Here is a 110677-nt window from a genome sequence, read left to right on the forward strand (position 1 = left end):
CGAGGAACTGAGCTTTTTTCCGGCTTGACAGCCGCCGAAAGCCGGCCGCCGAATCCGAGCCAATCGAATATTGACCGGTTTTACCGCGCCGGCAGCTGCCCGGCGATTTCCTCGGCGCGGTTCTTGTGGCGGTCGGCCTCGCTTTGCCAGCGGATGGCTTCCTTGGCCTCGGTGCGGGCGCGCCTGCGGTGTTTGCCCTGGCTGAACCAGGTCGCGGCCGCCCCGATCAGCATGCCGGCGATCAGCACGACGACCAGGAAGACGAAGAAGGGCGCAGAAACCGCCAGCACCTGATCATCAGGCCGGAACGGATTGAAGGCGAGCGTGACGCTCTGCCGGTTGGCGACGCAGAAGACGATGAGGATGACGCCGAGCGGCAGCAGAATCAACAGGTTGACGATCTTCTTGGCCATTTGAGGTCTCCACGCGGCAGATTGCGCCGGTCTTTTTGAGGGGCGCGTTTCATGCTTGCAGCGCTATGTGTCCTTGATAGGACACGCAAAGCACGATGCGTTACCAGAATAGGAAAACGGCCCTCGAGTTCAAGTGCGGTTTCGCCGCAGGCAGCGACGGTTCAATCCTCTTCGTCGGCCTGGCCGGGATTGAGCCGCTCGCGCAGCTCCTTGCCGGTCTTGAAGAAGGGAACCCACTTCTCCTCGACGAAGACGGTATCGCCGGTCCGCGGGTTGCGGCCGGAGCGCGACGGGCGGTTCTTGACCGAAAAGGCGCCAAACCCGCGCAATTCGACTCGGTTACCCGCAGCCAGTGCATCCGTGATCTCGTCGAGAACCGCGTTGACGATATTCTCGACGTCGCGATGATAGAGATGCGGGTTGCGTGCCGCAACAATCTGCACCAATTCAGACTTGATCACTTTCGCCCCCTTAAATTATTGATTTCTTATCAATCGTGGCCAACCTGCCAAACTGAAAGCAGCCCGTCAAGAAGCAACTTTGGGGGCAGGATTCCATTGATATCCTGGGTTTTCATGAGATCATCATAACCGAAGATCGTAATCAACCGAGAAACAGCCCCAGCGAGCAGAAAGGGCGTATTGCTCTTCTTGTCCCAGTCCACCATGGGCAGATCACTGTCGACGCCGCGTGACGTCAGATAGGCGCGGATCTCAGCCTCGCCGCCGATTGCATCGACAAGTTTCACCTTCAGCGCCTGGCGGCCGGTATAGATCGTGCCGTCGGCCAGTTTCAGCACCTCGTCGCGCGGCAGCTTGCGCCGGTCGGCGACCAGGTCGACGAACCAGTTATAGCTGTCGACCACCATGTTGCGGATCATCGCCTTGGCTTCCTCGCTTGCCTCGTGGAAGGGCGAGGGCTCGGCCTTCAGCGGCGAGGACTTGATTTCCTGCAGCGAGACGCCGATCTTGTCGAGCAGCGGCTGGATCTGCGGATACTGGAAGATGACGCCGATCGAGCCGGTGATCGAGCTGTCGCCGGCAATGATCGTATCGCCGGCGGTGGCGATCATGTAGCCGGCGGAGGCGGCAAGCGTGCGCACGTCGGAGACGACAGGCTTCTTGGCAGAGATTGCACGGATCGCCTTGAAGATTTTTTCGCCGCCATAGGTCGTGCCGCCGGGCGAGGAGATCGAAATCACCACTGCCTTCACCTGATCGCTGATCTCGACCTTCTTCAGCCGCTCCAGAAGCTCGTCGTCATCGACGATCAGCCCGGATATCGTCACATGGGCGATGTGCGGGCGCTCCGTCCCGGCATCGCCGAGGGCAAAGCGGTAGAAGGCGAAACCAAGTGCCACGATGAGGGCCACCGCGATGACGCGCCAGAAGCCGAGCTTACGACGCAGCCGCCGGCGATCGGCGATGATCGAACTGTCCATAGAAACCTCCAGCGCTGGCACCAGCTTCGGCATGCCGCCGATCGATCCGGTGAAATAGGGTGGCAGCGGCCCGTACGAATGCCACTTTTGAATGTTTTTCCGTTTTGTTGCTTGTTGCAGAAAAAATTCCATATTGGCAAGCCAATGTAATAATGCGAAACGAACTGTGATTGGCGGCCGGCTTTGTTATGAAGGCGCGGCGATCACCGCACATGGACGAGGCCTATGCTCGATACCCTGAAGAACAACGGACATGCCGCCTATTCAGGGTCCGGCAAGAATGCCTATGGCGATGCGTTGTTCCATTCCGCCCGCGTGCGGCGGCTGAAGATATTGCTGCCGGTGGCGGCCCTCATCGTCGCGGCGAGCCTCACCGCGGTGGCGTTAGTCAGCATCTATCTGCCCGAAAACATCAAGATGGAAGGCGCCAAGATCGAGAACGGCAAGGTCGTGATGGAAAAGCCGGCGATATCAGGTCGCAATTCCGACGGCATCAATTATTCGATGCTGGCCGAAAGGGCGCTGCAGGATATCCGCAATCCCGATCTCATCACGCTCGAGACCATCAAGGCCGCCGTGCCGATGAATGACGGCTTGATCGCCCGTGTCGTCGCCTCGACCGCCGATTACAATCGTGCCACCGACAATCTGCATATGACGGCCCCCTTCACCCTGGTGCTGAGCAGCGGCCTCAATGCGAATTTCCAGTCGGCACAGCTCGACATCAAGGGCGGAAACATGCGGAGCGACGACCCCGTCACCATCACCAAGGACAATGCCTCCATTGTTGCGAAGACGCTTCAGATAACCGATAAGGGGCGGGTGATCACATTCGAGGGGAATGTTCGCATGAATGTCGATCCATCCACCATCCATAAACAGGGCACTTAACCAGCCGGGTCATCCATGACAAAAGATTGTCGCTTTTCCACTTGCAAGACAGGCATGGCATTCATTGCCGGCGCATTTGCCCTTATTCTGACGGCCTCGGGCGCGGGCGCGCAGCAGGCGACGGCCACGATGCCGGGCATGAAGCTGTCCAACGACCAGCCGATCCAGATCGAAAGCGACAAGCTGGAGATCCACGACCAGGAACACACCGCTCTCTTTACCGGCAACGTCAAGGTCGTCCAAGGGGCGACGACGATGCAGTCCGGCAAGATGACCGTCTATTACAAGGACAAGGCGGCAAAGCCGGCCGCTGACGGGACGCAACCGGCGGCCCAACCCGCAGCGCAGCCGCAGCAGTCTGCCTCGCTTGCATCGGGGAGTGCCGATATCGACAAGATCCTGGTGACGGACAAGGTCTTTTTGACCTCGGGCACGCAGACGGCGACCGCCGATGACGGCAATTTCGACATGGCCTCGCAGACATTCATCCTCACCGCGGATGAGGGAAAAAAAGTTATTCTGTCGGACGGGCCGAATGTTTTTACCGGCTGCAAGCTGACGGTTCACATGCAGACCGGCCAGGCGGAGCTTGAAAGCTGCGGCGGGCGTGTCCAGATTCAGCTCGATCCGAAGTCGAAGCCGAATACACCGCAGCAGAAGCAGAACTGAGAAGCCGGCCTCCCACGTGAAATTAACATCGCTATCCACCATGTTCGGCAAGCCCGGGCCACAAGCTGCGGGCGCCGCCGACAAGAGCCGCTATCAGGGAACGCTGATCGCACGCGGTCTGACGAAGACCTATGCGACGCGGCGCGTCGTCAACGGCGTCTCGCTGGTGGTGCGCCGCGGCGAGGCCGTCGGCCTGCTCGGCCCGAACGGCGCCGGCAAGACCACCTGTTTTTACATGATCACCGGCCTGGTGCCGGTCGATGAAGGCACGATCGAGATCGACGGCAACGACGTCACGACCATGCCGATGTACCGCCGATCGCGCCTCGGCGTCGGTTACCTGCCGCAGGAAGCCTCGATCTTCCGAGGGTTGACGGTGGAAGAGAATATCCGCGCCGTCCTCGAAGTGCATGTCAAGGACAAGGCCGAGCGCGAGCAGAAGCTGAACGAGCTGCTGGAGGAATTCCATATCCAGAAGCTGCGCAAGAGTGCCGCCGTCGCCCTTTCCGGCGGTGAGCGCCGCCGCCTCGAAATCGCCCGTGCGCTTGCGACCGACCCGACCTTCATGCTGCTCGACGAACCCTTCGCCGGCGTCGACCCGATCTCGGTCGCCGACATCCAGAATCTCGTTCACCACCTGACGGCACGCGGCATCGGCGTTCTCATCACCGACCACAATGTCCGCGAGACGCTGGGTCTCATCGACCGCGCCTACATCATCCATGCCGGTGAGGTACTGACCCATGGCCGGGCGAACGACATCGTCAACAATCCGGAAGTGCGCCGGCTCTACCTCGGCGACAATTTCAGCCTCTGACGTCAGATCCGGATGATTTTAGGCCGGATCGGCAGAAATTCACTATGCCGGCATAGTTCCGCTTGACCAAATACAATAAAAAAGCAATTTTTGGGCCAACTTGGATTTCCGTGGCCTGAAGCCTTGATCGGACGCGGTTTCCCGGAGGAATCGAGGGGAGTTTTGCGTCCGTCATGGCACTGTCCGCCAATCTTTTCCTGCGCCAGACTCAGTCTTTGGTGATGACGCCGCAACTGATGCAATCCATCCAGTTGCTGCAGATGACGCATTTCGAACTCAACCAGTTCATCGCCCTGGAAGTGGAGAAGAACCCGCTGCTCGAATTTCCGTCGAATGACGGCGAGGCGGGCGGCGAACGCGGCGAAGCCGAAGATGGAGAGTATGCTCATCAGCCGGAGGATGCCGGGTCGGACGACGGTTACGATAACCGCACCGAGGCGCTCTCCAGCGACTGGTATGACAATGGCGGCAGCGCCAGCACCAGCCGGCTGAACGACGAGCTCGACGCCAATTACACCAATGTCTTTCCTGACGACGGTGCCCCGCAGCGCCTCGATGCGCCGGAGCTCGTCAGCCAGTGGAAGTCGATGCCGGGCAGCGGCGAGGGCGCCGACTACGATCTCGACGATTTCGTCGCCGGCCAGGTGTCGTTGCGCGATCATCTCGCCCAGCAGATCCCCTTCGTCCTGCCTGACATGGCCGACCGGCTGATCGCGCAGAATTTCATCGACCAGCTCGACGACTGCGGTTATCTGCAGGCCGATATCGTCGAGGCGGGCGAGAGGCTGGGCACGAGCCTCGCACAGGCAGAGCGCGTGCTCGCCACCCTCCAGAGCCTCGATCCGCCGGGTGTTTTCGCCCGCAGCCTCGCCGAATGCCTGGCGATCCAGCTGAAGCAGAAGGACCGATATGACCCGGCCATGCAGGCTCTGGTCGAAAATCTCGAACTGCTTGCCCGGCGCGATTTTGCCACGCTGAAGCGGCTTTGCGGCGTCGACGAGGAAGATCTTCTCGACATGCTCGGCGAGATCCGCCAGCTCAATCCGAAGCCCGGCAGCGGTTTCGAGGCGGGTATTTCCGAAGCGATCATGCCCGATGTGGTCGTCAGAGCCTCCTCGGATGGCGGCTGGCTGGTCGAGCTCAATCCGGATACGCTGCCGCGAGTGCTGGTCAACCAGTCTTATTTTTCCCGGGTGACAAAGAACGGCGAGGATCACGCCTTCCTCTCCGATTGCCTGCAGACCGCCAACTGGCTGACGCGCAGCCTCGATCAGCGGGCTAAAACCATCATGAAGGTGGCAAGCGAAATCGTCCGCCAGCAGGACGCCTTCCTGCTGCACGGCGTCGACTATCTGCGCCCGCTGAACCTGAAGACGGTCGCCGAAGCGATCAAGATGCATGAATCTACCGTCAGCCGCGTCACGTCGAACAAATATATGCTGACGCCGCGCGGCCTCTTCGAACTCAAATATTTCTTCACCGTCTCGATCAGCGCCGTCGCAGGCGGCGACAGCCATTCGGCCGAAGCCGTGCGTCACAAGATCCGCGCGCTGATCCTGCAGGAGAGCCCGGAGGCGGTGCTTTCCGACGACGATATCGTCGACATGCTGAAGAAGGGCGGGGTCGATCTCGCCCGCCGCACGGTTGCGAAATACAGGGAGGCGATGAACATTGCCTCTTCGGTCCAGCGCCGCCGCGAGAAGCGGGCGCTCGCCAAGGTCGCCGGTTTCTAACGCGGCAACGCTTCGGCCTCGATCGAAGCATCCGGCCCGCAAATCCCGTTATTCCTCTCCAGCGCCCTGCGTCTTAGACATGCAAACGGCGCCGAAACCCATTGTCTTCAACGAATATCGAAATGCCGACCATGATGCCGCAAAATTCCAACCTTGCCAGGGAGCTTTTCCTGCTGCTGGTGCTGGCGACCCTTTGGGGTTCCTCCTATAGCTTCATCAAGATCGGCGTCGAGACGATCCCGCCGATAACGTTGATCGCCGCTCGCACGCTGATTGCCGGCGGCATTCTGCTGGCCGTCCTGCGCCACCGGCGTGTCCACCTGCCGCGCGATCTCGCCACCTGGCGGCGGTTTTTCGTTCAGGCCTGTCTGAACAGCGTCGTCCCCTTCACTCTGATCGCCTGGGCGGAACAGTCCGTCGATGCCGGACTGGCGGTGATCCTGAATTCGGCAACGCCGATCTTCACCTTCCTGCTGACCGTGCTGATCACCCGCCATGAGCAGGTGACGTTGCGAAGGCTTTTTGGCGTCATGGCCGGGCTTGCCGGCATCTGCCTCGTCATCGGCGTCGAAGCGCTCGGCGGTCTCGGCGAAAGCCTGATGGCGCAGCTTGCCATCATCCTGGCGACCATCTGCTATGCAGGTGCCGCGATTTTCAGCAAGAACTTCAAGGGGCTCGACCCCGCGGTGCCGGCGGCCGGCTCGTTGATCTCAGGCGCGGTTGCTCTCTTGCCGATGAGCCTCGTCGTCGATCGGCCGTGGGAACTCGATCCTTCGGCGGCATCGATGCTGGCGCTGCTGGCCCTCTCCGCCTTTTCGACGGCGCTTGCCTTTGTGATCTATTTCCGCCTCGTCCAGACGCTGGGTTCGGTCGGAACCACCGCGCAAGCCTATCTCAGAGTGCCGATCGGTGTGGCGATCGGCATCGTCTTCCTCGGCGAAAGGCTGAGCCCGACGGCCTGGATCGGGCTCGTCTGCGTCATAGCAGGTGTCGCCGCCATGACGATCCCTGCAAGGAGGGGCACAACGCAGGCACGAAACGCCTAAACTGTATGGGGTGGCGACCGGCGGCATGCCTTGCCCGACTGGATATCCGCCACACGTTGAGCGCGTGCCGCCGAGGGTGATTCGGCGCCCTATTGACTTTTCGGTACACTCTGGCTAGAAGCCCGCCGCAATCGATGCCGTGAACGGCGTCTGGAGTTATCCCCAGCATCAGAAGGGCACTAAGGACCCGCAGGCCTAAGCCGATCTTGCTTGAGATTGTGCGAAGTGCTTGGATGAACCTGAGGCTTGGCGTAAACTGATACCCGCAAACGACCATAAGAAGGGAAACTCCATGAGTGTGCGTGTATCCGGGAAACATATGGAAATTGGTGAATCTTTCCGTCAAAGGATCGAGGACCAAATTGGTATGGCCATCACGAAATACTTCGACGGGGGATATTCCGGCCAGGTGACCGTGGAAAAGGCGAGTTCTCGTTACTCGGCGGATTGCAAGCTTCATCTCGACAGCGGGGTGGTGCTGCATGCGGCCGGCGAGGCGACCGACCCGCAATTGGCTTTCGACGCCGCCTCCCAGCGGATCGAAAAACGGCTGCGGCGTTACAAGCGCAAGCTGAAGGACCATCACGCCGGAAACCATCTGAATGGTTTTGCAGAGGTCTCCTACACGGTTATGGATTCCGTTCCTGATCACGATGATGAAATCGCTGACGATTTCGCTCCGGCGATCGTCGCTGAAAGCACGAAGCAGCTGAAGACCATGTCGGTCGCCACCGCAGTGATGGCGCTCGACATGACCGACGAGCCGCTTCTCCTGTTCCGCAGCCCCGGCAAGGAACATCTGAACATCGTTTACCGTCGGCACGACGGAAATATTGGCTGGATCGATTCAGCCAGTATCAAAGGCTGAGATCAGGGTGGTGAGCGGCGGTATTGCCGCCGCTCCTTGCATTTGATCCCGGCGACAGAAGGAAAAAGAAATGGCATTGGCAGATTTGCTCCATCAGGATGCGATCATTCCCGCCCTCAGAGTAAATTCCAAGAAACAGTTGCTTCAGGAATTGGCTGCAAGAGCCTCCAGGATCACCGGGCTTTCCGAACGGGAGATTTTCGACGTCATCCTGCAGCGCGAACGCCTGGGCTCGACCGGAGTCGGCAACGGCATAGCCATTCCCCACGGCAAGCTGGGAAACATCCATTCGATCGTCGGCATCTTCGCCCGGCTGGAGCAGCCGGTCGATTTCGAGGCGCTGGACGACCAGCCTGTTGATCTCGTGTTCCTGCTGCTTGCGCCGGAGGGCGCGGGCGCCGATCATCTCAAGGCTCTGTCGCGTATCGCCCGCGTGCTACGCGATCACGATCTGGTCGCCAAGCTGCGCGCCACCGATTCCGCCTCGGCGATCTACGCCTTCCTCAACGAAGAGCAGACGTCGAACGCTGCCTGAGCGGCATTAATTCCTTCCCGAAATGCAAAAAGGCGCCTGATCTCCCAGGCGCCTTCTGCATTATGAGGGGCGGAAAGATCGAGGCGAAGGGGCTGAAGTCGCCGGTGCCCGCATCTTTCGGGCGACAGAGGCGAGGACTACGGCGTTGCCCGAACCCGAGACGCTGAAACGCGTGGCCAGCGCCTTCAGCGTTTGTGCCTCGTCGTTGAGTGCGACGCTCGCAGCGGTCGCTTCCTCCACCATCGCCGCATTCTGCTGTGCCCCCTGGCCCATCTGCATCATGGCCTGGTTGATTTTCTTCAAGCCAACGACGATGAAGAGCCTGAGCGGAACTTGTTGAGCAAACTCGGTGCTGGAAGTCCACTCATCGACCCTTCGGGCCACCGTCTCCCCGCTGGGGAGAAGGGGGAATCGAGACGTTGCCGCAAATCTCTTCTCCCCTCGAGAAGACGGTGCCGGCAGGCGTATGAGGGGGCTGCCGCCGTCTATCCTTCAAGATTTATATCCTGTCTGCGACTTCCTCGCTCAAGGGGATCGACGGTTGCGCTCCGGCCTTGAGGCAGGCGAGCGAACCGGCGACTGCCGCACGGCGCAACGCCGAGACAAAATCGAGGCCGTCGTCGAGGCTGGCGGCGAAATAGCCGCAGAAAGTGTCTCCCGCACCGACCGTATCGACAGGTTGGATTTTGAGACCCTGCGCCCTCGAAATCGACCCGTCGCGAATGGCGATGACACCGTCGGCGCCGAGCGTCACGATCAGCGTCTGCCCCGTCTCCGCATGCAGACGCACAAGGGCTGCCTCCCGCGCTTGGGCGTCCATGCCCTCTTGTCCGGCGAGCCGCTCGAACTCGGTCTCGTTGGCAATGACGATATCGGCGAGCCGGCCGAGACGCGGGGCATCGGGGATCAGCGGCGCAAGGTTGAGGATGCTGGTGACGCCCTTGGCGCGGGCGGCCGACAGCGCGCCTTCGACGGCAGCAGCCGGCACTTCGAGCTGCAGCATCAGGACATCGCCTTCGTCCATGCGGCCGATCGCGGTCTCGGCATCGGCAGGCGTGACCTGGCCATTGGCGCCGGGAACGACGGCGATCATGTTTTCTCCGTCGCCGCCGACGAGGATCAGCGCCGTGCCTGTTGGACCGTCGACATGTTTGATCAGAGAAAGGTCGGTGCCTGCATCATCGAGCAGGGCCAGCGCTTCCGCAGCAAAAGCATCCTTGCCGACGGCGCCGGCCATATGCACGTACCGGCCGGCGCGGCGCGCTGCCAGCGCCTGGTTGGCGCCCTTGCCGCCGGCGGCCGTGGCAAAGCCGTTGCCGGCCACCGTCTCGCCGGGCTTCGGCAGGCGCTCGGTCGTGGCGATGAGATCCATGTTGATGGACCCGAAAACTGTGATCATGAATGTGTCCCGTCTTCTGGAGCATGCTGACGACATCATGCTCCTACTGTTTCATGCGGGCGCGACACTGCCCGAAGCGGTCACTCCTCGTCAACCACCCGCAGCTTCAGAAGACCAGTGCGGCTCTCCACCGATTTGGCTGCGGCTTCGCTGTCGCGGGCAGGCTTGGCATCGCCGCCGGCCTCGAATTCCAGCGCTTCGATCCTGGCGCCGCGCCTGGTGAGCTTGTCGGCTGATGTGACCACCATGTCGATATCCTTCTGCGCCATGGCGAAATGGCCCTGCAGCTTGCGCACCCGCTCGTCGAGGCGGCTGAGATCGTCCATCAGGATCGCCACTTCGCCCTGGATCAGATGCGCCTGCGCCCGCATGCGCTGATCCTTGAGCACGGCCTGGATGACCTGGATCGACAGCATCAGCAGCGACGGTGAGACGATGACGATGCGCGCACGGTGCGCCTTCTGCACCACCGGCTCGAAGTGCTCATGGATCTCGGCGAAGATCGATTCGGACGGCACGAAGAGAAAGGCCGTATCCTGGGTTTCCCCCTGGATCAGATATTTCTCGGAAATATCCCTTATATGGACCTCCATGTCGCGGCGGAATTGCTGGCCGGCGATCTTGCCGGCCTCGGGGCTGCCGGCGTCTCGGATTGCGTTCCAGGCTTCGAGCGGAAATTTTGCGTCGATCACCAGCGGCGGCGCGCCGTTCGGCATGCGGATCGTGCAGTCCGGCCGCGAACCGTTGGACAGCGTCTGCTGGAAGGCGTAGGCGCCCATCGGCAGACCGTCGGCGACGATCGTTTCCATTCTCGACTGGCCGAAGGCGCCGCGCGTCTGCTTGTTGGACAGAATGGCCTGCAGCCCGACGACATCCTTGGCGAGCGTCTGGATATTGTTCTGCGCGGCATCGATGACCGCCAGCCGCTCCTGCAGCCGCTGCAGGTTCTCATGCGTCGATTTGGTCTGCTCGGTGATCGTCGAGCTGACTCGCTGCGACATGCCGTCGAGGCGTTGGCTGATCGTATGGTTGAGTTCGCTCTGCCGCGCGCCGAAGACCTCGGTCATCGCCGCGATGCGGCCCTGCATCTCTGCCTGAATCTTCAAAAGCTCGCCCATGCGCGCTTCGTTTTCCTCAGCGCGAAAGTTCGCTTCCTCCGCCTGCTCGCGGCGAAGGCCGGCGCCGCGCAGCAGAAGCACGATCACCAGCAGGACGAGGACGGCGAGACCCCCGCCGACAAGCGCCAGCATGGCCGGGCTGATCGAGGCAAGGGAAAGGGCGAGCGATTCGGAATGGACGGTCATGCCGCAAGCATAACAGAAGAAGCGGCGATTTATAGATCAAAACGTGAACAGAGCGGACGATCCTCAATATCTTCGCAAGCCGTTGCTCTTCCGCGTCCACCGAAAAGAAATGTCGCCGCGGCTTAACGATTGCTCAACCATATTGGCCAAAACCTGCGGCGCTGAAATCCCCTCCCGCGCGCGTCGCGCCAAGTACAGAGATCCCCATGACCGCCCAGCAGACCGACAATGCCCTCAGGCAGCGCCTCGATTTCATCGAACTGGATGAAGCGGCGCGCAAGTCGATGCGGGATCTGCGCCCTGTCATATCAGAGCTGATCGGCGGCGCCCTCGATAAATTCTACGCCAAGATCGCCAAGACCCCCGCTGTCGCCGACAAGTCCCAACTGGGCCATGCCAGGAAGCGTCAGCAGGATCATTGGGTCAATCTTACTGGCGGCACGTTCGACGAGAGCTATGTCGACGGCGTGACCGCCGTCGGCCGCATGCATGAGCGCATGGGGCTGGAACCGCGCTGGTCTATCGGCGGTTACGCCATCGTCATGTCCGAACTCGTCAAGGGCATCATGGAAAAGCAGTGGCCTTCGATCTTCGCGCGCCAGCAAGGCAAGCTGTTGGCCGAGAAGCTATCGGCGGTCGTCAAATCGGGCATGCTCGACATGGATTATTCCATCTCGGTCTATCTCGAGACGCTGGAAGCCAAGCGCCGCGCCTTGGAAGAGCAGCGCGCTGAGGCCCAATCCGACCAGGCGATCGCGCTGGAGCAGCTGCGCCGCGGTCTAGAAGCGCTGTCGAACGGCGATCTCGAAGCCACTTTACCGTCCGATCTGCCGGGCAATTTCCGGCAGATGGCCGAGGACTATAATCGCGCCGTCAGCGCCCTTCGCCAATCCTTCGCCTCCGTGCGCGAGACCTCCGGCCATATCAAGACCGGCGCCGACGTCATCTCCAACGCGACCAACGATCTGGCGCTGCGCACCGCCCAGCAGGCGGCAGGCGTCGAGGAGAGCTCGGCTGCGCTGCAGCAGCTGTCCGTCAGCGTCGGCCAGACGGCCGCCAATGCCGAGAAGGCGTCGGATGCCGTGCGCGAGACACAGCAGAAGGCGAAGAACTCCGGCGAACTCGTCACCAGCGCCGTCTCGGCGATGGCCGGCATCGAGAAATCCTCGACCGGGATCTCCAAGATCATCGGCGTCATCGATGAGATCGCCTTCCAGACCAATCTGCTGGCGCTAAACGCCGGTGTCGAGGCGGCCCGTGCCGGCGATGCCGGCAAGGGTTTTGCCGTCGTCGCCCAGGAAGTTCGCCAGCTCGCCCAGCGTACCGTGGAAGCAGCCAAGGAGATCAAGAACCTGATCTCGCAGAGCTCGACCCAGGTCAATCAGGGTGTCGGCATCGTTTCCAGCACCGGCGAGGCGCTGAACGACATGATCAGCCGCATCGACATCATCAACCGTTTCGTCGCCGATATCGCCGCCGCCGCCCGTGATCAGGCGACCGGCGTCAACGAGGTCAGCCTCGCCGTCCGCAACATGGGTGCGATCACCCAGCAGAATTCGGACATGGTCGAGCACTCTTCGGCGGAAACCCGCCGCCTGAAGGACGAGGTGGAGACCCTGATCGAGCTGCTGCGGCGCTTCCGCGCCCGGCCGGAGGGCCGTTCCGCGGGTGCTGCCCGCCGGGCGGCCTGAGGCGAATATGGCGAAATTCCAGGCGAGGATGCAAAAAAGCGTATTCCCCGCCTGCCGGATAATTCCATAGTCGGAAAAGATGGGTTATGGGAACGCCATGACCATCAAGCCACTCATCATTCTTCCCGATCCCGTTCTCCGCCAGCTGTCCAAGCCGATCGAGCGGGTGGATTCCGACCTGCAGCGTCTTGCCGACGATATGCTGGAAACCATGTATGACGCGCCGGGCATCGGCCTCGCTGCCATCCAGATCGGCGTGCCGCGCCGTATGCTCGTCATCGACATCGCCCGCGAGGGCGAGGAAAAGCAGCCGCAGGTCTTCATCAACCCGGAGATCGTCAAAGCCTCCGACGAGCGCTCCGTCTATGAGGAAGGCTGTCTTTCGATTCCGGATTATTATGCCGAGGTGGAGCGCCCGGCTGTCGTCTCGGTCAAGTATCTCGACCGGAACGGCAAGGAACAGACCGTGGAAGCCGACGGCCTGCTCGCCACCTGCCTGCAGCACGAGATCGACCACCTGAACGGCGTGCTGTTCATCGATTACATCTCGCGGCTGAAGCGGGAGATGGTGATCAAGAAATTCACCAAGGCGGCGAAGTCGAAGGCGCTCTGACGCTGCGTTGAAAATCCAGCGGCGACGCACTATGATATCACTGATATCATGATGGAGGTGCCGAAATGGGCGACTTGCTTATTCGAGACGTTCCGGATGCGATGAAGCGGCAGCTTCAGGAAAGCGCACAACGCAACGGCCGCAGCCTTTCGGAAGAGGCGATTGAAATCATGCGCCGACAGATTGCGGTGGAGCGCTCGAGGGATTCCGCCGGGCAGCGCCTGCGTTCCCTGATGAGTGAGGAAAGATTGAGCGAAGATGAGGTGGAGGCCATTGCCGCATCCCGCCATGAACGGGACCGTGAACCGCCGCGTTTCGACACATGATCGTTCTCGATACGAATGTGATTTCAGAAATGCAGGGGAGGATCCACAGCGATCGGATATTGAACTGGCTGGACGCCTATGACGTCGAGACGCTTTTCCTGACGACGATTGCCGTCGCGGAAATGCGTTACGGTCTTGAACTCCTTGATGATGGCAGGCGAAAGACAGCACTGGTGTCCGACTTCAACCGGATCGAGTCTGAATTTGCCGGCCGCATACTCGGTTTTGCCCTCAGTGCAGCGCATCGCTACGGCCTGCTGGCGGCCGAGCGTAGAAAGGCGGGACGACCGATGGAAACCAAGGATGCCATGATTGCCGCCATCTGCCTTGCAAACGGCGCGACGCTTGCGACCCGCAACACCAGAGATTTCGAAGGGCTTGATCTCAAGCTCGTAAACCCGTTTGAAGACGGTTGATCCTCAATTGGCGAGATAAAATGTCTCTTCGCATCATCTTCATGGGAACGCCGGAGTTCTCGGTTCCGACCCTGCGCCTGCTCGTCGATGCCGGCCACAGGATCGTTGCGGTCTATACGCAGCCGCCGCGGCCGGGCGGGCGGCGCGGCCTCGATCTGCAGAAATCGCCGGTGCATCAGGCCGCCGAACTGCTCGGCCTGCCGGTCTTCACCCCGGTCAATTTTAAGGACCCCGAGGAGCGCGAGAGGTTTCGTGGCTTGAATGCCGATGTCGGCGTCGTCGTTGCCTACGGGTTGCTGCTGCCGGAGGCGATTTTGAACGGCACCCGCGATGGCTGCTACAACGGTCATGCCTCGCTGCTACCGCGCTGGCGCGGTGCGGCACCCATCCAGCGGGCGATCATGGCCGGCGACGCAAAGACCGGCATGATGGTGATGAAGATGGACAAGGGTCTGGATACCGGCGCCGTGGCACTCACCCGCGAGGTCGAGATCGGCCCGAACATGACGGCTGGCGAGTTGCACGACCGGCTGATGCTCGTGGGCGCCAAGGCGATGGCGGAAGCCATGGTGAAACTCGAAATGAACGACCTGCCGCTGACGCCGCAGCCGGAAGACGGCGTGCTCTATGCGGCCAAGATCGACAAGGCCGAGACGCGCATCGATTTTTCCAGGAACGCCGGCGACGTGCACAATCACATTCGCGGCCTGGCGCCGTTTCCGGGTGCCTGGTTCGAGCTCGAAATCGGCGGCAAGCCGGAGCGGGTCAAGGTGCTGGCGTCCGAGCTGGCTGAAGGGCAGGGTGCTGCCGGGCTATTGCTGACGGACGATCTCGTGATCGCCTGCGGCTCGGGCGCGCTGCGGCTGACCAGGCTGCAGAAGGCCGGCGGCAAGCCGCTGGCGGCGGCCGATTTCCTCAGGGGCACGCCGCTTGCGGCGGGCACGAGGCTCACCTGATGCCGCGTTTCCGCATGACCGTCGAATATGACGGCGGCCCCTATGTCGGCTGGCAGCGGCAGGAAAACGGCCACTCGGTGCAGGGCGCGATCGAGGCGGCGGTGCTGTCGCTGACCGGTGAGACGGTCTTGGTGCGCGGCGCGGGCCGTACCGATTCCGGCGTCCACGCCATGGGGCAGGTGATCCATGCCGATCTTTCGAAGGAGTGGTCGCCCTACCAGTTGCAGAATGCCTTGAACGCGCATCTGAGGCTCGCCGGCGAGCGGGTCTCCATTCTCGAGGTCGAGGCGGCTCCCGAGTTCTTCGATGCCCGTTTTTCGGCGCTGCGGCGCCATTACCTCTATCGCATCGTCAGCCGCCGGGCGCCGCTGGCGCTCGAAGCCGGCAAGGCCTGGTGGGTGCCGAAGGTGCTCGACCACGAGGTCATGCATGCCGCCGCCCAGAGGCTGGTCGGCAAGCACGATTTCTCCACCTTCCGCGCCGCCCATTGCCAGGCAAACAGCCCGGTGCGCACCCTCGACCGGCTGGATGTGACGCGCAACGGCGAACTGATCGAGATCCGCGCCACGGCGCAGAGTTTTCTTCACAACCAGATCCGCTCCTTCGCCGGCACGCTGAAGCTCGCCGGCGAAGGCAAATGGACGCCTGATGATGTCGAGGCGGCGCTTGAAGCGCGCGACCGCAAGGCCTGCGGCCCAGTGGCGCCGCCGGACGGGCTCTATTTCATGCAGGTGGATTATCCCGACGTGATCCCCGATCGCCGAAGGCCGGTCACCGATACCGATGCCAATGACGGGGATGCTGACGATCCCTCGTAAACTTGGTCAGACGGGATAGATGCCGAGGAAGTGCTGCAGATATTCCGAAAGGATCATCGATGGCACGAGCAGCACCAGTGTCAGCGCCCCGGTCATCAGCGCGTGACCGTGGCAGATCATCCGGATAATGCGGGCCAGCACGAAGACCTGCGCCAGCATGAAGGCGAGCAGCAGCAGCGAGACGAGGCCGATGGATCCAGGCAGGAAGAACACCAGCGCCAGCAGCAGCCCGTTGATATAGGAGAGCGGCACGCCGAGCCAGTTGACGCTGACGACGACGGGCGCGAAACGCTCGCCCATCCGGAAGGCAAGCAGCAGAACCCCTGCAAAGACCAGCGGCACGAACCAGTTGGCGACCTCGACGAGGCCGAGCCTGATATAGAAGGGAAAATCGACATCGGCTTCCGGCGGCATCGACCGCAGGAAGGCCTGCCGCCACCAGAGCCAGGAAATACCCATCGGCGGCAGGCACCAGAGCATCGCCCAGAACGAGCGATTGACGCCGCGCTCGGACATATCGAGGTAGCGGAAGCCGCGCGGATCCAGCCGGATCAGCAGCCAGAGGCCGGCCAGGTAATATTGAACCTCCCTAAAGCCCGGCATTGGCGAACCAGCGGGCGATGAAAGTTTCGTAGATTGCCGTCAGCGTCTCCAGATCAGCGACAGCGACGCGCTCGTCGACCATGTGCATGGTCTGGCCAACGAGGCCGAACTCGACGACCGGGCAATAATCCTTGATGAAGCGCGCATCCGATGTGCCGCCGGTGGTCGAAAGCCGCGGCGACTGGCCGGCAACACTTTCGACGGCTGAAGACAGTGAGGCGATCAGCGCATTGTTGCGCGTCAGGAAGACATGGCTCGGCCGGTCGGCCCAGACGATATCATAGGCCACCGGATCGCGGCCCGGCCGCAATGCGCCGTTGCCGGCGGCGGCTTCCAGACGGCGCAGGATTTCGGCCCGCAGCGTTTCGACGGTCCAGCTATCGTTGAAGCGGATGTTGAAGCTTGCCGATGCCTTGGCCGGAATGACGTTGGTCGCCGGGTTGCCGACGTCGACCGTGGTCACTTCGAGGTTCGAAGGCTGGAAATCGCCGGTGCCGGCGTCAAACGGCGGGTCCATCAGCGCCTGCGTCAGCTGCAGCATGCCGCGCACCGGATTGTCGGCAAGATGCGGATAGGCGGCATGGCCCTGCACGCCGTGCACGGTGATTTTACCCGACAGCGAGCCGCGCCGGCCGATCTTGATCATGTCGCCGAGCCTGTCCGGATTGGTCGGCTCGCCGACAAGGCAGGCATCCCAGCGCTCGCCGCGCTCGGCCGCCCATTGCAGCAGCTTGATCGTGCCGTTGATCGCCGGGCCCTCTTCGTCGCCGGTGATCAAAAAGGAAATCGAGCCGTTGGGCGGCCCGTTTTTCTCGATATGCCGGGCGACGGCGGCGACGAAACAGGCGATGCCGCCCTTCATGTCGACGGCGCCGCGGCCGAAAAGCTCGCCCTTCGAAATCTGGGCCTCAAACGGTGGATGCGTCCAGGCGGCTTCGTCGCCGACCGGCACGACATCGGTATGGCCGGCAAACATCAGATGCGGGCCGTCCTTGCCGAGGCGGGCATAGAGGTTTTCGATCTCGGGTGTTCCCTCTTCGCTCGCCTTCACCCTGTCGACCGCAAAGCCGAGCGGCGCAAGCATCGCCTCCAGCGCCGTGAGCGCGCCGCCTTCGGCGGGCGTCACGGACGGGCAGCGAATCAGCGTCTGGAGATTGGCGACGGGGTCGGTAGCGGTCATGGCGGTCGAACTATCCGGCGGGAATGGCAAAGACATGGCAAGGCGGGGCCGCCTCGCGTAAAAAGACGCCGTCTGTTTACCGGATCAATGTCCCGGTGTCATCAATCTCTGAGCAGCTCGTTGATGCCGGTCTTCGAGCGGGTCTTTTCATCGACGCGCTTGACGATGACGGCGCAGTAGAGATGCGGCGCCGGCTGGCCGTTGCCCATCGTCGCATTACCCGACGGCATTGAGCCGGCGACGACGACGGAATAGGGCGGCACTTCGCCGTAGCTCACCTCGCCGGTGGCGCGGTCGACGATCTTGGTCGACTTGCCGATAAAGACGCCCATGCCGAGCACCGAGCCTTCGCGGATGATGCAGCCTTCGACCACCTCGGAACGGGCGCCGATGAAGCAATTGTCCTCGATGATCGTCGGGCCCGCCTGCATCGGTTCCAACACGCCGCCGATGCCGACACCGCCGGAGAGATGCACATGTTTGCCGATCTGCGCACAGGAGCCGACCGTCGCCCAGGTATCGACCATCGTGCCTTCGCCGACATAGGCGCCGAGATTGACGAAGGAGGGCATCAGGATGGCGTTCGGGGCGATATAGGCCGAGCGGCGCACGACGCAGTTCGGCACGGCGCGGAAGCCGGCGGCGCGGAAATGGTTCTCGCCCCAGTTTTCGAACTTCGAGGGAACCTTGTCCCACCAGGTCGAGTTGCCCGAGCCGCCCTCCACCACGTCCATGTCGTTGAGGCGGAAGGACAAGAGCACGGCCTTCTTCAGCCACTGATTGACCGTCCAGGCGCCGTCGGCGGAGCGTTCGGCGACACGGGCCTTGCCGGCATCGAGCAGATCGAGCGCTGCTTCGACCGCATCGCGAACCTCGCCCTTCGTCGACGTGTTCACATAGTCGCGATTGTCGAAGGCGGATTCGATGATCTTTTCGAGGGACGCGAGGTCGGTGGCGCTCATGAGAATTCCTTAAACTTCGATCTTTATCGTGGAGACGGGGTGTCTCCGGAATTGCGGTTGGCGGGGTTTACCCTGCTCTACAGCATGAAGCCGTAGAACGGAATGATTTTTCCGACAAGATCATACCTGGATTCAAGGCGTTATAGCGACATATCCGGCTTCGTAGCCGGCAATACCGAAAGGCATTTCGACATGGCGAAGGGACGAAACGGCGGTTCGAGGCGCAAGGATGGCGTATGGGACCCGCTGAAGAGCAGCTCGACCGACAAGCAGCGCGCCGAAGCCGTGCCGAAGACGCCGCAGACGATGTCGCCTGCCTACCGCCTGGCCTATGTCGACCAGGATTTCCTCTGCCGCGAGGAGTTGCGGCCGATCCGTCTGCAGCTGGAGCTGTTGAAGACGGAAATGATGCTGACCGAACGCGGCATCAAGTCGACCGTCGTCATGTTCGGCGGCGCCCGCATTCCCGCCCCCGGCCAGAGCGCCTGGGCAGCCCGCAACGACATCCAGCGCGTCAACCTGGAGGCGGCCTCGGTCTATTATGACGAGGCGCGCAAATTCGCCCGGCTCTGCTCGAAATATTCGGCCACCTTCAATTTCCACGAATATGTCATCGTCACCGGCGGCGGCCCCGGCGTGATGGAGGCCGGCAATCGCGGCGCGGCCGACGAGGGCGCCCCTTCGATCGGCCTCAACATCGTGCTGCCCCACGAGCAGGCGCCGAACGCCTATGTGACGCCGGAGCTCAGCTTCAACTTCCACTATTTCGCCATCCGCAAGATGCATTTCATGGTGCGCGCCAAGGCGATCGCGGTCTTTCCCGGCGGCTTCGGCACGCTCGACGAATTCTTCGAATGCCTGACGCTGATCCAGACCGGCCGCATGGAGCGCCTGCCGCTGATCCTTTTCGGCGAGACCTTCTGGAGGAGCATTATCAATTTCGAGGCATTGGCCGAATTCGGCACGATCGCGCCCGACGACGTCAAGCTGATCAGCTTCGTCGATACGGCAGAAGCCGCTTGGAAGATCGTCCAGGATTTCTACGAACACCGCGAATAGGGGCCAGAACGCGGCGTTTCGACGAATCTCCCACTCTTTCCCCGCTGGAGCAGGGAAAGAGTGGAGATACATCGGCTCGTTCGGCCTTACAGAAGTGGCCGGTCCGGCATGTCGTCGATCGAGATGACGCCGTCCTTGTTGCGGTCCATCCGAGTGAACAGCTTGTCCATGCCGGCTTCAGCTTCCTGTTTGGAAATCTGGCCGTTCTGGTCGGTGTCGACCCGGTGCATCACGATCGAGGCACGCATGATGTTGCCGCCATGGCGCATCCAGCGATGTCCGTCACGACCCTCGTGACCACCCTGAGGCGGCCGGCCCTGGTCGTTATTATCAGGCGTCGCGTCTGCGGTCTTCGCATCCTTGTTATTGCTGGCATCCTGCTTGCGCTGATCTCTCATCGCCTGCATCTGCGCTTTCTGGTATGCGCCGATTTCGCCTGGGGTCAGCGAGCCGTCCTTGTTGGTGTCGATCGCAGCGAAGATCTTGTCGATGCCGGCGGTCGCCTCGTCCTTGGAGATCTGTCCGTCCTTGTTGGTGTCGAACTGCTTGAGCATGCGGACATAGGTGATTTCGCGGAAGGCGGCAGGCCCCGGACCGTGCATGGGACCGTGCCTGCCGGGGTGCTGACGCGGCCCGTCACCGGGCGCTGCATAGCCGGCTCCGGCGGCTGCGCCGAAGATGAGGGTGGAGGAAAGCGCTGCCAGTATCAGCTTGTTGCGGTACATCGTGTTTGCCTTTCGTAAGGTGTCCCCTCACGAAAGAAGCTATGGCAGCAGGCCCGCAAGACCCAGTTAAACATCGGTAAGCTAAGTGAAAACTTGGTAATGCTTTAGCCGGTAATCTTGCCGAGAAAAGCGGCAAGGTCGTCGGTGACAAAATCGATGTGATCCTCATCGCCGCTGGTCTTTTCCCACCATTCGACGACCGTCTCTTCCAGATTGCGCGGCACCAGCAGCACAGTCTGCATGCCGAGCGCCTTCGGCACCGTCAGGTTGCGCGGTAGATCTTCGAACATGGCGGCCTTGGTGGTTTCGACCCGCTTCAGCGCCATGAACTTGTCGTAGGTCGCCTGCGCCGGCTTCGGCACGTAGTCGGCGGCGACGATATCGAAAATGTCGTCGAAATGCTCGAGAATGCCGAGCGCCTCCGCCGTCATCTCTGCATGTTTGACGCTGCCATTGGTGAAGATGAACTTGCGCCCCGGCAGCGCCTTGATCGCCTCGCCGAGTTCCGGCTGCGGCGTCAGCGCCGTGTAGTCGATCGCATGCGCCTTTTCGAGAAAGTCGTTCGGGTCGATGCCGTGATGGATCATCAGGCCCTGCAATGTCGTGCCATGCTCGAGATAATATTGCTTCTGCAGCTTGCGCGCCTCTTCCCGCTCCATCTGCAAGAGTGCCGCGACATAGGCAGTCATGTTCTTGTCGATCTGCGCGAAGAGATTGACATGATGCGGATAGAGCGTGTTGTCGAGGTCGAAGACCCAATCTGTAACGTGCTCGAAATCGGCTTTATCAGGCGTGCGGTCGATCTTGGTCATGGCGGTCTTATGGCACGGCTTATCCGCCAAGGAAATCGGCAAGAAAGAATAGACGCCCGATTTTCGGCGGACGGCGCAGGCACGGAATGCTAGAAAGCGCTCATGCTTTTCGAACGCCCCAATGACGATACGCTCTATGATGCCCTGATCGCGCGCAGCGCCGATTATGAGGGCCAGGCCTATGTCTGCGTCAAGACGACAGGCATCTTCTGCCGCCTGACCTGCCCGGCGCGCAAGCCGAAGCGGGAAAACACGCTCTTTTTCGATACGATCGCCGCCTGCATGCATTCCGGCTTCCGCCCGTGCCAGCGCTGCAGGCCGCTGGAGCAGCCGGGCAGGGAGCCGATCGTCGACGAGCTGCTTGCCGCGCTCGACCGCGAGCCGCAGTTGCGCTGGAGCGAGGATGAGCTTGTGCGCCGGGGCCACGATCCCTCGACCGTGCGCCGCGCCTTCAAACGCGGGCTCGGCATGACCTTCCACGATATCGTCCGCTATCGCCGACTGGGCGAGGCGGCCCGGCAACTGGCCGATGGCGCGCGCGTTATCGATGCTCAGCTTGAGGCCGGATATGACTCCCCAAGTGGTTTCCGGACGGCTTTTCAGCGGCTCGTCGGCAAGGCGCCGGCGCTGTCGCAAAACCGTGAACTTCTGTTTGCCGACTGGTTCGAGACGCCGCTCGGACCGATGGTGGCCGTTGCCGACCGGACGCATCTGCACCTTCTCGAATTCCACGACCGCAAAGCGCTGCCCACCGAACTCGAGGCACTGCAGAAGCGTGTCCGCTCTTCGGTCGCAATCGGCCGCACGCCGGCGATCGACCAGATCGAGGCAGAAATCCGGGATTATTTCGAAGGGCGGCTCACCGTCTTCAAGACGCCATTGGCGCTTGGCGGCACGCCCTTCGAAAAACATGTCTGGGCAAAGCTCATGGACATCCCTGCCGGCCAGACGCGCGCCTATGGGGATCTTGCAAGGGAGATGGAAAGGCCGGAGGTCGTGCGTGCCGTCGGCCGCGCCAATGGCGCCAACCAGCTTGCCATCATCGTGCCCTGCCATCGCATCCTCGGCGCGGATGGTTCGCTGACCGGCTATGGCGGCGGGCTCTGGCGCAAGCAATGGCTGTTGCGGCATGAAGAGAAGATCAGAGCACAAGCACCTAACGTGGAGGAGACGGCATGAACCAGAGTGAAAAGGCCAAGGCATTCGGAGCATTGCACCGCAAGGGCGACCCGGTTGTTCTTTACAATATCTGGGATGCCGGCACGGCCAAGGCGGTGACCGATGCCGGCGCCAAGGCGCTTGCAACAGGAAGCTGGTCGGTCGCCGCTGCCCATGGTTATGCCGACGGTGAGAAGCTGCCGATGTCGGTGCTGGTCGAGACGGCAAAATCCATCACCGCTGTCGTCGATCTGCCGCTTTCGGTCGATTTCGAAGGCGCTTATTCGGCTGAGCCTGAGGGTGCCGCCGCCAACGTCGCCAAGCTGGTGGAGGTCGGCGCTATCGGCATCAATTTCGAGGATCAGGTGGTCGGCGGTGGCGGGCTTTATCCGGCCGAGAGGCAGGCGGCCCGCATCCGCGCCATTCGCGCCATGGCGCAAGGCAAGGGCATTCCCTTCTTCATCAACGCTCGCACCGATCTCTTCCTGGCGGAGAGCGATCTTTCCAAACATGCCGGTCTGGTGGAAGAGGCGATCGAGCGGGGCAAGGCCTATGCGGCCGCCGGCGGCAGCGGCTTCTTCGTTCCTGGCTTGATCGATCCCGCCTTGATCGAGAAGATCTGCGCCGCATCGCCGCTGCCGGTCAACATCATGATGCGGACAGGCGCCCCTGACGTGAAGACGCTCGCCAAGCTCGGCGTCGGCCGCATCAGTTATGGTCCGGGGCCTTACCGATCGATGATGGAAAAGTTGAAAGAGGAGGCGGCGGCGATTTATAGCCTGCTCTGACGTCGAATGCCCGAGGGCCGCAGATCTAAAGCATGTCGCGCAAAAGTGTGCAGCGGTTTTGCGACAACGGCATGCGTAAAAACAAAAAGCTAAAGCGCGACGAGCGAATCCGAAAGATCGCGACGCACTTTAGTACGAAAGGCTGCGGCCCGCAATGAAATCCCGTTCCGCTCAGGAACGGAAGCGCAGATTCCGCCGGCTGAGCTGGCTGACCGAGGTGCAGCCCATCAGCTTCATGCCGCGCTCGATCTCGGTGCGCATCGTCTCCAGCGCCCGTTCGACACCGGGCTGTCCGGCCGCGGCAAGCGGGAAGAGATAGTAGCGCCCGAGCCCGACGGCCTTCGCCCCCAGCGACAGCGCTTTAAGAACATGCGTTCCCCGCTGCACGCCGCCATCCATCATCACGTCGACCCGGTCGCCCACGGCGTCGACGATCTCGGCCAACTGGTCGAAAGCGCTGCGCGAGCCGTCGAGCTGGCGCCCGCCATGATTGGAAAGCACGATGCCGCTGCAGCCGATCTCGGCCGCGCGCTTGGCGTCTTCGACCGACATGATGCCCTTCAGGCAGAATGGCCCGCCCCATTCGCGCACCATCTCCGCCACGTCGTCCCACGACATCGAGGGGTCCAGCATCTCGGTGAAGTATCGGCTGATCGACAGCGCGCCGCCATCCATCTTGACGTGGTTTTCGAGCTGCGGCAGCCGGAAGCGCTCATGCGTCAGCCAGTCGATCGCCCAGGAAGGCTTGATCGCGAACTGGGTCATGCCGGCAAGATTGAGCTTGAAGGGAATGGCAAAGCCCGTGCGCTTGTCGCGCTCGCGGTTGCCGCCGGTGATGCTGTCGACCGTCAGCATCATCGCCTGCACGCCGGCATTTTTCGCTCGCGCCATCATCTCGCGGTTGAGGCCACGGTCCTTGTGGAAATAGAACTGATAGACCTGCGGCCCGTTGCTGATCTGTCTGGCTTCCTCCAGGCTGATCGTGCCGAGCGAGGAGACGCCGAACATCGTGCCATGTTTTGCCGCCGCCGCCGCGACCGCCCGCTCCCCCTGGTGGTGAAAAAGCCGCTGCAACGCCGTCGGCGAGCAATAGACCGGCATTGCGAGCTTCTGGCCCATGACAGTTACCGACATGTCGACATCGGCCACACCGCGCAAAACGTCGGGCACCAGATCGCAGGCCTCGAAGGCCGCGGTATTGCGCCGGTACGTCACCTCGTCGTCGGCACCGCCGTCAATATAGTCGAATATCGGTCCGGGAAGACGCCGTTTGGCCATGCGCCGGAAATCGTGAAAATTATAGCAGTCTGTCAGGCGCATTTGTTTCCTCGATACCCTGTTTCCGCGTCAGGAAGATCCGCCCTTCGCAAGTGAAGGGCGCAGCCTGGTTCAGGGAACGATCAGCGTTCCGACGCCGTGCTCGGTGAAGATCTCGAGCAGCACGGAATGGGCGGTCTTGCCGTTCAGGATGACGACGCCCTGCACGCCGGCCTTGATCGCATCGATGCAGGTCTCGACCTTGGGGATCATGCCGCCCGAAATCGTGCCATCGGCGATCAGCGCATGTGCTTCGGCGACAGAAAGCTCCTTGATGAGCTGGCCGTTCTTGTCGAGCACGCCCGGCACATCGGTCAGGAACAGCAGCCGGGTGGCGTTCAGCGCACCGGCAATGGCGCCGGCGAAGGTATCTGCATTGATATTGTAGGTGGCGCCGTCGCGGCCAGGCGCCACGGGGGCGATGACCGGGATCATCTCGGAGCGGGCAAGCAGATCGAGCAGCGTCCGGTCGACCTCGACCACTTCGCCGACGAAACCGAGATCGAGCACGCGCTCGATGTTCGAATCCGGATCTTTGATGGTCTTGCGCGCCTTTTCGGCGAAGACCATGTTGCCGTCCTTGCCGCAAAGGCCGATCGCCCATTCGCCGGTCTGATTGATGAGCGCGACGATTTCCTTGTTGATCGAGCCGGCGAGCACCATTTCGACGATCTCGACCGTTTTCTGGTCGGTGACGCGAAGGCCGCCCTCGAATTTCGATTCGATGCCCATCTTGCTCAGCATGGCGCCGATCTGCGGGCCGCCGCCGTGAACGACGATCGGGTTGACGCCCGATTGCTTCAACAGCGCGATGTCGCTGGCAAAGGCCTTGCCGAGCTCGGCATTGCCCATGGCGTGACCGCCATATTTCACGACAATCGTTTTGTTCTCGTAACGCTGCATGAAGGGCAGAGCTTTGGCCAGAAGCCGTGCCTGCATTTCGCTTTCGGTTTCGTTCATGGGAACCCCGCAGAATTGTTCGCGGCCTTTTATCGCAAGTTTCTGACCGAGGGAATAATCCAGAGGGCAATAGTTTTTCGTATCTGGCGCGTAGCCGGACGCCGTTACGGTCTGGCGCACGCAAGCTTGAGATGAGGAACGGCATGCAAGGCGATGACATCGCAGACCTGATCGGCCGCGTCGCACTCGGCGACCGCAGGGCTTTCGTGGCCCTCTACAATCAGACCGGACCGAAACTTTTCTCGATCTGCCTGCGTATCTTGAAGGATCGCACGGAAGCCGAAGAGGCCCTGCAGGAAGCCTATATCAGCATCTGGCAACGCGCTCGCAGCTTCTCCGTCGCCTCGGGTTCGTCCTCGGCATGGCTGGCGGCAATTGCCCGCAACCGGTCGATCGATGCGTTGAGGGCGCGCAAGCCCGTCGCCGACGAATTGGACACGGTCTATGATCTGGCCGATGCCGGAGCCGACCCGGAAATGCAGACGGTGACCAAGGATGAAGGAAGGCGGATTGACACCTGCATGGAAGAGTTGGAAGCTGATCGTGCGGTCGCGGTGAAACGGGCTTATGTCGAAGGGCTGAGCTATCAGGAACTGGCCGATCAGTTTGGTATTCCGCTGAACACGATGCGGACCTGGCTCAGGCGCAGCCTCTTGAAACTGAGAGAGTGCATGGAACGATGACATCGCCCGATAAAAGCAAGGGAGACCGCTCCCGCGACGAGGTTCTCGCCGGCGAATATGTGCTTGGCGTCCTGTCGTTGCAGGATCGCCGGGTGGTGGAAGAGCGCATGCGCCACGACCGGCCCTTCGCTGCGATCGTCAGCCGCTGGGAAACCAACCTCTCCGCCTTCAACGACGAGTATGAAGGCGTTGCTCCGAACCGGGAAACCTTCAAGCAGATCGAGGCACGGCTGTTCGGCGATGGCCAAAAGCCCCCATCCTTTTCGCAGGGGCTCTGGAATTCCGCCGTTTTCTGGCGCTCGCTGAGCTTCGCCTGCATCGTCGTCGCCGTCAGCGCTGTCATCTTCGCCTCCGGCGTGGTGCCGGAGCCGCAGGGGCCGGCACCACTGGTAGCCTCGCTTTCGGGCCAGAACAGCACCATCAATCTTCTCGCCTCCTATGAGCTGCAGAGCGGCCGGCTGAAGATCGTGCCGGTCGCCGCCGGCAAGCCGGAGGAGAAGTCGCTGGAACTCTGGCTGGTACCGGGCAGCGGCATGACGAGATCGCTCGGCGTCTTCAAGCCGGGCGAAAGCGGTGAACTTGTCATTCCCGCCGATCTGCGTAGCCAGGTCGCCGATGGCGCAACGCTTGCCGTCAGCCTCGAACCCTTCGGCGGCTCGCCGACCGGCCAGGCAACCGGCCCGGTGATCGCAAGCGGCCCCCTGCACCGGCCATGATCGCCGGCCATGATCGTGCTGGCCGTCGATCAAATTTCTCCTGTCTGAAACTCTTCGGCGCGGCCCTCCGTAGTTCGAAATGTCCGGACGACGCTCAGGCATAAAGCCGGCGGACTGTATCCGGTGAGGAGAAAATCATGATCAAGTCCGTATTGCGCGGCGTCGCGCTCGCCACAGCCATGTCCGCCGTCGCCTTTGCCGCCGCCAAGAATCCAGTGGTCGGCGGCGCTGCGATGTTCGATAGCAAGAACATCATCGAGAACGCCGTGAATTCCAAAGATCACACGACGCTGGTCGCAGCCGTCAAGGCGGCAGGCCTGGTCGGCACGCTCGAAGGCAAGGGCCCCTTCACCGTCTTTGCGCCGACCAACGAAGCTTTTGCCGCGCTGCCGAAGGGCACCGTCGATACGCTTCTGAAGCCGGAAAACAAGGCGACGCTGACCAAGGTTCTGACCTGCCACGTCGTTGCCGCCGATGCGATGGCCAAGACCGTTGCCAAGATGATCAAGGATGACGGCGGCGAGCACGACATCAAGACCGTCGGCGGCTGCGTGCTGAAAGCCAAGGAAAACATGGGCAAGATCACCCTGACCGATGAAAACGGCGGTGTCTCCCATGTGACGATCGCCGACGTCAAACAGTCGAACGGCGTCATCCATGTCGTCGACAAGGTGCTGCTGCCGAAGATGTAAGCCCGCTCGTATCGCCAGACGCATTGGGGCGCTCCTAGAGCAATTCCAGGAAAAGTGCAGAGCGGGTTTCCGTCCGGAATTGCGCAAAAACAAAAGGTTAGAGCGGTTCTGCGCTTCCATAAAAAGCTGAACGCTCTAAGGGCGCCCCAAACACAAATTGATGAGGTGGCTATCGCATAACCCCGAAAATCGGAATCGATTTTCGGAAAGGATTACGCGCAGATTCAAAATGATAGAGCGTCCCTAGTGCGTCTGAAAAGGCGCGCGGCGCTCTATTGGGCCGCTTCAGCTCTCGGGAAGACGAGGGAGACACTCATGCCGGTGTCAGGGGATGAGCTGACTTCAACCTCGGCGCGGGCATTCTGTTTCAGTGACTGTACGATCATCGCGCTCAGCTTTCCCGGCTGCGGCCAGGTCACATCCTGGGGAAGACCGACCCCGTTATCAGCAACGGTGATCCTGCAGCCGGTTTCGCTGACGACACAGCGGAGTGTGATTTCGCCGCCATCACGCCCCACGAAGGCATGCTTCAGCGTATTGGTGAGGAGTTCGTTGATGACGAGGCCGGCCGGCATGGCGACATCGACCGAAACCGGCCAGGTATCGACCTTCATGTCCAGCCGGATCCCTTCCACGGCATGGGCCGCCATCACCGAGGCGGCAATCTGGCTGACATAGGTGCCAAGATCGACAGTGGCGCCTTTCTCTTCGTCTGACAGCGAGCGATAGAGCAGGGCCAAGGCTTCAATCCGCCCGGCAAGCCGTGCAAATCTTTCGCTTTCCTCATTCTGTTGAGCATTGCGCGCCTCCATTCGGATGAGCGCCGTGATCATCTGGAGATTGTTCTTCACGCGATGCTGTAGTTCCCGCAGAAGGACATCTTTCTCCGTCAGCAGTTCGCTGAAGCTCTCGGCGGCTGTCGCCTCACTGCGGGCAGCAAAGGCCACCAATCGGAAAAGCGGCGTGTCATCATCGTCGACGATCGTATTCGACCAGACATCGATAATGACGGTGCTCTCGGGTTCGGCGGCGAGCGAGAAGGCACCAATATATTCCTCAGCAGAGGTCACAGCTGCCGTGAGCGGCACCTCTCCGGAGACGGCGGTGGAATTCAATTCAATGTCCGGCCAGGGTTTCCCCTGGACCTCGGTTGCCCCAAGCGCCGTCAGCCGTTCGAATTCGAGGTTGACGTAAATCAGCGGCTCGTTCCCACCGAGTTCGGAGACAGCCACCGCGAATGGCACATGATCGAGAAAGTGTCGAAACCGGTCATCGTCAAGGGCTTCGGCAAGATGGGGCAAGTTGCCGACGCCTTCGGGCGAAATCGGCTGGTCTTTGCTATCGGTCATCAAATATTACTCTTGGACGCGGCTTTTCCCGCACAGCAGGAGAACTAGGGTTGCTTTAAAAACTGCTGGGACGCAAGCGTTGATCGGCGGCACGTCCATCGATTTCCGGCCACAGGGTGATTTAAGCCCGGTCATAGGTAAATGACGTCAGCAGGGTCGTGACGAAATTGCTCGCCCTTTCCTTGACCAGCACTTCCGTCCATTCATCAGTCCCGCGCAGCCGCAAATCCGTGTAAATACTGTCGACGGCCGCTTCTTCGATACGCTTGATATGCGTCTTGAACGAAGCCTCGCCGCCGCCGTGATACATGTCTCTGATCACCATGCGCAGAATTTCCTGAATGGCGATCTGCCAGGCCGTATTGATCGACTGAAGTTCCTGCGGAGTCTCTGCCATTGATGCTTCCTTGATGCGAGTGAATATCAGCACGCTTTGGGTCGTGTGCAGCGCGCGATCTGTAAGCCCGTCATTTCAGACGCGTTTTAAGTCTCGAGCCTTGGCGATCGGGTTGTGATCTCAGCGGGCCCTGGCGCGTTTTGCAATGAGGGCAGAGGTTGCCGACACCCGGTCACTCTGTTCCCTGGCAAGCCGGGCCTCCCGAAGCCGCAACGTCTTTGCCTGTTGCGACTGGGCGTCGGATTCGAGCTCTTCGGCCGCCTGGTTCTTCGCGAAGAACTGGGTCTGGACGTTGCCGAAGGCAATCTCCGCCCGCTGTCGAGATTTGCTGTATGTCTCTGTCATGTTGGCTCCGATACGGGTGGGCTCGACGCGCGAGCGAAAACAAAAAAGGCCAGGCAAATCGCCTGGCCTTGGATTGATAACGTGCTTCCGGCAGTGCCAGTACATCCGTGGTCAAAGGGAAGCAGATACCGATTTAAGCGTTCTGGAGATTGCAAGCGGACATCTTGCCCGACTTGTTGTCGCGCTCGAGGTCGAAGCCGATCTTCTGGCCTTCGACGAGTTCGCGCATTCCGGCGCGCTCGACGGCGGAGATGTGAACGAAGGCGTCGTCGCCGCCATTATCAGGCTGAATGAAGCCGAAGCCTTTGGTGGAATTGAACCATTTAACTGTGCCAGTGGCCATGATGATGAACCCTTTCATAGCAATATTGAAGAACCGCAACGCCAAGGCGATGCGGATGGTGATAGCGATTTTTGAAAGGAAGTTCGTTCAGAGCGCGGTGCCAATCGCGCGATAACCAAGCCAGCAAGCAAAATTCGATGCTCGCTATCTAGCTCATCAAAGCTGCTTCGTCAACCTTTAGTTTTCAACTGTAAGCAGATTCAACTGTTGGATGTCGCTGAGGCCTTTACACCAGACAAGTCGCCGCGTCTGGCGCGCGTACGCCCTCTACTTCCAGCGGGCGATACCGACGGTTTCGGCGATCGCCTGGCGCAGTTCGTCCAGTCCATCGCCCTTTTCCGAGGAGGTGGACAGCACGCCGGGATAGGCGGCCGGGCGCTTGCGGATCTTTTCTGCCGTTTCGGCAAGCAGCTTCGGCACGCCAGCCGCCTTGATCTTGTCGGTCTTGGTCAGCACGATCTGGTAGGAGACGGCGGCCTTGTCGAGCAGATCGAGCACGTCGTCGTCGTTCTTCTTGATGCCGTGGCGGCTGTCGATCAGCACATAGACGCGCTTCAGCGTCGCGCGGCCGCGCAGGTAATCGAAGACGAGCTTGGTCCATTTGTCGACCTGCTCTTTCGGCGCCTGCGCATAACCATAGCCCGGCATGTCGACGATCGCCGTCGGCGGCAGGTCTTGGCCTTCGCCGGAATAACCGTCCGGAACGAAATAGTTCAGTTCCTGCGTGCGTCCCGGCGTGTTCGAGGTGCGCGCCAGGCCCTTCTGACCGACCAGCGCATTGATCAGCGAGGATTTGCCGACATTCGAGCGACCGGCAAAGGCCACTTCCAACGGCCCTTCCGGCGGCAGGAAGTTCAGGGACGGTACGCCGCGGATGAAGATCCACGGGTGGCCGAAGAGCGGCTTTTCGGTTTCGGGCATGCGGGCTCTGCAATCTCTGGGTTGGGTCTTTTACCGGGCTTCGTGGTTTTGCAGGCGGATGTCAAGCTTCGAGGCCGTTTGCAGGCTATGGCTTTGCCTCCTTCTTCCGCTGCCGCAAAAGAAAAGCCCCGCCGGAGCGGGGCTTGGCAGGCATCATTTCGACGGTGCCGTTTTTCGTCGGAACAGACCCTTCAGATTGTCGAAGAGTTCGACCTTGACGCCGTGGCGCTTCATGATCACCGACTGCTGCGCCACCGAGAGCGTGTTGTTCCAGGCCCAGTAGATGACCAGGCCGGCCGGGAAGCTTGCCAGCATGAACATGAACACCAGCGGCATCCAAGTGAAGATCATCGCCTGCGTCGGATCGGGCGGCGTCGGGTTCATGCGCATCTGCAGGAACATCGTGACGCCCATGATCAGCGGCCAGACGCCGAGATGCAGAATGGTCGGCGCCTCGAAGGGCAGCAGGCCGAACAGATTGACGATCGTCGTCGGATCGGGCGCCGAAAGGTCCTTGATCCAGCCGAAGAACGGCGCATGCCGCATCTCGATGGTGATGTAGATCACCTTATAGAGCGAGAAGAAGATCGGGATCTGCAGCGCCACCGGCCAGCAGCCGGCGATCGGATTGATCTTCTCTTCCTTGTAGAGTTGCATCGTCGCTTGCTGCAGCCCCATGCGGTCGTCTGCGAATTTCGCCTTCAGTTCCTCCATCTTCGGCTGCATGCGCTTCATGTTCGCCATCGAAGCGTACTGCTTGCTGGCGAGCGGGAAGAACAGGAGCTTGACGACGATGGTGGTGCACAGGATCGCCACGCCGAAATTGCCGAAGTAGCGGAAGAAGAAGTCCATCAGCTTGAACATCGGCTTGGTGATGAAATAAAACCAGCCCCAGTCGATCAGCCGGTCGAACTTCGGGATCGAGTAGCTGGCCTCATAACCGTCGATGACGGGCACTTCCTTGGCGCCGGCGAAGACGAGGTTCTTCAGCTCGATCGATTGGCCAGGCGCAACGGTGAAGGCATCTTCCTTGTAGTCGGCCTGATAGCGCGGCTGACCGTCGGCAAAATGCGAGAAGCTTGCCTCATAGGGAGCGCTCTGCGGTGGAACGATCGTCGCGGCCCAGTATTTGTCGGTGATGCCGAGCCAGCCACCGGTGGATTTGGCCGGCTTGACGGCTTCCTTTTCGGCGGCGGTATATTTGGTTTCGACGAGGCCGTCGTCGCCGATGACGCCGATGAAGCCTTCATGCAGCACGTAGACCGAGGGCGTCGTCGGCTTGTTGTAACGCGTGACACGGCCGTAAGAATTGAGCGAGGCGGGAGCCTGGCCGGCATTCTCGATCTTGTCGGCGACGGTGAACATGTAGCGTTCGTCGACGGAGATGGTGCGGGTGAAGGTCAGACCCTTGTCATTGGTGTAGGAAAGCGTCACCGGCGTCTTTTCGGTGAGCTTGGCGCCCTCCGGAGCCGTCCAGAGCGTCGAGGGACCGGGAACGCTGCCTGTCGCGTCACTACCGATATAGCCGAGCTCGGTGAAGTAACCGTCCTTGGTTTCGGCCGGGCTGAACAGCGTGATGATCGGGCTCGAGTCGTCGACGGTCTCGTGGTAGCCCTTGAGCTTCAGGTCGTCGAGGCGGGCGCCGGCAAGATTGATCGAGCCGGAGAGGGCAGCAGTGTCGATGACGACGCGCGGGCTCTTTGCCAGCGCCTGCTCGAGCGTCGCCGTTGCGGCCGCCTGGCTGGTAGGTGCCGCACCGCTCGGCTGGGCCGGCGTCTGACCGCCTGCTGCCGGCTGCTGCACCTGCTCGGTCTGCTGCTGCGCCTTCTGGGCTTCCTGCACCTTGCGCTGGGCCTCGATGCGTGGATTCATATAGAGAAATTGCCAGCCGAGGACGATCAGCACCGAGAGAGCGATCGCAATGAAGTAATTGCGGTTGTTTTCCATCATACGTTCCTGGGGCGTCCGTCTCCGGAGCGCCGATGTTTCGGCCTGGTTTCCACGCGGGATTTCAGTTCCGCGGCCAATTCCTGGAAGGACGCGTCAAGCACGTCCCTGCGCGCGACAACCACATAGTCGTGTCCGGGCTGCATTGCAAACCCCGCATGAAGCCGCACCGCCTCTTTCAGGCGGCGGCGCATGCGGTTCCGTTCGACCGCGTTGCCATGTTTTTTGGTGACTGTAAAACCGACGCGTGCCTGGCTGTCGGGTTCCTTCCGGTCGAGGACTTCGAGAAGGAAGAGGCCGCCCCGGCGTTTTTCGCCCTCGCGCGCGGCAAGAAACTGCGGGCGGCTCTTCAGCCGCCCGACAGTGTGTTTTTTCTCACTGATCGTCAATTCGCCCGCCATCTCTTACCGGGCAGCCCGGCTTACGCCGACAGACGATTGCGGCCCTGCGCGCGGCGGGCTGCGATGACCTTGCGGCCACCCTTCGTGGACATGCGCGCACGGAAACCGTGGCGACGCTTGCGAACAAGCTTGGATGGTTGGTAGGTACGCTTCATTTATTTTAAACACCGCGGAGTGCGGCCCTTCTTGAATTTGCATAGTGCAAGGAGCGTTGTTTTTCGAACGGGCGGGCCATGAAAGGCTTAAGTGACCGAACGTGCGCGGGCTTATAAGGATGAAGCCTGTAAAAGTCAATTATGCCGGATAATTTCGCTCTGCGCTGCCGGCCCCTAAAGTAATTTCGCACTCTGGTGTTAAGAAATGAGGCATGCCCCGAGTGGTTGTAGTTTTCGTCGTGGCAGATCGATTGCCCCTGTTTTCAGGCGCTTAGGTCGGACAACCGTATTCGGCATGTATCATTTCCGAAGCCACAATCGTAAATATTAGAAATCGAACTTTAATAAATTTCGCCGATATTCAACGCATCGACTGGGAATTTGCTTTCCAGGCAGTAGCGTAGCTAGGAGGCATTGCATTGAAGATCCGGGGCAAAATTAATCTGCTGGTTTGCGTGATGGGCGCGGTGGCGCTTTTGATCGGCGCAACGGCGTTGTCCGCCATGCACGAATACAGTCGCAACCTGACGGCTTACGAGCATGCCGCAGCCCGTGCCTATGCAGGCGAACGCCTCAACCGTTTCGTCACGGCGGTGGTCATGGAAGCGCGCGGCATCTATGCCGCCAAAACGATCAAGGATACGCCGAACTTCGCCAAGGGCCTGATGGCCGATCTCGACGAGATCGACAAGGTCATCTCGGGCTGGGCGCCGCTCGTTCCCGAGAGCCAGAAGGCCGACTTTGCCAAGCTCGTCGCCCGCGCCGCGGAATTCCGCACCTTCCGCACGGAAACGGTCCGTCTCGGCACGGAAGTCGGCCCCGAAGCCGCTGGCCAACAGGGCAACAATGACGCCAACCGCGCCAACCGCAAGGCGTTCCAGGCGGAAATCGATGCGGTCGTCGCCACCGACAAGGCAGCGCTGGAGACCGTCAACGCCGAGATCGAGAGCTTCCGCTCCTGGGTGCTGATGCTTGTACTCAGCATCACCGGCATCGGCATCGCGGTCGGCGTCGGCATGGGCTTCTATATCGGCACCAGCCATCTCAGCCGCCCGATCAAGCGCGTCACCCATGCGATCAAGGAAGTTGCCGACGGCAATTTCGACGCCGAGGTCCCCTTTGCCGGCCGTCCGGATGAAATCGGCGAGATGGCCGCAGCGGTTGCGGTCTTCAAGGCGAACGGCCTGGCCATCAAGCGCCTGAACGCCCAGGAGGCGGCGATGCGCGCCAAGAGCGACGACCTGCAGTCGAGCATGTCTGTCGTCGTGGCAGCGGCAGCAGCCGGCGATTTCGGCCACCGCATCAGCAAGGATTACGAGGACGATAACCTCAATCAGTTCGCCGGCAACATCAACATGCTGCTGTCGAGCGTCGATGCCGGCATCGGTGAGACCCGCCGCGTCATCGCAAGCCTTGCCGAAGGCGACCTCACCCAGACGATGAGCGGCAACTTCCAGGGCGCCTTCGCCGAGCTGCAGCAGAACGTCAACAATACCTTCGTTACCCTGCAGGCGACGATGCGCGAAGTGCGCGAGACGACGGAAGCGATGAACGGCAACACCGCCGAGCTGCGCAATGCCAGCGATGACCTGTCGAAGCGCACCGAGCAGCAGGCAGCCGCCCTCGAGGAGACCTCGGCGGCCCTCGACGAGATCACCGCCGTCGTCCAGAATTCCACCGAGCGGGCGCATGAAGCCACCATCATGGTGTCCGAAGCCAAGGAGAATGCCGGCCGCTCCGGCGTCGTCGTGCGCAATGCCGTCGAGGCCATGGGCCGGATCGAGCAGGCCTCGCGCGAAATCAGCCAGATCATCAACGTCATCGATGAGATCGCCTTCCAGACCAACTTGCTGGCGCTGAATGCCGGTGTCGAGGCGGCACGCGCCGGCGATGCCGGAAAGGGTTTTGCGGTGGTGGCGCAGGAAGTGCGCGAACTCGCCCAGCGTTCGGCAACGGCTGCCAAGGACATCAAGGCGCTGATCACCAAATCGGGCAACGAGGTGCAGGTCGGCGTCAAGCTGGTCCAGGCGACTGGCGAGGCGCTGGCTGAAATCGGCACCCGCGTCATCGCCATCAACGACCATATCCATTCGATCGCGACGGCTGCGACCGAACAGTCGACCGGCCTCAAGGAAGTCAATACCGCCGTCAACCAGATGGACCAGGTGACACAGCAGAACGCTGCGATGGTGGAAGAGACCTCCGCCGCCACGCACAGGCTTTCGGCCGAAGCCGGTGGCCTGGTGCGCCTCATTGCCCGCTTCAAACTGTCGGATGATGCGCCGGCACCCGCGGCGCTCGTCCGCAACGAGCCGCATCGGCCGGTCGCCTCGCCCGCCCGCCGCGCAATCGCCAAGGTCGCACGCGCCTTCGGCGGCAATGCCGCCGCAGCCGAACAGAGCTGGGAAGAGTTCTGATCTTTCCTGATCACGTGCCTTCAAACGCCGCCTCCGGGCGGCGTTTTCTTGTGGCGACATGACGCTGCTCGCAAAGATTTGAAAGCGGAGCATCTTGGTCTAATATAGAGCTCAACGGTAAGGGCGGCCTGGGTGCTGCCGATCGGGCGAGACCAGAATGCCGATTCAAGATCAGGGCGATAATCCTTCGGCGGAAAGCCCGGCGGCCGGCGAGGCTGCAAGGGCGCCGTGCCCGTCTGCCGGCCTGTTCGGCGGCCTTTCCGGCAAGCTGCTCTGGCTCACCGTCTTCTTCATCATGCTCGCCGAAATCCTGATCTTCTTTCCCTCGGTCGCCAGCATGCGCGTGCGCTGGCTGCAGGACAGGCTGAATACGGCCGCTGCCGCCGCCATCGTCATCGATGGCCTGCAGCCGGTCGAGCTGCCGCGCGCGCTGCAGAAAGAGACGCTGGAGGCGACCGGCACCAAGGCGATCGTACTGCGCAAGGACGGCACCTCGCGGCTGCTGGCGACGACCGATATGCCGACCTCCGTCGATGAGGCCTACGATCTCACGATGTGCCGCCGGTAACGGCAATCCGCGATGCGCTCGACACGCTGGTTTTCGGCGGCGGCAGGATGATCCGCGTCTATGGTCCCGTCGGCGACACCAATACCGGCGTCGAGGTGGTGATGAAGGACAGGCCGCTGCGTAGGGCGATGTTCGTCTATTCCCGCAATGTCCTGTTGCTGTCGGTGCTGATCTCGTTGTTCACGGCGACGCTGATCTTCTTTGCGATTAACCGCATCCTCATCGGCCCGATCCGCCGGCTGACCGGCAGCATGCAGCAATTCTCCTCCGATCCTGACAACCCGGCCCATATCTATATCGGCGACGGCGGCCGCGACGAACTGGCGGTCGCCGGCCGCAACCTCACCTCGATGCAGATGGAGCTGCAGAAGACGCTGAAGCAGCAGAAGAACCTGGCAGCGCTCGGCCTCGCCGTTTCCAAGATCAATCACGACATGCGCAATATCCTGGCGTCTGCGCAGTTGATGTCCGATCGGCTGGTCGATGTCGATGATCCGATGGTGAAAAGCTTCGCCCCGAAGCTGCTGCGCACCATCGACCGCGCCGTCGGCTACACCACCGAGGTGCTGTCCTACGGCAAGGCGAGCGAATCCGCACCGCGCCGCCGCCATATCCGCCTGTTGGAACTGACCCAGGACGTCAAGGACATGCTGGCGATCGATCCGCAAAGCGGCATCGAATTCGCAGAGCAGATCGGCGCCGAGCTTGAGGTTGATGCCGATGGCGAACAGCTTTTCCGCGTCATCCACAATCTCTGCCGCAACGCGCTGCAGGCGCTGACCTCGCCGGGCGAGGGCGGCCCGGGCTCCGTCAGGCGCATCACCGTCTCCGCCCAGCGCGTCGGCAGCGTCGTCAGCATCACCGTGGATGATACCGGTCCCGGCATGCCGCTGAAGGCGCGCCAGAACCTCTTTGCCGCCTTCCGCGGCTCGGCCCGCTCCGGCGGCACCGGCCTCGGCCTCACCATCGCCCGCGAGCTGGTGCTCGCCCATGGCGGCACGATCGCGCTGGTGGAAAAACCGACGGTCGGCACGCAGTTCCGCATCGAGATCCCCGATCGCCCGGTTTCGCTGGAGGATTACCGCAGCCGGGCGCACATTGAAAAGTGACGGGGTTTCGCAAGGTGCGGCTGCTGGCAGACAAAGACGCGATTTTTTCAGAAATGCTCTTGCATTGTCCCGAAGGACGTTTTAGAGGATCGCCACGCAAGCGGCTCCGCCGCATTTTGCACGCACCCGTAGCTCAGCTGGATAGAGCACCAGACTACGAATCTGGGGGTCAGGAGTTCGAATCTCTTCGGGTGCGCCATTTCTCTTTTCATCGAAAGTCTGCCACGACCTGTTGAACCGCGGGAAGAAATTTGCCGTTCCAGGTGCTTTGCCGACGCTATCCTTCGTTCGGGCGATCAGGTGGAAGTTTCATTAGCAACAGAGCGAGCAGCGCTGCTCGATTGATTGATTTGGGTTTTTGGCTTTGCAGTAATTTGCCTAAGGATATCTTCAACCCCGCGGAAAATGCCTAAACACCGCTATCGCAGGTGTTTCGGAAAACGATATTACATATAGAATTATTCTAAAGCTAACCGGCAATAAGCTGGTTTGCGAAAAATCTATTCGCAATGGCGAGGATCTCAAGCATAACGCAACCTTTGCGTCTCTCGCGCATATTGAATTTCGTAGGACATTGGGACAAGGTGCCCGCCGCATAACGAATTCGCGACTTTATTATTGCAGTGCGTGCATTTCACTTTTCATGTGAATACCCGGGTACGTGGTGACGTAAAGGCAAAATGGCTTTTGTTCTAAACACCTTTGGTAGGTTGCAGCTCGTTGACGGGGAGGGGAGCCTCGTCGCCTTTCCCGAGAAAGGTTTGCTGCTTCTCGTCTATTTGTTGACGACCGGTGAAAGTTCGGCGGATCGAACGACCTTGGCGCGTTTTCTGTGGGGCGATGCCGATAGGGACGTTGCGCTTTCGACGTTGCGTAAGCTGATTTCGAGAGTGAAGGCCCGTCAAGCCGAACTCGGAATAAACATTCTCTCATCCCAGGGCAACATGGTCTCTCTCGACCGAAAGTCCTTGTCTTCCGACCTCCTGCTATCCGAGACCGACGAAGCGGTCGCGTCGTTCTCTCTGCTTAAACATCTTGTGAAGCTGCTGAACCAACCCTTTCTGGGGCCGGTTCACTGCCACAGCCGCGAGTTTCAACAGTGGCTTGCCGAGCGCGAAAAATGCCATATCGACCTTCTCGCAAATACATTGAAAACGGTATCGCGACGAGCGCAGTCGAGAGCGGAATCAGAACTCCTGCGAAAGGCCGCCATTATCCTGTTTCGGACGGAACCGAAGGATCCGGATACGCTGCAGTTGCTGATAGAGATATTCAAGGCGGAGGAAGAGGTTGAATCGCTTCGGACCTATTTCGAACAGCGGCGCAATTCGATTTCGCGAGGGATCGCGGTACGCGGCGCATCCGACGGTGCTGACACAAAACCCGTTCGCCCGGCGTTAGTGCCGTCAAGGGAAAAACACGTAACCGCTGCTTCCCTTGAGCCCGAGGACGTCAGCATTGCAATTCCTCGCCTGGTGCTGCTTCCACCCAGAAATCAATCCATTCATCCCCAAGCCGGTTTTTTAGCTGCGTCTTTGGTGGAGGATATCACGATTGGATTTTGCGCCTTCAACAGCCTGCAGGTCATAGCCCCATATTCGGCGGTGCAAATTGGCCACCACATGGAGACCCAGAAGGCCTTCTTTGAACGACATCACGTCAATTACATTCTCGACACTCGGATCAGCAATGCGGGCGATGACGTCACCCTGTTCGCCCAACTGATCTTTTTTGACCAGAATCAAATTGTCTGGGCAGAGAGGTTCAGCCTTGATCATCGGGATCTTGTCAAAGACAGGAGGACTGTCTCTCGACGGATTGCTCTTTCCATATCCAGCGAAATCGAGCGCCATGAGGCGTTGCGCGAGGATTTGAACCCGGCGGCTTACCATCGATATCTCGTTGGCAGGCGGCATCTGGCGCGGCTGACGCTTCCGAATCTACGGCGTGCGCGCAAGGAGATGAAAGCCGCGCTCAGCCTCAGCCCCGATTTCGCACCGGCGCTGAGTTCAATGGCGCGGACTTACTCCAAGGAATGGCTGTTGACCGCGCGGGGTGATATCGATCTGTTGAAAACGGCGGAGACCTTGGCAAAGCAGGCCACCGAAACGCGTCCGGATTTTGCCGATGGATATCGCGAGTTCGGCGTGGCGAAATTGTTGCAGGGTGCATTTGACGAAAGCGCCGAGGCAATGGAAGTGGCGGAGAGCCTCGCCCCGCACTATGCGGATGTTATTGCCGACTACGCCGACACTTTGGTTCATTGTTCGCTCCCTGCCATCGCCTTGCGAAAGATCGAGCGGGCAATCGAGCTGAACCCGCTCAGCCCCGACACCTATTTCTGGACCGCTGCCGGCGCAAATTATGCCCTTGGCGAATTCGAAGCTTCGCTGGATTACATTGGGCAGATGGCCGATGCCAGTTTGGCCGACAGGCTAGCGGCCGCAAGCTGGGCCATGTTGGGCCATCAGGACAAGGCGCGGATCTTCGTCAGGAGGTTTCGCGAAGTCAATCCGGACTTCGACGTGGACAAATGGCTGTCTGCGGTTCCGAGTAAGGAGCAATGGCATAAGGATCTTTACCGAGAAGGCCTGAAGAAAGCTGGATTTTAAACACCAATCATTAGAAGAGGGAAAAAGCATGGCTAGAGTTGTTGTTATTAGTGTTGAAGGCGACGATGATCTCTGGGTCGCTGATCTGGACGCCGGCACGGTGGTGCCTCTTCCGTCTCCCAAGTCGGGCGGGCTGAAAGCGGTAACCGACCTTCGAGCAACCGGGGCAATCGTGACAAAGGGCGTCAATCTGGCCGTGGTGGTCAAGTCTGCGGACGCGGCATTGTCGGGCCATTATGATGGCTGATCGCGCATAATCTCTGCATCATCACGCTGGATGGCGGGCCGAGATGATCGCTCGCCTTCCAGCGCCAGATAGGCGCCGCACGGGTCGTGGCCTCATTCCTTAATCGGGATTCCGGCTTCGATCGCAGCGTCGATGAACGCCTGCCGCGCCTCTTCCCGGTTTCGTTTGCCCGACATCACATCGGCGCAAACCGCACAGGCTCTATCCAAGGCAGGACCCTCTTCGGTCGGCCAGTCTTCGACCAGCGCCCATGTCGCGGCCTGGGTCGTCTGGATCACCACCCACTGATCCGGCCCTTCAAGGGCAAGCGTCACCGGCTTCTTCCAAATGGTTTGCATGATCTCAGCACCTCCGCTGCGTGCTCTCTATAGGCTGCTCACATAGCGCGGTTCATCCAGCGTGGCGAGGTGAGCGGGTGAACGAGATAGTTTCTCCAGCAGCGAGGACATCGTCGCCCGCCTTATAGGACCCATGTCTTGCCCGGAAACTCATGGCCGCCCCCACGACAGTCTCTGTGTGAGCCCTCGAAGCAATGAAACCCGCAGTCGAATATAACCGCGCATTTGCATGCGACGCCTAGAACTCCTGAACGAATTCACACGCCAGCAATGTCTTTCCTGGCAAGGCGTTGCCTTGGCGGGCAACGATGGAGACCTTTCCAGGCCCGGCCATTCCTGGTTCCGGCTGCAGATCTGCCGGCAGCTCGCGCGAATAGCCCTTGGTGGATGTGCCCAGTAGATCCGAGGTCTCCGGCTTCAAACCGTATTTTGCGGCCAGATCGTCGGCGCGTTCGCCCTCGACCAAAATTCCGACCGCGTTGCTTGCAAAGAAAACCTCGGTCGATTTAAAGCCGTCGCGGCCTATCTGGTTCGGGAGTTTGTAGATCGCCGCGCCCAAGGATGACGTGTCCGGCTTGGCCAAAGCTTCCACGACATCATAGACCTTCATTGCCGATGTCATCGTATAGGGTGGTTTGCAAAGGGCTGCGTCAAAGAATTTGTCATTGGCCGAATCGGCCAGAACCTGCCCGGCCTGAAATGCCGCAAAAGCGACGCATGCGGAGACGGCAGCGTGGCGAATGAATTTGGCGTTGTGCACGGAATATTTTCCCGAGAGAGTGGCTGTCGCGGATTGGCGCGTTGCGAGTTTCGAATGCCTAGGGGATTCGAAGTAATTATGCTACCCCAAGTTTAATCTCTCAGCTCCACTCTTCTCTTCCGTCTGGCCGTGCTGATGGGTAGGATGAGTGGCATCGGGCGCGGAGACGGAGATATCGTCGAGCCCTTCCGAAGGCAGGAAAGTCATGATCGCAGCCTATATTGATGAAATCATCATGTTTTGCGCCGGCCTGTGGATGACATCAGTCGGCTTTGGTTATCTGCCATATCCAGGCAAGCCGGCCAGCCGGCCACCGTTGATTCGCCATTTCAAGTGGATGGGTCCCTTGCTGCTCGCGATCGCAGTGGTTCTGGCGGCTGCCTCATAAGCTGCGTGCTCAGGCTGGGGTGAAGCAATGACCGATATGTTGGCCTGCCCGTCCTGCGGATTGGACAAAACAGAATCGATCGTCCACCGCGGTTCCTACATTCTCCGATGCGCCGCCTGCGGCGAAGCGATTGTCGCCACATCATTCATGGCGATGCGCGACTCGGATCACCTGTGTTCGGCCTTTATCGATCCGGGTCCCGGAAAACCTCCTCCGCCAGAGATGCTCGTCGCGCGTGGACCGCTCCGGCAGATCGCAACGGCAATTAGCGCTGCGGCGAATGATGGAACTCTGATACGTCTGATTTCTGAAGTGAAAGATTGAAGCCCGCCTTTACACAGCTGGCGCCCTCATGGGCGTAACCGGACGAGAATCTTCGCCCCGGGAACTCTCAACTGTTCCGCCAGCGGCGCCTTCCGGCTGCCGGCCGCGAGCTGATTGGCTGACGAAGAGGATGGGTAGTACCGACACTGTGATAATCGTTTTGCGCGAAACTGCTTCAGGTTTTCAAGATGGAGATCGGGAGATCAACGATAAGCACTTCTCGTCGGCCGCTCCAGTCTCACCAAGGCAGCGAAGGGAAAAACTATTGAGCGGTCGGGTGGTCTCTCAAATAGTCTTCCCTTTCTTCCTTCCCGACCAAAGATGAGTAATAGCCGCTGCAAACCAGATATGAGCACTCATCCGGGTTGCCCGTTTGCCATCCCGGCTGGCAGAGTACGACGTGATGGAATTTGGCGTTGCAAAGTCCGTGGTTTGCTAGGAGCCGCGGATCGTTTCCGAAATACGCGCTTATGGCTTTCTCGCGAGTCCAGGCAGGAACGACTTTCCAATCAGCGTCGCCGCCCTCTTCGCTCACGTTGGCGAGCGCACAGAACGACCAATTGGATATGACAATCGGCTGATCGCAGGAAAAAGCCTGGACGGCGCTTCCCAGCACGATCGAAATCAATGCCAACAATCGCCGGACGCAAACGGCCACGCTCTTCTCCCCCATACAGCTTATTCGCATCGCGCTTCTACCCCCGAGATTCATTGCAGGGATCCTATCAGAAGGGACTGGATAATAGAAGATCATAACTAAGAATATTTTCCTAGTTCACGGATCGTTCTTGCGCTAGGTTTGCCGCAATTGCAACCACGGACTGTTAGATGTTGAGCAAATTTTTTCTCCGAGGTCAGGTGATGGTGTGGACGAGCTTTGGCCGTCACGCGCGGCATGAACGGAGTTCCCGCAACAGGCTCCGGAGGGCGGGCGGATACCGATCGACAACACGGGCGAGGGGCTGATGGCGGAATTCAACCCTCGCGACAAAAGCCGAACCAGTCAAGGAAAGACGCGGGCGATGGTGCGCAGGCATACCGCTCCGCCGAGCGGCATGGATGACGGCAGTCTTCGCTGGCAATGGTTCACCATTCAGTTGCTGGAATCTGCGGCCTTCACGACATTGAGTGCGAATGCCTGCCGCGCCTTCTTCCGCATCGTCATCGAGCACACGTCGCACGCCGCCTTGGAAAACGGCAAGCTTGTCGTGACCCATCCTCAGTTCGTGTCTTACGGCGTGACCGGCGAATATGTGGCCGATGCGATCGATGAGCTCGAATATAAGGGGCTGATAAAAGTTCGCCGCGGCCGGGCGGGCAGCGGTGTCGCGCATCCCAACCGGTTCACGCTGACTTTTGTCGGTGACCATGAAGGTGCGCCGCCCACCGACGAGTGGAAGCGATGCACGGCGGAAAGGTGCCGGAAATGGTCCGAGACCGACCGCAAGATTGCCGCCGACAAACGCGGACGCGTCGGCAGGAAGAAAAAAACCCCACTTCGGAATCCCGAAATCCCCCCGCTTCGGGATTCCGAAATTCGCCGCGCTTCGTGAGCTGCGCAGGTGAAGAAACAGGCAATGATTTCAATGCCGCAACCAATTTCGGGATTCCGAAGTGCTATATAGATCTTGGTGGGGCTGTCCCTAACGAAGGCACTTTGCCACGATCAGGAACTCCGTCTCCCGCCCCCCGATCTTCCCAGCCGAAGTCGTGCGAAGCAGAAGGCCGAAAGCTTCATAGAGCCAATAAAGTGGGGGAATTCGGTCCTTGAGCGCGTGCACCTGTGTCGACACATATTCGCCGACGAAGACGACATCCATGCCGAGGTCCTTCAATGTCCCGGCAATCTCCGAATGGGATGCCTCTGCGGCGTGCTCGACGCGGAATGGGGCGTAGCCCGGCTTTCCGGCGTTTTTCTGCCTGAGAACGTAGCGATAAAACAAGACGTGGGTCCACCAGGGCGTCAGATCGGTGAAGATCCCCTTGGCTGAGTTCAGGATCGGACCCTTGACGAACACCAGACCACCGGGAGACAGGGTGTCATGGGCTCTCAACAAGGCAGAGCGCGGGCTTTCCAAATGCTCGAGAACGTCCCAGAAGACGCAGGCGTCGAAGTGACGATCTCCATAGTCGATGGTTTGAGCATCGCCGAGGATCCGCTCGGCCGCGTCCCTGTTCTTCTCCAGCTGCTCCTTGGAGATATCAACGACGGTATATCTCGCACCTTTCAAGGGGATATGCGTGCGGGAGCCGCCTCCAACCTCAAGGATATCTGTGTTGCTGTTGCCGGAAAACGCAGATTGTGCGTGCGACAGCGCGTCGTTTACCCACGGCGAAGCCATAATCCTTCCCTCCTGAAAGATTAACGTCTACGACTATAAGTAAGCATTAATATACTATTTTAGAAATATTTTAAACATCTCTGGGACGGGCGGCGCCGTCCGGCCGGAATTGAGGCAAGCCGTCAGCCTAGTTTCGCGCAACCTTCCTGATGTATCCGCAGGTTTGATGATCTTTGAGGCGCTTCAGCCGGAGGAATGCATGACGGTGGGAATTTTTCGGGCTCTGGCTGCCCTGGCGATGATGACGGCCCTTGGCGGCTGCATCGACCATGCCAATGATCCCGTACTCCTGGCGGTCGGCGTGCCGGTCAATCCGCCTGTTGTTGCGCACGGCATTTGCATGACCGACGGCAACGCCATGTATGACGAGGCAAGGAAGCAGTATCAGCTGCGCGCCCAACTGACCGGATATGCCGGGGCCGATGAGCTGGAGGCCGAAACGATAGCGCGCGCCGCCGCCCATCGCCAATATGTCGCCTGCCTCTCCGGCCAGGGCTACCGGACATTATACGCGAATTGAGAACAGAGAATTCAGCTTTCCTCACCAGCGCCGTTTGAGCCCTCTTCCTGATCGCGACTTTTCACGTTTTTCGGCGATTTAGTCACGCCGGATCGCCTGCAATCACGAGTTTTGGAAGCTGCAGGCAACGGCGGAACTCCGCACGCGGGAAAGGCATTCTCTCGAGATAAATCCAGTAAGGAGGGTTTATCATGAAAATGCTCAGACTTGCCCCTTCCACCGTCGCGCTTAGCGCCCTTCTCGCCCTCACATCGATCATCCCCGCGCAGGCGGCGCCCGCCCAGGCGGTTCGGCCGCCTGCTGTCTCGGGCGTGAAAATGGTGCAATATAAACCACATCCCGGGTCCTGGCATGGCTATCAAGGTTTCCGCACCGAGCGCCCCGGCACCCGCCGCCATTCCGATGGCTACTGGTATCCGCTTGCTGCTTTCGGCGTCGAGGCCGGCACCACAGGCTCCATCGTCCGCCCGCCGGTGAACAGGCCGGCAGCTCCGGAAATGTGCAACCCTACGTTTTCTGGATCGATCGGTCCCGGTAGCATGCCTTGCGATAACGGCTATTGAGCCGGCAAATGAAAAAGGCGGCGATGAGCCGCCTTTTTCTCGATCGGGCCGCCGCTCACATGTCCGTGACCTCTGCTTTCGCACCGTAGTATGTGACAGATCGCCTTCCTAACTCCGGGGCGTAAATTCCCCGAATCCTCCCAAGGAGACGATGATGACCACGACTTTCAAGAACGGCCTGATGGCCGCTGCCTTCGGCACAATTCTCGGCCTCTCGGCCTTCTCGGCAACGGCAGCTCCCCTTCAGTCGAGCGCGACGGAGCAGGGTGCGACGACGCGTCCGGTTGCCCAACAGGAAACCAAGGTTGAGCACAACAGGCGCACCACCGGTTCGATCGGCGAGCGCGCCTCGGAAACCACGGGCTCGACACATTATATGATGAACCCGAAGAAGCCGCTCAACCAGGATTGCAAGCTCGGCTTCAACCCGACGAGCAGCTCTAGCTGCAACTACTGACAAGGCGCTTCGGCGTTTTCGCGATCGTGAGCGGCCCGCAATGGGCTGAAGGGGCGGCCTCAGGGTCGCCCTTTCGCATGCGGGGTGACTGGTTGCGCTGGGTCCATTGTCGCCCGTTTGGAAAATGTTGCATCGAATGCAAAAATGCAATAAGTACAGAATCATGCAAACTGGTGACAGTGGGTGTTGCGAAAAGCCGCAGCCAAGAGCGATTGACGCGTCTGCCTTGGAATTGCCATGCTCGCCGCGATGGTCGCATTTTATAATCAATCGAATTTCAGACAGGTGGGATAGTCATGACTGCAAAGGCCGCATGCTCCGATTTCCTGCATTTTTTCCGCTCCTGGATCAGCAACCCGCTTCGGGTCGCGGCCATCGCGCCGTCGGGGGATTCGCTTGCCAGGATCATGACCAGTGAAATTGCCGCACTCGACGGTCCGATCATCGAACTCGGCCCGGGAACCGGCGTCTTCACCCGGGCGCTGCTGGCGCGCGGCGTCAGCGAAGCGGATCTGACCCTGATCGAGTACGGCCCGGAGTTCATCACCTCGCTGCAGGCACGGTTCCCGACGGCGCGCGTGTTGCAGATGGATGCCGCCCATCTCGCCCATGCCGATATTTTCGAGGGCGAACCGGTCGGCGCAGTCGTCAGCGGCCTGCCTCTGCTCTCCATGTCGCCCCGCAAGATCGCCTCGATCATGGCCGGCGCCTTCGCCTATATGCGCCCGGGCGGGGCCATTTATCAGTTTACCTATGGTCCGCGCTGCCCGGTGCCGCGGCCGATCCTCGATCGTCTCGGCCTGAAGGCGGTGCGCATCGGCGGCACGGTGCGCAACCTGCCGCCGGCCTCCGTCTACAGGATTTCACGCCGCAAGCCGCTGGAACTGTCGCGCGAGCGCATCAGCTATCGCCAGAGCGAGACTGAAATCGACGACGTCGCCGCCTTTTCCAACGAAACCGGCGGCTGAACGATGATGCCGGGCCGGAATGGCTGAGAACAAGCGGACGGAGACAACCGAAGGCAGGCGGGAACGCAAGCGGCGGCAGACGCGCGAGCGCATTGAGCATGCGGCGATGTCCCTCTTTCTGCAGCGCGGCTTTGAGGGCACGACGATCGAGGACATCACCGAGGCGGCCGATGTATCCAAGCGCAGTTTCTTCGATTATTTCCCCTCCAAGGAAGAGGTGGTTTTCGCCTGGCAGGATGCCTTCGCCGATCGCTTGATGGCGGCGGTCGCCGCAAGGCCGGCGGCAGAATCCTCGGTCGCCGCCGTCGAGGCGGCGATCACGGCAACCGTCATCGCTGCCGTCGACGAGCCTGGCCTGGCGCTTGGCGAACTCATCCATCGCACGCCGGCGCTGAAGGCCCGCGACCAGCTGAAATACGCCAGGCTCGAACAGAAGCTCGCCGAGGCGCTGCTGCTGCGCAAGGGAGGTGATCCGCTTGAGCGGCCCCGCATGCGCGTCCTTGCGGCCGTCGTCATCGGTGCGCTGCGCGTCGGGGCGGAACTCTGGCAGCAGCGCCCGCCGGGCGCCTCGCTTGAGGATTTCGCCCGGGAGATCTTCGCCGACCTCTGGAAGATGCTGGCGGAATTCGGCGACGAGGCGAAGACCAGGCTTTGACCCAGCCCGCCTGAGGATCACTGCGCTCGCCCGATGCGTCGGTTCGATGTCGATGTTTCCACTCATCCCTGTCATCGGGCCCTGTTATCGGGACTGGGCCGTCCTATATCTGCAAGCGTCGTAGCGGCCACATTCTGCTGATCCCGCGATAGGCGGATCATCACCATGCCGGGCATCGCTTTCGATCAGGGCAGACATTCGCGCTCGAAGGCATCTCCGAAAGCCTCGGCATTCGTGCCGCCGCTGTTTAACCGCCTCCGACCGTTCCACCGAATTTCAATGATTGATTGATAAGAGAGGAAAGACCATGTCCAATTACAACGCAGCAAAGTCAGGCACCTTCAAGATCGGCGGCAATATCGAGATCAATCGTCTCGGTTTCGGCGCCATGCGCGTCACCGGCAAGGGCATCTGGGGCGAGCCTTCCGATCATGCCGAATCCATCCGTACGCTGAAGCGCCTGCCGGAACTCGGCGTGAACTTTATCGATACGGCCGATTCCTACGGCCCCGATGTCTCCGAATGGCTGATCAAGGAAGCGCTGCATCCCTATGGCGGCAAGTCGGTCATCGCCACCAAGGGCGGCCTGACCCGCCACGGACCCGATATCTGGCTGCCTGTGGGACGTCCGGAATACCTGATCCAGCAGGCGCATAAGAGCCTGCGCAATCTCGGCGTCGAGCAGATCGATCTCTGGCAGCTGCACAGGATCGATCAGAAGGTGCCGGCCAAGGAACAGTTCGATGCGATCAAATCGCTGCTCGATACCGGCCTCATCCGCCATGCGGGTCTCAGCGAAGTGTCCGTTGCCGACATCGAGGCCGCCTCGAAGCACTTCAAGGTCGCGACCGTCCAGAACCGCTACAATCTCGTCGATCGCACCAGCGAGGACGTGCTCGATTATTGCACCAAGCACAATATCGGCTTCATCCCCTGGTACCCGCTCGCCGCCGGCGATCTCGCCAAGCCCGGCTCGCTGCTCGATACGATCGCCAAAAAGCACAATGCCGCACCCAGCCAGATCGCGCTCGCCTGGGTGCTGAAGCGCAGCCCGGTCATGCTGCCGATCCCCGGCACCTCCAAGGTCAAGCATCTTGAGGAAAACGTGGCGGCGGTTGATATCGCGCTGTCAGACGAGGAATTCTCCGCCCTCGACGCCGAGGGCAGCAAAGTCTTCAAGGCTGCTTGACGGGCAAACCGGCGAAAGATGTCTGTGCCGATGGCAGCCCCTCACCCTCACCCTCTCCCCGTAAAAACGGGGCGAGGGGACGTGCCCTGCGATGGTGCGATGGGTGGTGGGGAACGGAGAGGGTGCGGCATATCCCCTTCGCCCCGCGAGCGGGGAGAAGGTGCCGGCAGGCGGATGAGGGGCGAGTCTATCGGCGATCCGAGAGGGCCACAATTTTCGGCATAATTTTGACCATCTGGTCAAACATGCTGCAAAATGAGGCGGATACCTGTTATTTTGAGGGCAAGCCTTGCATCTAGCGCATTGCTGCATTGCGGTATTTTCGCTATTCCGAATCAAAAGAATTGGCTATTACTATCTTCGTAAGCAGCGCACTCCTCCTCCCAGCGCTCTTACATCGGACTGACAACACTCCTCCTCCCAGTTGTCAGTCAGGATCAAGAGCCCGGCGCACCTCCTCCCGCGTCGGGCTTTTTTCTTTTCTCCCCAAATCTTCCGCCCTAAATCGAAATCGATCGGTTGCCGATCCGCGCAACGCCAGTCCTGCGTTTTCGCGAGGGATTGCGCAAAACAAAGGCTTCCACCGCCCGCGGTTTGACTCGGCAAGCCTCGTCGGACTATTTGAACGGGCGCCGCCTGTCCGGTGCGTGAACCGATTGGAGTTTGGTCATGATCGGCAAAAGAGGCGGCTTGCCCGCGGCTCTGACAGGTCTTCTGATTGCAACGATGGCGCTCGCCGGCTGCGGCGGCAGGCCGGTCGGTGTCATGCAGGCGGCCGGCACCGCGGCCCCCGGCACCTCCAAGGTCGACCTGCTCGTCGCGACGACGCGCGCTGCCGACGACAATCCCGCCGTGCTTTTCTCCGGCGAACGCGGCACCGGGCTTGCCGTCAATGCCGTCGACGTCTCCATTCCGCCGGAAGCCAATCGCAAGGTCGGCCAGGTGCAATGGCCAAGCCGCCTGCCGGCCGATCCGCTGCGCGATTTCGTCACCGTTTCTGTCGATCCGCTGGAAGGCGAGCGGGCCGGCGAGACGTGGCTGAAGTCCCATATGCCGAAGAGCCGCCGCGTACTGGTCTTCGTCCACGGCTTCAACAATCGTTATGAGGATGCCGTCTACCGCTTCGCGCAGATCGTCCACGATTCGCATGCCGACGTTGCGCCCGTCGTCTTCACCTGGCCTTCGCGCGGCAGCATCTTCGATTATAATTACGACAAGGAAAGCACCAACTATTCCCGCGACGCGCTGGAGGAATTGTTGACCCGCACCGCCGCAAATCCCGCCGTTAGCGACGTCACCATCATGGCCCATTCGATGGGCACCTGGCTCACCGTCGAAGCGCTGCGGCAGATGGCGATCCGCAACGGTCATGTCGCCTCGAAGATCAACAATGTCATCCTCGCTTCGCCGGATCTCGATGTCGACGTTTTCGGCCGCCAGTTCGCCAGCCTCGGCAAGGAAAGGCCGCACTTCACCATCTTCGTCTCGCAGGACGATCGCGCTTTGGCGCTGTCGCGGCGCATCTCCGGCAATGTCGACCGGCTCGGCCAGATCGATCCTTCCGTCGAACCCTATCGCAGCAAGCTCGAAGCGGCCGGCATCACCGTGCTCGACCTCACCAAGCTCAAGGGCGGCGACCGGCTGAACCACGGCAAGTTCGCCGAAAGCCCCGAAGTGGTGAAGCTGATCGGCGACCGGCTGATTGCCGGCCAGACGATCACCGATTCCAATGTCGGCCTCGGCGAGGCCGTCGGCGCCGTGGCGATGGGGGCTGCCCAGACCGCCGGAAGTGCCGTCAGCGTCGCCGTCAGCACGCCGATTGCGATCTTCGATCCGCGCACCCGGCGCAACTACGATGCCCAGCTGAAACGTCTCGGCCAGTCGATGAACAATACCGTCGGTTCGGTCGGCGACAGCGTCGGCGCCGGCCTGCCGGCAAGCCAGTAAAAATTCCACAGAGCAATTCCAGCAAAAGTGCACAGCGGTTTTGCGTTTCGGAATTGCGAAAAAAACAAAGAAATAGAGAATTTCCGTGATTCGGAAAAAACGGAAATTCTCTAGGCATCACATCTTGATGTGATATATCAGATTCACGACGGCAATTTTGTCTGCCGTGCGATGGGTTGATGGCATGGCGGATGAGACGAAGAAGACGGTAGCGGTCGTCGGCGCAGGCGTGATCGGCGCCTCGATCGCTTTCGAGCTGCAGCGGCGCGGGTTTGATGTGACGCTGATCGACAAGGGCGAGCCGGGTCGCGGCACCTCTTTCGGCAATATGGCGAGCATCGCGCTCGATTTTGCCGCCGGTTCCGGCCCTTCGACCTGGAAGAAGATCCCCGGCTGGCTGCTCGATCCGGAAGGTCCCGTCTGGCTGCGGCCCTCCTATGCCGCCAGGATGCTGCCCTGGTTCCTGCGCTTCCTCGCTGCCGGCCGGCCCTCGCGGCTCCGAGAGATCGAGGATGCCGGCATGCGCCTGTCGAACCGGGCGCTCGGCGATTTCAGGCATATGCTCCAGGCGATTGGCGCACCCGAGTTGATGACCGAGGAGGGTTGTCTCGCGATCTACGAGACCGAGGCGGAATTTGCCGCCGACCGTGGCCATCTCGCCATGATGCAGCGCTACGGCCTCGAATTCGAGGTTTTGAGCAACGGCGCCATCCAACATTACGAACCCACTTTGTCACCGGCGATCGCCAAAGCCGTACTGCTCCCCGACAACAAGTCGATCCGCGACCCCTACAAGCTGGTGGTCAAACTCGCCGATGCCGCAAAGGCTGCGGGCACGACCTTCGTCTCCGGCACTGTCAGGAATATCGAGCGCAGGGGCGATGGCACGGCCGTCGTTCTCCTCGAGGATGGCAGGCGGATCGAGGCCGGTTCGGTCGTGCTTGCCGCCGGCGTCCACACCCGTTTCCTCGCCGAAAAGCTCGGCGAGCCGATCCCGCTCGAAACTGAGCGCGGCTATCACACGCAGATCATGAAGCCCGGCATCGCGATGCGTTATTCGGTGATCTGGCCGCATCGCGCCTTCATGGTGACGCCGACGGCGGGCGGCATCCGGGTTGGCGGCAATGTCGAGCTCGCCGGCCTCGATGCCGCGCCCGATTTCCGCCGTCCGCGGGTGCTGGTGCGCCATGCCCAGCGCGCGCTGCCCGGCCTGAAGGTCGAGGAGACGACGGAATGGATGGGGCACCGTCCGGCGCTGCCCGATACGATCCCGATCATTTCGCCGTCGTCGAAACTGCCCGGCGTTTTTTATGCGACCGGCCACGGCCATCTCGGCCTGACCTTTTCGGCAACGACAGCGCTGGTGATCGCCGATATGGTGACCGGGCTCAAACCATCCCTCGATATGACCCCGTTCCGCATAGACCGTTATTAGGAGGCCCCGATGTCCGATACCACCAAACCCGTAGCGCTGATCACCGGCGGCGGCCGCGGCATGGGCGAGGCGATCGCCCGCGAGCTCTCCGCCCAGGGCTATCGGCTGGCGCTGATGTCGCCTTCGGAAAGCTGCGAGAAGCTGGCGGCTGAACTTGGCGGCGTCGCTTCGCGCGGCGTGGCCGAAAAGGCCGAGGATCTCAAGGCGATCTTCGACCTGACGATGAAGACCTATGGCCGCATCGATGCCGTCGTCAACCTGAGCGGCCATCCGCCGAAGGGCGACCTGCTCGATATTTCAGACGAGAACTGGACGCTCGGTTCCGACATGATGATCCTGTCGCTGGTGCGCATGGCCCGCCTGGTGACGCCGGTCATGCTGAAACAGGGCAAGGGCGCCTTCGTCAACATCACCACTTTTGCGGCCTATGAGCCGTCGCTGGTCTTCCCGGTTTCCTGCACCTATCGCGCCGCTGCAGGCGCCTTCACCAAGCTTTATTCCGATCGTTATGCGGCCGACAATATCCGCATGAACTGCATCCTGCCGGGTTATATCGATAGTCTCAACCACAAGCCCGAGACCGCCGAGAAGGTGCCGATGAAGCGCATCGGCCATGTGGAGGAGATCGCCAAGACCGCGGCCTTCCTGCTCTCCGACGGCGCGGGTTATATCACCGGCCAGAATATCCGCGTCGATGGCGGCGTCACCCGTCACGTCTGATCTGGAGTTTTCGATATGAGATGGAAGCGCACGATCCAGCTGCTGGATGTCCACGCCGAAGGTGAGATCGGCCGCGTCGCGATCGGCGGCGTGCCGAAGATCCCCGGCGAGACCATCGCCGCCCAGCTGCATTGGCTGAACACCGATCCGAAGGGCGACGAACTGCGCCGCTTCCTTTGCCTGGAGCCGCGCGGCGCGCCGATCGGCTCGGTCAACCTGCTGCTGCCGGCACGGCACCCGGAGGCCGACGCCGCCTTCATCATCCTGCAGCCCGACCAGGCGCATGCGAGCTCCGGCTCGAACTCGATTTGCGTCACCACGGCCTTGCTGGAATCCGGCATCGTCGAAATGAAGGAGCCGGAGACAACAGTCACACTCGAAACCGCCGCCGGTCTCGTCAAGGCGACGGCGACCTGCCGCGACGGGCGCTGCGAAAAGGTCAGGCTCACCATGGTGCCCTCCTTCGTGCATGAGCTCGATGTCGCAATCGACACGCCGCATTGGGGAAGGATCAAGGCGGATATCTGCTATGGCGGCATCTTCTATGCGCTTGTTGATGTCAGCCAGATCGGTCTGACGATCGAGAAGGCCAATGCCGCCGGCCTCGTCCAGGCCGGCATGATCCTCAAGGAGCTGATCAACCGCGACATCAAGGTCGTCCATCCCGAGATCCCGGCGATCTCGGGCGTCGCCTATGTCATGTTCCGCGATACCGAAGTCGATGGCACGGTGCGCACCTGCACCACCATGTGGCCGGGCCGGGCCGACCGCTCGCCCTGCGGCACCGGCAACTCCGCCAATCTCGCCACGCTTTATGCCCGCGGCAAGGCCAAGGTCGGCGACACCTTCACCTCGAAGTCGATCATCGGCTCCGAATTCGAAGTCGGGCTGCAGGCAGTGACGGAGGTGGCCGGCCGCCCCGCCGTCATCCCCACCATCACCGGCCGCGGCTTCACCTTCGGCCTGACCCAGGTAGCGCTCGACCCGTTCGATCCGCATCCGAACGGTTTTGCGCTGACGGACGTCTGGGGGCCGTCGGCTGGGGAGATTTGACCGTTCAGGACATGATGCCGGAAGTGTGAAGCGGTTTCCGGACGGTTGGCGCGAATGGCTGCCCCTCCCCCTAACCCTCTTCCCGTAAACGGGGCGAGGGGACGTGTCCCGCGAGAGGCTGGCGAGGAACGGAGAGGGCGCGGCATATCCCCTTCGCCCCGTTTACGGGGAGAAGGTGGCGGCAGCCGGATGAGGGGCGCAGCACGCGCCGGAGCACGGCATTGGTTTGCCTGTCTCTGAAGATCGCCGGTTTTGAATGACGCCCGAAGATAGGCTCGCCGCGAGACTGTCGGATTACCGCAGAGAGACGAAGATGAGCGAAGATATCGAAACTATTACCCTGTGGCGTCCGGTCGGGCCTGAGGAACTGGCGCTTATTCGCGATCTCGACATGCGCGGATTTCCGCCGCGCTTGCCCGATCAACCGATCTTCTATCCCGTGCTGTCGGAAGATTATGCCGTCAAGATCGCGCGCGACTGGAATGTGCTGAGGAGCGGGTCGGGCTTCGTCACGAAGTTTGACGTAAGAAAGGATTACCTCGACGGCCATGCGGTTCAGGAAGCGGGCGGCCGGGCGCATCTCGAATATTGGATACCTGCCGAGGAGATGGATCAGTTCAACGCGGCGATCGTCGGAACCATTGAGGTCACGAAGACCTTCCCGTAACCGCTTCCCGCCGGCGTCGTCCTGATGGGACGGTTCGCGCGAATGGCTGCCCCTCACCCTAACCCTCTCCCCGTAAAAACGGGACGAGGGGACGTGCCCTGCGAGAGGTTGGTGGGGAACGGAGAGGTCGCGGCATATGCCCTTCTCCCCGCGCGCGGGGAGAAGGTGGCGGCAGCCGGATGAGGGGCAGCGGCACGCGCCGGCGATCCTACCAAACTTCCGCGACCGACTGACCAAAGCACATGAGCGTTCGCGTAACGATATTCGAAACGCGATCAGCCTTGCCTGCGCTCAGCAGCCCCGGTTCGAGTGTCCCAACCCAGCATGGCCAGCTCGGCCACTGCCTCCAGTTCGCTGCGGGTCGCTCCGTCGCGGGCCAGGATCGACATGCCGTTCTGAATTGTCTGGACGAAACGGGAGAGTGCGTGGACGTCGGTCGAGGCCGGAATTTCGCCTGCTGATATCGCCTTATTCAGGCGCAGCTTCAGCCGGTCGAGCGTGACGGCGCGGGCGGCTCGCACGAGTTCGCCGAGTTCCACATGGCCCTCGCTGCCGACCGAAGAGAGCGCCACCATGCAGCCGCGGGGAATATCCACGACACAGCCGGTCAGGGCAGCGGCCGAATCCATCAGAAACGACCTCACCGCCTCACGGGCCGTGCCCGCGGAAAAGAAGCCTCCCCAGACGAGCGCCTCGTTGTTGTCGCGATAGTGGCGCAGCGCCTCGGCATAGAGCGCCTCCTTCGAACCGAAGGCCGCGTAAAGGCTCGGCGATCCGATCCCCATCGCCTCGGTGAGGTCGGCGATCGAGGTCGCCTCGAAGCCCTTGATCCAGAACAGGCGGGTGGCCTGCGCCAAGGCTGCTTCCCGATCGAACGCCCGCGGCCGTCCGCGCCCGCGGGTCGGGCTTTCATCGACGTTCGACATCTCATCCGATTTCTGCATCGATCATTATATAAACCCATTGACACCCCATCGCAACGTGCCTAGCTATTTATGTGTCGATCACTACAGAAAGAGAAGATCATGACAGAACTGGCTGGAAAGCGTGCCCTGGTCACAGGTGGCTCGCGTGGCATCGGTGCCGCCATCGCATTGGCGCTTGCCGACAAAGGCGCGGATGTCGCCATAACCTATGAGCGTTCGGCCGATCGCGCCGCCGAAGTCGTCCGGGCGATCGAGGGCAAGGGCCGCAAAGCGCTTGCCATCCAGGCCGACAGCGCCGATCCGGCGGCCGTGAAGCGCTCGGTCGACGAGGCCGCCCAGGCACTTGGCGGTCTCGACATTCTCGTCAACAATGCCGCAATCGCGCTTTACGGTGCGATCGCCGACGTCAGCGTCGAGCAGATCGATGCGCTGCTGGATGTCAATGTGCGGTCGCCTCTGCTCGCTTCGCAGGCCGCCATTCCCTATCTGCAGGCGGGAGGCCGCGTCATCACCATCGGCTCGGTCGGCGCCGAACGCATCGTCGGCGACACCGGCACGGTCTATTACATGACAAAATCCGCGCTCCACTCGTTTACCCGCGGCCTCGCGCGGGAACTCGGATCTCGCGATATCACCGTAAACCTCGTTCAGCCGGGTTCGACCGACACCGATATGAATCCCGCCGATGGCGACTTCGCCGATTTCCAGCGTGCCCTGATCCCACTTGGCCGTTATGGCGAGCCGGAAGATGTGGCGGCTGCTGTGGCTTTCCTCGCAAGCCCTGCTGCAAGGCACATCACCGGCACCATCCTCACAGTGGATGGCGGCTTGAACACCTGAATCGGGATCTGTTGCCTGCGTCGGCAAAAACGGGGGGTCGACAGATGTTGGTCCCTCTTTTCGTCCCGATGACCCCCTCACTCCAACCCGGACCCCGTTGAGGAGAAGAGAGAGCTAAGCCGCGGCACCCTCCAATATACCTCATCCTGAGGTGCGATCCGCAGGATCGCCTCGAAGGACACGCCGCAACGCCGCTCCTTGCATGATCCGGCGCCGGAATACCCGCCTCGTCCTTCGAGGCCCCTGCGGGGCACCTCAGGATGAGGCTCTCTTAAACGCCGCCGCTCCGGGCGCTGGCGAGGTGTCAGCGTCCGCACGATGCTTCGTTGGATGCGCCGCTTGACCCGAGGATGTCACGGAGGCGACGACGGCCGGCGTGCTTCTCTCTTAAGCTTTAAGATGATGTTTCGGAGAGCATGGACGGCCGGTCGGCCAGGTGGACAGCGCTTGTTCGACGACAGCCTCGAGCATCTCGCGGCTGAATCCGACACGCCGCGGCCCATCAACCGCGTTGCAAAATTCTAGTGCTGACGTGATCTGTGGCAAGCTCCGCGGCCGGGGCTGGCCTACCAAGCAGATATCCTTGGCCGATGTCGCAACCCAGATCCTGAAGCCGCTGAAGCTGGCTCTCTTCTTCGATACCCTCGGCGGTTATCGTCACGCCAAGTCCCGCACCGAGAGCGATGATGGCCTTGATCACCTTGTCCTGCTTATCATTGGTTTCGAATGAAGAGACGAAACTCCTGTCGATCTTGATCTTATCGAACCGGTAGTTGGATAGTTGTGAGAGGCTGGAATAACCTGTTCCAAAGTCGTCGAGAGCAATCCTGACGCCGGCGTTCACCAGATCGTCGAGGACGATTCGCGCAGTGACGGCGTCTTGGATGATGGCGCTCTCCGTCACCTCAAGCTCGACCCTGTGCGCCGGCAGACCGACATCGCCCAATATCTTGAGAATTCTAAGCCCCAGCAGTCGGTCGCTCAGTTGGATCGGAGAAAGGTTGAATGACAGGACGAGCTCATTTGGCCAGGAAAGCGCATCGGCGCAGGCGTGGCGAAGCAGCTGGTCTGTCAATTCGACGATCAGACCGGCTTCCTCTGCCACCGGAATGAATTCGTTCGGTGGGATGAATTCGCCGGAGGCCGTCTTCCAGCGTGCCAAGGCCTCGAAGCCGATAATCCTATTCGTTTTCAGGTCCACGAGCGGCTGATAGTAGGGAACGATCTCTGCCTTCTTGATGGCTGCTCTCAGATCAGCTTCCAGCCGGACCCGCTTCGCCAACTCGTCCTGCATCGAAGGCACGAAGGGCTTCACCAGATTGCGCCCCTGCTTTTTGGCGACATACATCGCACAGTCGGAATGTCGAATGACCTGACCGAGGTCATCGCCGTTCTCCGGAAAAAGCGCGAAGCCGACACTGGCGCCGAGGTCGACGGCGACACCATTGAATGTGAACGGCTTGCCGATCACGGTCACGATGCGGTTCCCCAACGCAACAAGATCGGGATTTCCAGTGCGCCGCGCCAGAACAACGAACTCGTCTCCTCCAAGGCGGAAAACGCGCTCACGGGGAAAGAGGGAAGAGAGCCGCTGAGCAACAGTCTTCAGCACCGCATCACCGTGATCATGCCCCAGGAGATCATTGACCTTCTTGAAGCCGTCGAGATCGATGCTGAACACGGCATAGGTCTCTTGTGCCCTCTGATCGCTCATCGCCTGCGCGCATATGGAATCCAGAAATCTGCGGTTAGGCAGTTCGGTCAGCGTGTCGTGACAGGCAATCCAGTCTACGTTCTTTTCGGCCTGCAGCCTGCGATGAACCTCCCTCGAAAGATCCCGGATCCTCAGCGCGGAATAGATGAGCCCGAGAAACCCGGAGATATTCAGGGCGAGGAGCGCGTGGTCCAGCGGATAGTCATGATGCTTCTCGATAAACTCATCCAGCCCTTCATGCCATTGGAAGAGCCAAGATAGGCAGAAGAGAAGCAGGAAGATCGCGAGCCAGGCAACGATCTCGATCTGCGGTCTGGTTGGTTGGCTGCGAGGCATATGAACAGGCTCCTGTTGTGTGAAGAGCCGTCATGGCCAGTTTGGTACGCTCGTATCACCGAATGCCGATGACGGATGGCGCAACTTCACGGCATCGGCGGTCCTACGCCGTGATCGAAGACCGCCTCAATTCATTCGGGCGGAATTAAGAGGGCCGGTATCGCAGTGGCTGATGAAGCCGCGCAGCACCGACAAATCCCAAAGATCGTCTATGCGCCTGGTAGGTTAATGGTGGATTGCCTTTGCGAAGGCACGGGAGTTTCGCTGCGCACAATGGATATCTTTGCCGCAAATTGGATGAGGATTCGGTTCCGGTCCATCGGTCGCCGCACACAGCCATTCTTTCGATCGGCTGAAGAATCCGCCGGAGGATCGGCATCGAACCGACCGCTGTCAGACCCCGGATGGGTGCCGGGCGCATCCCGGAGAGATCAATCTGCCAGCATGGTATCCGCCAGGCTGTAGCAGTGGCTCGCCTGATAGGCGTTCCGACCTCGGTTCATGTGCGTCACATTGAAAGTCCGAATGGCGCGCAAGATGCGGCGCTCCGCGAGGAATTTGCGGATCGAGGCCGAGCCCCGCACAGTGATGCCGAAAATGTCCTCGCCGCGCGGAAAAAAATAACCGACGTCTTCGGGCGTCGTGACGCAGTGCTCGAGAAAAGGCTCGTCGACATCGCCCTGCGCGGGTGAATGGTCCGTAGTGAAATGCGAAAGATGCACCAGGAATCGTGCACGCAGGCCCTCGCCGTCGGCATAGAGCGTGAAAAGCTCCATCCAGCTCGCATTGACGCGGATGAGCGGCTTGTCTGAGGTCGAGGGCAGACAAGAAACCGACCAGTAGTGACGCTCGGTCTTGCGAGGGATGGGGATGCAGGTTTGCCCATATACCCTGAGAATTTCCAGAACGTCTTGCGCCTGCGGGCGACGAAGCAGCTTCTCGTACCGGGCGACGTATTTGAACCGCTGTTCCAGGGACTCCGAGCGCTCTTCGGCGTCGATCAAATCCGCCTCGCCTTCTATCCAATCGCGCTGCTGCTCAGGATCCAGAAACTTGCGCAGACCAGTGGTGCTGCGACGAGGGACCGTGCTCATGTCTGGTGCCATGTGAGACCCGTCTCCTCATCGCTTCACCGGCCTGATCCCGCACGTGTCCATAGAGCCGCGCGACGTCCGCTCCTGGTGGTGAGGCGCCGTTCGCAGCATTTGGCTTGCCGAGCGGTTTGCCGGCGCGGCGGACCAACGCAACCGCCGCACCATAACATCCATCGAACGAATGGCGAAAGACTGACCTTCAGCAGGACCGAAAGCCAATGCTTACCGACGACCAAACCGCTGTGCACTTTTGCCGGAATTATTCTAATAGACGAACGGATCGACTCCGGCCGCGGCATGGGTGCCCGGCTCTTTCGGATAGATCACGCCCTTGCGCAGGATGATGTTCGCATAGAGCCTGGGCTCGCCAGTCTGGATCAACGCATGGGCGGTCTTCACCCTTCCGTAGAAATCCTGGCCGATCAGCGGCACCACCTGCCGGTGCGGCTCGTGGCGGGCGCAGCAGTCGATCATCTCCTCATGCACGGGGTCGAGCTTGTCGCGCTCGGCCTTGACGGTCGAGCGGAAGATCGCTTCCGCCACGAAGTCGTCGATCGGCAGCACGCTGAGCACGGCATTGAGGACCGGGATGAGGTGGTGGCCGTCGAGCCGGATCAGCCGGCGGGCATGTTCGACGCCCGGATAATTGCCGTCGACGATGGCGATCTCGTCGCCGTGACCCATGGCGCGAAGCGTCAAAAGCAGCTCCGGGCTCAGCAGCGGGTCAAGTCCTTTCAGCATGGTCTACCTCCTTGAAGAGTACGTTCTGGTCGGTGAGGTAACGCGCAAAGATCGGCAGGCTGGCGCCGCCGATGGCGCGCGCCTGCGCGCCGACCGCGCCCTCGATGATTTCGGGCATGACGACGCCCTGCAGGTCGAGCTTGGCGGCTTCGTCGATCGTGGCCTGCACCACCCGGCTGCGCACCCAATCGGGAAAGCCGCCGTCGATCACAGCCGCGCTGAAATCGACGATCGAGGCGGCGGCAACGATCGCCTGCGCCAGCGCCTTGGCGCTGTCCTGGATCCAGGCTTCCATCGGCTCGCCGAAATCCACCCAGCCGTCGGCCGAATACCAGAGCGGCTCGGGATCGATGCCGCGCTCGCGCAGCATGTTTTCGAGCACGAAGATCGAGGCGATTTCGAGCAGCTGCATCGTCTCGCCGTTCTTGCCGCGCACCGGCAGCGGCCCGATCGCGCCCGCCGTGCCGGTGCGGCCGGAAAAGATCGCCGAATTCAAGACGATTCCACCGCCGATGAAGGAGCCGATGAAGAAATAGACGAAATCCGGGTAGGACGGTCCGACGCCGAAGACCAGTTCGGCGCCGCAGGCGCTGGTCGCATCGTTCTGCATGAAGACCGGATGGGAGACGCGGGCGGCGATGTCGGCCTGCAGGTCGACGTCGCGCCAGACCTCCATGGCGCCTGGCGGCGCACCCACCTCTTCGGCCCAGTTCCAGAGCTCGAAAGGGGCGGCGATGCCGAGGCCGGCGATGCGGCTACGTTGCTTGTCGTCGAGCCGGTCTTCCAGCTCCCGGATGCCCGAGGTGACGAAGGCGAGGATTTCATCCGGCAGCGGATAGGCATAGGTCCGGTGCAACTGCATGCGGATGCGGCCGACGAAATCCATCAGCACCAGATCGGCGCTGCGCCGGCCCATCTTCAGGCCGAAGGAATAGACGGCATCGGGATTGATATGCATCGGGATCGACGGCTGGCCGACACGGCCGCGCACCGGTTCCCCGCGCGACAGCAGCCCTTCCTTTTCCAGCACCCGCATGATGACGGAGACGGTCTGCGCCGACAGTCCGCTGCGACGCGCGATATCGGCCTTCGACAGCGTGCCGTAGAGACGCACCAGCGACAGCACGAGCCGTTCGTTATAGGCTCGCACCCTGACCTGGTTCGCACCTCCGGCCGGATTCAGAATTGGTGGCGGGACCGGCGTGTGTTCCGGTCCATCCAAGGTCGACATGGCCGCTCCTCCCGATCGTTGGCCTATGCCCGAATTCGATGGAGCATGCCACATCGAATTAATAATTCAATTGGATTTATTTATTGACAAGCCGATTTCTTTTCGCTCTTAATTGCCGTCGTCAAGGGCACGGGACCGCTGGGAGGCATTAGCGATCCACGGCGAAGTGTCATATCTTAAGCTTCCGGCCCCGCAGGGGCGGCGCCGGCAAACTCTGGGAGGAGTTCCATGAAGAAATCTGTTCTCGCTTTCGGCGCGCTCGCGCTTGGTGTCACCTTTTCCGCTCCTGTTATGGCGGCTGACGTTGCTGCCTGCCTCATCACCAAGACCGACACCAACCCCTTCTTCGTCAAGATGAAGGAAGGTGCGACCGCCAAGGCCAAGGAACTCGGCGTCTCGCTGAAGTCCTATGCCGGCAAGGTCGACGGTGACAGCGAAAGCCAGGTGGCCGCGATCGAAAGCTGCATTGCCGACGGCGCAAAGGGCATCCTGATTGCTGCTTCCGACACCAAGGGCATCGTGTCTTCGGTCAAGAAGGCCCGTGATGCCGGCCTGCTGGTCATCGCGCTCGACACGCCGCTCGAGCCGGCCGATGCCGCCGACGCCACCTTCGCCACCGACAACCTGCTCGCCGGCAAGCTGATCGGCCAGTGGGCCAAGGAAACGATGGGCGACAAGGCCAAGGATGCCAAGGTCGGCTTCCTCGACCTGACCCCGTCGCAGCCGACGGTCGACGTTCTGCGCGACCAGGGCTTCATGATGGGCTTCGGCATCGATCCGAAGGACCCGAACAAGATCGGCGACGAGGACGATGCTCGTATCGTCGGTCATGACGTGACCAACGGCAATGAAGAAGGCGGCCGCAAGGCCATGGAAAACCTTCTGCAGAAGGATCCGAGCATCAACGTCATCCACACGATCAACGAGCCGGCCGCTGTCGGCGCCTATCAGGCGCTGAAGGCCGTCGGCATGGAAAAGAACGTGCTGATCGTCTCGGTCGACGGCGGTTGCCCGGGCGTGAAGTCGGTCAAGGAAGGCGTCATCGGCGCTACCTCGCAGCAGTATCCGCTGATGATGGCAGCCCTTGGCGTCGAAGCGATCAAGAAGTTCGCCGACAGCGGTGAAAAGCCGAAGCCGACCGAAGGCAAGTCCTTCTACGACACCGGCGTCTCGCTCGTCACCGACAAGCCGGTTTCCGGCGTCAAGTCGATCGACACCAAGGAAGGCACGGACAAGTGCTGGGGCTGAGCCCTGATTGTTGAAAGCAGACCGGCCGGGGCTTGATCCCCGGCCGTTTTCGACGGACGATGTGCCGTCGCCTCACGAACCGGCTAATCAAAGACCGGATGGATATCGGTGACGGCCCCCGCGCGAGTTCGGCGCGCGGATGCGGAGGAGGAACCATGACCGGAACACAGGAATTCGAACGTGTCCTCGACGGCAGCGACAAGAGCGTTGCCTCCTTCGAGCACGAGAAAGTCTCGCTGATCAAGCGCGCGCAGCATTTTCTGCACTCGACGCCGGCCGCCGTGCCGCTGATCGTGCTGGTGCTGGCGATCGTCATCTTCGGGATCACCATCGGCGGACGGTTCTTCTCGTCCTATACGCTGACGCTCATCCTGCAGCAGATCGCCATCGTCGGTATTCTCGGCGCCGCCCAGACGCTGGTCATCCTGACCGCCGGCATCGATCTTTCGATCGGCGTCATCATGGTGATCTCGGCGGTCATCATGGGCAATGTCGCCATCACCTACGGCATACCGACGCCGATCGCGGTCGCAGCCGGCATGCTTGTCGGCGGCCTTTGCGGATTGCTGAACGGCTTCCTCGTCGCCTACATGAAGCTGCCGCCCTTCATCGTCACGCTCGGCACCTGGAACATCGTCATGGCGACGAATTTCATCTATTCCGCCAATGAGACGATCCGCGACACCGACGTCGACGAAAAGGCGCCGCTGCTTCATCTTTTCGCCGTGAGCTTCAAGCTCGGCAGCGCCGTGCTGACCCTTGGCGTCATCGCCATGGTGCTGCTCGTCGTGGTGCTCTGGTATGTCCTCAATCACACCGCCTGGGGCCGGCATGTCTATGCCGTCGGCGACGATCCGGAGGCGGCCAAGCTCTCCGGCATTCAGACCAAAAAGGTGCTGCTGACCGTTTACGCCATATCAGGCGTCATTGCCGGCTTGGCCGCCTGGGTCTCGATCGGCCGCAACGGCTCGATCTCGCCGTCCTCGGCCGTCACCGATTTTAACCTCCAGGCAATCACCGCGACTGTGATCGGCGGCATCTCGCTGTTCGGCGGCCGCGGCTCCATTCTCGGCACGCTCTTCGGTGCGATGATCGTCGGCGTCGTCTCGATGGGTCTCAACATGCTCGGCGCCGACCCGCAATGGAAAGTCCTTTTGACAGGCGTGCTGATCATCGCCGCCGTCGCCATCGATCAGTGGATCAGAAAGGTTTCGGTGTAATCATGGCTCGCGAACCCCTTCTCACCGCCCGCGGTCTCGTCAAGCGTTATGGACGCGTGACCGCGCTCGACAATGCCGATTTCGACCTCTATCCGGGTGAAATCCTCGCCGTCATCGGCGATAACGGCGCCGGCAAATCCTCGCTCATCAAGGCAATATCGGGCGCGGTTACCCCGGACGAGGGGGTGATTACCCTCGAAGGCCGGCAGGTGCAGTTCCGCTCGCCGATGGAGGCGCGCGACGCCGGCATCGAGACCGTCTATCAGAATCTTGCTTTGTCGCCGGCGCTGTCGATCGCCGACAACATGTTCCTCGGCCGCGAGATCCGCAAACCGGGCGTGCTCGGCTCGATGTTCCGCATGCTCGACCGGCCGGCCATGGAAAAGCTGGCGCGCAACAAGCTGTCCGAACTCGGCCTGATGACCATCCAGAACATCAATCAGGCGGTGGAAACGCTCTCCGGCGGTCAGCGCCAGGGTGTCGCGGTCGCTCGCGCCGCCGCCTTCGGTTCGAAGGTCATCATCATGGACGAACCGACGGCCGCGCTTGGCGTCAAGGAAAGCCGCCGCGTGCTGGAACTGATCCTCGACGTGCGCGCCCGCGGCCTGCCGATCGTGCTGATCTCCCACAACATGCCGCATGTCTTCGAGGTGGCCGACCGGATCCATATCCACCGTCTCGGCCGGCGGCTGACGGTGATCGATCCGAAGGAATACACCATGTCCGACGCCGTCGCCTTCATGACCGGCGCCAAGGCGGTGCCGACGGAGCCCGTCGCCGCATGAATGCACGCATCGATGAAATCGCCGGCGAGGTGCTTGACCGCGCCGGCCATTCCAAGCGTTTCCTGGTCGCCATCGCCGGACCGCCGGGTGCCGGCAAATCGACCATGGCCGACAATCTGGCGGAAGCGCTGAAGGCCAAGGGCGAAAGTGCCGAAGTCCTGCCGATGGATGGCTTCCACATGGACAACGCCATCCTGATCGAACGCGGCCTGCTGGCGCGCAAGGGGATCCCCGAGACCTTCGATGTCCGCGGTTTCCTCGATATCATCCGCGCCGTCAGGCTGGCCGATCAGGAGGTTCTGGTGCCGGTCTTCGACCGTTCCCGCGAACTCGCCATCGCCTCGGCCCGCCCCGTTTCCCCCGATCATCGCTTCATCATCGTCGAGGGCAATTATTTGCTGTTTTCGCTGGGCAAATGGGCCGAACTCGAAGGCGTCTTCGATTTTTCGATCATGCTGGCGCCGCCGATCGAGGTGCTCGAAGAGCGACTCTGGGCCCGCTGGCGCGGTTACAACCTGACCGAGGAGGCCGCCAACGCCAAGGTCTACGGCAACGACCTGCCGAACGGCCGGCTGATCCTCGAAAACCGCCGCCCGGCCGATGTGACGCTGGAGATCGCGCTGGCGTAATACCGCGCGACACGCAGGAAAAAAGAGCTAAAGCGCGTCGCATGATTCAATTTCAATGCGGCGCGCTTTAGTGTTATCGAGACGGCAGACGCATCGCTTCGGAGGCCTGCCATGCAATCGATCACCATCCGCCGTCCTGATGACTGGCACCTGCATCTGCGCGACGGCGCCATGCTGGAGGGCGTGATCGCCGATACGAGCCGCACCTTCGCCCGCGCCATCATCATGCCCAATCTCGTGCCGCCGGTCGTCACGTCAGCTGACGCCAAGGCCTATCGCGAACGTATCCTCAAGGCCTTGCCTGATGGCCATCGCTTCCAGCCGCTGATGACGCTTTATCTGACCGAACATACCAGCCCCGATGACGTCGAGGAGGGGAAGAACAGCGGCCTCATCACCGCCGTCAAGCTTTATCCCGCCGGCGCCACGACCAATTCGCATGGCGGCGTCCGCGATATGGAAAAGGCGATGCCGGTGTTGGAGCGCATGGCAAAGATCGGCCTGCCGCTCTGCGTCCATGGCGAGGTGACGACGCCGGAGGTCGATATCTTCGATCGCGAGGCCGTCTTCATCGAAACCGTGCTCGATCCGCTGCGCCAGCGCCTGCCGGAGCTGAAGGTGACGATGGAGCATGTGACGACATCCGATGGCGTCGATTACATCAAGACGGCCAAGGGCAATCTCGCCGGTTCGATCACCACCCACCATCTGATCATCAACCGCAACGCCATCCTCGTCGGCGGCATCCGCCCGCACTATTACTGCCTGCCCGTCGCCAAGCGCGAAAACCACCGGCTGGCCTTGCGTGCGGCGGCCGTCAGCGGTGATGCCCGCTTCTTCCTCGGCACGGATTCCGCCCCGCATGTCGATCCGCTGAAGGAATGCGCCTGCGGCTGCGCCGGCATCTATACCTCGGTCAATACGATGAGCTGCCTCGCCCATGTCTTCGAGCAGGAGGGCGCTCTGGAGCGGCTCGAAGCCTTCGTGTCGCTGAACGGGCCGGCCTGGTACGGGCTTCAGCCGAACGAGGAGCGCATCACCCTGGCGAGACAGGCCGACCCGGTCGTCTTTCCCGCGAGGATTGAAACCGGCGCCGGTCCCGTGACGGTGTTCGATCCGATGTTTCCCCTGCATTGGCAGGTGGTACAGCAGGCGTAAGCTTTCGGATTTCAATTTTAAATAGAATATTCATCTTAAACTTCGGCGCGACGTTAAACGCGTAACATTTGTATTGTGCGGTGCATCATTTGTTAACGGATGCATAAGACATTCCTCCTCGCGGACCCATAAGCTGCCATTCGAAGCGACAATAGCTGCGGAGACTGAAAAGCATGATGCTTGACTATAACTCCCTCCTGTTGGCGCTCGGCGTCTCCGCGGCCTGCCTTGCGGTGACGCTGATGGGCAGCTGGCTTGTCCGTCGCTCGGAAACCGTGTTGCTCACCGCCACCGTCGGCCTTGTCCTCGTCGTCAGCGGCATTTTTGTCTATAGCGCCTATGTCGATACGCCGGAGACATGGCTCGGCGTCGCCAATTTCGTGCTGTTTCATGCCGGTTTTGCCACCATCTGGGGCGCCGGCAAACAATTCCTCACCGGCCGGGTGTCTCTCCCCGCCATCGCGATCCGCGCGCTTGCGGCGATGGTCTTCTCCGTCGTGCCGATGCTGTCAGGCTATGACGGCATGGCCTTCATCGCCGACAATCTCGCCATCGCCCTTTTGCTCTTTGCCACCGCCCGGCAATACTGGCTCGCCCGTGCCGAAGCACCGGCGCCGCTCCTCGGCATCACAGTGCTCTATACGTTGACGGCGATCTCCTTCGTTCTCTGCGCCGCGGTGCTGATTTCAGACGGCAAGCTGGTGCTCGGCAAAGCCCCCAGCAACTGGGCCGAAGACCTGAGCCTTGCCGTCTGCATCGCCGGCATGACCGGGATCGGCGCGCTGTCGCTGGCGCTGCATCAATGGCGGCTCGCTGCCCGCCATCGCCTCGATGCGATCACCGATCCGCTGACCGGCCTGCTCAACCGCCGGGCCCTCTTCGACCAATACGGCACGCGCCCGATGGGAACGACGACGGCCGTCATCGTCTTCGATATCGACCATTTCAAATCCGTCAACGATCGCTTCGGCCATGCCGCCGGCGACCGCGTGCTCAATGTCTTTTCCGGCGAACTTTCGGCGCATTGCCGCACCGGCGACACCGCTGCCCGGCTCGGAGGCGAGGAATTCGTGCTGGTGCTGAAGGAGATCATGCCCGGCCGGGCGGAACTGACGGCCGAGCGCATCCGCCGGGCGTTCGAGGCGCGCGAGATCCATATCGACGACGAGGTGCTGACATGCACGGTCAGCGTCGGCGTCGCCCCCGGCCGTTCGAAGAGCTTGGATTTCGACACCATGCTGAGTGCCGCCGACAAGGCGCTCTATGTCGCCAAGCGCGCCGGCCGCAACCGGGTCGAGCTTGCCAGCTACCTCAAGGCGGTTCCCGTCGAGGCAACACGCACCGCGTCTTGATTCCTGACCGACCCTCTCATATTATCGCCCTCGGCCGGATGCGGCCAGCCGCCCCGCGACGCTTCTGCGTTAAGGTGAATGCATCCAGACAACATCCTTCACATCCCTTGCCGTTTGGCGATCGATGGCGAACGGGTCAGCAGACGCGGGCACTGATCTTCCTGTTTGCCGCCAACGGAAGGATGACATCATGCGCGATTTTCGCGATGCCAAGCTCATGGCAAAGACATTGCGGCAGGCCCTTGCCGACCGCGACATTTCGCTCACCCACAGCGAGACGCTCGAAATCGTCGCCCGGCAGTTCGGGCTCGATCAGTGGAATATCCTCTCGGCAAAGATCGATGCGGCGGGGGCTAACCCCTCTGCCATCGGCATCGAGCCGCCGATGCCGATCTTCCGCATCTTCTCTGTCGAAAAGGCCATGGAGTTCTATTGCGGCTTTCTCGGCTTCCATCTCGATTGGGAGCACCGTTTCGGCGAAAACTTCCCACTCTATTGCCAGGTCTCGCGCGACGGCATGGCGCTGCACCTCAGCGAACATTCCGGCGACGCCAGCCCCGGCGCCAAGGCCTTCGTCCGCGTCGCCAATGTGCGGGCCTATCACGCCGAGCTCTCAGGCAAGGACTACCGCTACATGAAGCCCGGCGTCGAGCAAGCGCCGTGGGGACTGGAGATGACCGTCACCGACCCCTTCAGCAACCGCATCGCCTTTTGCGAGCAGAAGTAGCCGGCCAACTCGTCTTTAGTCACGCTCCGGCTAAGGAGAGACGCAAGGCGCTGCCACATGTCTCTTCTCCCCAGCGGGGAGAAGAGGGAGCCGCGGCACCCTCCAACGTACCTCATCCTGAGGTGCGCAGCCCGCAGGGCGAAGCCTCGAAGGATATGCGGCAACACTGCTTCCTGCATAGATCCGACGCCGGAACGCCCGCCTCGTCCTTCGAGGCCCCTTGCGGGGCACCTCAGGATGAGGCTCTCTTGAATGCCGGCGCTCCGGGGCGCTGGCGCGGGACGGCGCCGTGGGTCGCGGGCATGCCTGCCGAGAGGAGCAAAATGAAATACCTTCCAGTCTTCGTCCTAACGTTTCTGTCGATTTTTTTCGGATGGTTATTCTATGAAAGGTACTGGAAGTTCCGAGGTTGCATATCGCAAGCCCTATCCAGTTGCCTCACTCCCGACGGTGACAATCTAACGCAAGGCGGCTCTCTGTGGGCTGGTTTGGCAGGGCTGTTCTTGTTGCTCGCTGTGATCTCAGCCTGGCGCGCGTTCCGCACCCGGGATGCTGGCAAATAGCCGGAACGAGTAGGACTTTGTCTTAGCCGGCCGAATGTGGGTCCATACTATAGGGATAGACCGGATGATCGGCGCCGATGGCATCCCGAACGCGACCGGACCAGGCGGCGAAGGCGGAATAGGCTGCGAGAGAAAAGCCGCAATCCTCGGCCCGGTGGCTATAGGCGTAAACCGCGATATCCGCGATCGTCAGCTGCTGGCCGACAAGAAACAGGCTGTCGCTGAGGCTGCGATCGATGGCGGCAAGCGCGCGGGCTGCGGCTTCGCGCTTGCCCGCGACCATGCTCTGGTTACGCTCCAGCCGTCCCGTCAACGTCCAGAAGCGCAGCGAGCCGATGACCGGCTCGACATGATACTGTTCGAAGAACAGCCATTGCATGACCTTGGCGCGCAGATAGTGATCTGACGGCAGGAAGCGCGTGCCCTCGGCAAGAAAAGTGAGGATCGCATTGGATTCGGCGATCGCACGACCATCGTCGAGTTCGAGAACCGGGATGGCGCCCACCGGATTGAGTTCCAGGAACGTCTCGGTGCGGTTCTCGCCCTCGAAGATCGATACCATGCGACTGCGGTAGGGCATGTCGAGCAGGCCGAGCAAAACCCGGACCTTCCAGCCATTTTGCGACGGCAGATAATCGTGAAGCGTAAACATGACGGTCCTTTCGCGGCGATTGCCCAACATCGCATGCCCGCCCGGGGCCAACCACCCGATTCCTGAAAGGCGCGTTGGATCGCCGGGAAGCAACCATTCAGACGATCATCAACGCCCGCACGAAGGCGACCGAGGCGAGTAGCGAGGCGATGGTCCGCACATGGTTCCACCGCGTCCAGTCCCTGACATAGGTGGCCCAGAGCTGAACCGCTTCCGGCCCATTGCCGCCGACCTTTGCCAGCGCATCGTTCATCGGCACGTTGAAGATGATGGTCGAGAGGAAAGAGGCGAAGATGTAGAGAGCTGCACCCGCCAGCATCAGAAAGGATGCCCCGCCGCGCCAGTCGATCAGGGCGAGCACGGCGATGACGAGGCAGAGGATCGCCGTCGGCACGAAGAGGCCCATGAAGGGCGAGCGGACGATCGTCACGTTGATCGAGTTCATCGCCGCAATGCCTTGCTCCGCCGGGATCCGCGAGAAGGCGGTCATGATGAAGGTCGAGAAGGCAAAGAAGATGCCGGCGACGAGGCCGCTGCCGATCGCCGCGGCCACGAGGAAAAGGGTGAGAAAGATCTGCATGGTCAGGCGCTCCATAGTCCGGTTGCCGCGGTCCGGCGGGCACATTCGCTGAAATCGGTGGCGGGACGGCCGAGAATTTCGGCGACACCGCCCATGGTGCCGGAATTGCGCCCATCGAGCACCTGGCTGAAAAGCTCCTCCAGAAGATCGATCAGGCCCTGCGGCAGGCCGGCATCCGCAAGCCCGCCGGTGAAATCCGCCATCGACACCTGCTCATATTCGATCGGCCGCCCGGCGGCCTGGGCGATCTCGGCGACCGCCTGACGGAATGTCAGCGCCCGCGGGCCGGTCAGTTCGTAAGTCTTGTTGCGATGGCCGGGATCGGTCAAGGCGGCGACGGCGGCATCGGCGATGGCGTCGGCATCGATGAAAGGTTCGCTGATCTCGCCTGCCGGCAATTGCAGCCGGCCGCCAATGATCTGCTCGACAAAGGCGCCCTCGCTGAAGTTCTGGCAGAACCAGGAGGCGCGCAGGATGGTGGTGTTTATGCCGGAAGCTTTCAGCGCCGCTTCGCTTCGCTGCGCGCCCTCTTCGCCGCGGCCGGAAAGCAGCACGATATGCTCAAGGCCGCATTCCACAGCGACCCTGGCGAGCGCTTCGATCGCTTCCGCCGCCCAGGCGACGGAAAGGTCCGGCTGGAAGGCGACATAGGCGCTCGATGCGCCCTCAAGCGCGCCGCGCCAGGTCGACCTGTCCTCCCAGTCGAAGGGCCGTGCGCTGGAGCGTGATGCCGCACGAACGGTGAGGCCGCGCGCTTCCAGACGCTTGATGATGCGGCTGCCGGTCTTTCCCGATCCACCAACGAGGACGATTTCGGAAGTCTGCATGTCAAAACTCCTCCCAAACTTTCAAACAAGAGAAACTCTCTCATTTGCAAAATGAGATAATCTCTCTTATTTTGTTTGTCAACGTGGAAAAAGGAAAGAGCATGTCGGAACAGCCGGTCGCAACGCGCAGGCGCCAGCAGGAGTCTACCGGCCAGCTGCGCCGCATCCCCAGCCAGCAGCGTGGCCGCGAGCGCTTCGAAAAGATCCTCACCGTGGCCGCCGAGCTGATCGAAAGCCATGGCAGCGACGGCCTGAAGATGAGCGAGATCGTCGAAAAGGCCGGCCTTTCCTTCGGCGCCCTCTACCAATATTTCCCCGACAAGACCTCGATCATCCGCACATTGGCCGAGCGCTTCAACGAAGAGGGCAGGCGGTGTGTCGAAGAGGAGCTGGCGAAGGTGACCGACGCTGCGGCCCTGCAGGGCGCGCTCGCTAATATCGTCGACGAATATTACGCCTTCTTCCGCCGCGAGCCTGTCATGCGCGACATCTGGCATGCGACCCATACCGACAAGCTGCTGCAACAGGTCGATGCCGTGGACATGGAATTTCATGCCCAGGCATTTCTCGCCGTGCTTATCCGTCTATGGCCGGATCGCGACCGCAGGGAGTTGCTCGTGATCGCCCGGCTGACGATGCAGTTGCTTGCCGCCGCCGTGCGTTATGCCGTTTCGCTGGATGCGGAGGAGGGCGCCCAGGCGATCGCCCTGTTCAAGAAGATGCAGATCGTTGATATCGGCAGTCTGCTGCAATAGCCCCGCCTTTCGTCTGGAAACGTCGGGCTCTTGCTGCTATTCCCGCAAGGATCCAAGCCGAAGGAGAGCCGCATGATCCAGACCACATTTCCCGACCGCGCCGTGATGGCTGAATTGCTGGCCAAGATGCTCTGGGAAATCAAGGCGGTGCATTTCAATGCCGCCCAGCCCTATAAACTCTCCTCCGGCATGGCGAGCCCGGTCTATATCGATTGCCGCAAGCTGCTCTCCTTCCCGCGCATCCGCTCGACGGTGATGGATTTCGCCGCCAGCATCCTGTTGCGCGATGCCGGCTTCGAGCAGTTCGATTGCATCGCCGGCGGCGAGACCGCCGGCATTCCCTTCGCCGCCCTGCTTGCCGATCGTCTCGGCCTGCCGATGATCTATGTCCGCAAGCAGCCGAAGGGCCATGGCCGCAATGCCCAGATCGAAGGCAATATGCCGGAAGGGTCGCGCGTGCTCGTCATCGAAGACCTGACGACAGCAGGCGGCAGCATGTTCAAGTTCATCGATGCCGTCCGTGCCGCTGGCGGCATCGTCGATCACGGCATCGCGCTGTTCTTCTACGGCATATTCGGCGAACAGCGCTTTGCCGACGGCAAGGTCAGGCTGCATCACATCGCCACCTGGCGTAATGTTCTGGCCGTTGCCAAGGAGCAGAAGCTCTTCGACGACAAGACGCTCTCGGAAGTCGAGGCCTTCCTCGATGCGCCGCTCGCCTGGTCGGGAAGGAATGGCGGGGTGAGTGAGCTTTCGCTCTAGCTAGTTGACAAAAGCTCGCTTAATCGGTTGATGAACACATAAGTGCTGTTGGAGGAATACGATGATTTTGTGCTGCGGCGAAGCCTTGATCGACATGCTGCCGAGGGACACGACGCTGGGCGAAAAGGGCTTTGCGCCCTATGCCGGCGGCGCAATCTTCAACACCGCAATCGCGCTCGGCCGCCTCGGTATCCCGACCGCCTTCTTCACCGGCATCGCCGATGACATGATGGGCGAAATCCTGCTTGAGACGCTGAAGGCGAGCAATGTCGATTACAGCCCATGCGCCATCACGTCGCGTCCCTCGACGATCGCCTTCGTCAAGCTGGTCAACGGCCAGGCGACCTATGCCTTCTACGACGAGGGCACGGCCGGCCGGATGATCACCACGGCCGACCTGCCCGATCTCGGCGATGATTGCGAGGCGCTGCATTTCGGCGCAATCAGCCTGATTCCGAGCCCCTGCGGCGAAACCTACGAAGCCTTGCTCGACCGCGAAGCCGCAAGCCGCGTCATCTCGCTCGATCCGAATATCCGTCCCGGTTTCATCAAGGACAAGCCGTCGCATATGGCCCGCATCAAGCGCATGGCCGGCAAAGCCGACATCGTCAAATTCTCCGATGAGGATCTCGAATGGTTCGGCCTGCAGGGCGACCATGATGCGCTCGCCGCCCATTGGCTGAACCACGGCGCCAAGCTCGTCGTCATCACCAAGGGCGCGGAAGGCGCTTCCGGTTATACCAAGGAGCGCAAGGTGACGGTGCCGAGCGAACGCGTCACCGTGGTCGACACGGTCGGCGCCGGCGATACCTTCGATGCCGGCATCCTGGCGTCGCTGAAGATGGATAATCTGCTGACCAAGGCGCAGGTCGCTTCGCTCGACGAAAAGGCGCTGCGCAACGCCCTGACCCTCGGCGCCAAAGCCGCCGCCGTCACCGTCTCCCGCGCCGGCGCCAATCCACCCTGGGCTCGTGAGATTGGGCTTTAAGGCTTAGGCCGGAACCTCTCGATTCCCTCTTCTCCCCAGCGGGGGTCCGAAGGACGGGTTGAGACCGGTGGCTCAACCCTGGCAAAGGTGCCCGTAGGGCGGATGAGGGGGCCGGCGAAGCCGGTCTTTCCAACGCTCCTGCTGGGTTCGGTGATGAGGGGTTGTGCTGTGCGGCCCCCTCATCCGCCTCCGGCACCTTCTCCCCGAGGGGAGAAGAGATACGCGGCAACGTCTCGATTCCCTCTTCTCCCCCAGCGGGATCCGAAGGACGGGTCGGCCCGAAGGGTCGGATGCGCGGACCGGTCGGCACCGATCGATCAGGAGCCTATCCGGGAGTCACGCTCCGGTCGAAGCTCGGGAGCAAGCACCAGATCCCCCAAGAAGTTTTCGCACCAAAGTGAGACGTCGTGGGTTAGCAGATGTTCCATCATCATGCTCCAGCGGTCACGGCGCTCCTCCAGCGACATGGCAAGCCCCTTGGCGATGGCATTGGCAGTGCCTTCGACATCGTAAGGATTGACCAGCAGTGCGCCCTTCAACTCGCGAGCCGCACCGGCGAAGCGCGATAGCACCAATACGCCCGGGCGATCCGGGTCCTGGGCGGCGACATATTCCTTGGCGACGAGGTTCATGCCGTCGCGCAACGGCGTGACCAGCCCGATCGTCGCCAGCCGGTAGAGGCCGGCAAGCACGTTGCGGCTGATCGATCGGTTGACATAGCGGATCGGCACCCAGTCGACCGTTCCGATGGCGCCGTTGACACGGCCGGCCTGTTCGGCGACCATCCCCTGCATATGCTCGTATTCGGGAACTTCCGATCGCGATTTCGGTGTGACCTGCAGATAGGTGACCTTGTTCTGGTAGGCAGGATTGCTGGTGAGGAAGGTTTCGAACGCTTCCAGCCGCTGAATGATGCCCTTCGAATAATCGAGGCGGTCGACCCCGATGATCATGTCCCGGCCTTCAACGCTGCGCCGGGTCTTCTGTACCATGATATTGTTTGCGGCTCTCTCGGCGAATTCGGCGAAGGCAGCAGTTTCGATCCCGATCGGATAGGCGCCGGCCTTGAATATCCGCCCATGGGAATCGAACAATCCATTTCCGAGGTCGTCGCCAATTCCCTCCCTTCTGAGATACCCGGCAAAGTTCTGGAGGTCGTAGTCGGTCTGGAAGCCGACGAGATCGTAATGCGAGAGCCCGCGCATGATTTCCTCATGGACGGGCATCGTGACGAGAATGTCGGCCGGCGGCCAGGGAATGTGCAGGAAGAAGCCGATCCGGTTTTTCAGCCCCATTTGGCGCAGTTCGGCCGCCAGCGGAATGAGGTGGTAATCATGAACCCAGATGATGTCGTCCGGCTCGATCATCGGCGCCAACCTGTGGGCGAAGAAGCGGTTGACGCGGAAATAGCCGGCCATTTCCTTCCGGCCATATTCGGCGAGGTCCAGGCGGTAATGGCAGATGGGCCAGAGAACCCGGTTTGCGAAGCCGCGATAATATTCCTCGACGTCGGTGTCGGTGAGATCGGTCAGCGCATAGGTGATGTTGCCCTTCTGCAGCTGTGACAGCGGGCCAGGTTCCCTGTCCCCGCTCGATTCTCCCGACCATCCCATCCAGATGCCGCCCCGCTCCTGCAGGGCTGCCTGCAGCGCGACGGCCAGGCCGCCGGCAGCGGCGCTCCCATCTTTGGCCGGCATGGGAACACGATTGGAAACGACGACAAGACGGCTCATGAGCTTCCTTTGGTGAAGATAGGCCATGAAAACGCTGGGTGACGAGCGTCTTGAGGCATCTCCCGAACTTGGGCAGGGACCCCATGCAGTGAAGGCGCCGACATCGACAGAGCCGACCCGGACGCGAGCGCCGGGTGCAGATGCCAACAAGAACAACGAACGGCGCATTTTCCGCACAGATTTTGCTTGAATCTAGGGCGATTCCAACGGATTGAAAGAATTCATTCTATAATTTTTTGATTAGGAGAACGTTCATCCGGTTTCGCACCGTGGGCCCCATCAAAAGGGATGTGCCAGGCCGACCGCCATCAGTTCGCCATTGCGGCGGCAATGTCGATGTTGGCGCCAATCCGCCCCGGCGCGTGAGATTGATTTGTAAGGTTGGAGCCAGCGTCAGCGCGCCTGCAGGCACCTTCTCCCCGTTCTGACGGGGAGAAGGAAATTTGCCGTGACCTCTCCGTTCCTCACTCGCCTTTCGCAGGGCATGTCACCTCTCCCCGTCAGAACGGGGGTCCGGAGGACGGGTCGAGACGAGTGGCTTGACCCCGGCAAGGTTAGGGTGAGGGGCAATCTCGATCGCTTACTTCGCCAGCTTCGCCAGTGCCGCAACCAGGCCCTGCGTCGAAGAGTCATGCGCGGCCGCACTTTCCTTGCCTTCGACGACAGGCAGCAGACCCGTTGCCAGTTCCTTGCCGAGCTCGACGCCCCACTGGTCGAAGGAGTTGATGCGGAAGAGCACGCCTTCGACGAAGACGCGGTGTTCGTAAAGCGCGATCAGCCGGCCGAGCGCATAAGGGGTCAGCTTGTCGTAGACGAAGGTGATCGACGGCCGGTTGCCGTTAAAGACGCGGTGCGGCGCGATGAAATCGGCCTTTTTGTCGTCCATGCCCTTGTCGGTCAGCTGCTTTTTGGCCTCTGCGAAGGTGCGCCCTTTCATCAGCGCTTCCGACTGGGCGAGAACGTTGGAGATCAAGAGCTGGTGCTGGTGGCGCAGCTCCGGCTCGAAGGCGTTGGCAGCGATCATGAACTCCGCGGGGATGATGCTCGTGCCCTGATGGATGAGCTGGTAGAAGGCGTGCTGGCCGTTGGTGCCGGGCTCGCCCCAGACGACGGGGCCGGAATTGCCTTCGACCGGCGTGCCGTCGATGGTGACGCCCTTGCCGTTCGATTCCATGTCGAGCTGCTGCAGATAGGCCGGGAAACGCGACAGGCGCTGGTCGTAGGGCAGGATGGCGCGGGTGGGGTAGCCCAGCACATTGCGATGGTAGAAGCCGATCAGGCCGAGCAGCACAGGCAGGTTTTCGGTAATCGGCGCCTTACGGAAATGATTGTCGACGGCGTGGGCTCCGTCGAGGAACTTGCCGAAATTCTCAGGGCCGACTGCGATCATCAGCGGCAGGCCGATCGCCGACCAGATCGAGTAACGGCCGCCGACCCAGTCCCAGAAGCCGAAGACGCGGGCGCTGTCGATGCCGAAGGCGGCGACCTTGTCGAGCGCCGTCGAGACGGCGGCGAAGTGGTGCTGCACGGCCGCTTCGCCGAGCGCCTTGGCGATGAAATTGCGCGCCGTCTGCGCATTGGTCATCGTCTCGACGGTGGTGAAGGTCTTCGAGGCGACGATGAACAGCGTCGTTTCCGGCTGCACCAGCTTCAGGATATCGGCGATATGGGCGCCGTCGATATTGGAGACGAAATGCGCGCGCGGACCGTCATGGAAGGGGGCAAGCGCCAGCGTCGCCATCACAGGGCCGAGATCCGAGCCGCCGATGCCGATATTGACGACATCGGTGATCGCCTTGCCGGTCGCACCCTTCAGCGTGCCGGAGCGGACGTCGTCGGCAAACTTGCCCATGGCGGCAAGCACCGCATTGACGTCGGGCATGACATCCTTGCCGTCGACTAGAACCGGCGTGTTGGAGCGGTTGCGTAGCGCGGTGTGCAGAACGGCGCGATCCTCGGTGAAATTGATCGCCTTGCCGGAGAACATTTCCTCGCGCTTCGTCTCGACGCCGCCGTCTTCGGCGAGCTTCACCAAGAGCTTGAGGATGTCGTCATTCACCGCCGTCTTGGAAAAATCCATCAGCAGGTCGTCAAGCGCGACGGAAAAGCGCGAAAAGCGCTGCGAATCGGTGGCGAAGGCGGCACGGATATCGGTTGCCTTGGTGGCATCAGCGGTGCTTTTCAGCTGTTCGACGATGGCGTTCATGGGAGGCTCCTTTGGAGGCGGAAAGGTTGCGGAAACTATTCGCTTTCTCACCCGCAAATCAAGTTCAGCCACCTGTCGAAATGGAAAAAAGCCACCCGCGGCAAGCGGATGGCCCCTTCAGGAAAGCCTCTAATTCATCAAATCGTCGAATTCAGCCGCGCAGGTCCTTGCGCAGGATCTTACCAACAGGCGACTTCGGCAACTCGGTGCGGAACTCGATGAAGCGCGGCCGCTTGTAGTTGGTGAGGTTGGCGATGCAATGGGCTTTCACCTCGGCTTCCGTCAGGTTCGGATCCTTCCTGACGACGAAGAGTTTGACCGCCTCGCCGGAATGTCCGTCCGGCACGCCGATGGCTGCGGCCTCGAGGATGCCGGCATGCATGGCGGCGACTTCCTCGATCTCGTTCGGATAGACGTTGAAGCCGGAGACGAGGATCATGTCCTTCTTGCGGTCGACGATCTTGGTATAGCCGCGGTCGTCCATGAAGCCCATGTCGCCCGAGCGGAAATAGCCGTCATCGGTCATCACCCGCGCCGTCTCCTCCGGCTTCTGCCAGTAGCCGGCCATCACCTGCGGCCCGCGGATGCAGATCTCGCCGACGTCGCCGAGCGGTAGCGAATTGCCAGCTTCGTCGCGGATGTCGAGTTCGGTGGAGGGAAGCGGCAGCCCGATCGTGCCGGTGAACTCGGGCGAATCGAAGCGGTTGGCGGTGGCAACGGGCGATGTCTCGGAAAGGCCGTACCCCTCTGTCACTGCCGTGCCTGTCATCTTCAGCCAGCGGTCGGCGACCGGGCGCTGCACAGCCATGCCGCCGCCGAGCGACATGATCAGCGAGGAGAAGTCGAGCTTGGCGAAATCGGCATTGTTCATCAGCGCATTGAACAGCGTGTTGAGGCCGGGGAAGATATGCACCTTCGACTTTTCGAATTCCTTGACGAGACCGGGAATGTCGCGTGGATTGGCGATCAGGATATTGTGGGCGCCGAGCGACATGCCCATCAGCGAATTCACCGTCAGCGCAAAGATGTGGTAGAGCGGCAGGGCGCAGAGGAAATTCAGCACCTCCGGCTCTTTCTTGCGCTCGAAGGCCGATCGAAGCCAGAGCGACAGCTGCGCCTTGTTGGCAAGCAGGTTCTGATGCGTCAGCACCGCGCCCTTGGCAACGCCCGTCGTGCCGCCGGTATATTGCAGGAAAGCGATATCGCTGCCCGTCAGCGTGACCGGCTGGAGCTTTTTTCCCGCACCTTCACGGAGCACCTGGCCGAAGCTCTTGTGCTGAGGGATCGACCAGGAGGGAACGAGCTTCTGCACCTTGCGCACGACGAAATTGACGATCAGCCCCTTCGGCCCCAGCATTTCCCCGAGCGAGGTGACGACGACATGGCGGAGATCCGTCTTGTTGAGGACCTGCTCGACCGTGCGTGCGAAATTCTCCAGCACGAAGATCGCCTTGGCGCCGGAATCCTTCAACTGGTGTTCGAGTTCGCGCGGCGTATAGAGCGGGTTGACGTTCACCACCACGAGGCCGGCGCGCAGGATGGCATAGGTGGCAATCGGGTTCTGCAGCACGTTCGGCATCATCACAGCGACGCGGTCGCCCTTCTGAAGGCCGGTGCTCTGCAGCCAGGTGGCGAGTTTGCGCGTCTGGCTCTCCAGTTCGCGGTAGCGCATCCCCTTGCCCATGCTGGAAAAGGCGGTCCGGTCGGCATAACGGGCGCAGGATTTTTCCAGCAGTTCGGCAAGCGAGGCATATTCCAGCGGCGGAATCTCTGCCGGAACGATATCGGGGTAGGCGGCAAGCCAGGGCTTGTCCGGCCTGGCGCCGTTCGGATGGACGGAAATGCTGTTCATCTGTCTCTCTCCCCTGCGGCCGCCGCGCCGACATCATTCGGCAGATAACCAGAAAGATCCTCCATCTTCCAGTCCGGCAGCTTATGCCATTGCCTGAATGGTTCAAGCCGAATGAAGCTATACTAACCTTGACGTAAACGTCAACATTCTGCCAGCACACGATCATGGAAAGGCCAGGGCACAATCATGGAAAGATGGGGAACTTTGAGTCTGCCATGACGTTGATCTTGCATACTCACCATGAGGAAACACCAAAAGGAGATGCACAATGCTGAACCAGGATACTGACGCCACCCGCCGTGACCCGAATGTCAAGAGCACCCACTCGCTGATCGCCAGCGACCGCGTCGAGGGCACCCGTGTCTATGGGGCCGATGGCAAGCATATCGGCTCGATCGAACGCCTGATCATCGGAAAGCTCGACGGCCGTGTTGCCTATGCCGTGCTGAGCTTCGGCGGCTTCCTGGGCATCGGTCATGATCACTATCCGCTTCCCTGGGAAAAGCTGAACTACGACACCCAGCTGGATGGCTATCGCATCGACCTGACCAAGGAGCAGATCGAAGGCGCCCCGAGCTATTCGGACGATGACGACACCTGGTACAACGACAATGGCCGCCGGGTCTATGATTACTACGGCGTGCCGCCCTACTGGATGTAACGTCGTCCGATAGCCGAGCTGGAAGGGCCCCGCGGATGCGGGGCCTTTTTGGTGTTAGGTTCGTGTCGATGGCTGCCTATTGTAGTTCGCGCCAATGGTTGCTCCTCATCCGGCTGCCGCCACCTTCTCCCCGCTCGCGGGGCGAAGGGGGTAAGCCGCGGCCTCTCCGTTCCCTCAGCCTCTCGCAGGGCACGTCCCCTCTCCCCGTTTTTACGGGAGAGGGTTAGGGTGAGGGGCAGCCACTAGCGCGAACCGACAACAAGATCGTTGGCCGACCGCAGAACGGTGCCGAAGACAATGTCGTCTGCCCCGATCGCCTTTGTCGTCTTGACCACAAACACGTGGCTCTCGCCCGGCAGCAGCGTCACCAGCATCGTGTCGACGACGGCATGCGGATCCAGCCGGTCGGCCATCAGGCAGAGATCCTTGAGGAAGTTTTGCGCCGTCACCTTGACCGCATACCCGCCGTCGATCCCGACGACATCGACCGTCAGCCGCGGCGCCGGCAGGGCAAGCTCGATATCCTCGACGAAATAGTGGAAGGCCCGCCTGTCGAGCATCTGCACGACGATGAGCTCGTTCTTCGGTAAGTCGGGGGTGACGATCTCCTCGGGCAGCGGAAATTCCTTTGCTTCGAAACGGTCGCAGAGCAGCCGCCAGAATTCGAATTCGGCAAGGACGGTGCCGTCGAGCTTCAGGCGTTTGCCGCTGATCTTCGCCCGCCAGAACAGCGTCCGTTCATTGACGGCCACCGCCGCAAGCCCGCCGCCACGCGGCTGGATCGTCAGCAGGCGCGGATCATAGGCTGCCTTCAGCGCGTACCAGAGCGGCTTGCGGCGTCCGGCGGAATCGAGGGCGGCCCAGGAGGTCACCGGCCAGCAATCGTTGAACTGCCAAACCACCGCACCCTTGCAGATATCCCGATGCGAGCGCATGTGCTCGACGCCGAAACGGATGGCGCGCGCCTGGTTGAGCTGGGTGGCGAAGTGCCAGTCGTCCATCGTCCGGGGCTCCGGCAGATGGCCGGACAGGCCGCGGATCAGCTTGTCATTGCCCTCAGTCGCCTTCTGATGGTGGAAGACGCCGTTCGATTGCGGCGTCAGCGGCGCATCATGCAGGCTTTCTTCGATCGTCGCCCAGGCCGCCGGTGCCTGCCAGCCGAATTCGGAGCAGAAGCGCGGGATATAATTGCGGTAGACCTCGTAGCCGACATCGTTCCACACGTCCCAGATATGTTTGCAGCCATGACCGTCGGCATTGGGTTCGATCTCAATCGAGCCGGAATAGGGGCTGCCGGGATAATAGGGCCGGTCCGGATCGAGTTCGGCGCAGAGTTTCGGCAGCAGGTCGAGATAGTAGCCGAGCCCCCAGCTTTCGCCCGCCTTGATGATCGGCCGCCAGCCCCATTCGTCGAAGCCCCAGATGTTCTCGTTATTGCCGTTCCAGAGGACGAGCGAGGCATGCGGCATCAGCCGCACGACATTGTCGCGCACCTCCGCCTCGACCTCGCTTCTGAGCGGCTCTTCCTCCGGATAGGCGGCGCAGGCAAAGAGGAAATCCTGCCAGACCAGCATGCCCTTGCGGTCGCAGGCCTCATAGAACTCGTCGGCCTCGAAGATGCCGCCGCCCCAGACGCGCAGCATATGAATATTGGCGGCTTTTGCTTCCTCGATCCGCGCGGCATAACGCTCAGCGGTCACCCGCGGGGGAAAACAATCGTCCGGAATCCAGTTCGCCCCGCAGATGAGGAGCGGCACGTCGTTGATGACGAAGGTGAAGGCCGAGCCGTGTTCGTCGGCCGAAGTATCGAGCCGCAGCGAGCGGAAACCGAGTTCGCGCTGATAGCTGTCGAGCAGATCGTCGCTGGCCTCGTCGACCAGACTCAGCGTCATCGGATAGAGCGGCTGCGCGCCGAGATGGTGCGGCCACCAGAGCTGCGGCGAGGGGAGGGCAAGCTCGAAGGAAACTGCGTCTTCGTCAGGCGCAATCGCCACCGTCTTGCTCACGCCGCCGATTTCGGCAACGAGCCTCAACGGCGTCTTATCTCCATGCCGCGCCAGCCGGGCATGGACCTTCACTAGGCCGTCGCCGCCGGCAAGTATTGCCGACACCCTGGTTTCGGCAAGCCGCGCCCGGTCCCAGCTTTCCAGCCGGACCGGCTTCCAGAGGCCTGCTGTCACCAGCGTCGGCCCCCAGTCCCAGCCGAAATTGCAGGCCATCTTGCGCATCAGATTGCCCGGTCCCGGATAGTTGTTGGGACGGTAGCCGTAATGCTTTTCCATCTCCGCGCCATAGACGTAGGCGGAGCGAAAGGTGACAGAAAGGTCGTTGGCGCCGGCCTTCAGCAGTGCCGAAACATCGAAACGATAGCCGCGGTGCATGTTGAAGGTGCGGCCGATCTCTTCGCCGTTGAGTGAGATAACCGCGATCGTATCGAGCCCGTCGAAGACGAGTTCATGCACCCTGCCATCTTCTGGCATCGCCTCGAAGCTGCAGCGATAGGTCCAGTCGGTCTTGCCGATCCAGTCATTGGTGATTTCGTTGACGTCGATATAGGGATCGGGGATCAGCCGGTTGGCGAGAAGGTCGAGATGCACGCAGCCCGGGACCGTCGCGGGGATTGCAGCCGGCAGACCGGGCCTGGCTGTATCGTTGCAGGAGAGCGTCCAGCCGGAATTGAGCGCAGTCTTTTCGATCATGGCGGGCTCCTGATGCATGCCGCTTGAAGCTGTGGGATTATCTGTGGTGTGGAACGTATCGGTGGTTCGGCGTCAGATGCCTCAGAGAAACCGGCCGTGGCGCTGCAGCACCTCGATCTTGTATCCATCGGGATCACTGATGAAGAAGAACAGGCCGAAGAGCTTGCCGTCGCGGTTGAGCTCCACCAGTTCACCGGGCTTGAGCCCAAGCTTCGACAGCCGCTCGCGCTCGACCGCCACCTCTTCGACGGAGACGGCGAGATGGCCGTAGGCATTGCCGAGGTCATAGGGCGCGGTCCGGCCCTTGTTGACGGTCAATTCCAGCTCGAAGCCGGTCTCGGCATTGCTCATATAGATCAGCGTGAAGGTTTCGAAATCGACGCGGTCGGCGACCGAAAGGCCGAAGGCCCTCTCGTAGAATTCGACGGAGCGCGCCTCATCGAGAACGCGGATCATGGAGTGGATCATCTTCGCCAATTCTGCCTCCCAATGTGCCGATCACTGCGATCTTGGTACCCGTCCTCTTACGCCGGGCGCAAGCCGATTCTTCGCGTAATCGCGCCTTCGACCAAGCCCATGGCATCATAGATCAGCACCGCCATCAGGCCGACGATGAGGCCGCCCTGCAGGATGAAGGCGGTGTTGTCGGAAATCAGCCCGGCAATGATGACCTCGCCGAGGCCCTTGGCCGCAACCGTCGAGCCGATCGTCGCCGTGCCGATATTGATCACGGTCGCCACCTTCAGCCCTTCGAGGATCAGCGGCAGGGCTAGCGGCAGCTCGACGCGAAACAGCCGCTGCGTGCCGTTCATACCCATGCCGTCGGCGGCATCGAGCACTTGTGGCGAAACCTGCTTCAGCCCGGCGACGGTGTTTTCGAAGATCGGCAGCAGGCCGTAGAGAAAGAGCGCGATCAGTGTCGGCATGGCGCCGAAGCCGGTGGCGGGAACGGCGAGCGCCAGCACCGCGACGGGTGGAAAGGTCTGCCCCGCATTGGCGATGGCGCGCGACAGCGGCAGGAAGTCAGCCCCGCTTTCCCGCGTCACGAAGATGCCGCCGATAACGGCGAGCACGGCGCTGCAGACGATCGAGCCGATCACCAGCTGCAGATGGCCGGCGGCCAGTGAAGCAAGGCTGTTTTGCGTATAGACGGCGGGCGCATTGTTGCTGGTCAGCGGCACCAGCATGAAGGAAAGCCACTCCGTCCTGAACAGCAGGATGAGCAGCAAAGCCAGCGCCGCCAGGCGGAAGAGATTGGCGACGACGAGCTTCATGCCTTGCGGCCCAGTTCGAGCAGCCGCGTCATCGAGATCGATCCCACCGGCGCCTTTTGCGCATCCTGAACCGCCGCCTCGTCGACCCCCTGCCAGATCATTTCGGCCAATGCGTCACGCAGGCTGAGCGATTGCGGCAGGGCATAGGCGAGACCTTTCTTGGCCGGCTCCATGCTTTCCTTCAGCGGCAGCAGCGACATCAGCTTCAGCGCCCGGTCGGAGGTGCCGGTCAATTGCTGCACGAAGGGATCGGCGGGTTCGGTGAGGATCTTTTCCGGCGTCGAGCATTGCAGCAATCTGCCCTCGCTCATCACCGCGATCTGATTGCCGAGATGGAAGGCCTCGTCCATGTCGTGGGTGACGAGAATAACCGTCGTGCCGAACTGTTTCTGGATCGCCAAGAGATCGTCCTGCGCCTTGCCGCGGATGACGGGATCGAGCGCGCCGAAGGGTTCGTCCATCAACAGCAGTTCCGGCTCGGCCGCCAGCGCCCGGGCCACACCGACGCGCTGCTGCTGGCCGCCGGAGAGCTGATGCGGATATTTGTCGGCAAAGGTTGCCGGATCGAGGTTGAAAAGCCCGAGCAGTTCCTCGACTCGCTTGGCGATGCGGGCGGAATCCCAATCGAGAAGCTGCGGCACGGTGGCGATATTCTGCGCCACGGTCCGGTGCGGAAAGAGGCCGTGTCCCTGGATGGCATAGCCGATCTTGCGGCGAAGCTCGGTCACCGGAACGTCCATCACATTCTGCCCGCCGACGAAAATCTCGCCTTCGGTGATCGGCACCAGTCGGTTGATCATCCGCATCAGCGTCGATTTGCCGGAGCCAGACGTGCCGACGATGACGGTAATCTCGCCCTTCTCGACACTCATCGAGACGTCGTCGACGACGGTGGCGGCGCCGTAGCGCTTGGTGACGTTCCTGATCTCGATCATGGTCATGCGGCAGATCCCCGGATGCTTTCGATGACCGCATCGAGGATGACGGCCGATGAGAAGGCGAAGAAGACGGTCGGCACGGCGCCGAGCAGGACGAGGTCCATGGCCGTCTGGCCGAGCCCCTGGAAGATGAAGATGCCGAAGCCGCCGCCGCCGATCAGTGCGGCAATCGTCACCATGCCGATCGCCTGCACCAGCACGATGCGGATGCCGGTGAGGATCACGGGAAAGGCAAGCGGCATGTCGATTCCAACAAGGATCTGCCACCGCGTCAGCCCCATGCCGGCCGCAGCATCGCGCACCGAGGGGTCGACGCCCTGCAGGCCGACAACGGTGTTGGCGACGATCGGCAGCAGCGAGTAGAGCACCAGCGCAATCAAGGCAGGCGCCGTGCCGATGCCGCGAATGCCGATCGCGGCGGCGAGCGGCACATGGGTGGCGAGATAGCCGAGCGGCAGCATCAACAGGCCGAAGAGCGCCAGGCTCGGGATCGTCTGGATAAGGCTCAGCCCCTGCAGCACGATGGCCCGCAGCTTCGGCACCCAGAAGCAGAGGATGCCGAGCGGCAGGCCGAGAACAATGGCGATGGCAAGCGAGCCGAACGCCAAGAGCAGATGCGAGATCGCTTCGGTTTCGAACTGCGGTGCCCGTGTCGAAAATTCCTTCATGATCGAAAGGCTGTCGAGCAGGCCGGATGAGAGCGAGATGAAGAGCAGCGCCGTATAGGCGGCCAGGGCTGCGATCCGCATCCAGGGCGCCAGGCGGATCTTCACCAGCGCATCGGATATGACGAGGCCGATCACCGCAAACAGCACCCAGAAGCCGCCGCCGGGCGTCATCCGCGCCACCGTGCTGCCGGGGGGCGTTGCCGCCGTCGAGACGAGGCCGATCGCAACGATCAACGCCGCAAGGCAGAGTGTGGCGATGGCAAGTCGCGCGATCGCATTGCGTAGGAACAGCGTGGCAATGGCGGTGAGAAGGAGGAGCACGGTCAGGATGACGACGGAAGGCTGGGGAAGAAGCTGCATCAGCAGCATCGGCTTGCCGGCGGCGATGCGGTTTGCCTTCACGTAGATGAAGGGCATCAGTGCCGTCGCCGCGATGCCGCCGGCCACCAGAACCACGCCGAGCCGGTCCAGCCTGCGGACCGCTAAGGTTTCTGCCATGAATCCCAATCCTGTCTGGCCAACCCTGTCAGGAAAGCCAATCCTGTCAGGAAAGAAAGCTCCGCCCTTAATCGGGCGGAGCGGGCAATGACTACTTCAGGAAGCCTTTTTCCTTGAGATAGGCTTCGGCGACGGACTTTGCCGGCTCGCCGTCGACCTGGATCTTGGCGTTGAGCTTGCGCAATTCGTCGGCGGTCAGGCTCTTGAAGATCGGCGAGAGCACTTCCTCGATCTTCGGATTGGCCTTCAACACCTCTTCGCGGATGATCGGCGTCGGGGCATAGACCTGCTGCACGTTCTTGTCGTCTTCGAGAACGGTGAGTTCAGCCGCTTCGATGGCGCCGTCGGTGCCGTAGACCATGGCGGTGTTGACGCCGTTCGTCTGGTCGGCGGCCGCCTTGATCGTTGCCGCCGTGTCGCCGCCGGAAAGAACGACCATCTGGTCGGGCTTCAGCTGGAAACCGTAGGTCGTCTGGAAGGCCGGAAGCGCGCCGGCCGAATTGACGAATTCGGCGGAGGCGGCAAGCTTGGCGGCACCGCCGCCGGCAACCCATTTGCCGAAGTCCGTGAGGCTCTTCAGCTTGTTCGGGCCGGCAACATCGCTGCGCACGGCGAGCGCCCAGGTGTTGTTGGCAGGCGACGGCGTCAGCCAGACGATCTTGTTGGCGTCGTAATCGAGCTTCTTCGCCAGCTCATAGCCCTGGTCGATGTTCTTCCAGGCGGCGTCATCGGCCTTGTTGAAGAAGAAGCCGGCATTGCCGGTATATTCGGGATAGATGTCGATTTCGCCTGCGGTAATCGCCTTGCGCACGACCGGTGTCGCGCCAAGCGCGATGCGGTCCTGCGTCTTGATGCCGTTCGCTTCGAGAGCGAGCGCGATGACGTTGCCGAGCAGCGTGCCTTCCGTGTCGATCTTCGACGAGACGACGACGTCGGCGGCATGGGCCGCACCCGCTGCGAAGGCGGAGAGCGAAACGGCAAGTGCGAGTTTCTTCAGCATGGAATATCCCCTTGTTAAACACCGTTGAATGAGGCTCAAGCCCTTGGCGGGAGGCTTGCGCGCAGAAAAATCCGCCGGCGAGGGCGACCAAGTCGCCATCATGCCGGAATTGCGTGCGTCATGGAAATAGCGTTCATGCCCGAAAAATCGATGCAAGCCCCCTCCAGTATTTGCAGCCGCGGCACGATTATGGCGGCGAATGCACCTCCGCGCGCGGAAACGCATTCCCTTTTCCAAGGCCGGCGCGATTTGTTTTTGTCCCCTTGCGTGTTTCCACGATATTCCCAGGCTCTGTTGCGGATTCCCGCCGCCCGGATTTTTCTATGATCGAACGATAGCCCGGCTCTCCGGAGGCAGGGATATCTTTTTTCCTGAACACATCATATCGTCCGGTTTTTCCAGCACTTTCCGGAGGTGGCCGTTTGCATCTTGGTGCCCTGTTCATCGCCAGCCATGTCCTGACCTCCGGTTCGGTCCGCGAGACCGCGCGGCGCTTCCAGCTGTCGCCCTCCACCGTCTCGACGGCAATCCATAATCTCGAGACCGAACTGGCGATGACGCTGACCGAACGCGCCTCCGGCGAGCTGGCGATGCTAATTGCGAGCGGCAGGGTGCTGGAAGGCCTGAAGCCGATCATGGCTGCGATCGGTGAGCTCGGCCAATGGGCCGGTCACGACGGCGACGGGGCTGAGATCGACGAGGTCTGGGCATCGCGCATTCCCGTCAAGATCGTCACGATGGAGCGGTTTCTCGAAGTTGCCGACCAGGGGAGCATCAACCGGGCAGCGCGCCGCCTTCGCCTCGGTCAGCCGCAGCTTTCACTTCAGCTTGCCAATCTTGAGAAATTTCTGACCCATCGCCTGTTCGAGCGCCAGGCGCAGGGCTCGGTGCTGACGGAGGAGGGCAGGCGCGCCTACCAGGTATTCATGGCGATCAGCCAGGCGTGGAACGATCTGAAATCGTCGGCCGACGAGCGTTATCGGCGCACTGCCCGGTCGCTGCGCATCGGTTCGATCATCCCGACCGGATCGGAAAGCTGGGTGGCGCGCTGCCTGGGATCGCTGGTCTCCGAATGGAATGCGCGCCGCAACAACAATGCGATCTCGCTGGTGTCGATGACCGCCGACGATCTGCGCGAGGCGTTGAAGAACGGCCGCATCGATGTCGCAATCCTGGATTCGGTCTTCGGCCTCCAAAGCTTTCGGCATCGCGAACTGCTGCAGACCGATATGGTGGTGATCGCGCCGCCGGATAGTACCGAGACCAGCGTTGCTGATCTCGTCGCCGGCCACCCGATCTGCATGCCGAGCCCGCGCACCGGCCTCGGCCATGCGGCCATGGCCTTCAGCTACGAGCGCGCGCCCAACCGGCGCCGGCGCGGCCAAGATATCACCGCGGCGGATTCGCTGCCTGTCATCGTCGACCTCGTCGCCAATCACGGCTACGTCTCCTTCCTCGGTCGGGTCAGCGCCATGCCGATTGCCGACAAGGTGCGCATCGTCGATCTCGACGAGCACCTGCCGATGTCCTATCACGTCGCCTTCAACCATCGAAAAGCCGCCGCCGATGCCTGCACAATGATCATCGAGGCGGCAGCGAGAATTACCTCTGAAGCGGTCGTGCGAACCGCAGCCGTGGCTTAAGCCTCGGCGGAGCTAGGGAGACCGCAACATGACGATCTTGCTTGAGGTGTGCGTGGACAGCGCCGAAGGCCTTGCCGCCGCGATCGAGGGTGGCGCCGGGCGCATCGAGCTCTGCTCGGCGTTGGAACTCGGCGGCCTGACGCCGTTGCCGAGCCTGATGCGGATCGCCGCCCGGGCACCCATTCCGGTCTATGCGATGATCCGCCCTCACGCCGGCCCCTTCATCTTCGACGGGGCAGACGAGGAGGCGATGATGATCGATATCGACGCCGTGCGCGCCGCCGGCCTTGCCGGCGTCGTCATCGGCGCCAACCGGCCGGATGGTACGCTCGACATGCCGCTGGTCCACCGTTTGAAGGCGCATGCGGCGGGACTCGGCTCGACGCTGCATCGCGCTTTTGATCTGGTGCCGGATGCCGACCAGGCGCTGGAGCAGGCGGTCGAGCTCGGCTGCGAACGCATCCTGACATCAGGCTGCGCGCTGAAGGCGGTAGACGGCCTCGACACGCTGAAGCGCATTTCGGCAAAGGCCGCCGGCCGCATCGCCATCATGCCCGGCAGCGGCATCCGCCCCACCAATGTCGGCGAGATATTGAAGGCGACCGGCGCCCGCGAGGTCCACGGCTCCTGCAGTTCACCGGTCGAAAGCGCCGATCCGCGCGCGGTCGCTTTTGGTTTCGAGGCGAGAAGCACAAACAAGACGGATGTCGCCGTCGTCAGGCAGATGCGCAGGGCGATCGAGGCGGGAGTTTAGCGACCGCGGCTTGCCCTCATCCGGCTGCCGCCACCTTCTCCCCGCTTGCGGGGCGAAGGGGATATGCCGCGACCTCTCCGTCCCCCGCCCAGCTCTCGCAGGGCACGTCCCCTCGCCCCGTTTTACGGGGGTCCGCAGGACGGGTCGAGACCAGTGGCTCGACCCCGGCAAGGTTAGGGTGAGGGGCAGCCGCCGGCGCGAAGCGGACGGAAACCACGTCACGCGTTCGCTGGAAACGCCCTAACCACCAATACTGATCACAGCCTTGATCAGCCCATTCTTCTCATGCGCCCAGCGCGCGAGATCGCGCGGCGCATCGGCAAGCGTCGTGCGGTGGGTGATCAGTTTGTCCACCGGCACCAGCCCTTTGGCGATCGAATCCGCGACATGCTCGAAATCGACGCGGGTGGCGTTGCGGCTGCCGATCACCATCATCTCGCGCTTGTGGAATTCGGGATCGGAGAAGCGGATATCGTCCTTGACGACGCTGACCAGCACCAGCGCGCCTCCATGGGCGACGAAGGAGAAGGCCTTTTCCATCGAAGGGCCGTAACCCGTCGCATCGAAGACCACGTCGAAACCGTCGCCATTGGTCTTTTCCTGTACGGCCTCCGCTGTCGCCTCGTTGGCAACGATGCCGGAGGTGAAGCCGAAACGCTCCGACGCCATCTGCAGCCGCTCGGTGCTGGTATCGAGCAGCGTCACCTCATGGCCTGCGATGCGCGAGAAGATCGCCGCCCCGAGGCCGATCGGCCCGGCGCCGATGACGAGCGCCCGGGCTCCGGCACCGGTCATCGAACGGCGCACCGCATGAGCGCCGATCGCCAGGAACTCGGTCGTCGCCGCCGCTTCGAGGCTTACACCCTTGGCGGCGTAGAGGTTCTCGGCCGGGACTGAAATCTCCTCGCAGAAGGCGCCGTCGGTATGGACGCCGAGCACCTTGATATTGGTGCAGCAATTCGGCTTGCCCTGCCGGCAGGCGATACATTGCCCGCAGGAGAGATAGGGATTGACGATGACAGGCGTGCCGACCGCGATAGTCACACCATCGCCGGCTTCCAGCACCGTCGCGGAGATCTCGTGCCCCATCACCCGGGGATATTCGAGGAAGGGATGTTTGCCCTCGAAGATGTGGTAGTCGGTGCCGCAGATGCCGACATGGCTGACGGCAAGCCGCACCCAGCCGGCGGCGGGAGCCGCTGGCGAAGGGCGCTCGACGATATCGAGCACGCCGGGCTCCCGGCAAAGAACTGCTTTCATGACGGGTCTCGCATTCCTGGAATGGAAGAAGCCGGCTTGTTCAGGCCGGCTGTCTCTTGTCGCTCAATTGCTCCGGCGGCGGCGCAGCTGGTCGAAGAACACGATCACGATGATCAGCAGACCGGTGATGATGCGCTGCCAGAAGGAGTTGACGTTCAGAAGGTTCGCGCCGTTGTTGATGGTGGCGAGAATGAAGGCGCCGATCAGCGGGCCATGCACCGATCCGACCGCGCCAAACAGGCTGGTGCCGCCGATGACGGAGGAGGCGATCGCCTGTAGTTCCCAGCCGTCGGCCTGCGTCGCATTGCCGATCGCGATGCGCGAGGCGAGCAGCACGCCGACGAAGGCGGCGAAGGAGGCCGAGAGGATATAGGCAAGGTAGATCATGCCCTTGACGTTGACGCCGGAAAGGCGCGCCGCCTCGGCATTCGAACCGACCGCGAAGAGATAGCGGCCCCAGCGGCTCAGATGCAGGAAGATGAAGGATGGGACCGCCACCAGGATGACCATCCAGAACAGGCTCGGAATACTGAGCAGATCGGCGCGGGCGAAATTGCTGAAGCCCTCATTGGTGATGTTGATCGTCGAACCGTTGGTGATCAAGAGGCCAATGCCGCGCAGCGATGTCAGGGTTGCCAGCGTGATGATAAAGGGCGGCAGGCCCATATGCACGATGCCGAAGCCATGGAAGGCGCCGATCGCCACACCCATGAGCAGCGTCAGCGCGATCGCCCCCCAGACCGGCACGCCCGCCTGCAGCAGCCAGGCGATGATCACGGTGCAGAAGCCGACGATGGCGCCGACCGAAAGGTCGATGCCGGCGGTGATGATGACGAAGGTCTGGCCGAGCGCCAGGATCGCCGTCATCGCACCCTGACGCAGCAGGTTCGAGATATTGAGCGGCGTCCAGAAGCTCGGGGTGACGACGCCGAGCACGATCCAGAGGAAGATCAGCAGGCCGATCAGCGTCAGGCCGAACAGGATGTTCATTTTCCGGCGCGGCGGCGGCGCGACGATTTCGGTGGGGGTGGCAGTCATGAATTTTCTCCCTCTTATTCTTTTGGCTCAGACGCCGATCGCTTCGCTGAGCACTTCTTCATGCGTCGCCGCGTGATAATCATGGCTCGCGACGATTTTGCCGGCGCGGAAGACGTGCAGCCGGTCGGCCAGTTCGTAGACCTCGGGCAGATAGGAGGAGATCAGGATGATGCCGGCGCCGTCCTTCAGAAGCTTGGCGAACAGCCGGTAGATTTCCGCCTTGGTGCCGACGTCGACGCCGACTGTCGGCTCGTCGAAGATGAAAAGCCGGGCGCCATGGCTCAGCCACTTGCCGATGACGATCTTCTGCTGGTTGCCGCCCGACATGCTGGAGGCCGGAACGCGCCGGCTCGGCGTCTTGATGCTGAGATTGCGGATCTGCTGGTCGGCATTGGCCGATTCGCGCGTGTGATTGATCACCGGCCCGTGGCTCAGCCGCCCGAACACCGGCAGGTTGATGTTGAGGCCGATCGGCAGGTTGAGGCAAAGCCCTTGGTCGCGCCGGCTTTCCGGCGCCAGCGCAATGCCGAGCTCCATCGCCGTGCGTTCGTTGCGGATGTTGACAGGCTTGCCCATCCATTCGACATCGCCTGCTGTCGTCGGCTGGCGGCCGTAGAGCCCGAGTGCGAATTCGCTGCGCCCGGCGCCGATCAGGCCGTAGAGGCCGACGATCTGTCCCGCCTTTACGCTGAGCGACACATCTTCGAAGCCCGGGCCGGAGAGGCCGTTGACCGTGAGGATCGTCTCGCCGATCGCAATCTTTTCCTTGTGGTAGATCTGTTCGATCGAGCGGTTGATCATCAGCGAGATCAGTTCGGCATCGTTGGTCTCGCCGATCAGGCGCGTGCCGACATGCGTGCCGTCGCGCAGCACCGAGACACGGTCGGCAAGCTCGAAGACTTCCTCCATGCGGTGGCTGATATAGACGATGGTGACGCCTTCGCCCTGCAGCCGGCGGATCAGCTTGAAGAGCTGCGCCGATTCCTGGCGGGTGAGATAGGCAGTCGGTTCGTCGAAGATCAGGAATTGCGTGCCGCGCATCGCTGCGCGTGCCGTGGCCACCAGCTGCTGTTGGCCGATGGTCAGCGAGCTCAACAGCGCACCGGCCGGCAGGCCGAAGCCGAGATCGTCGAGCACGGCCTGCGCCATCTTCTCCATCTGCTTCTTGCGCATCAGGCCGAAGCGGTTGACTTCGTCGCCGAGGAAGAGATTGGCGGCGACCGTCAGGTGCCGGCAGAGCACGACTTCCTGGTGCACGGCGTTGATGCCGCGGGCGATCGCCTCGTTCGGCGTCGCCAGCCCCACCGGCTGGCCGCACCACAGCACTTCGCCGGCGGTGCGGGTGATGACGCCGGTCAGCAATTTGATGAGGGTGGATTTGCCGGCGCCGTTTTCACCGACGATGGCGTGAATTTCGCCGGCGAGAAAGGTCAGCGTCGCTGGCTTCAGCGCCTGCACATGACCGTAATTCTTCTGCAGGCCCTTGAGTTCGAGGATAGGCGATCCGGCGGGAATTCGATTGGCTTCTTTCAGCGTCGCACTGTCATCATGGCGATGACTGACCTCTTCCAGTCCGATCATGGGACCTCTCCTCCTTGTGTCGCGTCTGCTCTCCATCCCCCGCAAAACATAGCACGGATGGAAAAAGCCGCGCCGGTTTTTGAAGCCGGCGCGGCTTGTCTGTCGTTATTACTTGATCTTCGGGTTCAGCAGCGCGTCGATCTTCGGGTCGGCCATATTAGCCTTGGTGACGAGGTTTGCACCGGTGTCGACATTCTCTTCGACCTTCTCGCCCTTGGAGACGGCAAGCGCGGTCTTCACGCCGTCATAACCCATGCGGTAGGGGTCCTGAACGACGAGGCCGGCAATCGCACCATCCTTGAGGAAGCCGACCGTCTTGTCGTCGCTGTCGAAGCCGATGACCTTGATCTTCTCGCCGAGCTTGTTTTCGGCAATCGCCTGGCCAACGCCCTGCGCCATGATCAGGTTCGAGGCGAAGATGCCGACGAGGTTCGGGTTTGCCGTGATCAGGTCGGTCATCATGTTGAGGCCGGTCGTTGCCTGGCCGTCGCCGTACTTGTCGGCAATGACCTTCAGGCCCGGATACTTGGTCTTCACCTGATCCAGGAAGCCTTCGCGACGCTGTTCCAGCGAGCCGACGCCCGGAAGGTTGGTGAGGATGACGACTTCGCCCTCTTCCTTGCCGGTGGCGCCCTTGATAGCGGCAGCCAGACCGTCAGCGGCGATGCGGCCGCCCTGAACGTTGTCGGTCGTCAGGAACGACTTGAACGCCTTGGAGTCGGCGCCTGAGTCGATGCCGATGATCGGAACCGACTTGGCCGCTTCATCGATCGGCTTGCCGAGCGCCTTGAATTCGGTCGGCGAAATGACGACAGCGGCCGGCTTGCCGGCAACGGCGTTCTCCAGAATGCTGATCTGGCCGTTGACGTCGGATTCGGCCTGTGCGCCGAGTTCCGGCACGTTGACGCCGAGATCCTTGCCGGCCTTGCGGGCGCCGGCGAGAACGATCTGCCAGTAGAAGGACGTCGTGTCCTTGACGATGATCGGGATCGTCACGTCGGCTGCAAACGACGGTGCCGGCATCGCCGAGGCGATAACTGCGGCGCCCGCAAGCGCGGTAAAGGCGCGGCGGGACAGAAGGGATTTCACGAAACTCATAAGGGTTCTCCTCTCAGGGTGCGTTCTCCTCCGAATAAATCGACCGCTGAACGCAGGCGGACGATTTTTATCGATAAAAAACATTTGCCAGGTGAAGCTAGCCGAGGCGCAATCAAATTGCAAGAGCGCCAAACAGGCTTTTTTTCTTCGGTAAACTCCCGCCAAGCAACTGATTTTATTCCAATACAACGATACCCTAAAATAGGGATCAGGCTTGATCGACCTCGTGCGGATGGACGACGCCCTTTTTCAAAATCAGGTTGCCGTACAGCCGAAATTCCGTCGTCGCGACGATGTAGGTCGCCTTGCGGGCCATCGCGTAAAACGCAAAACGCTCCACCGGCACGATGCGGAAATCGCCGGCGTGCTTGGAAACGATCTTCTGGAATTCGGTGCAGACCTCCGGCATCGCATCGGGATCGCCGACCACCTCCATCCGCCACGCCGCTTCCGGCACGAAAGTGTCGAGCGGCATATGGGTCAGGATGGCCGCGGCCATGTCGGTGGCGCTGACGCCGTCGGCGCGAATGACCGGCGGGCCCATCGAGCCCGAGGGAAAATTGGCGTCCGATATGACGATATCGTCGCCATGTCCCATGGTCTTCAATGCATGGAGCAGGTCGGGGCCAAGCAGCGGATGAATACCCTTGAGCATAATCTCTCCTCAGACTCGGACGGCTTCGGCGCCGAGCGGCGGCGCGACCAGCGTATAGGGTTCGAATTCGGCATAGATCGCGTCGGCAAGCCGCGGCTCGACGATCTCCATATTGCGCGTCAGGCTCGACGGCCTCGCCGTGCCGATCAGCACCGAGGCGACGATCGGCTCGCGCAGCGGAAACTGCAGGGCGGGCGCTGCCAGCGGCACGCCGTGGCGTTTGGCGATCGCCTCCATCGCGCCGACTTTGGCAAGCACATCGTCATCAGCCGGCATATAGTCGAAATGCGAACCCGGTACCGGACCGGTGGCGAGGATGCCGGAGTTGAAGACGCCGCCGACGACGAGCGACGTGCCCTTCTGCCGGCAAAGCGGCAGCAGTTCGGCGACGGCCGAGCGGTCGAGCAGCGTGTAGCGGCCAGCCATCAGGATGCAGTCGAGATCGGAATGGCGCATAACGTCGAGGCAGACCGGCACTTCGTTGACGCCGAGGCCGAAGGCGGAGATCGCGCCAGACGACTTGAGTTCCTCCAGCGCCTTCACGCCGGAATCGAGAAACTGCTTCTGGTGGACCGCATTCTTCGCCGCGCCATGCGTGTAGACGCCGAGATCGTGCACATAGAGAATATCGATGCGGTTGAGTCCGAGGCGCGCATAGCTGAATTCGACCGAGCGCATGATGCCGTCATAGGAATAGTCGTAATCGGCATCGAAGGAGAGCGGATCGACATAGCTGTAATCAGGCACGGTGCCGGTCGGCACCGGCCGAAGCAGCCGGCCGACCTTGGTAGAAAGCACGTAACTGCCATCCGGCTGGTCGCGCAGGAAATCGCCGACCCGCCGTTCGGCAAGGCCGAGCCCATACCAGGGCGCCACATCGAAATAGCGGATGCCGCTATCCCAGGCCGCCTGCAGCGTGTCCATCGCCACCTCGCGCGGGCATGCGCGGTAGAGACCGCCGAGAGCGGCCGCACCGAAGCTGATTTCGGTCACCTCCAGCTTGGTCTTGCCGATCTTTCTCGTCTTCATCATTCCTCCTCACGAAGAAGCTGAACTATCTGGAGCAATCCCAGGAAAAGTATGAAGCGGTTTTCCGTCCGGGATTGCGTACTTCAAATCAATCCCAGGAAAAGTGTGAAGCGGTTTTCCGCCCGGGATTGCGTAAAAACAAAGATTACAGCGTCGCACCCAGATGCCACGGCACGAATTCATTGTCGCCGTAGCCGAAGAGCTCGCTCTTGGTCTTCTTGCCTGATGCCGTATCGACGATGAGGTCGAAGATCTCGCGGCCCTTGCCGCTGATCGTCGCGTCACCCGTGGCGATCGTGCCGCAATCGATGTCCATATCCTCTTCCATCGAGGCATAGAGCGCCGAATTGCTGGAAAGCTTCAGCGACGGCGCCGGCCGGCAACCGAAGCAGCTCCCGCGGCCAGTGGTAAAGGCGATCATGTTCGCCCCGCCGGCCACCTGGCCGGTCGCCGAGACCGGGTCGTAGCCGGGCGTGTCCATGAAGACGAGGCCGGGGGCCGTGACCCGCTCGGCATAACCATAGACCGCCGTCAGCGGCGAACGCCCGCCTTTGGCAACCGCGCCGAGCGACTTTTCGAGGATGGTTGTGAGGCCACCGCGCTTGTTGCCGGGCGAGGGGTTGTTGTCGAGCGAGGCGCCGTGCAGGGCAACGTAATCTTCCCACCAGGCGATCTTGTCGTCGAGCTTCCTTGCCACCTCATCGCTGACGGCGCGGCTGCGCAACAGATGTTCCGCACCATAGATTTCCGAGGTTTCCGACAGGATCGCCGTGCCGCCGGCCGCCGCCAGCAGGTCGGCCGCAACACCCAGCGCCGGATTGGCGGTGATGCCGGAAAAGCCGTCGGAGCCGCCGCATTGCAGGCCGATGATGATCTCCCCGATCGACATCGGCACGCGCTTTTCCTTGCCGACATCGGCGGCGATTTCGCGCAGCATGCCCATGGCGCGCTCGACAGCACGGCGCGACCCGCCGGCGTCCTGAATGTTGAAATGCCGCTTCGAAGCGCCGGCACCACTCTGGCCGTAGAGCGTCAGCTGGTTGACCTCACAGCCGAGGCCGATCATCAGCACGCCGCCGAAATTCACGTGCCTTGTATAGCCGGCCAGCGTCCGGTGCAGCACGTTCATGCCGTCGCCGGTCGAGCTCATGCCGCAGCCCTGGTCGTGCACGATCGGCACAAAACCGTCGATGCCTTCATAATGCGGCAGGATCGTCCGGTTCGCCTCGTCGGCGATTGCCCGGCAGACCGTGGTGGAACAGTTCACGCTGGCGATGATGCCGATATAGTTGCGCGTTGCCGCCCGCCCGTCGGCGCGGCGATAGCCCATGAAGGTGCGCCCGACGTCGTCGACCGTGGCCGCTTCCGGCGCCGAATTGGCGGTCGCCGCCAGCCGGTCGTTTTCGAAATGCAGGTTATGGCTGTGCACATGGTCGCCGGCCTTGACCTCGGCCGTCGTGCGGCCGATTGCCTGTCCGTATTTGACCACGGGTGACCCGAGCGGAATATCCGCTATCGCCACCTTGTGGCCGGGGTCGATCTTCTCACGGGTCTGAATGCCGGCAACCGTCGAACCCGGCGCGATTGCCGCCGTTGCGACCGCGACATTGTCGCCGGCCGAAAGGATGATCCAAGGCAGTTTGTCCAATTTATTCTCCCTGGGAAAGGCTCGCTGCATCGGCGAAAGCGCATTGATTTTGTTTTTTATCTACAATAAACATTTTCAAGTCAACGGGAATATTGATCCTGTGGACGAGGGAGGCAATGAGCCGCAGGCGACCGGAATCAAGCTAAAGGTCGTTTGAACAAGCCCCGATTTTTCTGCCCTGCTGGAGAGCGGGCGGTGGATACGAGGGCGGAAAGCGGGGTCTGGTGGCAAGGCAGAATACGGTCTTCAAGGAAGCCTACAACAGGTATGCCGTAGCCCTGCGCACGGATACGGCGCTGCCGTCGGAACCGGAGATCGCCGCCCAACTCGGCGTCAGCCGCTCGACGGCGCGCGCCATCCTGACACGGCTCAGCGAAGAAGGCATCATCCGCTGGAACAAACGCCAGAAGATCGTGCTGCGCCAGCCGACTGACCATGATCTCTTTCCCTCCGAAGAAACCGACTCCCTGCATGATATCATCGAGCGCAGCTTCATGCAGCGCATCCTTGCCGATGATGCAGCACCCGGCATGCAGATCAACGAGTTGGAGCTTGCCCGCGAGATCGGCACCGGCACCACCAGCGTGCGCGAGTTCCTGATCCGCTTCTCCCGCTTCGGCCTCATCGAGAAACGCCCGAACAGCCACTGGACGCTCAAAGGGTTCACCCGCGAATTCGCCCTCGAACTTGCCGATGTGCGCGAAATGTTCGAGCTGCATTCCGCCGCCGAATTCGGCCGGCTTCCCAGGGATAATCAAAGCTGGGCCGATCTTGCCGCTATGCGCGACGAACATCACGCCATGCTTGCCGACATCAACCAGCGCTTCAAGGATTTCTCCGTCCTCGACGAACGCTTCCACTTGCTGATCCACCGCGCCTCGAAGAACCGCTTCATCGCCGATTTCTACGACGCGATCGCCATCGTCTTTCACTATCACTACCAGTGGAACAAGACCGCCGCCCGCCAGCGCAACGAGCGCGCCATCCACGAACATCTGGATTATATCGCAGCGCTGGAATCCGGCGACCAGGCGGCAATCGAAACCGCCTGCCGCGCCCATCTGCACTCCGCCCGCCAGACCTTGCTGCAATCCCTGCCGCAAGTCGCCACAGAGAACGCCTGAGCGGGGGACATCTCGGCCCAGAGATCGCCGATGCCAGCCCCCTCATCCGCCTGCCGGCACCAACCGGGGTCGAGCCACGGGTCTCGACCCGTCCTTCGGACCCCCGTTTGCGGGGCGAAGGGGATATGCCGCGACCTCTCCGTCCCTCTATCGCGTCTCGTATGGCACGTCCCCTCTCCCCGTCAGAACGGGGAGAGGGTTAGGGTGAGGGGCAGATGTTTTCGATACGGCGGATGGCAGCCATCATGAAACATTTCGATGTGTAAGCCGTTATCGCGCTTATGGCCGACGCTAAACTTAAACCGAAATCGGTCGACGGCACCGAACCGCACGGTGCCGGGAACTCGCCCCAGGAGACGGCATCGACTGTCGAGGTCATGCCGCCACCAGATGCCATCGAGCCCGATCCGGAGTTGACACCTGAAGAGGCCGAGCAGGCGCGCAAGCGGTATCTGCTCAAACGTTTCTGGATCAGCGCGCGCCGTTACTGGGGTCGCGGTGGCGACAAGTTCGCTTGGCCCTTCTCGATCGGGCTATTGGCCCTGATCGGCATGAATGTCGGCTTCCAGTACGGTATCAATCTGTGGAACCGCGGGATCTTCGACGCCATAGAGCGACACGATGCCGGCACCGTCTATTTCCTGAGCGCCGTATTCGTGCCGCTTGTGCTCGGAACCGTCGCCATTGTCACGATACAGGTCGCCGTTCGCATGATGATCCAACGTCGCTGGCGTTCCTGGCTGACAACATCAGTCATCGCGCGCTGGCTTGCAAACGGCCGTTACTATCAGTTGAATCTCATCGGCGGCGACCACAAGAACCCGGAAGCGCGCATTTCCGAGGATTTGCGGATTGCCACCGAAGCACCCGTCGATTTCATCGCCGGTGTCATTTCCGCATTTCTGGCGGCCTCGACCTTCATCGTGGTGCTCTGGACGATCGGCGGGGCTCTCACTCTGCCGATCGCAGGTTTCCCCGTTACCATTCCCGGCTTTCTCGTCGTCACTGCGGTCCTCTACGCCGCGATCACCTCCACTTCGATGGCGGTCATCGGCCGCTATTTCGTCCACGTCTCCGAGGCCAAAAATCAGGCAGAAGCCGAGTTTCGCTACACGCTGACGCATGTCAGGGAAAACGGCGAGAGCATCGCGCTTCTCGGCGGCGAAGAGGAGGAGCGTAACGACCTCGATAAGACCTTCGCCAATGTGCTCAGGCAATGGGCGCTGCTTGCCCGCCAGCACATGCGCACAACGCTTGTGTCGCATGGGTCGATGCTGATTGCGCCAGTCGTCCCGGTCCTGCTTTGCGCACCAAAATTTCTCGAAGGCAGCATGAGCCTCGGACAGGTCATGCAGGCCGCCTCTGCTTTTGCCATCGTTCAGGGCGCGTTCGGCTGGCTGGTCGACAACTATCCCCGTCTTGCCGATTGGAATGCCTGTGCACGGCGCATCGCCTCGCTGATGATGTCGCTCGACGGGCTGGAGCGCGCCGAACAGAGCGACTCGCTCGGGCGCATCAAGCATGGTGAAACCGAAGGCGAGGCGATGCTCAGCCTCAACGATCTCTCCGTGTCGCTTGACGATGGCACCGCCGTGGTGACGGAAACCCGGGTCGAAATCGAGCCCGGCGAGCGGGTGCTTGTGTCCGGTGAATCCGGGTCGGGCAAGAGCACGCTGGTGCGGGCCATCGCGGGTCTTTGGCCGTGGGGCGGCGGCAGCGTCAATTTCCATGCCGACCGGCGATTGTTCATGTTGCCGCAACGGCCCTATATCCCTTCGGGCACGCTTCGCCGTGCGGTCGCCTATCCGGGCGCCGCCGATAGCTGGCCGCTGGACGAGATCAAGGCGGCCCTCGACAAGGTGGGACTGGATTATCTGAACGACAAGATCGAGGAAGATGCGCCATGGGACCAGACCTTGTCGGGTGGCGAAAAGCAGCGGCTCGCCTTTGCGCGTCTGCTGCTGCACCAACCCGATATCATCGTGCTGGATGAAGCAACGGCAGCACTCGATGAGAAGAGCCAGGATAAGATGATGCAGATGGTGATCGATGAATTGCCTGAAGTCACCATCCTAAGCGTCGCGCATCGCGCTGAGCTGGAAGTCTTCCATAGCCGCAAGATCACGCTCGAGCGGCGCGAGGGCGGCGCGAAGCTTGTCAGCGATATCGATCTGATCAAGCGCAAGAGAAAACGGAACTTGCTGTCACGCGTTTTGGAGAAGCGCCGCTCCCCGCCGAAAGGCAGTACGACCTCGAATGAAGGCGGCACCGTCCCCGAATAGACACTGTCCGTTTGGCCACAAAATCATTAATCACCTGACGAAGGCTCTTCGCTCGCAATTTGATCCAGATTGTCGATCAGCCGCGTCAGCAGATCTGCAAGTTGTCCCGCTTCCGCATCCGTGAACCCGGCCAGCGCCTCCTTATTCCCTTGGAATAGGGCCGCAATTGCCTTCGGCATGCATTCCTGTGCGGTTTTCGTCAGCACGATACGGCTGCTGCGACCGTCAGCCGGGTCGCGTGTCCGCTCAATCAAGCCATCCCTCTCCATGCGTGCGAGCATCTGCGCCATCGGCGGTTGCTCCACCCTGGCGAAGCGGGCGAGGTCGCGCTGCGTGCTGGCCTTGCCGTTCTGCAGCGCGACCAGGACAGGCAACTGGCCGACACCGAAGCCGAGCGGTTTAAGGCGTGACTCGCTGAGACGGGCAAAGCCCCGCGCCGCAAGACTGATGAGATGCCCCGGCGTTGAAAGCACGTCGTCGTCCATTCGGCTTACCCCTTGCCTGCGCTTGACCGTAAGATATATATGTACGTATGTAACTTGATGCGCGGCACGAGGCAATGGCGTTTCGATGCCGCACAGCGAATGTTTCAATCTCCACTGAGGAAACGATATGTCTCAAAATGACGTCGAAATGATCAAGCGCATCTATGCCAGCTTCAACGCCAGAGACATCGACGCTGTGCTTGCCGTGCTTTCCGATGATGTCGCCTGGGCCAACGGCATGGATGGTGGCCATGTTCATGGTCGTGAGGCTGTACGCGATTATTGGACACGCCAATGGGCCGTCATCAGTCCACACGTCGAGCCGGTGGCCTTTGAGGAAACGCCAGACGGCGCTATCGCTGTCGAGGTGATCCAGTCGGTCTTCGACCTCGATGGCCGGCCGCTGGAAGGGCGGGCTCATGGCCTGAAGGACAAGACCGTGACGCACATCTTCCGCATGCAGGGCGATAAAATTGTTCGCTTCGATATCCGGGATGCGCTGTAAGCCCAGCATGCTCTGTAAGCTGGTACTTCCCATGCGGGGATGACCGCTCCTGTTGCGAAGCGCGATTGTCAGACTGGCCTTTCGGCCGTCGGAAGCCTGGCTTATGCGTTCAATTCGCGCTTAGCCGGCGCTATCGGTTCAGAGCCTGCGCGCTTCCAGACGCCGCTTGTCGCGCTCGACATAGTTGGAGCCCAGCTCTGTCAGACGGAATTGGCGTTTCTGAAATTCCCCGCGGATCAAGATGAAGCCTTGCTCCTCGGCTTCGCTCAGTGTCTTCAGGCTGGTGCCTTTGGGGGGAGACTGCCAAGCCATGCCATCGGCGCTGTGCAGCAAGACCATGATCTTTATAATTTTCTTTCTCCATGGCTGATGCATACAGCTGGACTGCATCGCTTCAGCAATCCGCTGGTTCCGCATTCTTGATTTGCACCATCCAGGAGAAGCCTATTGATTTAAAAGGATTAATTTTGGCCAATCCGGAGTTTCGCAAAAGCTATTGTATAAAAGCTCCAATAGTCCTGGTCAATTCAATCACTCCGTCCCAACAGGTTTGGTCATGCCTGGCGATTGGCCCGATTGCGCTATTTCCATTGAATCCCGACATCAGCGGCGCATAGTACCGACGTTCCCGGCTTTGCCGGTTGAACGTAGGGGGGAGCCAGTGCATGTCAGCAAATCTCGACGATATCCGTAACCAGCAACGTGAGACCTGGGACAAGTTTTCCGCCGGCTGGAAGAAATGGGACAGCTTGGTTCTCAGCTGGCTGGCGCCGTTTGGTGACGCCATGCTCCGGCGCGCAAATCTCTCCAACGGCTTTAGCGTGCTCGACATAGCCGCCGGCACTGGCGAACCCGGCCTGACGGCGGCGGCGGCAATCCCCGACGGTCAGGTTGTCGTCACCGATCTCTCGGAAAATATGCTGACTGCTGCCGCCGAAAATGCGGCCAGACGTGGCCTCAAAAACTTCGAAACTCGCCTATGCGATGCGGGGACGTTGCCTTTTGCCGATGCCAGTTTCGACGCCGTTCTGTGCCGGTTTGGGTTTATGTTCTTCCCGGATATCGCTGCCGCCGTCAGGGAGATGGCACGCGTGGCAAAACCCGGTGCGCGTGTCAGCGCAGCCGTCTGGAGCGCGCCTGCCAAAAATCCATGGGCGACCACGATCATGGGCACGATCGCCCGCCACGTGGACATATCAGCGCCACCACCCGGCTCTCCGGGCCTGTTCCGCTGTGCCGGGGAAGGCATGATGGTCGAGACCTTCAAAGAGGCGGGCCTTCTCGATGTCGCCGAGGAGGAGGTGTCGGCGATGATGGTACACGATACCCCGGCGCGCTACTGGGACTTCATGACTGAGGTCGCCGCGCCTGTCGTCGCTGGACTATCCAGGGCAGATGCGGCAACACGGGAGAAAATCCGCGGCGAGGTCCTGGAACTGGCGCTACAATCCGTCACCGATGGCAAGGTTCGCCTTCGCTCAACGGCAACTGTGATCACGGGCACGCGATAGCCAACTGCAGAATTCCTTGAATCGGAATCGTAGCGATTTGTCGCGCGACGCCGAGCCTAATTTGCCCCTTGGTCCACCTCTCCGCATTTCAAGAGAATCTCATCGACGACGACCGTGAGCGGGAGAGTGGCGTCGATGACGACACCACACTTCGGAATATCCTCTTTCGTTGCATGCAATTACACAATCAGCGCCCGTTCGGCAGGCATGTCACAACATGATCCCGTATTGCCGCAGCACTTTCCAAAGGCGACGTGAGCGTCACATCCAACGTCAGCGCGTGTTGGTGCGGGATATTGAGAACCACGGCCTGTTGGCTTCGGCTCCTCGACGTCTCGACGTCCGTCGTCTTCAAGTGGTCGCGTCGAGCGGGGGAGGAAACGCGCCGCGCCAATTCTTCTTCGGCACACAGCAATCTCACCGGAACGAAGACCGCGGCGCGCTGTCCGGCGGCGTCAACGAACTGTTGGTACGTCCGCGCGCTCCGCTCATCGCCTTCGACACCGGCATGGGTGAAGATGAAATTCGCCGACGGGCCGCTATAGGCGGTGATCGCATCCAGGACGGCCTGCCGGACCCTGCCAGTGTACTCCCATATGCCCTTCGGCAGCGGAGCGGTCCCCTCCTCGTCGAGGAGATGCAAGATCGGGTTGTTGAACCAGTGATTATCAACGATCTTTGCTGATATCAGCGAGCCGAGTTCTCTAGCGATTGTCAGCTTCCCGACGCCCGGGAACCCCAAGAGCAACACGAAAACACTCATCGTTCGACTACTCTCCCAACACAATCTGCTGGTGTGAAAACACAGCATTTCTGCGCTTCCACGAGCTGAACCGCTTAATGCGATGCCGCCTCGCTGGCGACAGCCGTCCCCTCGCGTTTCTGGCTCGGCCCGACCGGGATCAGCCAGGTGGTGAAGAAGGTCAGCACCGCGACGACGACCACGCCCCAGAAGCTCCAGTGCAGCGCCGCATTGAAGATCGAGCGGATCGCCGGATCGGCGGCGAGGGCCGAGAGCCCGGTCGGCTGGTTCAGCGCCTCGTGCAGGCCGGCCGCCGCCTCGCCGCTCGCATAATGGTTGATGCCGGCATTGAGGATGGCGCCGAGCACGGTGGCGCCGAGCGTATTGCCGAGGCTGCGGGAAAAGATGATCGAGGCCGTGGCGCTGCCGCGCATCGACCATTCGACGCTGTCCTGCACCAGCACGATGCTGGTGAGGCTGATGAGACCCATGCCGAAGCCCATGAAGAAGGAGCCGGCGCCGGCAACGATCGGCGAGCTTTCCTGTGTCAGGAACAACAGGAAACAGGCGCCGAAGGGAAACATCAGGCTGCCGACGCGCAAGGTACGCTGGATGCCGAAGGCCCTGTAGAAACGGCCGGAGAGCATCACCGCCAAGGGCCAGCCGACAACGAGCATGGTGAGCGTGAACCCCGCGACAAGAGGCGAGCGGCCAAGTACGCCCTGCACATAGAGCGGCAGGATCGTCGAAAGCCCGATCAGCGCCATGCCGGCCAGCAGCGTCGCCGCATTGCTGGTCGCGATCAGCCTGCGGCTCCAGAGCGGGATCGAGATGATCGGCTCCGGTGCCCGCTTCTCCTGGGCGAGAAAGAGGATGCCCGCGATCACGAAGACGGCGAAAAGCGAAATAAGGATCCAGGCGCTGGCGTCGGTTTCCGTCAGCATGACGAGCAGTGCGACGATCGAAATCGAAAACAGCACCGAGCCGAGGTAATCGATCTTTGCCTGCTTGTGCGCCACGTCCTCCTTGAGGAAGATCATGAAGGCGATGATCGAGATGACGCCGATCGGCAGGTTGATCCAGAAGATCCAGGCCCAGGAGATGTTGTCGACGATGATGCCGCCGGCCAGCGGCCCGACGACAGCCGACGTCGCCCAGACGGTCGCCATGAAGCCCTGCACGCGGCCGCGCTCCTCGAGCTTGAAGAGATCGCCGATGATCGTCGTCGTCACCGGCTGGATGGCGCCCGCGCCGAGCCCCTGTACCAACCGGAACAGCACCAGCGACATCATCGACCAGGCAAGCCCGCAGAGCAAAGAGCCGACCAGGAAGATCAGGATGCCGCCGATCAGCACCGGCTTGCGCCCAAAGATGTCGGAAAGCTTGCCGTAGATAACCGTCGTCGTCGACTGCGCCAGCAGGAAGGCCGAAAACACCCAGCTGTAATAGGAAAAGCCGCCGAGCTCCCCGACGATGCGCGGCATCGCGGTCGCCACGATCGTCGCCTCGATCGCCACCATGAAGGTCGCGAGCATGATGGTGGCGACGATAAGCACGCGGTTCGAGCGTTGCGCTGCATTCGACATGACGATCCTCTTCGGGTGCTCCGCAGATGCCGGAAATATCGGCAGGCTGGCGAGATGTGGGGCGATGCGCCACTTGCGGAGTGATGCCGTCCTTTTACGACCTCAAGCCCGGCCGGTAAAGCAGGCCGCGACCGGTTTCTGACAGCACCGGTTGTTTTCGCGTGATGTCAGGGAAGCGGCGGCCGAAAGCAAAGGCCCGGCGCCATTCCCCTCCGGGCCTCCGTTTTGTCAGAAGGAAAGGCGAACAATCGCCTCATCCTCATTGCGGGCATGCCTCTCCGAGCGAGCCGGTGTTCGCGCTTCCACTGGTGCAACCCGGCGTCTGCTGCAGGTTGGGATTGACCCCGCCGGGATTGATCGTGCTGCGACCGCTGTTGAGATTGACGCCGCCATTGCCGGTCGTGCTGCCGGTGGTGCCGGAATCGGTTCCGACAGACCCAGTCCCCACCGACCCGGTGCCCGTTGCACCGCCGCCGACGGACCCAGTGCCAGCCGACCCGGCCCCGCCGGAACCAGCGCCCGAACTCCCCGATCCGGCGATAACAGGCGCCACCGAAAGCCGCCCATTGGCATCCGCACCCCCGGCCGTCTGCGCCAGCGCCGAACCGGCCAGACCGATCGAAAGCAGCGATATCGCGATGAACTTGCAGGACATGATTTTCTCCATGCTTGTTGTCTCAGGGAGAAAACCGGCTTGGCGGGGGCATTGTTCCTGTCGGGGTTGCGGTTTTCACGGTCGTTTGATGGGCCGATCCTTCCGCAGATCAGAGGGAGCAACCTCCATGTCCAGGATTCAATCGGGGCAAGGTCGTGGGAGAATCCTGCATTGACGTGAAAACAAGTCGACCAGCGTCACTGAGCGGCTTCCTTCGTAACTCCAACTAGCTCAACTAGCCGCCGCCTGAGTTCGTCCGGATCTTTAGTTTCGCACTCCCAAATGACGACGACAGTCCACCCGATGGCTCCCAGTGCCACCGTTGTCCTAGTGTCGCGCTCAACATTATTTGCAAATTTCTGGTGCCAGAACTCTGGACGCGTCTTAGGCACCGACGCTTTCTTGCATCCTGGATGTCGATGCCAAAAGCAGCCATGGACAAAGACCGCCCTCATCAACTTGGGTAGCACGATATCCGGATTGCCGGGCAGGTCTTTGCGATGAAGCCTAAAACGAAAGCCCAATGCGTGCAACGTGCGTCTTACCTTCAGTTCGGGGCTCGTATTCTTCCCTTTTACGCGCGACATAAGCCAAGATCGACGCTCTGAGGTTAGGCGATCAACCAAGTTTCACTCCGTTGAAGTTACGAACTCGCTGCCGAAAACTAGTGGATCGACGAGAGGGAATCCCGTTGAAACGTGATCTGGGACACACTCTCGCAAATCGTGCGAAAACTCGTGCGGACCAAGGGATGTAAGGCGTCACAAGCTGGTTGACTCAGCGATAGCCACCTAAGTTGAACTAAATGGGTTCCAACATACAAGCCGCTGCTCATTGTAAACTCATAGTCAACTCTTGATTGATAGCATTCAAAGCGAATTACTTGAGGACGTAAATTGAGCAACAACCTGAAAATCACAGATGCAGAAATACAGCGTAGCGTCGAAGATGCCCGCAGCGAAATCCGTTATCTGGTAACGGACACCCGGTCGAGACGCTCATCAGGCGCTATACCGAGACGAGCGCGTCTGAGGGGGAAATCTACATTCCCGAATATCAACGATCGCTTCAATGGGATGATGAACAAAAATCGTATTTTATCGAAAGCTTGATGCTGCGCATCCCAGTGCCTCCTGTCTTTTTCTATGAAGTCAACGGAAGCTTGGAGTTGGTGGACGGTTCTCAGCGCATTCGTACATTGGTTGGCTTCACAAAAGACGAGTTTAAGTTAACAGGACTTGAAAAACTCGATGCACTTAATGGCTTACGCTTTAGTGATATTCCGGGAGTTATAAGAAAGCGCTTTTTGAATAGTCCAATTCGTTCGTTTGTTCTGGAAGAGGGGACTGACGAGAGCGCGCGGATTGAGCTATTTCGGCGGGTGAACACTTCCTCAAAACAGTTGAGTGAAGCCGAGATCAGAAAAGGGGCTTACCAAGGTCCATTTTTATCTCTTGTGCTCGACTGCGCCAATCGACCAATATTTAAAGAGTTGTCTCCTGGGACAGGTTCAAGAGGCAACAAAAACGTAACCGCCCGATTGCTACCGCGGCGATTTTGCTTTGATGCGAGCGACGAGCAGCTCGTCGTCAACAAAGCTGTCGAGGAAGTCGTTCCATTCTTGGGGTGAGCGGCGGGCGTCTTTGAGCATCTGCTCCAATTCGTCCATGCCGTCGTCCGTCAGTGCGGTCACGGATTCGTCGTCTCCGGTGTACACGGAGATGATGCTGCCGTAGCTCAGATTATCATCGTTGGAGACGATTGCCTGAAGAAGTTCCGGGTCCTCTTCGAGAATTTCGGCAACAAATTTGATCGTACGGACGTAGGTGACTGTCGCCATCAGGCTGCCTTTGCGTCGATTGCGGTGATCGTCGACCAGTTCCACGGAAGGAGTTCGTCGAGTCGATTGATCTTGTGATCGTGGATGCGATCGAGCACGTCAGTCAGATAGGCTTGCGGGTCAAGACCATTCATCTTTGCCGTCTCGATGATCGTCATGGCGCGTGCCAAGGTCTCCGCTCCCGTATCGGCTCCCGCGAAGAGCCAGTTCCGTCTTCCCACGCCTATCGGCCGCAGTGCCCGCTCGGCGGCATTGTTGTCGATCGCAACGCGACCGTCTTCGAGGAACAGACAGAGCGAAGACCATCGGCTCAATCCGTAGCGGAAAGCTGTCGCCAGATCGCTTTTGCCCGGAATGCGCGTGAGTTGAGCTTCAGCCCAGTGGCGGAATGCATCGACCTTAGGCTTGCTCTGGGTCTGACGCGCGGCAAGCCGGATCTCAGGAGGCTGCCCATTGATGCCACGCTCGATGTCGTAAAGCGCTCCGATGCGATCGAGAGCCTCTCGCGCGATCTCGGACTTGTTTGATGTCCAGATATCGTGGAAGTCTCGTCGCCAATGAGCCCAGCAGGCGGCTTCCTTGAAGCGAGATGTTCCATTCTCTCCAGGCGAGTATAGCTTGCCATATCCTTTGTAGCCGTCAGCCTGAAGGATGCCGCTTGATTGCTTGAGGTGGCGGTGGACGTGCTCTTCTTTCCAGTCAGGAGCAAAATAGTAGACTGCACCGGGCGGGGAAGTCCCCACCCATGGACGCTGATCGCGGACATACGTCCAGATCCTGCCCTTCTTCACACCCTTGCCCAACCCCTTGTCTCGCAGCGAGCGATCCAGCACTCGGATCGGGGTGTCGTCGGCATGAAGGAGGTCACTTGCCATAATCGCCGTTTCGATCCGCTCGATGAGAGGCTGAAGCACCTGCATGGCGCGACCACACCAATCAACCATCGTGCTGTCGGGAATGTCGGCGCCCATGCGGGCGAAGATCTCGTTCAGACGGTACAGTGGCAAATGGTCGTCGAACTTCGAGACCAGAATGTACGCCAAGAGGCCAGCGCCGGCCATGCTGCCCGGTATCGGGCGGCTGGGTGCTGCCACCTGCACCATTTTCTCGCAGCAGCGGCAGGACTTCTTCAGTCGAGAAACTTCGATGACTTTCATCTGCGCGGCGATCATGTCGAGGATTTCGCTGACGTCCTCACCGACAAGACGCAATTCACCTCCGCATTCCGGGCAGCAGGAGCCAGGATCGAGCTCTCGGCGCTCGCGAACCGCCTTGTCCGAGACGCGTGGGCGCCGGCGCATGATCTTTTCAGATGTATCCGCCAAGGGAACAACAGACGCCGCCTCATCAGGTTCATCGATTGGCGCCGTACTGCCTTCAGCGGCGGCGATCAACAGATCCTCAAGCGCTAGTTCCAACTGCTCGATTTCACGCTCAATCTTTTCGGAGGACTTGCCGAAGACCTGTTTCTTCAGCTTGGCAATGCGCAGCCGCAGCGTTTGGATTAACTGATCATGCGCTTGCAATGTGGCCGACATCTTCGCGTTTTCCGCCTGCAAAGCGGCAATCATTGCCTTGAGAAAGGCTGGATCGTCCGGAAGATTTGTCGTCGCGCTAGACATGATCCTGACTACCACGAGCCAGGATAAATTTCCATAAAAACCAGTGGTTTCAGTGGGATAAAATCACCCGACACGGGCCGGTGGCGCACCCCAATCAGGTCGACGCCAATCGATCCCTTCCCACAACATCGCCAGTTGGGCCGACGTCAGCCGGGCAGTCCCGTCGGATGCCGAAGGCCAAGGAAACCGCCCCTTCTGCAAGATCTTGTAATACAGGCAGAAGCCCTGGCCATC

The 110677-nt window shown here is 61.2% G+C and carries 113 protein-coding genes, 1 tRNA gene and 2 pseudogenes (2 of these 116 only partly in view); 58 read left to right on the forward strand and 58 right to left on the reverse strand.

The genetic code is table 11. The features are described from left to right. On the forward strand, positions 1–28 hold the final stretch of the coding sequence (locus AC245Y_RS00285) for a GNAT family N-acetyltransferase (RefSeq protein WP_026157554.1). The gene continues 407 nt to the left of window position 1, outside the view; the window shows 28 of its 435 coding nt (coding positions 408–435); the start codon falls outside the window, past its left edge; its stop codon occupies positions 26–28. A gap of 52 nt (positions 29–80) precedes the next feature. Here AC245Y_RS00285 and AC245Y_RS00290 read toward each other — a convergent pair whose 3' ends face one another. From AC245Y_RS00290 to sppA, 3 genes are all read right to left on the reverse strand, one after another. Further along, positions 81–413 (reverse strand): lipopolysaccharide assembly protein LapA domain-containing protein, encoded by a 333-nt coding sequence (locus AC245Y_RS00290; RefSeq protein ID WP_012755801.1) that lies wholly within the window; start codon positions 411–413, stop codon positions 81–83. Positions 414–574: 161 nt separating this feature from the next. Beyond that, positions 575–874, reverse strand: coding sequence for an integration host factor subunit beta (locus tag AC245Y_RS00295; RefSeq protein WP_003544934.1), 300 nt, complete (start codon positions 872–874; stop codon positions 575–577). 29 nt (positions 875–903) lie between these two features. Continuing rightward, positions 904–1854 (reverse strand): signal peptide peptidase SppA, encoded by a 951-nt coding sequence (gene sppA / locus AC245Y_RS00300; RefSeq protein WP_012755802.1) that lies wholly within the window; start codon positions 1852–1854, stop codon positions 904–906. Between the two features lie 225 nt (positions 1855–2079). On the opposite strand from sppA, the gene lptC reads away from it, so the two are divergent. From lptC to ptsN, 7 genes are all read left to right on the forward strand, one after another. Continuing rightward, the gene (gene lptC / locus AC245Y_RS00305; protein ID WP_012755803.1) at positions 2080–2745 is read left to right on the forward strand and encodes an LPS export ABC transporter periplasmic protein LptC; all 666 of its coding nucleotides are present in this window, start codon (positions 2080–2082) and stop codon (positions 2743–2745) included. Positions 2746–2760: 15 nt separating this feature from the next. Beyond that, complete coding sequence (locus AC245Y_RS00310) at positions 2761–3414, forward strand: LptA/OstA family protein (protein WP_017995878.1); 654 nt, start codon at positions 2761–2763, stop codon at positions 3412–3414. 40 nt (positions 3415–3454) lie between these two features. Further along, complete coding sequence (gene lptB, locus AC245Y_RS00315) at positions 3455–4231, forward strand: LPS export ABC transporter ATP-binding protein (RefSeq protein WP_003556077.1); 777 nt, start codon at positions 3455–3457, stop codon at positions 4229–4231. A gap of 173 nt (positions 4232–4404) precedes the next feature. After that, positions 4405–5964 (forward strand): RNA polymerase factor sigma-54, encoded by a 1560-nt coding sequence (rpoN, locus tag AC245Y_RS00320; protein WP_017995880.1) that lies wholly within the window; start codon positions 4405–4407, stop codon positions 5962–5964. Between the two features lie 122 nt (positions 5965–6086). Then, entirely contained in the window at positions 6087–7010 is a 924-nt protein-coding gene (locus AC245Y_RS00325) for a DMT family transporter (protein ID WP_026157555.1), read from the forward strand. A 292-nt stretch (positions 7011–7302) separates the two neighbouring features. Beyond that, positions 7303–7878 (forward strand): ribosome hibernation-promoting factor, HPF/YfiA family, encoded by a 576-nt coding sequence (gene hpf, locus AC245Y_RS00330; protein WP_012755807.1) that lies wholly within the window; start codon positions 7303–7305, stop codon positions 7876–7878. A 70-nt stretch (positions 7879–7948) separates the two neighbouring features. Next, the gene (ptsN, locus tag AC245Y_RS00335) at positions 7949–8413 is read left to right on the forward strand and encodes a PTS IIA-like nitrogen regulatory protein PtsN (RefSeq protein ID WP_017995882.1); all 465 of its coding nucleotides are present in this window, start codon (positions 7949–7951) and stop codon (positions 8411–8413) included. 60 nt (positions 8414–8473) lie between these two features. Here ptsN and AC245Y_RS00340 read toward each other — a convergent pair. The 3 genes and pseudogenes from AC245Y_RS00340 to AC245Y_RS00350 form a co-directional block, all read right to left on the reverse strand. Continuing rightward, a pseudogene (locus tag AC245Y_RS00340) lies at positions 8474–8722 on the reverse strand (methyl-accepting chemotaxis protein); the annotation flags it as partial. Positions 8723–8912: 190 nt separating this feature from the next. Further along, positions 8913–9812 (reverse strand): ribokinase, encoded by a 900-nt coding sequence (locus AC245Y_RS00345; protein WP_012755810.1) that lies wholly within the window; start codon positions 9810–9812, stop codon positions 8913–8915. An 80-nt stretch (positions 9813–9892) separates the two neighbouring features. Beyond that, positions 9893–11116: a DNA recombination protein RmuC gene (locus AC245Y_RS00350; RefSeq protein WP_017995884.1), complete on the reverse strand. Its 1224-nt coding sequence runs from the start codon at positions 11114–11116 to the stop codon at positions 9893–9895. Positions 11117–11322: 206 nt separating this feature from the next. On the opposite strand from AC245Y_RS00350, the gene AC245Y_RS00355 reads away from it, so the two are divergent. From AC245Y_RS00355 to truA, 6 genes are all read left to right on the forward strand, one after another. After that, positions 11323–12807, forward strand: coding sequence for a globin-coupled sensor protein (locus AC245Y_RS00355; protein WP_017995885.1), 1485 nt, complete (start codon positions 11323–11325; stop codon positions 12805–12807). A 97-nt stretch (positions 12808–12904) separates the two neighbouring features. Further along, positions 12905–13420: a peptide deformylase gene (def, locus tag AC245Y_RS00360; RefSeq protein ID WP_026157556.1), complete on the forward strand. Its 516-nt coding sequence runs from the start codon at positions 12905–12907 to the stop codon at positions 13418–13420. Positions 13421–13485: 65 nt separating this feature from the next. Further along, positions 13486–13746 carry a FitA-like ribbon-helix-helix domain-containing protein gene (locus AC245Y_RS00365; protein WP_012755814.1) on the forward strand — a complete coding sequence of 87 codons (261 nt, stop codon included), beginning with the start codon at positions 13486–13488 and terminating at the stop codon, positions 13744–13746. Further along, positions 13743–14162: a type II toxin-antitoxin system VapC family toxin gene (locus tag AC245Y_RS00370; RefSeq protein WP_012755815.1), complete on the forward strand. Its 420-nt coding sequence runs from the start codon at positions 13743–13745 to the stop codon at positions 14160–14162. Before AC245Y_RS00365 ends, AC245Y_RS00370 begins: the two co-directional genes overlap by 4 nt. Positions 14163–14182: 20 nt before the next feature. Then, the gene (gene fmt / locus AC245Y_RS00375) at positions 14183–15118 is read left to right on the forward strand and encodes a methionyl-tRNA formyltransferase (RefSeq protein WP_012755816.1); all 936 of its coding nucleotides are present in this window, start codon (positions 14183–14185) and stop codon (positions 15116–15118) included. Then, positions 15118–15936, forward strand: coding sequence for a tRNA pseudouridine(38-40) synthase TruA (truA, locus tag AC245Y_RS00380; RefSeq protein WP_012755817.1), 819 nt, complete (start codon positions 15118–15120; stop codon positions 15934–15936). Before fmt ends, truA begins: the two co-directional genes overlap by 1 nt. Before the next feature lie 6 nt (positions 15937–15942). Here truA and AC245Y_RS00385 read toward each other — a convergent pair whose 3' ends face one another. The 3 genes from AC245Y_RS00385 to dapD all read right to left on the reverse strand — a co-directional run bounded on the left by AC245Y_RS00385 (position 15943) and on the right by dapD (position 18681). Beyond that, positions 15943–16539, reverse strand: a complete 597-nt coding sequence (locus AC245Y_RS00385) for a hypothetical protein (protein ID WP_012755818.1) — start codon at positions 16537–16539, stop codon at positions 15943–15945. Next, positions 16526–17719, reverse strand: a complete 1194-nt coding sequence (dapE, locus tag AC245Y_RS00390; RefSeq protein WP_017995888.1) for a succinyl-diaminopimelate desuccinylase — start codon at positions 17717–17719, stop codon at positions 16526–16528. The genes AC245Y_RS00385 and dapE overlap by 14 nt, the downstream gene beginning before the upstream one ends. A gap of 101 nt (positions 17720–17820) precedes the next feature. Continuing rightward, positions 17821–18681 carry a 2,3,4,5-tetrahydropyridine-2,6-dicarboxylate N-succinyltransferase gene (gene dapD, locus AC245Y_RS00395; protein WP_017995889.1) on the reverse strand — a complete coding sequence of 287 codons (861 nt, stop codon included), beginning with the start codon at positions 18679–18681 and terminating at the stop codon, positions 17821–17823. Between the two features lie 192 nt (positions 18682–18873). Between dapD and AC245Y_RS00400 the strand changes: the two genes are divergently transcribed. Further along, the gene (locus AC245Y_RS00400; RefSeq protein WP_012755821.1) at positions 18874–19740 is read left to right on the forward strand and encodes an LOG family protein; all 867 of its coding nucleotides are present in this window, start codon (positions 18874–18876) and stop codon (positions 19738–19740) included. An 86-nt stretch (positions 19741–19826) separates the two neighbouring features. Here AC245Y_RS00400 and AC245Y_RS00405 read toward each other — a convergent pair whose 3' ends face one another. Next, positions 19827–20465 carry an EF-hand domain-containing protein gene (locus AC245Y_RS00405; RefSeq protein ID WP_017995891.1) on the reverse strand — a complete coding sequence of 213 codons (639 nt, stop codon included), beginning with the start codon at positions 20463–20465 and terminating at the stop codon, positions 19827–19829. Positions 20466–20569: 104 nt separating this feature from the next. Continuing rightward, positions 20570–21277 carry a pyrimidine 5'-nucleotidase gene (locus tag AC245Y_RS00410; RefSeq protein ID WP_012755823.1) on the reverse strand — a complete coding sequence of 236 codons (708 nt, stop codon included), beginning with the start codon at positions 21275–21277 and terminating at the stop codon, positions 20570–20572. 102 nt (positions 21278–21379) lie between these two features. Between AC245Y_RS00410 and AC245Y_RS00415 the strand changes: the two genes are divergently transcribed. Beyond that, entirely contained in the window at positions 21380–22456 is a 1077-nt protein-coding gene (locus tag AC245Y_RS00415; RefSeq protein WP_017995892.1) for a bifunctional transcriptional activator/DNA repair enzyme AdaA, read from the forward strand. Further along, complete coding sequence (locus tag AC245Y_RS00420) at positions 22453–23223, forward strand: isocitrate lyase/PEP mutase family protein (RefSeq protein WP_017995893.1); 771 nt, start codon at positions 22453–22455, stop codon at positions 23221–23223. The genes AC245Y_RS00415 and AC245Y_RS00420 overlap by 4 nt, the downstream gene beginning before the upstream one ends. A 171-nt stretch (positions 23224–23394) precedes the next feature. Here the strand turns inward: AC245Y_RS00420 and AC245Y_RS00425 are convergent, their stop codons facing one another. Continuing rightward, positions 23395–24543, reverse strand: a complete 1149-nt coding sequence (locus AC245Y_RS00425; RefSeq protein ID WP_012755826.1) for an alpha-hydroxy acid oxidase — start codon at positions 24541–24543, stop codon at positions 23395–23397. 69 nt (positions 24544–24612) lie between these two features. Beyond that, a complete protein-coding gene (argB, locus tag AC245Y_RS00430; protein ID WP_017995894.1) occupies positions 24613–25500 on the reverse strand; it encodes an acetylglutamate kinase in 888 nt (295 codons plus the stop codon). 143 nt (positions 25501–25643) lie between these two features. On the opposite strand from argB, the gene AC245Y_RS00435 reads away from it, so the two are divergent. From AC245Y_RS00435 to AC245Y_RS00445, 3 genes are all read left to right on the forward strand, one after another. Next, a complete protein-coding gene (locus AC245Y_RS00435) occupies positions 25644–26183 on the forward strand; it encodes a sigma-70 family RNA polymerase sigma factor (RefSeq protein WP_012755827.1) in 540 nt (179 codons plus the stop codon). After that, positions 26180–26899, forward strand: a complete 720-nt coding sequence (locus AC245Y_RS00440) for an anti-sigma factor (RefSeq protein ID WP_026157557.1) — start codon at positions 26180–26182, stop codon at positions 26897–26899. The genes AC245Y_RS00435 and AC245Y_RS00440 overlap by 4 nt, the downstream gene beginning before the upstream one ends. A gap of 137 nt (positions 26900–27036) precedes the next feature. Continuing rightward, a complete protein-coding gene (locus AC245Y_RS00445) occupies positions 27037–27591 on the forward strand; it encodes a fasciclin domain-containing protein (RefSeq protein WP_012755829.1) in 555 nt (184 codons plus the stop codon). 272 nt (positions 27592–27863) lie between these two features. On the opposite strand, the gene AC245Y_RS00450 is transcribed toward AC245Y_RS00445, so the two are convergent. The 8 genes from AC245Y_RS00450 to rpmH all read right to left on the reverse strand — a co-directional run bounded on the left by AC245Y_RS00450 (position 27864) and on the right by rpmH (position 33449). Further along, entirely contained in the window at positions 27864–28940 is a 1077-nt protein-coding gene (locus tag AC245Y_RS00450) for a sensor histidine kinase (protein WP_032996527.1), read from the reverse strand. A 121-nt stretch (positions 28941–29061) separates the two neighbouring features. After that, positions 29062–29337, reverse strand: a complete 276-nt coding sequence (locus tag AC245Y_RS00455) for a hypothetical protein (protein ID WP_003556110.1) — start codon at positions 29335–29337, stop codon at positions 29062–29064. 120 nt (positions 29338–29457) lie between these two features. Beyond that, positions 29458–29682 carry a hypothetical protein gene (locus tag AC245Y_RS00460; protein WP_003556111.1) on the reverse strand — a complete coding sequence of 75 codons (225 nt, stop codon included), beginning with the start codon at positions 29680–29682 and terminating at the stop codon, positions 29458–29460. A gap of 133 nt (positions 29683–29815) precedes the next feature. Then, on the reverse strand, positions 29816–30025 hold the full coding sequence (locus AC245Y_RS00465; protein WP_003545000.1) for a cold-shock protein: 210 nt from the start codon (positions 30023–30025) through the stop codon (positions 29816–29818). Between the two features lie 267 nt (positions 30026–30292). Beyond that, the gene (yihA, locus tag AC245Y_RS00470) at positions 30293–30946 is read right to left on the reverse strand and encodes a ribosome biogenesis GTP-binding protein YihA/YsxC (protein WP_012755831.1); all 654 of its coding nucleotides are present in this window, start codon (positions 30944–30946) and stop codon (positions 30293–30295) included. A gap of 153 nt (positions 30947–31099) precedes the next feature. Beyond that, complete coding sequence (gene yidC, locus AC245Y_RS00475) at positions 31100–32893, reverse strand: membrane protein insertase YidC (protein ID WP_012755832.1); 1794 nt, start codon at positions 32891–32893, stop codon at positions 31100–31102. Then, positions 32893–33294: a ribonuclease P protein component gene (rnpA, locus tag AC245Y_RS00480; protein WP_003545005.1), complete on the reverse strand. Its 402-nt coding sequence runs from the start codon at positions 33292–33294 to the stop codon at positions 32893–32895. The genes yidC and rnpA overlap by 1 nt, the downstream gene beginning before the upstream one ends. Positions 33295–33314: 20 nt before the next feature. Next, positions 33315–33449 (reverse strand): 50S ribosomal protein L34, encoded by a 135-nt coding sequence (gene rpmH, locus AC245Y_RS00485; RefSeq protein ID WP_003545006.1) that lies wholly within the window; start codon positions 33447–33449, stop codon positions 33315–33317. 419 nt (positions 33450–33868) lie between these two features. Here rpmH and AC245Y_RS00490 point away from each other — a divergent pair, with 419 nt between their 5' ends. From AC245Y_RS00490 to AC245Y_RS00510, 5 genes and pseudogenes are all read left to right on the forward strand, one after another. Then, the gene (locus AC245Y_RS00490) at positions 33869–35866 is read left to right on the forward strand and encodes a methyl-accepting chemotaxis protein (protein WP_012755833.1); all 1998 of its coding nucleotides are present in this window, start codon (positions 33869–33871) and stop codon (positions 35864–35866) included. A gap of 157 nt (positions 35867–36023) precedes the next feature. After that, positions 36024–37543: pseudogene (locus tag AC245Y_RS00495) on the forward strand (ATP-binding protein). 122 nt (positions 37544–37665) lie between these two features. Further along, a tRNA-Arg gene (locus AC245Y_RS00500) sits at positions 37666–37742 on the forward strand. 481 nt (positions 37743–38223) lie between these two features. Continuing rightward, on the forward strand, positions 38224–40155 hold the full coding sequence (locus tag AC245Y_RS00505; protein WP_017995900.1) for a membrane protein: 1932 nt from the start codon (positions 38224–38226) through the stop codon (positions 40153–40155). Between the two features lie 28 nt (positions 40156–40183). Further along, the gene (locus tag AC245Y_RS00510; RefSeq protein ID WP_012755836.1) at positions 40184–40402 is read left to right on the forward strand and encodes a hypothetical protein; all 219 of its coding nucleotides are present in this window, start codon (positions 40184–40186) and stop codon (positions 40400–40402) included. 92 nt (positions 40403–40494) lie between these two features. Here the strand turns inward: AC245Y_RS00510 and AC245Y_RS00515 are convergent, their stop codons facing one another. Both AC245Y_RS00515 and AC245Y_RS00520 read right to left on the reverse strand, forming a co-directional pair. Further along, positions 40495–40740: a DUF982 domain-containing protein gene (locus AC245Y_RS00515; RefSeq protein WP_012755837.1), complete on the reverse strand. Its 246-nt coding sequence runs from the start codon at positions 40738–40740 to the stop codon at positions 40495–40497. A 238-nt stretch (positions 40741–40978) separates the two neighbouring features. Beyond that, positions 40979–41500 (reverse strand): hypothetical protein, encoded by a 522-nt coding sequence (locus AC245Y_RS00520; protein ID WP_017995901.1) that lies wholly within the window; start codon positions 41498–41500, stop codon positions 40979–40981. Between the two features lie 205 nt (positions 41501–41705). Here AC245Y_RS00520 and AC245Y_RS00525 point away from each other — a divergent pair, with 205 nt between their 5' ends. Then, on the forward strand, positions 41706–41888 hold the full coding sequence (locus AC245Y_RS00525; RefSeq protein ID WP_012755839.1) for a hypothetical protein: 183 nt from the start codon (positions 41706–41708) through the stop codon (positions 41886–41888). 27 nt (positions 41889–41915) lie between these two features. Next, on the forward strand, positions 41916–42212 hold the full coding sequence (locus tag AC245Y_RS00530) for a hypothetical protein (protein ID WP_017995902.1): 297 nt from the start codon (positions 41916–41918) through the stop codon (positions 42210–42212). Positions 42213–42474: 262 nt separating this feature from the next. On the opposite strand, the gene AC245Y_RS00535 is transcribed toward AC245Y_RS00530, so the two are convergent. Further along, complete coding sequence (locus AC245Y_RS00535) at positions 42475–42966, reverse strand: hypothetical protein (RefSeq protein ID WP_017995903.1); 492 nt, start codon at positions 42964–42966, stop codon at positions 42475–42477. 211 nt (positions 42967–43177) lie between these two features. On the opposite strand from AC245Y_RS00535, the gene AC245Y_RS00540 reads away from it, so the two are divergent. Continuing rightward, complete coding sequence (locus tag AC245Y_RS00540) at positions 43178–43765, forward strand: hypothetical protein (protein ID WP_012755842.1); 588 nt, start codon at positions 43178–43180, stop codon at positions 43763–43765. 90 nt (positions 43766–43855) lie between these two features. On the opposite strand, the gene AC245Y_RS00545 is transcribed toward AC245Y_RS00540, so the two are convergent. Next, a complete protein-coding gene (locus AC245Y_RS00545) occupies positions 43856–44554 on the reverse strand; it encodes a class I SAM-dependent methyltransferase (RefSeq protein ID WP_012755843.1) in 699 nt (232 codons plus the stop codon). 199 nt (positions 44555–44753) lie between these two features. On the opposite strand from AC245Y_RS00545, the gene AC245Y_RS00550 reads away from it, so the two are divergent. The 11 genes from AC245Y_RS00550 to AC245Y_RS00600 all read left to right on the forward strand — a co-directional run bounded on the left by AC245Y_RS00550 (position 44754) and on the right by AC245Y_RS00600 (position 54728). Next, positions 44754–45074, forward strand: coding sequence for a hypothetical protein (locus tag AC245Y_RS00550; protein WP_012755844.1), 321 nt, complete (start codon positions 44754–44756; stop codon positions 45072–45074). Positions 45075–45265: 191 nt separating this feature from the next. Further along, positions 45266–45637: a hypothetical protein gene (locus AC245Y_RS00555; protein WP_012755845.1), complete on the forward strand. Its 372-nt coding sequence runs from the start codon at positions 45266–45268 to the stop codon at positions 45635–45637. A gap of 154 nt (positions 45638–45791) precedes the next feature. Then, entirely contained in the window at positions 45792–46094 is a 303-nt protein-coding gene (locus tag AC245Y_RS00560) for a hypothetical protein (protein ID WP_017995905.1), read from the forward strand. 296 nt (positions 46095–46390) lie between these two features. After that, the gene (locus tag AC245Y_RS00565) at positions 46391–47062 is read left to right on the forward strand and encodes a class I SAM-dependent methyltransferase (protein ID WP_012755847.1); all 672 of its coding nucleotides are present in this window, start codon (positions 46391–46393) and stop codon (positions 47060–47062) included. A gap of 19 nt (positions 47063–47081) precedes the next feature. Beyond that, positions 47082–47717, forward strand: coding sequence for a TetR family transcriptional regulator (locus AC245Y_RS00570; protein WP_012755848.1), 636 nt, complete (start codon positions 47082–47084; stop codon positions 47715–47717). 307 nt (positions 47718–48024) lie between these two features. Continuing rightward, positions 48025–48906 carry an aldo/keto reductase gene (locus AC245Y_RS00575; RefSeq protein WP_017995906.1) on the forward strand — a complete coding sequence of 294 codons (882 nt, stop codon included), beginning with the start codon at positions 48025–48027 and terminating at the stop codon, positions 48904–48906. A 669-nt stretch (positions 48907–49575) separates the two neighbouring features. Beyond that, complete coding sequence (locus AC245Y_RS00580) at positions 49576–50853, forward strand: alpha/beta hydrolase (protein WP_012755850.1); 1278 nt, start codon at positions 49576–49578, stop codon at positions 50851–50853. Between the two features lie 184 nt (positions 50854–51037). Then, positions 51038–52288: an NAD(P)/FAD-dependent oxidoreductase gene (locus AC245Y_RS00585; protein ID WP_026157558.1), complete on the forward strand. Its 1251-nt coding sequence runs from the start codon at positions 51038–51040 to the stop codon at positions 52286–52288. 9 nt (positions 52289–52297) lie between these two features. Beyond that, entirely contained in the window at positions 52298–53008 is a 711-nt protein-coding gene (locus AC245Y_RS00590; protein ID WP_017995908.1) for an SDR family oxidoreductase, read from the forward strand. A gap of 15 nt (positions 53009–53023) precedes the next feature. Beyond that, complete coding sequence (locus tag AC245Y_RS00595) at positions 53024–54061, forward strand: 4-hydroxyproline epimerase (RefSeq protein ID WP_017995909.1); 1038 nt, start codon at positions 53024–53026, stop codon at positions 54059–54061. A 313-nt stretch (positions 54062–54374) separates the two neighbouring features. After that, positions 54375–54728 carry a hypothetical protein gene (locus AC245Y_RS00600; RefSeq protein WP_026157559.1) on the forward strand — a complete coding sequence of 118 codons (354 nt, stop codon included), beginning with the start codon at positions 54375–54377 and terminating at the stop codon, positions 54726–54728. Positions 54729–55003: 275 nt separating this feature from the next. Here AC245Y_RS00600 and AC245Y_RS00605 read toward each other — a convergent pair whose 3' ends face one another. Further along, on the reverse strand, positions 55004–55672 hold the full coding sequence (locus AC245Y_RS00605; protein ID WP_017995911.1) for a TetR/AcrR family transcriptional regulator: 669 nt from the start codon (positions 55670–55672) through the stop codon (positions 55004–55006). Positions 55673–55753: 81 nt separating this feature from the next. Between AC245Y_RS00605 and AC245Y_RS00610 the strand changes: the two genes are divergently transcribed. Next, entirely contained in the window at positions 55754–56494 is a 741-nt protein-coding gene (locus AC245Y_RS00610; protein WP_012755856.1) for an SDR family NAD(P)-dependent oxidoreductase, read from the forward strand. A 502-nt stretch (positions 56495–56996) separates the two neighbouring features. On the opposite strand, the gene AC245Y_RS00615 is transcribed toward AC245Y_RS00610, so the two are convergent. The 4 genes from AC245Y_RS00615 to AC245Y_RS00630 all read right to left on the reverse strand — a co-directional run bounded on the left by AC245Y_RS00615 (position 56997) and on the right by AC245Y_RS00630 (position 61610). Then, positions 56997–58544 carry a putative bifunctional diguanylate cyclase/phosphodiesterase gene (locus AC245Y_RS00615; protein ID WP_012755857.1) on the reverse strand — a complete coding sequence of 516 codons (1548 nt, stop codon included), beginning with the start codon at positions 58542–58544 and terminating at the stop codon, positions 56997–56999. Between the two features lie 431 nt (positions 58545–58975). After that, a complete protein-coding gene (locus AC245Y_RS00620; protein WP_017995912.1) occupies positions 58976–59650 on the reverse strand; it encodes a hypothetical protein in 675 nt (224 codons plus the stop codon). 252 nt (positions 59651–59902) lie between these two features. Then, positions 59903–60379 carry an RbsD/FucU family protein gene (locus AC245Y_RS00625; RefSeq protein ID WP_012755859.1) on the reverse strand — a complete coding sequence of 159 codons (477 nt, stop codon included), beginning with the start codon at positions 60377–60379 and terminating at the stop codon, positions 59903–59905. Next, positions 60363–61610, reverse strand: a complete 1248-nt coding sequence (locus AC245Y_RS00630) for an ROK family transcriptional regulator (protein ID WP_012755860.1) — start codon at positions 61608–61610, stop codon at positions 60363–60365. The genes AC245Y_RS00625 and AC245Y_RS00630 overlap by 17 nt, the downstream gene beginning before the upstream one ends. A gap of 228 nt (positions 61611–61838) precedes the next feature. On the opposite strand from AC245Y_RS00630, the gene AC245Y_RS00635 reads away from it, so the two are divergent. The 7 genes from AC245Y_RS00635 (at position 61839) to AC245Y_RS00665 (ending at position 68729) form a co-directional block, all read left to right on the forward strand. Continuing rightward, positions 61839–62858, forward strand: coding sequence for a sugar ABC transporter substrate-binding protein (locus AC245Y_RS00635; RefSeq protein ID WP_003556143.1), 1020 nt, complete (start codon positions 61839–61841; stop codon positions 62856–62858). Positions 62859–63013: 155 nt separating this feature from the next. Then, a complete protein-coding gene (locus AC245Y_RS00640; RefSeq protein WP_020487064.1) occupies positions 63014–64078 on the forward strand; it encodes an ABC transporter permease in 1065 nt (354 codons plus the stop codon). 2 nt (positions 64079–64080) lie between these two features. Next, a complete protein-coding gene (locus AC245Y_RS00645) occupies positions 64081–64863 on the forward strand; it encodes an ATP-binding cassette domain-containing protein (RefSeq protein WP_003556145.1) in 783 nt (260 codons plus the stop codon). Next, positions 64860–65492 (forward strand): nucleoside triphosphate hydrolase, encoded by a 633-nt coding sequence (locus AC245Y_RS00650; RefSeq protein WP_012755862.1) that lies wholly within the window; start codon positions 64860–64862, stop codon positions 65490–65492. Before AC245Y_RS00645 ends, AC245Y_RS00650 begins: the two co-directional genes overlap by 4 nt. Before the next feature lie 111 nt (positions 65493–65603). Next, a complete protein-coding gene (pyrC, locus tag AC245Y_RS00655) occupies positions 65604–66650 on the forward strand; it encodes a dihydroorotase (RefSeq protein WP_012755863.1) in 1047 nt (348 codons plus the stop codon). A gap of 173 nt (positions 66651–66823) precedes the next feature. After that, positions 66824–68002: a GGDEF domain-containing protein gene (locus AC245Y_RS00660; protein WP_017995914.1), complete on the forward strand. Its 1179-nt coding sequence runs from the start codon at positions 66824–66826 to the stop codon at positions 68000–68002. 190 nt (positions 68003–68192) lie between these two features. Beyond that, entirely contained in the window at positions 68193–68729 is a 537-nt protein-coding gene (locus tag AC245Y_RS00665; protein ID WP_017995915.1) for a glyoxalase superfamily protein, read from the forward strand. Positions 68730–69314: 585 nt separating this feature from the next. Here the strand turns inward: AC245Y_RS00665 and AC245Y_RS00670 are convergent. The 3 genes from AC245Y_RS00670 to AC245Y_RS00680 all read right to left on the reverse strand — a co-directional run bounded on the left by AC245Y_RS00670 (position 69315) and on the right by AC245Y_RS00680 (position 71351). After that, complete coding sequence (locus AC245Y_RS00670) at positions 69315–69944, reverse strand: glutathione S-transferase family protein (RefSeq protein ID WP_026157561.1); 630 nt, start codon at positions 69942–69944, stop codon at positions 69315–69317. Between the two features lie 97 nt (positions 69945–70041). After that, on the reverse strand, positions 70042–70524 hold the full coding sequence (locus AC245Y_RS00675) for an anthrone oxygenase family protein (RefSeq protein WP_012755868.1): 483 nt from the start codon (positions 70522–70524) through the stop codon (positions 70042–70044). 2 nt (positions 70525–70526) lie between these two features. After that, positions 70527–71351 (reverse strand): NmrA family NAD(P)-binding protein, encoded by an 825-nt coding sequence (locus tag AC245Y_RS00680; RefSeq protein WP_017995919.1) that lies wholly within the window; start codon positions 71349–71351, stop codon positions 70527–70529. Between the two features lie 101 nt (positions 71352–71452). On the opposite strand from AC245Y_RS00680, the gene AC245Y_RS00685 reads away from it, so the two are divergent. From AC245Y_RS00685 to AC245Y_RS00695, 3 genes are all read left to right on the forward strand, one after another. Further along, positions 71453–72106 carry a TetR/AcrR family transcriptional regulator gene (locus AC245Y_RS00685; protein WP_012755870.1) on the forward strand — a complete coding sequence of 218 codons (654 nt, stop codon included), beginning with the start codon at positions 71453–71455 and terminating at the stop codon, positions 72104–72106. A 72-nt stretch (positions 72107–72178) separates the two neighbouring features. Beyond that, positions 72179–72868 (forward strand): orotate phosphoribosyltransferase, encoded by a 690-nt coding sequence (locus AC245Y_RS00690; protein WP_012755871.1) that lies wholly within the window; start codon positions 72179–72181, stop codon positions 72866–72868. Positions 72869–72929: 61 nt separating this feature from the next. Beyond that, complete coding sequence (locus AC245Y_RS00695; protein WP_017995920.1) at positions 72930–73856, forward strand: carbohydrate kinase family protein; 927 nt, start codon at positions 72930–72932, stop codon at positions 73854–73856. A 317-nt stretch (positions 73857–74173) separates the two neighbouring features. Here the strand turns inward: AC245Y_RS00695 and otsA are convergent, their stop codons facing one another. The 3 genes from otsA to AC245Y_RS00710 form a co-directional block, all read right to left on the reverse strand. Further along, a complete protein-coding gene (otsA, locus tag AC245Y_RS00700; RefSeq protein ID WP_012755875.1) occupies positions 74174–75589 on the reverse strand; it encodes an alpha,alpha-trehalose-phosphate synthase (UDP-forming) in 1416 nt (471 codons plus the stop codon). 580 nt (positions 75590–76169) lie between these two features. Continuing rightward, positions 76170–77795: a glucose-6-phosphate isomerase gene (pgi, locus tag AC245Y_RS00705; protein WP_026157562.1), complete on the reverse strand. Its 1626-nt coding sequence runs from the start codon at positions 77793–77795 to the stop codon at positions 76170–76172. Positions 77796–77946: 151 nt separating this feature from the next. Continuing rightward, entirely contained in the window at positions 77947–79647 is a 1701-nt protein-coding gene (locus tag AC245Y_RS00710; protein WP_017995924.1) for a long-chain fatty acid--CoA ligase, read from the reverse strand. A 268-nt stretch (positions 79648–79915) separates the two neighbouring features. On the opposite strand from AC245Y_RS00710, the gene AC245Y_RS00715 reads away from it, so the two are divergent. Then, positions 79916–80308 (forward strand): PRC-barrel domain-containing protein, encoded by a 393-nt coding sequence (locus AC245Y_RS00715; RefSeq protein ID WP_011650296.1) that lies wholly within the window; start codon positions 79916–79918, stop codon positions 80306–80308. 242 nt (positions 80309–80550) lie between these two features. Here the strand turns inward: AC245Y_RS00715 and AC245Y_RS00720 are convergent, their stop codons facing one another. The 6 genes from AC245Y_RS00720 to osmF form a co-directional block, all read right to left on the reverse strand. Then, positions 80551–83007 (reverse strand): glycoside hydrolase family 2 protein, encoded by a 2457-nt coding sequence (locus tag AC245Y_RS00720; RefSeq protein WP_017995925.1) that lies wholly within the window; start codon positions 83005–83007, stop codon positions 80551–80553. 81 nt (positions 83008–83088) lie between these two features. Further along, positions 83089–83484, reverse strand: a complete 396-nt coding sequence (locus AC245Y_RS00725) for a VOC family protein (RefSeq protein WP_011650298.1) — start codon at positions 83482–83484, stop codon at positions 83089–83091. Positions 83485–83531: 47 nt separating this feature from the next. Further along, the gene (locus AC245Y_RS00730) at positions 83532–84281 is read right to left on the reverse strand and encodes an ABC transporter permease (protein ID WP_017995926.1); all 750 of its coding nucleotides are present in this window, start codon (positions 84279–84281) and stop codon (positions 83532–83534) included. Further along, positions 84278–85222, reverse strand: coding sequence for an ABC transporter ATP-binding protein (locus tag AC245Y_RS00735; protein ID WP_017995927.1), 945 nt, complete (start codon positions 85220–85222; stop codon positions 84278–84280). Before AC245Y_RS00735 ends, AC245Y_RS00730 begins: the two co-directional genes overlap by 4 nt. Further along, positions 85219–86385, reverse strand: coding sequence for an ABC transporter permease (locus AC245Y_RS00740; protein ID WP_017995928.1), 1167 nt, complete (start codon positions 86383–86385; stop codon positions 85219–85221). The genes AC245Y_RS00735 and AC245Y_RS00740 overlap by 4 nt, the downstream gene beginning before the upstream one ends. Positions 86386–86476: 91 nt before the next feature. Then, the gene (gene osmF / locus AC245Y_RS00745) at positions 86477–87385 is read right to left on the reverse strand and encodes a glycine betaine ABC transporter substrate-binding protein OsmF (RefSeq protein ID WP_017995929.1); all 909 of its coding nucleotides are present in this window, start codon (positions 87383–87385) and stop codon (positions 86477–86479) included. 422 nt (positions 87386–87807) lie between these two features. Here osmF and AC245Y_RS00750 point away from each other — a divergent pair, with 422 nt between their 5' ends. Together AC245Y_RS00750 and AC245Y_RS00755 are read left to right on the forward strand one after the other, a co-directional pair. Further along, positions 87808–89028 carry a LysR family transcriptional regulator gene (locus AC245Y_RS00750; protein ID WP_017995930.1) on the forward strand — a complete coding sequence of 407 codons (1221 nt, stop codon included), beginning with the start codon at positions 87808–87810 and terminating at the stop codon, positions 89026–89028. Positions 89029–89056: 28 nt separating this feature from the next. Further along, on the forward strand, positions 89057–89782 hold the full coding sequence (locus AC245Y_RS00755) for a copper homeostasis protein CutC (RefSeq protein ID WP_012755885.1): 726 nt from the start codon (positions 89057–89059) through the stop codon (positions 89780–89782). 240 nt (positions 89783–90022) lie between these two features. Here the strand turns inward: AC245Y_RS00755 and AC245Y_RS00760 are convergent, their stop codons facing one another. The 7 genes from AC245Y_RS00760 to AC245Y_RS00790 form a co-directional block, all read right to left on the reverse strand. Then, positions 90023–91042, reverse strand: coding sequence for a zinc-binding alcohol dehydrogenase family protein (locus AC245Y_RS00760; protein ID WP_017995931.1), 1020 nt, complete (start codon positions 91040–91042; stop codon positions 90023–90025). A gap of 63 nt (positions 91043–91105) precedes the next feature. After that, a complete protein-coding gene (locus tag AC245Y_RS00765) occupies positions 91106–92080 on the reverse strand; it encodes an ABC transporter permease (RefSeq protein ID WP_003545129.1) in 975 nt (324 codons plus the stop codon). A 27-nt stretch (positions 92081–92107) separates the two neighbouring features. Beyond that, a complete protein-coding gene (locus AC245Y_RS00770; RefSeq protein ID WP_017995932.1) occupies positions 92108–93661 on the reverse strand; it encodes a sugar ABC transporter ATP-binding protein in 1554 nt (517 codons plus the stop codon). 108 nt (positions 93662–93769) lie between these two features. Beyond that, entirely contained in the window at positions 93770–94759 is a 990-nt protein-coding gene (locus AC245Y_RS00775; protein WP_017995933.1) for an ABC transporter substrate-binding protein, read from the reverse strand. 208 nt (positions 94760–94967) lie between these two features. Then, on the reverse strand, positions 94968–95414 hold the full coding sequence (locus AC245Y_RS00780) for an RbsD/FucU family protein (RefSeq protein WP_017995934.1): 447 nt from the start codon (positions 95412–95414) through the stop codon (positions 94968–94970). Between the two features lie 9 nt (positions 95415–95423). Beyond that, entirely contained in the window at positions 95424–96443 is a 1020-nt protein-coding gene (locus AC245Y_RS00785) for an aldo/keto reductase (RefSeq protein WP_017995935.1), read from the reverse strand. A gap of 145 nt (positions 96444–96588) precedes the next feature. Then, the gene (locus AC245Y_RS00790; protein ID WP_017995936.1) at positions 96589–98091 is read right to left on the reverse strand and encodes a UxaA family hydrolase; all 1503 of its coding nucleotides are present in this window, start codon (positions 98089–98091) and stop codon (positions 96589–96591) included. A gap of 224 nt (positions 98092–98315) precedes the next feature. Here AC245Y_RS00790 and AC245Y_RS00795 point away from each other — a divergent pair, with 224 nt between their 5' ends. Together AC245Y_RS00795 and AC245Y_RS00800 are read left to right on the forward strand one after the other, a co-directional pair. Further along, a complete protein-coding gene (locus AC245Y_RS00795; protein WP_017995938.1) occupies positions 98316–99215 on the forward strand; it encodes a GntR family transcriptional regulator in 900 nt (299 codons plus the stop codon). 281 nt (positions 99216–99496) lie between these two features. Further along, complete coding sequence (locus tag AC245Y_RS00800) at positions 99497–101497, forward strand: ABC transporter ATP-binding protein/permease (protein ID WP_017995939.1); 2001 nt, start codon at positions 99497–99499, stop codon at positions 101495–101497. Between the two features lie 26 nt (positions 101498–101523). Here AC245Y_RS00800 and AC245Y_RS00805 read toward each other — a convergent pair whose 3' ends face one another. Then, positions 101524–101982, reverse strand: coding sequence for a MarR family winged helix-turn-helix transcriptional regulator (locus AC245Y_RS00805; protein WP_017995940.1), 459 nt, complete (start codon positions 101980–101982; stop codon positions 101524–101526). A gap of 127 nt (positions 101983–102109) precedes the next feature. Here AC245Y_RS00805 and AC245Y_RS00810 point away from each other — a divergent pair, with 127 nt between their 5' ends. After that, a complete protein-coding gene (locus AC245Y_RS00810; RefSeq protein ID WP_012755896.1) occupies positions 102110–102487 on the forward strand; it encodes a nuclear transport factor 2 family protein in 378 nt (125 codons plus the stop codon). 138 nt (positions 102488–102625) lie between these two features. Here the strand turns inward: AC245Y_RS00810 and AC245Y_RS00815 are convergent, their stop codons facing one another. Next, complete coding sequence (locus AC245Y_RS00815; protein ID WP_012755897.1) at positions 102626–102877, reverse strand: hypothetical protein; 252 nt, start codon at positions 102875–102877, stop codon at positions 102626–102628. A 275-nt stretch (positions 102878–103152) separates the two neighbouring features. On the opposite strand from AC245Y_RS00815, the gene AC245Y_RS00820 reads away from it, so the two are divergent. Beyond that, positions 103153–103998: a class I SAM-dependent methyltransferase gene (locus AC245Y_RS00820; RefSeq protein ID WP_017995942.1), complete on the forward strand. Its 846-nt coding sequence runs from the start codon at positions 103153–103155 to the stop codon at positions 103996–103998. Between the two features lie 187 nt (positions 103999–104185). Here AC245Y_RS00820 and AC245Y_RS00825 read toward each other — a convergent pair whose 3' ends face one another. The 4 genes from AC245Y_RS00825 to AC245Y_RS00840 form a co-directional block, all read right to left on the reverse strand. Next, positions 104186–104761, reverse strand: a complete 576-nt coding sequence (locus tag AC245Y_RS00825; protein ID WP_017995943.1) for a phosphotransferase-like protein — start codon at positions 104759–104761, stop codon at positions 104186–104188. Between the two features lie 74 nt (positions 104762–104835). Then, a complete protein-coding gene (locus AC245Y_RS00830; protein WP_017995944.1) occupies positions 104836–106326 on the reverse strand; it encodes an MDR family MFS transporter in 1491 nt (496 codons plus the stop codon). A 259-nt stretch (positions 106327–106585) separates the two neighbouring features. Continuing rightward, entirely contained in the window at positions 106586–106981 is a 396-nt protein-coding gene (locus AC245Y_RS00835; protein WP_017995945.1) for a hypothetical protein, read from the reverse strand. A gap of 197 nt (positions 106982–107178) precedes the next feature. Beyond that, on the reverse strand, positions 107179–107568 hold the full coding sequence (locus AC245Y_RS00840) for a DNA mismatch endonuclease Vsr (protein WP_017995946.1): 390 nt from the start codon (positions 107566–107568) through the stop codon (positions 107179–107181). Positions 107569–108026: 458 nt separating this feature from the next. Here AC245Y_RS00840 and AC245Y_RS00845 point away from each other — a divergent pair, with 458 nt between their 5' ends. Continuing rightward, the gene (locus AC245Y_RS00845) at positions 108027–108611 is read left to right on the forward strand and encodes a DUF262 domain-containing protein (RefSeq protein ID WP_245274047.1); all 585 of its coding nucleotides are present in this window, start codon (positions 108027–108029) and stop codon (positions 108609–108611) included. On the opposite strand, the gene AC245Y_RS00850 is transcribed toward AC245Y_RS00845, so the two are convergent. The 3 genes from AC245Y_RS00850 to tnpB form a co-directional block, all read right to left on the reverse strand. Then, positions 108525–108821: a hypothetical protein gene (locus tag AC245Y_RS00850; protein ID WP_003554972.1), complete on the reverse strand. Its 297-nt coding sequence runs from the start codon at positions 108819–108821 to the stop codon at positions 108525–108527. The two genes, AC245Y_RS00845 and AC245Y_RS00850, sit on opposite strands and share 87 nt — an antisense overlap. Then, positions 108821–110443: an IS66 family transposase gene (gene tnpC / locus AC245Y_RS00855; RefSeq protein WP_017995947.1), complete on the reverse strand. Its 1623-nt coding sequence runs from the start codon at positions 110441–110443 to the stop codon at positions 108821–108823. The genes AC245Y_RS00850 and tnpC overlap by 1 nt, the downstream gene beginning before the upstream one ends. A 63-nt stretch (positions 110444–110506) precedes the next feature. Continuing rightward, positions 110507–110677 carry the 3' portion of an IS66 family insertion sequence element accessory protein TnpB gene (gene tnpB, locus AC245Y_RS00860; protein ID WP_130665924.1) on the reverse strand. It continues 123 nt past the right edge of the window, so 171 of the gene's 294 nt are visible here — the last part of the coding sequence; its start codon lies off the right edge, out of view; the stop codon is at positions 110507–110509.

The organism is Rhizobium sp. SRDI943, assembly GCF_057653695.1.

Excerpts from the sequence above, each read along its gene's own strand:
- tnpC (WP_017995947.1), bottom strand. The coding sequence starts at position 110,443 with ATGTCTAGCGCGACGACAAATCTTCCGGACGATCCAGCCTTTCTCAAG.
- AC245Y_RS00590 (WP_017995908.1), top strand. The coding sequence starts at position 52,298 with ATGTCCGATACCACCAAACCCGTAGCGCTGATCACCGGCGGCGGCCGC.
- AC245Y_RS00420 (WP_017995893.1), top strand. The coding sequence starts at position 22,453 with ATGAACCAGAGTGAAAAGGCCAAGGCATTCGGAGCATTGCACCGCAAG.
- AC245Y_RS00540 (WP_012755842.1), top strand. The coding sequence starts at position 43,178 with ATGGCGGAATTCAACCCTCGCGACAAAAGCCGAACCAGTCAAGGAAAG.
- AC245Y_RS00650 (WP_012755862.1), top strand. The coding sequence starts at position 64,860 with ATGAATGCACGCATCGATGAAATCGCCGGCGAGGTGCTTGACCGCGCC.
- AC245Y_RS00535 (WP_017995903.1), bottom strand. The coding sequence starts at position 42,966 with ATGATCTTCTATTATCCAGTCCCTTCTGATAGGATCCCTGCAATGAAT.
- AC245Y_RS00785 (WP_017995935.1), bottom strand. The coding sequence starts at position 96,443 with ATGAAGACGAGAAAGATCGGCAAGACCAAGCTGGAGGTGACCGAAATC.
- AC245Y_RS00415 (WP_017995892.1), top strand. The coding sequence starts at position 21,380 with ATGCTTTTCGAACGCCCCAATGACGATACGCTCTATGATGCCCTGATC.
- AC245Y_RS00735 (WP_017995927.1), bottom strand. The coding sequence starts at position 85,222 with ATGACCATGATCGAGATCAGGAACGTCACCAAGCGCTACGGCGCCGCC.
- AC245Y_RS00560 (WP_017995905.1), top strand. The coding sequence starts at position 45,792 with ATGACCACGACTTTCAAGAACGGCCTGATGGCCGCTGCCTTCGGCACA.
- lptC (WP_012755803.1), top strand. The coding sequence starts at position 2,080 with ATGCTCGATACCCTGAAGAACAACGGACATGCCGCCTATTCAGGGTCC.
- pyrC (WP_012755863.1), top strand. The coding sequence starts at position 65,604 with ATGCAATCGATCACCATCCGCCGTCCTGATGACTGGCACCTGCATCTG.
- sppA (WP_012755802.1), bottom strand. The coding sequence starts at position 1,854 with ATGGACAGTTCGATCATCGCCGATCGCCGGCGGCTGCGTCGTAAGCTC.
- AC245Y_RS00510 (WP_012755836.1), top strand. The coding sequence starts at position 40,184 with ATGGCTAGAGTTGTTGTTATTAGTGTTGAAGGCGACGATGATCTCTGG.
- hpf (WP_012755807.1), top strand. The coding sequence starts at position 7,303 with ATGAGTGTGCGTGTATCCGGGAAACATATGGAAATTGGTGAATCTTTC.
- AC245Y_RS00605 (WP_017995911.1), bottom strand. The coding sequence starts at position 55,672 with ATGCAGAAATCGGATGAGATGTCGAACGTCGATGAAAGCCCGACCCGC.
- AC245Y_RS00515 (WP_012755837.1), bottom strand. The coding sequence starts at position 40,740 with ATGCAAACCATTTGGAAGAAGCCGGTGACGCTTGCCCTTGAAGGGCCG.
- AC245Y_RS00400 (WP_012755821.1), top strand. The coding sequence starts at position 18,874 with ATGGCGAAGGGACGAAACGGCGGTTCGAGGCGCAAGGATGGCGTATGG.
- AC245Y_RS00450 (WP_032996527.1), bottom strand. The coding sequence starts at position 28,940 with ATGACCGATAGCAAAGACCAGCCGATTTCGCCCGAAGGCGTCGGCAAC.
- dapE (WP_017995888.1), bottom strand. The coding sequence starts at position 17,719 with ATGACCGCTACCGACCCCGTCGCCAATCTCCAGACGCTGATTCGCTGC.
- AC245Y_RS00425 (WP_012755826.1), bottom strand. The coding sequence starts at position 24,543 with ATGCGCCTGACAGACTGCTATAATTTTCACGATTTCCGGCGCATGGCC.
- otsA (WP_012755875.1), bottom strand. The coding sequence starts at position 75,589 with ATGAGCCGTCTTGTCGTCGTTTCCAATCGTGTTCCCATGCCGGCCAAA.
- AC245Y_RS00575 (WP_017995906.1), top strand. The coding sequence starts at position 48,025 with ATGTCCAATTACAACGCAGCAAAGTCAGGCACCTTCAAGATCGGCGGC.
- AC245Y_RS00625 (WP_012755859.1), bottom strand. The coding sequence starts at position 60,379 with ATGCTGAAAGGACTTGACCCGCTGCTGAGCCCGGAGCTGCTTTTGACG.
- AC245Y_RS00505 (WP_017995900.1), top strand. The coding sequence starts at position 38,224 with ATGGCTTTTGTTCTAAACACCTTTGGTAGGTTGCAGCTCGTTGACGGG.
- AC245Y_RS00825 (WP_017995943.1), bottom strand. The coding sequence starts at position 104,761 with ATGAGTGTTTTCGTGTTGCTCTTGGGGTTCCCGGGCGTCGGGAAGCTG.
- AC245Y_RS00595 (WP_017995909.1), top strand. The coding sequence starts at position 53,024 with ATGAGATGGAAGCGCACGATCCAGCTGCTGGATGTCCACGCCGAAGGT.
- AC245Y_RS00545 (WP_012755843.1), bottom strand. The coding sequence starts at position 44,554 with ATGGCTTCGCCGTGGGTAAACGACGCGCTGTCGCACGCACAATCTGCG.
- AC245Y_RS00810 (WP_012755896.1), top strand. The coding sequence starts at position 102,110 with ATGTCTCAAAATGACGTCGAAATGATCAAGCGCATCTATGCCAGCTTC.
- yidC (WP_012755832.1), bottom strand. The coding sequence starts at position 32,893 with ATGGAAAACAACCGCAATTACTTCATTGCGATCGCTCTCTCGGTGCTG.
- AC245Y_RS00370 (WP_012755815.1), top strand. The coding sequence starts at position 13,743 with ATGATCGTTCTCGATACGAATGTGATTTCAGAAATGCAGGGGAGGATC.
- osmF (WP_017995929.1), bottom strand. The coding sequence starts at position 87,385 with ATGCTGAAGAAACTCGCACTTGCCGTTTCGCTCTCCGCCTTCGCAGCG.
- AC245Y_RS00290 (WP_012755801.1), bottom strand. The coding sequence starts at position 413 with ATGGCCAAGAAGATCGTCAACCTGTTGATTCTGCTGCCGCTCGGCGTC.
- AC245Y_RS00670 (WP_026157561.1), bottom strand. The coding sequence starts at position 69,944 with ATGTTTACGCTTCACGATTATCTGCCGTCGCAAAATGGCTGGAAGGTC.
- AC245Y_RS00695 (WP_017995920.1), top strand. The coding sequence starts at position 72,930 with ATGATTTTGTGCTGCGGCGAAGCCTTGATCGACATGCTGCCGAGGGAC.
- AC245Y_RS00665 (WP_017995915.1), top strand. The coding sequence starts at position 68,193 with ATGCGCGATTTTCGCGATGCCAAGCTCATGGCAAAGACATTGCGGCAG.
- AC245Y_RS00460 (WP_003556111.1), bottom strand. The coding sequence starts at position 29,682 with ATGACAGAGACATACAGCAAATCTCGACAGCGGGCGGAGATTGCCTTC.
- AC245Y_RS00660 (WP_017995914.1), top strand. The coding sequence starts at position 66,824 with ATGATGCTTGACTATAACTCCCTCCTGTTGGCGCTCGGCGTCTCCGCG.
- AC245Y_RS00365 (WP_012755814.1), top strand. The coding sequence starts at position 13,486 with ATGGGCGACTTGCTTATTCGAGACGTTCCGGATGCGATGAAGCGGCAG.
- AC245Y_RS00600 (WP_026157559.1), top strand. The coding sequence starts at position 54,375 with ATGAGCGAAGATATCGAAACTATTACCCTGTGGCGTCCGGTCGGGCCT.
- AC245Y_RS00345 (WP_012755810.1), bottom strand. The coding sequence starts at position 9,812 with ATGATCACAGTTTTCGGGTCCATCAACATGGATCTCATCGCCACGACC.
- AC245Y_RS00690 (WP_012755871.1), top strand. The coding sequence starts at position 72,179 with ATGATCCAGACCACATTTCCCGACCGCGCCGTGATGGCTGAATTGCTG.
- pgi (WP_026157562.1), bottom strand. The coding sequence starts at position 77,795 with ATGAACGCCATCGTCGAACAGCTGAAAAGCACCGCTGATGCCACCAAG.
- AC245Y_RS00580 (WP_012755850.1), top strand. The coding sequence starts at position 49,576 with ATGATCGGCAAAAGAGGCGGCTTGCCCGCGGCTCTGACAGGTCTTCTG.
- AC245Y_RS00780 (WP_017995934.1), bottom strand. The coding sequence starts at position 95,414 with ATGCTCAAGGGTATTCATCCGCTGCTTGGCCCCGACCTGCTCCATGCA.
- AC245Y_RS00800 (WP_017995939.1), top strand. The coding sequence starts at position 99,497 with ATGGCCGACGCTAAACTTAAACCGAAATCGGTCGACGGCACCGAACCG.
- AC245Y_RS00835 (WP_017995945.1), bottom strand. The coding sequence starts at position 106,981 with ATGTCCTGCAAGTTCATCGCGATATCGCTGCTTTCGATCGGTCTGGCC.
- AC245Y_RS00710 (WP_017995924.1), bottom strand. The coding sequence starts at position 79,647 with ATGAACAGCATTTCCGTCCATCCGAACGGCGCCAGGCCGGACAAGCCC.
- AC245Y_RS00640 (WP_020487064.1), top strand. The coding sequence starts at position 63,014 with ATGACCGGAACACAGGAATTCGAACGTGTCCTCGACGGCAGCGACAAG.
- AC245Y_RS00465 (WP_003545000.1), bottom strand. The coding sequence starts at position 30,025 with ATGGCCACTGGCACAGTTAAATGGTTCAATTCCACCAAAGGCTTCGGC.
- AC245Y_RS00405 (WP_017995891.1), bottom strand. The coding sequence starts at position 20,465 with ATGTACCGCAACAAGCTGATACTGGCAGCGCTTTCCTCCACCCTCATC.
- lptB (WP_003556077.1), top strand. The coding sequence starts at position 3,455 with ATGTTCGGCAAGCCCGGGCCACAAGCTGCGGGCGCCGCCGACAAGAGC.
- rpmH (WP_003545006.1), bottom strand. The coding sequence starts at position 33,449 with ATGAAGCGTACCTACCAACCATCCAAGCTTGTTCGCAAGCGTCGCCAC.
- AC245Y_RS00385 (WP_012755818.1), bottom strand. The coding sequence starts at position 16,539 with ATGCCGGGCTTTAGGGAGGTTCAATATTACCTGGCCGGCCTCTGGCTG.
- AC245Y_RS00310 (WP_017995878.1), top strand. The coding sequence starts at position 2,761 with ATGACAAAAGATTGTCGCTTTTCCACTTGCAAGACAGGCATGGCATTC.
- AC245Y_RS00840 (WP_017995946.1), bottom strand. The coding sequence starts at position 107,568 with ATGTCGCGCGTAAAAGGGAAGAATACGAGCCCCGAACTGAAGGTAAGA.
- AC245Y_RS00770 (WP_017995932.1), bottom strand. The coding sequence starts at position 93,661 with ATGATCGGACTGGAAGAGGTCAGTCATCGCCATGATGACAGTGCGACG.
- AC245Y_RS00555 (WP_012755845.1), top strand. The coding sequence starts at position 45,266 with ATGAAAATGCTCAGACTTGCCCCTTCCACCGTCGCGCTTAGCGCCCTT.
- AC245Y_RS00635 (WP_003556143.1), top strand. The coding sequence starts at position 61,839 with ATGAAGAAATCTGTTCTCGCTTTCGGCGCGCTCGCGCTTGGTGTCACC.
- AC245Y_RS00530 (WP_017995902.1), top strand. The coding sequence starts at position 41,916 with ATGACCGATATGTTGGCCTGCCCGTCCTGCGGATTGGACAAAACAGAA.
- AC245Y_RS00325 (WP_026157555.1), top strand. The coding sequence starts at position 6,087 with ATGCCGACCATGATGCCGCAAAATTCCAACCTTGCCAGGGAGCTTTTC.
- AC245Y_RS00755 (WP_012755885.1), top strand. The coding sequence starts at position 89,057 with ATGACGATCTTGCTTGAGGTGTGCGTGGACAGCGCCGAAGGCCTTGCC.
- AC245Y_RS00550 (WP_012755844.1), top strand. The coding sequence starts at position 44,754 with ATGACGGTGGGAATTTTTCGGGCTCTGGCTGCCCTGGCGATGATGACG.
- fmt (WP_012755816.1), top strand. The coding sequence starts at position 14,183 with ATGTCTCTTCGCATCATCTTCATGGGAACGCCGGAGTTCTCGGTTCCG.
- ptsN (WP_017995882.1), top strand. The coding sequence starts at position 7,949 with ATGGCATTGGCAGATTTGCTCCATCAGGATGCGATCATTCCCGCCCTC.
- AC245Y_RS00620 (WP_017995912.1), bottom strand. The coding sequence starts at position 59,650 with ATGGCACCAGACATGAGCACGGTCCCTCGTCGCAGCACCACTGGTCTG.
- rnpA (WP_003545005.1), bottom strand. The coding sequence starts at position 33,294 with ATGGCGGGCGAATTGACGATCAGTGAGAAAAAACACACTGTCGGGCGG.
- AC245Y_RS00350 (WP_017995884.1), bottom strand. The coding sequence starts at position 11,116 with ATGACCGTCCATTCCGAATCGCTCGCCCTTTCCCTTGCCTCGATCAGC.
- AC245Y_RS00850 (WP_003554972.1), bottom strand. The coding sequence starts at position 108,821 with ATGGCGACAGTCACCTACGTCCGTACGATCAAATTTGTTGCCGAAATT.
- AC245Y_RS00565 (WP_012755847.1), top strand. The coding sequence starts at position 46,391 with ATGACTGCAAAGGCCGCATGCTCCGATTTCCTGCATTTTTTCCGCTCC.
- AC245Y_RS00440 (WP_026157557.1), top strand. The coding sequence starts at position 26,180 with ATGACATCGCCCGATAAAAGCAAGGGAGACCGCTCCCGCGACGAGGTT.
- AC245Y_RS00610 (WP_012755856.1), top strand. The coding sequence starts at position 55,754 with ATGACAGAACTGGCTGGAAAGCGTGCCCTGGTCACAGGTGGCTCGCGT.
- AC245Y_RS00765 (WP_003545129.1), bottom strand. The coding sequence starts at position 92,080 with ATGACTGCCACCCCCACCGAAATCGTCGCGCCGCCGCCGCGCCGGAAA.
- AC245Y_RS00645 (WP_003556145.1), top strand. The coding sequence starts at position 64,081 with ATGGCTCGCGAACCCCTTCTCACCGCCCGCGGTCTCGTCAAGCGTTAT.
- AC245Y_RS00720 (WP_017995925.1), bottom strand. The coding sequence starts at position 83,007 with ATGATCGAAAAGACTGCGCTCAATTCCGGCTGGACGCTCTCCTGCAAC.
- argB (WP_017995894.1), bottom strand. The coding sequence starts at position 25,500 with ATGAACGAAACCGAAAGCGAAATGCAGGCACGGCTTCTGGCCAAAGCT.
- AC245Y_RS00355 (WP_017995885.1), top strand. The coding sequence starts at position 11,323 with ATGACCGCCCAGCAGACCGACAATGCCCTCAGGCAGCGCCTCGATTTC.
- AC245Y_RS00435 (WP_012755827.1), top strand. The coding sequence starts at position 25,644 with ATGCAAGGCGATGACATCGCAGACCTGATCGGCCGCGTCGCACTCGGC.
- AC245Y_RS00525 (WP_012755839.1), top strand. The coding sequence starts at position 41,706 with ATGATCGCAGCCTATATTGATGAAATCATCATGTTTTGCGCCGGCCTG.
- AC245Y_RS00445 (WP_012755829.1), top strand. The coding sequence starts at position 27,037 with ATGATCAAGTCCGTATTGCGCGGCGTCGCGCTCGCCACAGCCATGTCC.
- AC245Y_RS00570 (WP_012755848.1), top strand. The coding sequence starts at position 47,082 with ATGGCTGAGAACAAGCGGACGGAGACAACCGAAGGCAGGCGGGAACGC.
- AC245Y_RS00615 (WP_012755857.1), bottom strand. The coding sequence starts at position 58,544 with ATGCCTCGCAGCCAACCAACCAGACCGCAGATCGAGATCGTTGCCTGG.
- AC245Y_RS00815 (WP_012755897.1), bottom strand. The coding sequence starts at position 102,877 with ATGCAGTCCAGCTGTATGCATCAGCCATGGAGAAAGAAAATTATAAAG.
- AC245Y_RS00805 (WP_017995940.1), bottom strand. The coding sequence starts at position 101,982 with ATGGACGACGACGTGCTTTCAACGCCGGGGCATCTCATCAGTCTTGCG.
- truA (WP_012755817.1), top strand. The coding sequence starts at position 15,118 with ATGCCGCGTTTCCGCATGACCGTCGAATATGACGGCGGCCCCTATGTC.
- dapD (WP_017995889.1), bottom strand. The coding sequence starts at position 18,681 with ATGAGCGCCACCGACCTCGCGTCCCTCGAAAAGATCATCGAATCCGCC.
- AC245Y_RS00740 (WP_017995928.1), bottom strand. The coding sequence starts at position 86,385 with ATGGCAGAAACCTTAGCGGTCCGCAGGCTGGACCGGCTCGGCGTGGTT.
- AC245Y_RS00675 (WP_012755868.1), bottom strand. The coding sequence starts at position 70,524 with ATGCAGATCTTTCTCACCCTTTTCCTCGTGGCCGCGGCGATCGGCAGC.
- AC245Y_RS00410 (WP_012755823.1), bottom strand. The coding sequence starts at position 21,277 with ATGACCAAGATCGACCGCACGCCTGATAAAGCCGATTTCGAGCACGTT.
- AC245Y_RS00630 (WP_012755860.1), bottom strand. The coding sequence starts at position 61,610 with ATGTCGACCTTGGATGGACCGGAACACACGCCGGTCCCGCCACCAATT.
- AC245Y_RS00820 (WP_017995942.1), top strand. The coding sequence starts at position 103,153 with ATGTCAGCAAATCTCGACGATATCCGTAACCAGCAACGTGAGACCTGG.
- AC245Y_RS00685 (WP_012755870.1), top strand. The coding sequence starts at position 71,453 with ATGTCGGAACAGCCGGTCGCAACGCGCAGGCGCCAGCAGGAGTCTACC.
- rpoN (WP_017995880.1), top strand. The coding sequence starts at position 4,405 with ATGGCACTGTCCGCCAATCTTTTCCTGCGCCAGACTCAGTCTTTGGTG.
- def (WP_026157556.1), top strand. The coding sequence starts at position 12,905 with ATGACCATCAAGCCACTCATCATTCTTCCCGATCCCGTTCTCCGCCAG.
- AC245Y_RS00455 (WP_003556110.1), bottom strand. The coding sequence starts at position 29,337 with ATGGCAGAGACTCCGCAGGAACTTCAGTCGATCAATACGGCCTGGCAG.
- AC245Y_RS00585 (WP_026157558.1), top strand. The coding sequence starts at position 51,038 with ATGGCGGATGAGACGAAGAAGACGGTAGCGGTCGTCGGCGCAGGCGTG.
- AC245Y_RS00760 (WP_017995931.1), bottom strand. The coding sequence starts at position 91,042 with ATGAAAGCAGTTCTTTGCCGGGAGCCCGGCGTGCTCGATATCGTCGAG.
- AC245Y_RS00730 (WP_017995926.1), bottom strand. The coding sequence starts at position 84,281 with ATGAAGCTCGTCGTCGCCAATCTCTTCCGCCTGGCGGCGCTGGCTTTG.
- AC245Y_RS00830 (WP_017995944.1), bottom strand. The coding sequence starts at position 106,326 with ATGTCGAATGCAGCGCAACGCTCGAACCGCGTGCTTATCGTCGCCACC.
- AC245Y_RS00680 (WP_017995919.1), bottom strand. The coding sequence starts at position 71,351 with ATGCAGACTTCCGAAATCGTCCTCGTTGGTGGATCGGGAAAGACCGGC.
- yihA (WP_012755831.1), bottom strand. The coding sequence starts at position 30,946 with ATGCCCGAAACCGAAAAGCCGCTCTTCGGCCACCCGTGGATCTTCATC.
- AC245Y_RS00775 (WP_017995933.1), bottom strand. The coding sequence starts at position 94,759 with ATGAGTTTCGTGAAATCCCTTCTGTCCCGCCGCGCCTTTACCGCGCTT.
- AC245Y_RS00715 (WP_011650296.1), top strand. The coding sequence starts at position 79,916 with ATGCTGAACCAGGATACTGACGCCACCCGCCGTGACCCGAATGTCAAG.